Origin of the sequence: Lentzea sp. CA-135723 (assembly GCF_050936595.1) — a bacterium.
In the GTDB taxonomy this organism is placed as follows: Bacteria; Actinomycetota; Actinomycetes; order Mycobacteriales; family Pseudonocardiaceae; genus Lentzea.
The window spans coordinates 561,888-677,230 of sequence record NZ_JBNJMK010000002.1; the positions used below are offsets into that span (position 1 = coordinate 561,888).

The following is a 115,343-nucleotide window of genomic DNA, read 5'->3' on the forward strand; positions in this document are numbered from 1 at the left end:
CCGGCGAATCCTCGCCGAGGCGTGGGCACGCCCGCGCCCGCCCGGCCAGAACCTGTTGACAGAGCGGGAGAAGCTCGTCGTCGACCGGGTGGACGACGGCGAGGAGATCGCGGTGGACGGCCCGTTGCCAATGGTGCCGGTCGCCCAGTTGTACGCGCGCGACGTGCCCGGCCTGCCCAGCCCGGGCGGCGCGGACCTGCTGCAGGTGCTGTGGTGCCCGTTCGACCACGAGGACGAGGGCTACGTGCCCACCACCGCACTGCGCTGGCGAGTCGTCGCCGACGTGACCGACCCGGTCGAGGCGCCTTTGCCCGCCGCCGTGGAGGAGCACTACCTGCCGCAGCCGTGCGTGCTGCACCCGGAAGAGGTCACGGAGTACCCGGCACCGCACTGCCTGCCGCGCGACCTGGCCGAGCGGGTCCGCGAGTGGGAGGACGGGGACCACGGGAGGTACCAGCTGACCCTGGCGGTGGCCGACGGCACCAAGGCCGGTGGGCACGGGCCGTGGAGCTTCTCCGACCCGTTCCCGATGTCCTGCCCCGATTGTTCTGCGGACGTCACCCCGCTGCTCACCCTGGCCAGTGCGGAGTGGGACGGCCTGGGCGCCTGGCAGCCGGTAGAGGACGCGGAGGGCGAGCACCCGCCGTTCCCGTCGCCGAACGAGCCGACGATGCTGATGATCGGGCGCAGCTACAACCTGCAGCTCTACGCCTGCACGGCCGACGCCGCGCACCGCCACGTCAGCAACATGCAGTAACTAGCCGGACCAGGCTCTGTCAGGCGGGAACGCGAGCACGTCGCCGCCGGCGTTCTTCTACGTCGTGGGCTGCTGTGCCGACGACGAGCTGCTCTGCCGGGGCGCCGGCGTGCGGCTGGCTGGGGGCGGACTCACCCCACTCCGATCGGCTGGGTCAGGTATTGGGCCGGCCTGTGGCGCGTCTGCCCGTGGTTCAGCGCGACTTTCGCCAAGCGTTCGAAGAGCTGCCGTGCCTTCGCGATCGCACCGAGGTCTTGCACGAGGACGCGCGCGAACTCGGACTCGCTGCAGGCGACCGGGTTCGCCTTCTCGTATTGCTACTGGCGGTCCGTTCGGCACTGCACGAGTTCGGGGATGCGCTTCTCCGAGACCGTGCCGTGTGCCTGGTAGACCTCCGTGGCGTACTCGGGAATCTGGTGGAGACCCGGCACGACCATCGTGTCGTAGCTGGTGATCGTCACCGTGGTCGCCTCGGCCTTGCCGACGGTGCGGAGGTTGCCCGACACCTGCACGATGTACTCGTCGAAGGCGTACTGGTAGCGGCGCCGGAAGTCGCTGATGAAGTCGATGTCCTTGCCGCACATGGACAAGTACTGGATCGGATCGACCTCGCTGGCCCGTGCCCTGCCGTTCTCAACCGTTGAGACCTTGCTCGGGTCCCAGCCGAGCCTTTCGGCCAATCGGGTGCTCGTTCGGGTGAAAACAAAGCGGGGACCGGGATCGCGTGCCGCTAGAGCGTTCGAGCTTTCCAGTAACTTACGTCTTCCAAAGCTGACATCTCGGCTTTACCGTTCCAGGTGTGAGAGCGCTCTCAAAGACGAGATGGCGGCGGGGACTTGCCGCCGCAGCGATTGCCCTGTCGTCATTGGCGACGGTCCAGGCCGCCCACGCGGCCGACGACTACACGCAGAACGTGACCGCGATCGACGCGACTCAGGCCCGGATCAACTTCACGCCGACGACCCCTGCCAACTACGTCGACGTGCACTACCTGATCTCCGGCCAAACGCAGCAGAACTTCCGGATGACCAACAACGCCGGGACCTGGCAGAAGACCGTCGGGTCGCTGTCGTCCGGCACGGTCGTCGACTACTGGTTCACCTACGAGAAGAGCGGTCCGCAGTACGACACGCCGCACTTCAGCTACACCCACCAGGGTGCGGCGCAACCGGTGGCCACCCCGGCGTTCAGCCCGCCCGGCGGCACGTACTCGACGGCGCAGACGGTGACGATCTCGACGTCGACCAGCGGCGCGACGATCCGCTACACCACGGACGGGTCTACGCCGACGACGAGCAGCCCGGTGTACAGCGGGCCGATCAGCGTGTCCAGCAACAGGACCATCAACGCCATCGGCATCAAGTCCGGTCAGCCGAACTCGGCGGTGGGCAGCGCGTCCTACGTGATCGGCACGCCGGTCGCCACGCCGACGTTCAGCCCGCCCGGTGGCGCCTACGCGTCCGCGCAGACGGTCACGATCTCGACGAGCACGTCCGGTGCGACGATCCGGTACACAGTGGACGGTTCGACGCCGACCGGCAGCTCGCCGGTCTACAGCGGGCCGATCTCCGTGTCCAGCAGCCGGACCGTGCAGGCGATCGGCATCAGGTCCGGGCTCGCGAACTCGGCCGTGGCCAGCGCGACCTACACGATCGGGACGCAGCAGGGATGTCTGCAGTCCGACACGCCGAACTTCGGGCCCAACACCCGGATCTTCGACCCGAGCATGTCGGCGACGAGCATCCAGACGCAGCTCGACATCGACTTCAACAACCAGAAGGACACGATCACCGCGCAGATGGCACCGCGGCGGGTCGCGCACCTGTTCAAGCCCGGCACCTACAGCGGCATCCACGACGACGTCGGCTACTACACGTCGGTTTCGGGGCTCGGCAAGAACCCCGGTGACGTCGTGATCAACGGTGACATCACCGTGGACGCGTTCAACGAGTCCGACAAGGGTGTGGCGCTGCAGAACTTCTGGCGCTCCGCCGAGAACATGGCCGTGGTGCCGAGCAGCGGCACCAACCGGTGGGCCGTCGCGCAGGCCGCGCCGTTCCGCCGCATGGACGTCCGCGGCAACCTCGCGCTCTACCCGGCGAGCTACGGGTTCGCGTCCGGCGGCTACACGGCGGACACGCGCGTCAGCGGCCAGACGGCGTCGGTGTCGCAGCAGCAGTGGTACACCCGCGACTCCAACTACGGCAGCTGGAACGGCGGCGTGTGGAACATGGTGTTCTCCGGCACGCCCGGGGCACCGGCCACCACCTTCCCGAACCCGCCGTCGACCAACCTGGCGACGACGCCGATCTCCCGCGACGTGCCGTACCTCTACTTCGAGAACGGCAAGTACCGGGTGTTCCTGCCCTCGTTGCGCACCAACGCCTCCGGCGCTTCGTGGATCAACGGCGGCACGCCCGGCACGTCGCAGCCGATGAGCGAGTTCTACGTCGTGAAGGCCGGCGACACGGCCGCCACGATCAACGCGGCGCTCGGCAACGGCTGCAACCTGTTCTTCACGCCCGGCATCTACAACGTCAACCAGACGATCAACATCACCCGGCCGAACACCGTGGTGCTGGGCATCGGCTACGCGACGATCGTGCCGCAGAACGGCGTCACCGCGATGCAGGTCGCGGACGTCGACGGCGTGCGGATCAAGGGCATCCTGTTCGACGCGGGCACCACGCTGTCGAACTCGCTGCTGACGGTCGGCCCGGCCGGCTCGTCGGCGTCGCACGCGTCCAACCCGACCACGCTGCAGGACGTGTTCTTCCGCGTCGGCGGCGCGATCGCGGGCAAGGCGACGAACAGCCTCGTGGTCAACAGCCACAACACGATCATCGACCACACCTGGATCTGGCGCGCCGACCACGGCAACGCCGGCACCTGGGGCTGGAACGAGGCCATCGGTGACACCGGCCTGGTCGTGAACGGCAACAACGTGCTGGCCACCGGCCTGTTCGTCGAGCACTACCAGAAGTACCAGGTGATCTGGAACGGCAACGGCGGGCGGACCATCTTCTTCCAGAACGAGATGCCGTACGACGTGCCCAACCAGGCGTCCTGGAACGCGCCCAACGGCGTGACGGGCTACGCGGCCTACAAGGTCGCGGACAGCGTCACCTCGCACGAGGCGTGGGGTCTGGGCAGCTACTGCTTCTTCAACGTCAACCCGTCGGTGCGCGCCGAGCACGCGTTCGAGGTGCCCAACAGGTCCGGCGTGCGGCTGCACAACCTGCTGACCGTGTCGCTCAACTACCAGGGCACGATCACCCACGTGGTCAACGACGTGGGTGGGGTGACACCGCCGGGCACGGTCCCGGTGAACGTCATCAGCTACCCGTAGAGCAGCCCTGAAGTGCGGCCCGTCACCTCCTCCTGGTGACGGGCCGCATCGCTGCGCCCGCCTATGATCGGTCCATGTCGATCGAGCGCGGCCCCGAGTTCACCGAGTTCTGGACCGAACGGCACCTGTGCACGTTGTCCACGGTCCGTCCGGACGGGACTGTGCAGGTGGTGCCGGTCGGGGTGACGCTCGACCAGGAGGCCGGTGTCGCGCGGGTGATCACGTCCGGCGCGTCGTGGAAGGTCAGGCACGTGCGCAGGGCCGGGTACGCGGCGGTGTGCCAGGTGGACGGTCGGCGTTGGTCCACGTTGGAGGGTCCCGCCGTCGTGCGCGACGACGTGGAATCCGTTGAGGACGCCGAACGGCGGTATGCGGTGCGCTACCGGCAGCCGCGCGTCAACCCGCAGCGCGTCGTGATCGAGATCCAGGTGAAGCGGGTCAGCGGCAGTGTCTGACGTCGTGGTCGTCGGCATCGGCGCCGACGGGTGGGACGGGCTTTCGCCTGCCGCCCAACAGGCTGTTTCCAGCTCACGTGTGCTGATGGGGTCGCGGCGGCAGCTCGACCTGGTGCCGGGGGAGTTCGAGCGGGTGGCGTGGCCGTCGCCGCTGGTGCCGGCACTGCCGGGACTTTTCGAAACACATCGGGACGTGTGCGTGCTCGCGTCCGGGGATCCGATGTTCCACGGCATCGGCACGACGCTGGTGCGGTTGCTGGGAGAACGCGTCACGGTGATCCCGCACCCGTCGTCGGTGTCGCTCGCCTGCGCGCGGCTCGGGTGGGCGTTGAACGAGGTCGAGGTCGTGTCGCTGGTGGCTCGTTCGGCCGACCTGCTACGCCCCGTGTTGACGCCGGGACGGCGCGTGCTCGTGCTCGGTGGTGACCCGGAGACCGTTGCGGCGCTTGCCGGACCGATCATCGTGCTCGAACAGCTAGGTGGTGCCGCCGAGCGGGTTTACCCTTGGTCCGGGCAGGACTCGGACCCGCTGTGCGTGATCGCGATCGAGTACGGCGGGAGCGCTTTCTCGCGGGTTCCCGGACTGCCCGACGACGTGTACGAATCCGATGGCCAGCTGACGAAGCGAGAGGTGCGGGCTATTTCGCTGTCGAGATTGGCGCCGCTGCCCGGGCAGGTGCTGTGGGACGTCGGGTCCGGATCGGGCTCGATCGCGATCGAGTGGGCGCGCACGCATCCGACGTGCCGCGCCATCGCCGTCGAGCAGTCGGCCGAACGCGCAGAGCGAATCGGTCGTAACGCTGCGTCTCTGGGCGTGCCGGGCGTGGAGGTCCACATCGGACGGGCACCGGAGGCGTTGCAGGGCCTGGAGAAGCCCGACGCGATCTTCGTTGGCGGCGGGGTGACCGTGCCCGGCGTGCTCCAGGCCTGCTGGGACGCCTTGGCTTCCGGCGGTCGTTTGGTGGTGAACGCCGTGACGCTCGAGTCCGAGGCCGTCGTGGCGCAGTGGTACGCGAAGCTCGGCGGCGACCTGGTGCGGATAGCCGTGAACCGCGGGTCGGCGGTCGGCAAGTTCACCGGGTGGCGGCCGCACATGCCCGTGACCACGTGGAGCGTCATCAAGTGACCGTGCACTTCATCGGCGCCGGACCAGGGGCGGCCGATCTCATCACCGTGCGCGGGCAGTCGCTGATCGCCTCGTCACCGGTGTGCCTGTACGCCGGCGCGCTGGTGCCGGTGGAACTGCTGGACTTCTGCCCACCGGGCGCGCGCAGGGTCGACACGGCCGAGCTGACCCTGGACGAGATCGTCGCCGAACTGGTCGCGGCCGCCGAGGCCGGGCTCGACGTGGCGCGGCTGCACTCCGGCGATCCGGCGGTGTTCAGCGCGATGGCAGAGCAGATGCGCCGGTTGGACGCGTTGGGCATCGAGTACGACGTCACGCCGGGGGTGCCCGCCTTCGCCGCCGCCGCGGCGTCGTTGCAGCGCGAACTCACCGTGCCCGGCGTGGGACAGACGGTGATCCTGACGCGCACCTCGCAGCGCGCCACGCCGATGCCCGAGGGCGAGGACCTGGACACGCTGGGGCGCAGTCGCGCGACGCTCGTGCTGCACCTGGCCGTGCAGCGGATCTCGGACGTCGTCGCCGAGCTCGTGCCGAACTACGGCCGGGACTGCCCGGTGGCGGTCGTGGCGTACGCGTCGCGTGCCGACGAAGTGGTGTTGCGCGGGACGTTGGACGACATCGCGGCGCAGGTCGCGGCGGCCGGGATCAAGCGGACCGCGGTGATCATCGTGGGACGGGTGCTGGGGGCGACGCAGTTCCCGGACAGCCACCTGTACTCGGCCACCCGCGTTCGATGATCCTCGTCCTCGGTGGCACGGGGGAGGCGCGGGACCTCGCGCGGCGGCTGGTGGCCGGTGCGGTCGAGGAGGGCGGGTCTGTCGTTCCGCGCCGCCGGGTCGTCTCGTCGCTGGCCGGGCGGGTCAGCAGTCCCGCCCTCCCCGCGGGCGAGGTGCGCATCGGCGGGTTCGGCGGTGTCGACGGGCTCGCGCAGTGGTTGCGGGACAACGATGTCAGGGCCGTGATCGACGCGACGCACCCGTTCGCGCGGCGGATCACCCAGAACGCCTTCGAGGCCTGTCAGCAGGTCGGCGTGCCGTTGCTGGTCCTGCGGCGGCCCGGTTTCGAGCCCAGGCCCGGCTGGACGTGGGTGGACAGCGTCGCCGAGGCCGCGCGGTCGTTGCCGGGGGAGCGGGTGTTCCTGACGACCGGGCGGCAGGACCTGGCGGAGTTCGCCGGGTGCCCGCAGTGGTTCCTGGCGCGGATGGTCGAGCCGCCGGAACCGCCGCTGCCGCACCGGATCGAGGTGCTGCTCGCGCGCGGTCCGTTCACCGTGGACGGTGAGCTGGAGCTGATGCGGTCGCGGGCGGTCGACGTGCTCGTCACCAAGGACAGCGGCGGGCCGATGACGTCGGCCAAGCTCGACGCCGCCGAGCAGCTCGGGATTCCGGTAGTGGTCGTGCGCAGGCCACCGCTCCCGCCGGCGGAAGTGGTGGCCTCCGTGGACGACGCCGTCAGCTGGTCGGGTACCGCCGGGGTGTGAACACGACGCCCTCAGGAGTCACGACCGTCTGGGACGAGCCGATGATCAGCAGGCAGCGCATGTCGATCGTGGTCGGGTCCAGGGTGCCGAGCGTGAGGACGCGGATCTCCTCCTCCAGGCCGCCGACGTCACGTCCGACGACGACCGGGGTCTCCGGTGCGCGGTGCCGGAGCAGCAGGTCGCGCATGTCCGCCACCTGATGGGTGCGGGCCTTGGACGCCGGGTTGTAGATCGCGATCACCAGATCTGCCTTGGCGGTGGCTTCGAGCCGTTCGGCGATGACGTCCCACGGCTTGAGGCGGTCGCTCAGCGAGATCACCGCGTAGTCGTGGCCGAGCGGCGCGCCCGCCTTGGCGGCCACGGCGTTCGCGGCCGTGACGCCGGGGAGGACGCGCACCGGCACGTCGCCGGTCTCCGCCGCCACTTCGAGGACCGCCGTGGCCATCGCGAAGACGCCGGGGTCGCCGGAGGAGATCACCGCGACGCGCGCGCCCTTGCGGGCGAGGTCCAGCGCGAAGGCGGCGCGTTCGGACTCGACCTGGTTGTGCGAGGAGTGCTTCTTCTGACCGGGGCGTGCCGGCACCCGGTCGAGGTAGGTGCTGTACCCGACCAGCTCGTCGGCGGCCTCCAGCTCCTGGCGGGCCTCCGGGGTGAGCCACGCGCGGTCGCCGGGGCCGAGACCGATGACGACGACCTCGCCCCTGGGCTTGGCGGGCTTCGACCGGCTCGGCAGCAGGGCGAGCGAGAAGTACGGCACCTCGCCGGGGTCGACGTCGGCCAGCGGCGACATCTTCTGCCTGCCGGTGGTGGCGCGCTCGACGTACCAGGCGCCGTCGAGCCGGCCGGACGCTTCGAGCGCGCTGCGGACGTTGCCGAAAGTGCGGCCCAGCTTGAGGATCGCCGCGCAGTCGGTGTCGGCGAGGCGGCTCGCCAGTTCGGCGGGCGGGAGGGTGCCGGGCAGGATCGTGAGCACCTCGTCGCGTTCGACGAGCGGGGTGCCGAGGACCGCGGACGCGCCGCTCACCGACGTGACGCCGGGAACGACCTCCCACTCGTAGCGGTCTTGGAGGCGTTTGTGCATGTGCATGTAGGAGCCGTAGAAGAACGGGTCTCCCGCGGCGAGCACGACGACCGTGCGGCCCGCGTCGAGGTGCGCGGCCAGCTTGGCGGCGGCCTCCTCGTAGAACGAGTCGATCTCGCCCTGGTAGTCGTCGGTGTCCTCGGTGGTGACCGGGTAGACGAGCTGTTCCATGATCTGGCCGTCGCGGAAGTACGGCGCCGCAATGGTTTTCGCGACGGACCTGCCGTGCCGCGCGCTGTGGAACGCCACCACGTCGGCCTCGCTGATGAGCCGCGCGGCCTTGACCGTCACGAGTTCGGGGTCACCGGGACCCAGGCCGACGCCGTAAAGTTTGCCCGTCACTCTTCCTCGCTCGCGATCGCGTTGATGGCCGCCGCCGTCATGGCACTGCCGCCGCGCCGTCCGCGCACCACGAGGTGCTCCAGATCCGTTGCGGCCAAAGCTTCCTTGGACTCCGCGGCCCCGATGAACCCGACCGGGATGCCGAGGATCGCGGCGGGCCGCGGCGCCCCGGCGGCGATGAGGTCGAGGAGGTGGAACAACGCCGTGGGCGCGTTGCCGATCGCGATCACCGCACCGCCGAACCGGTCCTGCAGGAGCTCGAGGGCGGCGGCGCTGCGCGTGTTGCCGATGGCCTTGGCCAGTCCGGGTGTTCGCGGGTCCTGCAGGAAGCAAAGGACTTCGTTGTCCTGCGGCAGCCGGCGGCGGGTCACGCCGGACGCGACCATGTTGGCGTCGCACAGGATCGGCGCACCGCTGCGCAGGGCCGCGCGCGCGTCGCGGACGACGTTCGGGGAGAACGCGACGTCGGCGGGCAGGTCGGTCATGCCGCACGCGTGGATCATGCGGACGACGACCTTCGCGACGTCGTCGGGGAACCCGGTGAGGTCCGACTCCGCGCGGATGGTGGCGAAGGACTGGCGGTAGATCTCCGCCCCGTCCTTGATGTACTGCGTCAACGGATCTCCTCGTAGCCGTCGCCGGTCGCGACGAACTCGATCACTTCGCCCGCCGGGCGGCCGCAGCGGCGGGCACAGCCCGACCAGTGCACAGCGCCAGGACTGTCGGACCTGCTCCCTAGAATCGAAATTGGGGGTACCCGGCCTGGCCCGTGTGTGTGGTGGGGCATGTTGAGCCAGGCGCGTGCATCGGCGCGTACGTCGGAGAGCGACTTGGCGCAGCCGGGGCGGCCGGTGCAGGCGCTGACGCCGTGCCAGGGGGAGCGCGGGTCGGTGATGAGGCCGGTGGTGTCGGTGCCGGCCGGCACGACCAGGCTGCGCCACGGGGTCAGGCGCAGGGCGACGCCGGGGAGTTGCTCAGCGTCGAGGCGGCCGAGTGGAACGCCTGGGGTCAACGGTGAAGGTGCGACAGGAGTCACAGCCGGGGTGACGCGCGGGGCGTCGGAAATGCCGAAGTGGGCGGTGATCTTTCGCACACCGTCGTCCACTTCGGACAGGCGCCAGGCCGTGCCGCGCACCTGCTGGAAGAGGCGGGCGGCGGACAGGAGGGCGTCGACGGGGTCGGTGACGCGAACGCCCGTGTCGGCGCCGGCGAGAAGCAGCACGAAGCCGCCGGACGGCTCGTTGACCAGCCCGAAGTCACCGCCGAGCCCGCTCACCGCGGCACCTGCCGTCACCAGGAAGCGCCCCGGCAGCCCGGCCAGCGAGGCGTCCGCGCACAGCGTCTCGTCGATCTCGTCGACCAGCGCCTGGTTGTCCTCCAGCGGCGCCGCGATGATGTTGCGCATCCGCTCGTGCGTCGCCGACGGCAGCAGCCCCGCCGCGGCCAGCCGCGCACCCAGTTCCACGCCGTCCGACAGGCCTCTGATCTGGAGGTTCGCCCGCGAGGTCAGCTCCACCGCGCCGGACCCGAGCTCCAGAGCCGCACCTCGCACGACGTCCCACTGAGCAGCGGAGAGGGTGCCGCCCGGCACCCGGATGCGCGCCAGCCCACCGTCAGCCGCCTGATGCAGCTCGACGGCGCCGGGGCAGGCATCCGGGTGACTACGCATAGGTCGGACTGTAACCCGCCGGTTAGGGTGAGCCCGAACGACGAAGCGCAGGAGGAAGCCGGTGTGAATCCGGCGCGGTCCCGCCACTGTGACCAGCGCACGACGCTGGGAGTCAGGAACTCCGCTTCGGCCGTCACCCGCAACCTGGGGCGAGGACCCCACGAGGGATGGAGCCTGCGTGATCCTGCTGCTGTCGACCTCCGACACCGACCTGCTGTCGGCGCGTGCGAGCGGTGCCGAGTACCGGCTCGGCAACCCGGCGCGCACCACCGTCGACGACCTTCCCGGGCTCGTGGACGATGTCGAGCTGGTCCTCGTGCGCATCCTCGGTGGCCGCAGGATGTGGGAGGAAGGGCTCGACTGGCTGCTGGCCTGCGGGCTGCCCGTCGTCGTGCTCGGCGGTGAGATGCAGCCCGACGCGGCGCTCATGGAGCTGTCGACGGTGCCCGGTGGCGTGTGTGCGGAGGCGCACCTCTACCTCGCGCACGGCGGCCCGGCGAACCTCACCGAGCTGCACAAGTTCCTCTCCGACACCGTGCTGCTGACCGGCCACGGCTTCGCGGCCCCCGCGGCGACCCCCACGTGGGGTGTGCTGGAACGGGAAGAGACGACGGCCGAAGGCCCCACGGTCGCGGTGCTCTACTACCGCGCGCACCACGTCGCCGGGAACACGGCGTTCGTGCACGCGCTGTGCGACGCCATCGAGGCCAAGGGCGGCAAGGCCCTGCCGGTCTACTGCTCCTCGCTCCGCACCGCCGAACCCGAGCTGCTCGACACGCTCCGCAAGGCCGACGCGCTGGTCGTCACGGTGCTCGCGGCGGGCGGCACGAACCCCGCCAAGGCCTCGGCCGGCGGTGACGACGACGCGTGGGACGTTGGCGCGCTCGCCGCGCTGGACGTGCCGATCCTCCAAGGCCTGTGCCTCACCTCCAGCCGTGAGACGTGGGACGAGAACGACGACGGACTGTCTCCTCTGGACACCGCGACCCAGGTCGCGATCCCGGAGTTCGACGGCCGGATCATCACGGTTCCGTTCTCCTTCAAGGAGATCGACGAGGACGGCCTCACCGTCTACGTCGCCGACCCGGAACGGGCGCTGCGCGTCGCGGGCATCGCGGTGCGGCACGGCAGGCTCCGGCACATCCCCGTCGTCGAACGCAAGATCGTCGTGATGCTGTCGGCGTACCCGACGAAGCACTCGCGCATCGGCAACGCCGTCGGCCTCGACACGCCCGCGTCCACCGTCCGGCTGTTGAAGGCCATGCGGGAGCACGGGTACGACATCGGCGACGAGCTGCCGGGCGTCGACGAGCTCGACGGCGACAAGCTCATCCACGCGTTGATCGCCGCCGGTGGCCAGGACGCCGACTGGCTCACGCAGGAGCAGTTCGAGAGCAACCCGATCCGCATCGCCGCTGCCGACTACCGCGAGTTCTACGAGACGATGCCGGACGACTTCCGCGAGTCGATGCGGGAGCACTGGGGCGAGGCGCCCGGCACGCTCTTCGTCGACCACTCCAAGTCCAAGGACGGCGAGATCGTGCTGGCCGCGCTGCGGTCCGGCAACGTCGCGGTGATCGTGCAGCCGCCGCGCGGGTTCGGCGAGAACCCCATCGCGATCTACCACGACCCCGACTTGCCGCCGTCGCACCACTACCTCGCGGCGTACCGGTGGGTCGAGTCGAACTTCGGCGCGGACGCGGTCGTGCACGTCGGCAAGCACGGCAACCTGGAGTGGTTGCCCGGCAAGACCGTCGGCATGTCGGCGTCCTGCGGCACGGACGCGGCGCTCGGCGACCTGCCGCTGATCTACCCGTTCCTCGTCAACGACCCCGGCGAGGGCACGCAGGCCAAGCGCCGTGCGCACGCCACGCTGGTCGACCACCTCGTGCCGCCGATGGCCCGCGCCGACAGCTACGGCGACATCGCGCGCCTGGAGCAGTTGCTGGACGAGTACGGCAACATCTCCGCGATGGACCCGGCCAAGGTGCCGGCGATCCGCGCGCAGATCTGGACGCTGATCAAGGCCGCCAAGCTCGACCACGACCTCGGCATGGAGGACCGCCCGCACGACGCGGAGTTCGACGAGTTCATCCTGCACGTCGACGGCTGGCTGTGCGAGGTCAAGGACGTGCAGATCCGCGACGGCCTGCACATCCTTGGCGAGGCGCCGACCGGAAGCGTGCGGGTCAACCTCGTGCTCGCCATGTTGCAGGCACGGCAGATGTGGGGCGGTCAGGTCGCCGCGCTGCCGGGCTTGCGGGAAGCGCTCGGGCTCACCACCACGGGCCGCGAAGACGTTGACGCGGTTGAGGAAGAGGCCCGCGCGCTCGTCCAGGCGATGGAGGACGCCGGCTGGGACCGCGCGGCCGCGGCGGGTCTGCACGAGTCGGAGGACGTGCGGAAGATCCTGGAGTTCGCGGCCGTCGAGGTCGTGCCGAGGCTCGCGCGCACCACCGACGAGATGACGAACGTCCTGCACGCGCTGGACGGCGGCTACATCCCGGCAGGCCCCTCCGGTTCTCCGCTGCGCGGCCTGGTGAACGTGCTGCCGACCGGCCGCAACTTCTACTCGGTCGACCCGAAGGCCATCCCGTCGCGGCTCGCGTGGGAGACCGGCCAGGCGATGGCCGACTCGCTGCTCGCCCGCTACCGCGACGAGAACGACGGCGAGTGGCCGCCCTCGGTCGGCCTGTCGGTCTGGGGCACGTCCGCGATGCGCACGTCCGGCGACGACATCGCCGAGGTGTTCTCGCTGCTCGGCGTCCGGCCGGTGTGGGACGACCAGTCGCGGCGCGTCACGAGCCTGGAGGTCGTCCCGCTCGACGAGCTCGACCGCCCGCGCATCGACGTCACGGTCCGGATCTCCGGCTTCTTCCGGGACGCCTTCCCGCACGTCGTGTCCATGTTGGACGATGCCGTGCAGCTCGTCGCCGCACTGGACGAACCGGCCGAGCACAACTTCGTGCGCGCCCACATGCTGCGCGACCTCGAAGAGCACGGCGACCAGCGCCGCGCCACGTTGCGCGTCTTCGGTTCCAAGCCGGGCGCGTACGGCGCGGGCGTGCTGCCGTTGATCGACAGCCGCAACTGGCGCGACTCGTCCGACATCGCCGAGGTCTACGCGGTCTGGGGCGGCTACGCCTACGGCCGTGGCGTCGACGGGATCGAGGCGCGCCAGGACATGGAGTCGGCCTACCGCCGGATCGCGGTGGCGGCCAAGAACATCGACACCCGCGAGCACGACATCGCCGACTCGGACGACTACTTCCAGTACCACGGCGGCATGGTCACGATGGTGAAGGCGTTGACGGGCAAGGCACCCGCCGCGTACGTCGGCGACAGCACCCGCCCGGAGGCCGTCCGCACGCGCACGCTCACCGAGGAGACCTCGCGGATCTTCCGCGCCCGCGTGGTGAACCCGCGCTGGGTCGGGGCGATGCGCAACCACGGCTACAAGGGCGCGTTCGAGCTCCAGGCGACGGTCGAGTACCTCTTCGGCTACGACGCCACGACCGGTGTCGTCGCCGACTGGATGTACGAGAAGCTCACCGAGACGTACGTGCTCGACCCGGAGACCCGCAAGTTCATGCAGACGTCGAACCCGTGGGCGTTGCACGGCATCGCGGAACGCCTGCTGGAGGCGGCCGAGCGCAAGATGTGGGAACACCCCGAGGAGTCCACTTTGGACGCGCTGAGGGCGGCTTACCTGGAGACCGAGGGCGACCTGGAAGACGGCGCCTGAGAGATCCTGACGCAGCAGTGACCCGGTGACGGATCGAGGTGGGCGGTGACGCCGCTCGCCTCGATCCCGTCCAGCAGGCCGCTGATCAGGCAGAGGTTCATGCCGCACACCAACTCGGTGTGCCGGTGCGCCAGGCTGTGGAACGGGCAGTTCCGCAGCAGGATCGATCCACCCTCGGCCAGGGGCTCGAAACCGAAGCGCGCCAACGCCTCCGTCACGCGGTTCGACGCCGGCCCGCGCGACGCGTCCGCTTCTGCGGCCTGCCCGGCAAGATCGGCGCCCCACTCGTAGGCGCGGCGATTGAGGATCACCCGCGCCGGCTCGCCGGTCTGCTCCGCCTCCACCAACGCGTCCGTCACGAGATGGCTCGCGGCCTCGTACCGCCGGTCCGGCAACGACACCGCGATCTGCTCGTCCGACCGCCGGTAGAGCTTCGCCGGCCGTCCCGCACCCGGCCCCGACCGTCCGGTGCGGCGTTCGTGGACCACTGTGAGCAACCCCATCTCGACCAGCTTGTCGAGGTGGAACGCGGCCGTCGTGCGGGGCAGGTCGACGGCCGCCGCTGCCTCGTCCTTGCTGATGGGACAGGTCGCGCGGGCCACGAGGTCGTAGAGCTTGCGCCGGTTCGGTTCGTCCAGGGCCGCGACGGCGGCGACGGGGTCGGCCATCTCTAAAAACTACTCTTGTTGACTAAAATCGAAAAGCGGATCTACCGTGGCGCCATGGACGTCGAAGCGGCGCAGCGGGCGGTAACGGACCTGCTCAAGGCACTCGGCAAGGACCCGTACTCGGTGCACCTGGCGGACACGCCCCGCCGGGTCGCGCACGCCTACGCGGAGATGCTGACGCCCCGCGAGTTCACCATGACGACGTTCCCCAACGACGAGGGCTACGACGAGCTCGTGCTCGCCCGCAGCATCCCGGTGCAGTCGTTGTGCGAGCACCACATGCTGCCGTTCCACGGCGTCGCGCACGTCGGTTACCTGCCGGGCGAACGGATCCTGGGGCTGTCGAAGCTCGCCAGGGTCGTCGAGATGTTCGCCAGGGATCTGCAGGTGCAGGAACGGCTCACCAAGCAGGTCGCCGACTGGTTGCAGGACCAGTTGCAGCCCCTGGGGGTCGGCGTCGTGATCGAGGCCGAGCACATGTGCATGGCATTGCGCGGCGTGCGGGTCAACGGCTCCCGCACGGTCACGTCCGCGTTGAAGGGCGTGCTGCGGGACAACCCCGCGTCACGTCAGGAGTTCTTCACCCTCGTTCAGGCCGCCTGAACGGGCCCGAACACGTACGAACCGGGCGCGTCGGCGTCGTCGCCCGCCCAGAACTCCGCCCACAGCGTGGCGAACTCGGCCCGCGACAACCGGCCGTCGCCGTCCAGGTCGAGCACGGCGAAGTCGGTGTCGCCTTCGTGGCCGAGCCACGCCTCGATCATCACCCGGTACTCGGCCTCGGACACGTAGTCGTCGTTGTCGGCGTCGACGGCGCCGAACATCGCGTCGGCCGTGCCCAGCACCGGTTCGATGTGGTCCGGCAGCAGGTCCACGACGCTCAGCACGTCGTCCAGCGTCACCCGCTCCGCGCCGCCCGCCGCCTGCTGGAGGGTCTCCCACCAGCCCAGCATCACCTGGGTCAGCAGCTTCTCGTCGCTGCCGCGCAGCCCGGACCAGCGCTGGGCGAGGAGCCGGAAGTCCTCCTCGGTCAGGTACCCGTCCCCGGTCACGTCCATGGCCCCGAAGACCAGAACCACCTTGCTGCGCTGAAATTCGCTCGCCATGCGACAGGACGATAGGACCGAAAGTCGCAATCCGGCCATCGGCCGAACGGGTCCGAACTATTCGCCCAAAAGGGCATCCGCGAGCTGCAAACGGCCTGATACGCCCAGCTTCCGGTAGATGCCCGACAGCACGCCGGAGACCGATTCGGCGGGCATGAGCAGCGTGGACGCGATCTCGTCATCCGAACGGCCGCGTGCCGCCAACTCAGCGACCTGATGCTCCACCGGGGTGAGCGCGGTCGGTCCCGTCTGACGCATCCGACGAGGCCCGGCACTGGTGGCGACCAGTTCGGAGTAGGCCCGCGCGGCCATCGCCGACGACCCGCACTTCTGCGCCAGGTCCACCGCGTCCCGCAGGCACACACGCGCACCGGCCGTGTCTCCCTGCCGGCGCACCACCACGCCGAGGTCCACCAACGCGCGCGCGAGTTCCAGACGGGCGGGGGAGCCGCGCAGCACCCGCACGGCCTCTTCCAGCAACGTCCGCCCGGCCGCGCCCGCCGTCACCCGGCCCGCGGCGCGCAACGCCATGCCCAACGCCCGCGGCGCGCCCCACTCGCGGGCCAGCACGACCTCTTCCATCGCCAGGTCGCGGGCGCGTTCGCCGTCGCCCATCGCCGCGCACGCCAAAGCCGCGCCGGAACGCCACGACAACGCCGCCGGGTTGCGGTACGGCCAGGCCGCGCAGTGCCGTCCGGCGGCCAGGAACGCTTCCAGGGCCTCGTGATCGTCACCCCGCGCGGTCAGCATCCGGCCCCGCACGGTCAGCACGCCGCCGAACGACCACACCCGGCGCGTGTCCTCCGTCGTGGCCCCGGCGATGACCGCGGCGGCCTCGTCGAGGCGGCCCTCCTCCAGCAGGATGTCCGCGAGCAGCGCGGCGTGCCACGCCGTGACCGCGTGCCAGCGGCCGTCCTGCCGCAGGTGCTCCCCGGCGGTCTCCAGGTCGGCGCGGGCGGAGGCGAGATCTCCTTTGCGGCGCTGGACGTTCGCGCGCATCACGTTCGTCAGCGCGCGCAACACCGGTGCCTGCCCGCGGTCGACCTCGTCCAGCAGGGCCAGTGCCTCGTCCAGCGAGTCGGCGAGGTTCAGCGTCATCGCCGACGCCAGCGACGCCAGCACGCCGTCCGTCGACACCAGCCGCACGGCCTCCGAAGCCCTGATGTCGCCCACCATCACGCGGTGCAGCACGCCGGCGGGGGAGTCGAGCGAGACGGTCGAGGGCACCGCCTCCTGCCACGCCAGCCCGTGCACGGCCAGATGTGCCTGCGCGCACGGAGAACTGCCCAGAACGGCACGGATCTCGGCCGGTTCGCCGGCGGCGTGCAGGGCGTAGGACAACGCGATCGCGGACTCCACGTCGTCCACATCGGACTGATAGGCCTCGCGCAGCCTGGCCGTCGCGCCCGGCAGGTCGCCGACGAGCTCGGCGATCCCCAGCAGCCGCAACGCCCGCGACGGGTTCGCCACCGGTTCGCGCAACGCCCGCCACAGCAACCGGGCGGCACCGGCCGTGTCGCCATGGTTGACCGCCTCCTGGGCGGCGCGGTCGAGCACCCCGCCCGCCCACGGCTCCAGGCCTGGCGACGTCTCCAGCAGGTGGTCGGCGACTGCCCGATCGGACGCTCCGTGCGCCCGCAGGGACCTCGCGGCCCGCAGGTGCAGCGCGGCTCGGGCGGGCGCGGGCATGTCGTCGAGCACGGCGGGCCCAGCCACGCCGAGCAGCTCCACGGTCCGGACGGCCTCCGCGAGCTCGACCGGGCTCAGCCGCGTCAGCTCGGCCAGCACCCCGGGATGCGGCGACGGGCCGAGCGCGGCCAGGCAGTGCGCCGCGGCCACGACGGCGGCCGGGCGGCGGCGCAGCCGGGCCGCCATGATCTCGCCGGCCACCTCCGCACCGCGCTGCGCCACCCGCCACGCGGCCTCGGCGGTCGGCGGCACCGCGTCCTCCGCCAACGCCCTGAGCAGGCGCGTCACCGTCAACGGGTTGCCGCCGGTCGCCTCGCAGCACGCGGCCACGAACTCGGGCGCCGCCTCGCCCAGCGCGCCGGACACCAGCAGGCCGACCTCGGCGGACGTCAGGTTGTCCAGCACGATCCGCTGGCACGCCGCCATGATCTCGCCGAACGACGGGTCGTCACACCGCTCGCCCACGCCGAGCGACAGCACCAGGGCGACCGGCAGCCGTTGCACCCGCAGGGCGAGATAGGCGAGCCAGCGCAACGACGCGGCGTCGGCCCAGTGCACGTCGTCCACGACGACGAGCAGCGAGGTACGCGACCCCAGCGCGGCGACGAGCCGGTAGACGCCGTGCAGCACCGGAAAATCGGGCGCGGCCGCGGTGAGCTGCACCGCACCCAGCGCCTCCGCGGGAACGAGATCCGGGTCCACCAGGTCGAAGAGCTGTGCCACGATCCCAAATGGAAGATCGCTTTCCAATGCACTTCCGCGGGCGCGCACGACCTGCCTGCCGGAGGCCTCCCAGCGTGCCGCGAGGTCGTCCAGCGCCGCCGTCTTTCCCGTGCCAGGAGCGCCTTCCAGCACGGTGGTCGTGCCCGGCACCACCTGATCGCTGATTCCGGCGCACCACACTTTCAGCCGGTTTTCCAAGATCTCTCCACAATCCGCCGCTGAAAGTATCAGCGGAATTGATGCTAGGAGAAAGCGCGCCACTTGCCCAGGTAAAGCTTCCTGCGCTATGGGCGTCTCAACAGGACCGCTCCACGTATGATCCCGCGGGCAACTACCCGAATGGGTAGCGGCAGCTTCACGATCGGCCCGTGAGGGCATCCCAACGGGCTAGACGCGACGGCTCGGGGGTGGTCGCCGCGAGGGTCGTTGTGGTAATGCAGCGCTTGTTCTCCGCCGCCGCGGAGCGAAAGGAAAATGGGTGTCGGGGAATCGTGACGGGGTGTTCCGCGGCCGTGAGGGAGAACGGGACCTCCTGAACGGTGTGCTGAGCGCGGGCACCGGGGTGGTGCTCGTCGACGGCGCGGCCGGAACCGGGAAGACCCGGCTGCTGGCCGAGACCGCCGCCCTCGCCGCCCGCCGCGGCTTCGAGGTCGCCACCGCGCAGGACGAGCTGGACCAGCCGTTTCTGCTGGCACGCCTGGCGGAACGGCAACCGGAAGGCCCGACGCTCGTCGTCCTCGACGATCTCCACCTGGCCGAACCCGGCACGCTGGCAGCGCTCCGCGCGTTGTTACCCGCCTCCACCCGCGAAAGGGTCGTCTGGCTGCTCGCCCGCCGCCGCGGCGAGGGCGCCGACCGCCTGTTCGCCGCCGCGGCCGGTCGCGGTGCCGTCCGGATCGACCTGCGCCCCCTGGCGGACGACGTGGTCGAGGACCTCGTCACCGACCTCGCCGGCGGAACTCCCGACCAGGACCTGAAAGCGCTTGCCTCGATCGCGCAGGGCAATCCCGCCGCGCTGTTCGGGCTCTTCGCCGCACTGGCCCAGGACCAGCAGGTCGTCATCGTGGACGAGCACGCCGCGTTGCGGCCGGATCGCTCTCCGCGCGCGACCGAGGCGGTGCTGCGCGACCGCGTGAGTGCGTTGAGCGGCAAGGCGAGGCACCTGCTGCAGGTCGCGTCCGTGCTCGGCCAGCGCTTCGAACCCGGTGACGTCGCGGAGATGCTCGCGTCGAGCACCGCGATCCTGTTGCCCGCACTGGACGAGGTCATCGCCGCCGGCGTCGTCACCTCGCTCGACGACAGGCTCGCGTTCCGGCACGACCTGCTCTGGCGCCTCGTCGCCGACTCGGTGCCGCAGCCCGTGCGCCGCGCCCTGCACCGCGAGGCGGGCGAAATGCTGCTGAGGCGCGGGGATTCCGCCGTCATCGCCGCCAAACACCTGCTGCACGGCGCCCAGCGCGGCGACGCCCGGTCCATCGACGGGCTCGTCAGTGCCGCGAAAGCCGTGCTGTGGAACGCGCCGGAGGCCGCGGCCGAGCTCGCGGTGCGCGCGCTGGAGCTCACCGACCAAGCGTCCGCTTCGCTGGTCCACCGCACGGTCATGGCGGTGAGAGCGCTCACCGCCGCCGGGAAGCTCACCGCCGCGCAGGCCCTCGCGCAGGAGGCGTTGTCCCGCCACGTGTCCCCGGAACCCGCGGCGAAGCTCCGGCACTGCGTCGCGACGACGTTGCTGCTCGGCGCACGGCACGAGGAGTCGCTGGAGATCTCCGAGGCGTTGCTGCGCGAACCCGGCCTGGCCCCGGAACTCGTGCCGTGGGTGGAGATCACCCGCCTGATGGGCCTGCTCGGCCACGACCGGCGCCGGGCGGAGGAGCTCGCCGAGGCCGTCGTGCGCACCCACCAGGGATCGCCGGACGACGTGCTGGCGACGGCGCTCGCGGTGCTGGCCGCGATCGCCCGCGACACCGGCCAGCCCGGTGCCGCGCTGGACCTCGCGCGCGAGGCCGCGCGGTCGAGCACCTCGCACGACCTCAGCGCGTACCCGCAGCTGCTGCTCGCGACCCTGCTCTCCGGGCTGCGCGAGCTCGCCGACGCCGACACCGTGGTGCGGCGGGTGCGCAGCGGGCCGTCCGCGGTCGTCACCAGGGAGGTCATGACCGCGGTCGTGCAGGCCAGGATCCTGTTGCAGGCGGGGCGGATCGAGGAGGCGGCCGTCGAGGCCCGCGCCGCGCTCGCGGTCGCGGAGGAGACCGGCCACGAGACCGTCGTCGCGCCGGCGCTGGCGGTGCTCGCGATGGTCGCGATCCACACCGGCGACCTGCCCGCCGCGATCGAGCACGTCGAACGCTGCCGCGAGCACGTCGCCGCGGACGGGATCGTGTTCTCCCGCGCCTACTACCAGTGGGCCGACGTGCTCGTCACCTACGTCGGCTCCGGGCTCGAGAAGGCGATGTCCCTGCTCACCGACGAGTACCCCGGCCTCGTGTCGTCCGGCCTCTTCGCCGAGGAACCCCGTGCCGCCGGGTGGTTCGTGCGCAGGGCGTTGGAGGCCGGCGACGAACGGCTCGCGCAGGCCGTCGTGGACCGCGCCGAACGGCTCGCCGAGGAGCATCCGGTGTTCCCGGCGGTGACGGCGGCCGCGGTCCACGCGCGCGGCCTGTTCGACGCCGACGCGAAGCTGCTGGAACTCGCCGCGCAGCAGCACCGCGACCTGTGGGCGCGGGCGAACGCCGCGGAGGACCTCGGCGTGCTGCTGACGGGCTCGCCGGACCGGGCCGAATCGGTGCGGGCGCTGGAGAACGCGCTGGCGATCTACCGGGAGATCGGCGCGTCCCGCGACAGCGCGCGGGTGCTCGGCCGGCTGCGCAAGCTCGGCCGCAGGCGCAGGGCCGCACCGGCCAGGCCCGAGTCCGGATGGTCCAGTCTGGACGACACCGAACGGGCCATCGCGAACCTGGTGGCGAAGGGTCAGACCAACCGGCAGATCTCGACGCAGCTGTTCATGTCACCGCACACGGTGAACTTCCACCTGCGCAAGATCTTCCGCAAGCTCGGGATCAGCTCACGGGTCGAGCTGGTGATGAGGTCGAGGGACGACCAGTGATCCGCTTGGCCTGACGGCGCAGCTGCAGGATGCGGGCGGCGCCGACGATCGCGACCAGCAACGCGCCGCCGATCGCGGCGAACAGCAGCGCCACGCCGAGCGGGAGGCTGAACTGCCCCCACAGGAAGTGGATCGTCGCGTTGTCGCCGTTCTGCAGGATGAACACCAGCAGGAACGTCAGCACCACGATCGCCACCAGCACGGCGACCCAGGTGCCGCTGATCCGGGTCGGCCGCAGCTTCTTCGGTGCGGCCGCCGGAGCAGGCGGGACGGCGGGTGGAGCAGACGGGACAGCAGGTGGAGCGGCGGACGGGCCGGTCGGGAACTCGTCCGTGACCGGCGTCTTCTGGGTCTCGTCGCTGGAGGTCGCCACACGAGAATTATCGGCGACCTGGGGGCATCCCGCGCGCTGGCGAACGGGTTACAACTTGCGCAACCCGGACAGCACGCGTTCGAGCAGCGCGATGGTCGGCTTGTCGCCCGGTTCGTGCACGGCGACCAGGTTCAGCGTGATCAGGTCGCTCAGCAGGACCCGCGTGACGCCGAGCGGGATCTTCATGAGCGCCGAGATCTCGGCGACCGACCGCGGCTGCAGGCACAGCCGCATCATCGCCGCCTGGTCGTTGTTCGCGCGGTAGAGCCGGTCCTCGTCGGTGGAGAGGAGCGTTTCCAGGCGGAGGTCGTGACGGGCCGCGGTGCGGCCGCCGGTGCGGGCGTAGGGGCGGATCAGCGAACTGTCCCTCGCGGGGACCTCTGGTGCTTCGTCCTCTTGCACAGGCCACTCCGGTGGCGGTTCCGGTGGGCGATGGCGCAACGGTTGCTGACGGGGCAGTTGTTGCGTCTCCGCGCCGTTGAAGTCTCCACTTCCGTCGGCGTGCAGCCGTCTGCGGGTCGCCGGAGACCCGAATCGAGCCCCCGTGTAACCGATTTCCGTCGCTTCCTCGTCGTGCACGTGCTCAAGCTATAACGAGATCGCCCAAATGTATGTGGATCAAGTCGCCTTTTTGTCAGTCAGATCGAATCTGACTTGGATTGCGGTGCCGCTTGACGTCGTTTGGGTGCGGACAAGGTCCGCCAAACGGTTGACAAGCAACAGACCGCGACCGCCTGGTTCGTTTGCGTGAACAGGGGTGCGTCCAGCCAGAACATCGGTGATGTGGCCGTTGTCGTTGACTTGGCAAACAATACTTCTGCTTTCCGCCCACACCCGGACCGTGCTCTCGCCCCCGCCGTGCCGCACGCTGTTCGTCGCGAGCTCGGTGACCGCGAGGGCGAAGTCGTCAACTCTGTCCAGTGCGAGTCCGTGTTTGGTTGCTTGTTCACGGGCGAACGCCCTGACCGCCGCCATCGCACCGGCGCCGACCGAGGTGCTCACCGCGTCCACGGGAATGGTCAGCGGCAGGGAGTGCGCGGCGACGACCACGCGTGCGGGGTGGAAGTGGTCGCTGGGGCGGTGGCCGCTCGCGTCGATGACGACGGGGTGGGTCTTCTCGGCGTCGGCCAGGACGTCGTGGTTCAGCGCGGTGATGTTGTACGGGCACAGGATGCTGAGGTCACGGCCGCTGAACGCGTAGTTGACCAGCGCCTCGTGCAGCGCGCACGCCGGGTACTCGACGTCGGTGCGCAGGTCCCACACCGGCTCGCTGATGATCCGGACGGCCCCGCGGTGCCGGTCGGCGAACGCGCGGAGCTCGGGGATGATCCGGCCGGGGTTGCGGCCGGTGTCCGCCATGTCGATGAACGTCACGAGGTGGGCGAACCCGCTGAGCGCCTCCCTGAGCAGCTCGAGGTTCCTGCTCGGCACCGCCACGGCGACCGGTTCGGCGTTCGCGAGACCCTCCACGACGAACGGGACGGTCCCGTCGATGTAGGAGTCGTCATCGCTGTAGAACAGCGCCGGATGTGCGAACGTCATGTGCCACCTCTCGTCAACGTCCCAGGATCCCCACCCGGTGCGTTGCTCAAACCATCATTTCTTGACCCTGACACCGTGTCAGCCCCTACACAGGAGCAGTCATGTTCACCATCGGAGACTTCGCCCATCTGGGGCGCGTGTCGGTGCGGATGCTGCGCCACTACGACGCGGTCGGGTTGCTCCCACCGGCGCACGTCGACCCGTCCAGCGGCTACCGCTTCTACACCGCCTCGCAGCTGCAACGACTCAACCGCCTGGTGGCGCTGAAGGACCTCGGTCTGACGCTCGACCAGGTGGGTGTGGTGCTCGACGAAAAGCTTTCCGCGGAACAGCTCCACGGCATGCTGTCGTTGCGGCGAGCCGAGCTGCGGCAGCAGATCCTCGCCGACGAGTTCCGCCTGCGCCGCGTCGAGGCACGTCTCCGCGTCATCGAAAGAGAGGGCGCCATGCCCACCGACGAGATCGTCGTGAAGTCCGTCCCCGCCACCCGGATCGCCTGCCTGACCGGGACCGCCGCGTCGTACGGGCCGGACGACATCGGCCCGGTCATCCAGCCGCTGTACCCGCAGCTCTTCGAACGGCTCGGGCGCGCGGGGGTCGAGCCGGCCGGCTACGGGATCGCCACCTACGAGGCGGCGGAAGGGGACGCCGTGCTCGTGCGGGCCGGGGTCGTCGTGTCGGTGGAACCGTCCGCCGCGCACGACTTCGAGATCGTCGACCTGCCCGCGCTGGAGGAGGCGGCGACGATCCTGCACCGCGGCACCATGGACGACGTCGACACCTCCTACCAGGCCGTCGCGTCCTGGATCGAGGCGCACGGCTACCAGCAGAACGGGTTCGCGCGGGAGGTGTACGTGAAGTACGGCGAGGGCGACCCCGCCGACTGGGTGACCGAGCTCCAGCTGGAGATCACCAAGCCCTAGGCGGGGTGGATGCGCCGGTGCAGCGTCTCCATCCGGTCGTCCAGCTGCGCCGCGATCATCGCGGTCGACTTCAGCTCGCCCACGAACTCCGCGGGCGGGCTGTCGTCGTACTTGTAGAAGAGCTTGTGCTCCAGCGTCGCCCAGAAGTCCATGGCGATCGTCCGCAGCTGCACCTCGACCTTCACGTGCTCGACCCGGTTGGACAGGAACACCGGGATGCGCACGATGAGGTGCAGGCTGCGGTAGCCGTTCGGCTTCGGCTGCGCGATGTAGTCCTTGGTGCGCAGGATCTCCACGTCGTGCTGGCGCGCCAGCATCTCGCTCACGCGGTACACGTCCGAGACGAACGGGCAGACGACGCGGACGCCCGCGATGTCGTCGAGCCAGTCGCCGATCGTGTCGAGCTCGAGCGGGAAGCCCTTGCGTCGCAGCTTCTCCAGGATGCCCTCTGGCTTCTTGACGCGGTTGCTGATGTGCTCGATCGGGTCGTGGTGGTGGACCGCGTCGAACTCCTCGCTGAGGATGCGGAGCTTCGTCATGAGCTCCTCGATCCCGAACTTGTAGACGAGCAGTCTTCGTTCGAGATCGCGCAGCACGCTCAGGTGGTCGGCCAGATCGGTCACGCCGTCCAGAGTACTGATCACGCCGGTCAGAAGGCGGCCACCGCCTCCGGCGCGTAGCCGTAGAAGCCGGGAAGACCACCTGTGTGGAGGAACACGAGCGGCACGTCGCTGTCCGGGGCGATCTCGCGGAACTTCACCGCGGCCTTGCCGGTGTAGACCGGGTCGAGCAGCACGCCCTCGGTCTCGGCGAACAGCTTCAGCACGCTCCACATCTCCGGCGTCGGCACGCCGTAGCCGGGCCCGATCGTGTCGTCGGTGACGGTGACGTGCGCGAGCTTCGGGGCGGGCTCGCCGAGCAGTTCCGCGGCGGCGGTGGCGAGCGCGCGGAGCTCGTTCGCGGCGTCTTCGGTGGTGTGCGAGACGCTCGCCGCGCGCACCTCGCCGGGCCAGCCCAGCAGTTCGGTGCCGAGCGCGATGCCCGCGGCCGTGGCGCCGGAGCCGTCGGGGACGACGATGGTGGCGTTGTCGATGCCGCGCTCGTTGAGCTGCCCGACGAGCTCGACGGCGGCCACGACGTAGCCGAGCGCGCCGAGCCCGTTCGAACCGCCCACGGGCAGCGTGACGGCCCTGTCGTGGTTGATGCGCTCGTACGTGGCGACGGTCTCCTCGGCGGTCTGGCAGACGTGCACGGTGGCGCCGAACATGTGGTCCAGCACGACGTTGCCGGAGCGCTCGTACGCGTCGCCCGTCATCGGCACCTTGGCCGTGAGCACGAGCTCGCACTTCAGGCCGAGCTTCGCGCACGCCGCCGCGGTCTGCCGGCCGTGGTTGGTCTGCAGCGCGCCGAACGTGATGATCGTGTCCGCGCCCTGCTTGATCGCCTGGCCGAGCAGGAACTCGAGCTTGCGCAGCTTGTTGCCGCCCGCGCCGAGGCCGTTGACGTCGTCGCGCTTGATCAGGACGGGCGGGCTGCCGAGCGCGGCCGCGAGCCGTGGCGCGTGCTCGAGCGGGGTCGGCCAGCTGCCCAGTGCGACTCGGGGGAACGCGCTCAGGTCCATGCCGGGAGCTTAGTTGCCTCCTGTTCGGTCGCCTCGCCGATGCCGTGCAGGACGTGGGCGAGGACCTCGACGCCGCGCACCACCCGCGGGCCGGGGCGGTTGAAGTAGGACGGTCCATCGAGGACCCACGTCGGCGGCAGCGGTTCGTCCGGCAGCTCCCGCATCGTCCGTTCTGGAGGGAATCCGCACGGCATCAGCAGCACGACGTCGGGGCGTGCGTCGTGGACGGCCTGCCAGGTGATCGGGCGGGTGTGCTCACCGGGTTCGGCGAGCAACGGGGTGCCGCCCGCCGCGGTGATCTGCTCCGGCACCCAGTGGCCCGCCGGCCACACCGGGTCGAGCCACTCGATCGCGGCGACGCGCGGGCGGTGCAGGGCCTCGGTCCGCCGCGCGATCACGTCGACGCGGTGGCGCAGCGCGGCGATCCTGTCGGCGCTGTCGACGCCGAGGACGTCGCCGACCGTCTTCAGGCAGCGCAGCACCTCGTCCAAAGTGGAAGGTTCGAGGCTGAGGACGGTGGGGCCGATGTCCATCATCCGGACGGTGTCGCTCACCCTGCGGTAGGAGATAGCGCAGACGTCGCACAGGTCCTGGGTGAGGATCACGTCGGGCTCGAGGTCGTGCAGCAGATCGGCGTCGAGGCCGTAGAGCGACGAGCCGCGGTGCACGGTCGAGTTGATCTCACGGCTGCTCAACGCGTTCTGGTCGACACCGGTGCTCGTGACGACCGGCACGCTCTCGACGGCCGCCGGCCAGTCGCACTCGTGGGTGCGGCCCACCAGGTGGCCGAGCAGGCCGAGCTCGGCGACGACGTCGGTCGCGGCCGGCAGCAGCGAGACGATCCTCATCAGACCTCCCGGCCGAACTCGGCGTACCTCGTGGAACCGCTCTCCTGTGCGGCGACGGCGAGTGTGAGCCTGCGGTGCAGCGACGGGTAGATCCGGTCCCTCGCCTCGTCCAGCGTCAGGTAGACGACGCCCTCCAGTTCCGGATCGTGCGCCTGCGCGTCGTCGAGCACGCCGCCGTCGAACACGAACTGGTGGCAGTCGCGCCAGACCCCGTTGCGGGGCGTCCAGTCGACGACCAGCAGCCCTCCGAGTGAGAGCGCGACCCCGAGCTCCTCCTGGATCTCCCGGACGGCCGCGGCCTTGGGCGACTCGTCGTCCTCGGTCATGCCGCCGGGGATGTCCAGCACCGCCTTGTAGGTCGGCACGACGAACAGCACGCGTCCGGTGGAATCGCGGATCAGCGCGCCGCCCGCGCACGTCTTGGTCGGACGGTTCGACGCGACGCCCGGCACGAACTCGAGCTCGGCCGGACCCTCGTCGAGAACATCGGCGGCGAATGAGGCGGGGTCTCCCGCGTGCAGTGCTGACACGAGTTGATGATCACACCACCGAGTGAATCGCGCACGCGCTGTGCAGCGGCTTCGCGCTGGTGGCGGATGTCCGGAAGGTGACGGTCTGCAACCAAACGACCGAGGAGTACCCTTGGCCCTGTAACTCCGTGCGATCAATCGCCGATGTCCGAGGCAACATCGGTGGAGGTGACGCCAATGGGGGCAACCGGTGCCGCCCAGCGCAGACAGGACAGCAGATCGGCCCCGTGGTCGGTGGTCGCACTGACCGTGGTCTTCGTCGTGGTGGCTCAGGTCCAGTTCGCCATCGCGGTCGCGGAGGAGGTCCTGTGGCCCGCCGTGCTCGGCGTGCTGCTGCTGGCCGCGGCGATCGCGTTCGTGAAGACGGCGCGCAGGTTGCGGTGGGAGGACAGCGACCCGTACGAGGCTCCGCCCCAGGTGGCCGCCAAGCCACTGCCGGCCGAGCACTACGAGAGCCACGTCGACGCCGACGGAAGCCTGGCGCGCGCGGTCGGCGAGGTCGTCCACGCGTCGAGGCGCTGGCGGGCCTGACGGGCTCAGCGAGCGGCGGCCGGGTCAGGCGGTGACCCGGTCGGTCAGTCATGTCCGCCCCTAGTCGAATGAGGGTCATGCCGACGCCTGCCCAGTGGCTCGACGCGCGCGCCCACCTGCTCGAACACCGCCACCGTCTGGCCGTCGAGGCCGTCGCGCTGTACCCGGACGTGCCCAGGGTCGCGGGCACGCCCCTGCTGACGTCGCCTGACTGGACCCCGGCCGCGCCGGTGCCGCTGGCGGAGCTGTCCCTCGACCTGCGCGAGTCACCGGAGCTGCCCGCGTTGCCGCTGTCCGCCGTGCCCGACGGGTTCGGAAGTTACTCGGCCGCGATGGCCGCGCTCGCCGCGCCGGCGGTGTTCCAGAACCGCGAGACCTACCGGCTGCTGGGGTTCGACGGCGGGCACCTCACGTTCGGGCTCGGCAGCTACTTCGACGGCATCGACGTCGGCGAGGCCTGCGCGCACGAGTACGCGGACCAGGTGGCGGGGCTGCCGTTGCGGACGGCGGTGGGCGATCCGTGCGACCCGCGGCGGCGGCCGGTGAACGTCGCCATCAGCACGCTGACCCTGCGGCACGACGTGACGTCCGGGGAGGCGACGTTCTTCCTGCACTGGCGTGACCCGAAGCGGGTCGGGCACGCGGGCGGGATGTTCCAGGTGCTGCCGGTCGGGGTGTTCCAGGGAACGTCCGAGGCCGACTTCTCGTTGTGGCACTGCATGATCCGCGAGTTCGCCGAGGAGATGCTCGGGGCGGAGGAGATCGGATCGGTCGACTACGACGCGTGGCCGTTCGCGCGGCGGCTGACGGCGGCGGCGCGGGTGTACTACCTCGGGATGGGCGTGGACCCGTTGACGTTCGCCACGGACGTGCTGACGGTCGCGGTGATCGAGGCGGCGGAGTTCGACGCGTTGTTCGGGGACCTGGTGGCGCACAACGACGAGGGCCGGGTGTTGCGCGGGCTGGAGTTCACCGAGGAGAACGTCGAACGGTTCGTGAACCGCGAACCTACGCAGGCCGCCGGTGCCGCCGTGCTGTCGCTGGCGTGGCAGCACCGGGCGGCGCTGCTCAAGCCCTGAACGGGTTCGGCAGGTACGCCCAGGCTTTGGTTTCCGGCTCGAGGCGCATCAGCGTGAGAGGCTTGGCCGGCAGCGGGTCGTTCAGCAGCGCGTGCCGGTCAGGGGTGTCCGGGATCGCCTTGGCCACCACCGCCCACAGGTCGGCCGGGTCGGCGTCGAGGGTGTCGATCAGGCCGGTCAGCGCGGTCGCGAAGAACGTCGCGAACGTCTTGGCGCGCAACGCCTCCCGGTCCGCCTGCAGCCTCTCCGGCAGGCCGGGGCGCGGGCTGACCCGGATGTCGGCGAGATCGCGGTAGATCACCCGGCTCGGGCGGCCGTCGACCAGGCCGAGCACGAGGTTCTGCTCGTGCGCCTCCAACGCGACCCCTCGGGCGAGCAACGTCATCAGCGGCGGCACGGTCAGCTCGGCGAACTCCGCGAGCCACTCGACCGGGTCCGGTATGCGGTGGTTCCGCAGCGCGGCCAGAGGGAGCAGGGTTTCGCCGTCACGGGGCACAGGCTTGTCGCGCAGGATCACGCCGAGCCGGCGGTCCGGTTCGCCGTTGGTCAGCACGGCGGCGGATGCCCGGTTGTGCTGCAGTTCGATGCCCTCGACGGCGGAGCTCAGGAAGTCGGAGACGGTCGTGGCGGTCGCGATCGAGCCCGCCGAGATGTCCCGCACCGCCGAGGTGATCTGGGCGCTCAGCGTCGTCTTGACGTGCCAGGAACCGGTCGAGAGCGTGCGCAACGCCATCAGCGGGCTTGCGTCCATGGCGCCCGCGGTGGTGATGCCCAGCCGGGCCGCCTGCCAGGGGTGCACGGGCAGCAGGATCCGGTCGCCGTCGCGAAGATCCTCCGGCCAGTCGCCGAACGTCACGTGGTGTGCCGCCGGGTGCAACGCGAGTCGCACGATCGGGCGGTGTTCCGGGCCGTGCGCGAGGTGGTCTCCCGCGGTGAAACCCGTGCGATTGCGGCAACACGGGTGAAACGGGTGGCCGTCCACGACGCTCTGCTCGTGCTCCTCGAGCGTCCTCTCCAGGAATGGAGTGGTGAGCGGGCTGGTTGTGCGGGACAGGGCCAGTCCGGCCACGCTGTGGGCGACCTCGGCGATCAGGTTCTCCGAGCGGGGCCAGCGTTGTGCGGTGAGGAGGTCGACCGGGTGGTCGTAGGCGTCCGGGTCGGCGGTGACCTGCGGCAACGGTTCGAGCGCGAACGCCCGGCGCAGGCGCGCGAGGATCGCCGCACGGGCCCCCGGCAGCTCCGCGAGGAATCTTTCGGCGCGGTTTTCGTCGAGCGCGGCGAGGAAGTCGGACTCGATCGGCGTGTGCGTCAGAATGACTCGATCCTGACACACAGCCAGAGGGAAGCGGACACCGGTGGAAGCGATCACTGATCCCGACGGCATCACCTCGACGGCGCTGCTGAACTGCCTGCGCCGCGAGGTGGGGGAGTGGGCGGACGGCACGCTCCGGCTGCCCCGCACCGGCACGCTGCTGCGGGCGCGGGAGGGCCGCTGGTTGTCCGACCCCGAGGTGTTCACCGGTTCGTGGCAACCGTTGGCGTGGCACGAACTCGCTGTGCTCATCAGCAAGGAGCTCGGAGACCCGCCGGTGGGGTTCCTGGACGAGATCGCAGGCTCGCGGTCGGCCATCGCCGCCGTGCTGGACGTGCGCACCTCGCCGCCCGCCGATCTCTACCAGCGCTCCGAGCAGGCGCTGGTGGCCGGGCACCGGTACCACCCGGCGCCGAAGGGCCGCGGCGGGACGCCGGCGTCGGAGTGGCTGCCGTACTCGCCCGAGGTGCACGCGAGCTTCCCCTTGGCGCGGCTGGAAGGTGCGTTCGTCGACGACGGCGAGGTGCCGTTGCCCACCGGGGTGCTGCCCGCGCATCCGTGGCAGCTCTCGTTGCTGGGGCTCTCGGCCGAGGTGTCCGGTGGCGAGGTGTGGCCGACGTCGTCGGTGCGCACGGTCTACGACCCCGCCGCCGACCTGTTCTACAAGTTCAGCCTCGACGTGCAGATCACCAACGACGTGCGCCGGTTGTGGGCGCACGACCTGCGCTGGATTCCGCCGCTCGCGCGTCTGCTGAGACCGGTGTTCGCGGACATCTCCTCCGTGTTCCCCGGTGCCGCCTTCCTGATCGACCGCGGTTACCGGACCTCTCCCTCGTCGTTCGAGGGCCTCGCCGTCGTGGTGCGCGACGGCCTTCGGCAGCACGTGCTGCCCGGCGTGACCCCGTTGCTGGCGGCGGGGATCAGCGAGGGGTTCGACGGGAACCCGTTGGACGGCTTGGACTCCGACGGCGCGCTGCGGTGGTTCCGGCAGTACATCTCAGTGGTCGTGCCGCCGGTCCTGCACGCGTTCTTCGCCCACGGCGTGGTGATGGAGTGCCACCTGCAGAACGTGCTGGTCGGCGTGGACGGTGCCGGGCTGCCGGTGCAGGCGATCTTCCGCGACCCCGAGGGCATGCGGCTGCTGCCCCGGCACGCCGAGCTGCTGTCCTCAATGGACGGACTGGACGGGTCGCGCGGCGTGTCGGAGGCCAAGGGCTGGGAGCGGCTCCAGTACTGCCTGATCGTCAACCACCTGATCGAGATCGCCGGTGCGGTGCTGGAGCGGCACCCCGGGCTCGACGTGTGGGGCGAGGCGCGCGCTGTTTTCGTCGACTACGCACGTGATCACGGCTCGCCTGCGTTGCTCTCGTCGTTGCTGGCCGCGCCCGTTGTTCCGGCCAAGGCGAACTTGCTGCTGCGCTGGACGCGGGCGGAGGGGGCGGCGAGCCGGTACGTCGACTGCCCGAACCCGTTGTACCGGAACTAGCTCACGTCGTTGACACCGTTTTCATCGCGCCCCTAGCGTCATGGGACATGACACGTCTGCCGGCGTTGCTCCTGCCGTTGGTCCTGCTCTCGGCGATGTTCGTCGGTGTGCCTGCGGCTTCGGCCTACGTGCCACCGGTGACCCGCGCTTCCGTGAACCTCGAGGCGGGGTGGAAGTTCCTGCGCGCCGATGTTCAAGGGGCTGAAACGCCGGGGTTCAACGACGGGTCGTGGGCGCAGGTCACCGTGCCGCACACGTGGAACGCGACCGACGGCCAGGACGGCGGCGCGAACTACTACCGGGGAATCGGCTGGTACCGCAAGCACTTCACGCCGTCTTCGAGCTTGGCGGGACGACGGCTGTGGTTGCAGTTCGACGGGGTGAACCAGGTCGCGGACGTGTGGGTCAACGGGGTGAAGCTCGGGCAGCACCGCGGCGGGTTCGCCGGGTTCCGGTTCGACGCGACGGCCGCGCTGAAGCTGGGGCAGGACAACGTGATCGCGGTCAAGGCCGACAACGCGGCGAAGCCCGACATCGCCCCGATCTCGGCGGACTTCACGTTCTTCGGCGGCATCTACCGGGGTGTCTCGCTGACCGCGCTGGACCTGCTGGGCGTGCGCATGGGCGACTCCGGCGGGCCTGGTGTGTACCTGCGGCAACGGTCGCTGACCGACGCGTCGGCGACCGTCGAGGTGACCACGAAGGCCTGGAACAACAGGGCGTCCACCGCGCGGGTCAAGGTGCGCACGGTCGTCGCCGATCCCGCCGGGGTCGTGGTGGGGGAGGCCGTCACGGGTGTGCGTTCGGTCAACGCCGCCACCGGGTTCGACACCGTGCAGACCGTCACGATCGCGCGCCCGCACCGGTGGAACGGCAAGGCGGACCCGTACCTGTACCGGGCCAGCGTGGAGATCGTCGACGCCGACTCCGGTGCCGTGAAGGACGTCGTCACCGAGCCGTTGGGCCTGCGCACCACCGCCGTCGACGCGGCGACGGGCTTCTCGTTGAACGGCAAGTCGTTGCGGCTCAACGGGGTGAACGCGCACCAGGACCGGCTCGGCACCGGCTGGGCGCTGAAGCCCGCCGACGTGCGCCAGGACTTCGACCTGATGGACGAGATGGGCGTCAACGCGTTGCGCACCGCCCACTACCAGCAGGCCGAGCAGGTCTACGACCTCGCGGACGAGCGCGGGTACGTGGTGTGGACCGAGATCCCGCTGGTCAACGAGATCACCGACAGCGCGGCGTTCCGGGCCAACGCCCAGCAGCAGCTGCTGGAGATGATCCGGCAGAACTTCAACCACCCGTCGATCGCGTTCTGGGGCATCGGCAACGAGCAGAAGACCAGCAACACCGCCACCAACAACCTGTTGCGCGACCTGGCGGCCTCGGTGCGCGCGGAGGACTCCGGCCGGCTCTCGACGTACGCGAGCCACATCGGCGACCTGGACCCGGTGTCGTCGCACGCGGATCTGGCCGCCTACAACAAGTACTACGGCTGGTACGACACCAGCAGCACCGGCCCCGGCGGCTGGGCCGACCGCCTGCACGCCCGCGACCCCGGCCGCAGGATCGCGCTGAGCGAGTACGGCGCCGGCGGCAGCGTGGTGCAGCACGAGGAGAACCCGCGCCCGCCCGTGACGACCTCGCGCTGGCACCCGGAGGAGTACCAGACCCTCGTGCACGAGAACCACTGGGCGGACATCAAGACGCGGCCGTTCCTGTGGGGCACGTTCGTGTGGAACATGTTCGACTTCGCCGTCGACAGCCGGTCCGAGGGCGACACCCTGGGGCGCAACGACAAGGGCCTCGTCACCTACGACCGCGCGGTGCGCAAGGACGCGTTCTGGTTCTACAAGTCGCAGTGGACCGACACGCCGTTCGTGCACCTGAACAGCGCCCGCTGGACCCAGCGCACCGCCGCCGCGACCACGGTTCGGGCGTACGGCACGGTTTCCGACGTGCAGCTGATCCTGAACGGGGTCGCCATGCCGAAACCGCCCGCCGCTGACCGCACCTACACGTGGCCGATCACGTTGCGGCCGGGCACCAACACCGTGACGATCACGGGGACGCGCGATGGCCGTGCCTACACCGACACGGCCACCTGGACGCTCGGCTAGCTGTAGTGCCCTGAGAGGTTAGGAACGCGGCTGGCGGGTGGCTTGCCTGCGAGTGCGGTGTGACCGCGGTGGTGATTGTAGAGATGCAACCACCGCGGGAGCGCTTCGCGGCGTTCGTTCTCGGTGCGGTAGGGGCGGGCGTAGGCCCATTCGTCGAGCAGGGTGCGGTTGAAGCGTTCGACTTTGCCGTTGGTCTGTGGCCGGCGTGGTCGTGTGCGTTTGTGGGTGATCCCGGCTGTGGTGAGGGCGTCGTGCCAGAGCCGGGATCGGTAGCAGGATTCGTTGTCGGTAAGAACTCGATGAACGGTGATCCCGTTGGTGTGAAAGAAAGTCTGCGCGCGTGACCAGAACGCGATGGCGGTTTCCTTGGTCTCGTCGGTGAGGATCTCGGTGTAGGCGAGGCGGCTGTGGTCGTCGACGGCGTTGTGCAGGTAGCTGTAGCCGAGGTTGGCGCGGCTGCTGTTCCTGCGTGGCCGGGCGGGATCGCGGTGGGCGGAGCTGTTGCGTGTGCCGATGGTCCGGCCGTGGACTTTGTGGCCGCCGCCGTCGGGGATGTTGCCCAGTTTCTTGATGTCGACGTGCACGAGATCGCCAGGGGCGGCGTGCTCGTAGCGGCGGATGGGCTGGCCGGTGGCCCGGTCCAGGTGCCGCAGCCGGGCCAGTTGGTAGCGGCGCAGGACGCGGTGCACGGTCGATGGGTTCAGGTCGAGCAGGTAGGCGATGCGGGCGGGTCCCCACCGCCGGTCCAGTCTGACCTTGATGATCCGGCGTTCCTGGCGGGTGTGGGTGCGAGCAGGGCTGGAATGCGGGCGTGAGGATCGGTCGGCCATGCCCGCGAGGCCTTCGGCGCGGTAGCGGTCGGCCCAGCGTTTCGCGGTGCTGACCGAGACCTGGAACCGCTCTGCGGCTCGTCGAAGCGGCCATCCGTCATCGACGACACACCGGGCCAGGCGCAGCCGGCCCAGCTCGGTCAGCGGTGCGTTAGCGTGAGTAATCGAGGGCCTCCTGGCTAGCCGGTGCAGATGTCGCAATCCACACCGAACCCGGAGGCCCTCCCTCATTCCAAGATCATCCGATCACGTGTCGGACCGTTCGCAACGTCTCGGGTCAGTACAGCTAGCCGTTGTACGCGGAGAAGATCTTGGCGAACTCGTAGGGCTGCTGCGGGATGTTGTTGCAGCGGTACAACGCGCCGGTGCACGCGTTGGCGTCGCGGCCCTGCTCCCAGAACGACAGCATGCCGAGGTGCACCGAGGACGCGAAGGTCACCAGCGCCCGCGCGTCCTTCTGGTAGAAGATCTCGTTCTGCGAGTCGTTCACGCCGAGCATCGGCGTGACGCCGACCTTCTTCCACGCGGCCGCGTCCGTCAGCCCGTACACCGACTTGACCTGGGCCTGCGTGGCCTTCGCCGCGGCGATCGCCCGCGCGCCCTGGTCGGCCGGACCCATGTAGTAGTCCATGGCCATCACGTTGACGAGGTCGAGGTTCACGCCGGCGTTCTTGGCCGACCGCACCACGTTCAGGCCGTCCGCGGTGAGCCCGGACGGCAGCACCGGCAGCGTCAGCGAGATCTTCAAGCCTGGGTTGCGGTCCTGCAGGATCTTCAACGCCTGCGAGCGCCGCGCGATCGTCGTCGGGTCGGCCACCGCCGCCCCCTCGATGTCGAAGTCGGCGTACTTGAGCGAGTACGCCTTCACCACGGCGTCGTACTCGTTGGCCAAAGCCGTTGGCGTGGTGCAGTAGTAGGCGAGCTCGATGCCGGAGGCACCGCCGAAGGAGATCTTCACGTCACCGCCGGCCGCGCGCAGCTTCTGGATCTCCTCCTTCTGCCACCCCGCCCGCGGGTCGTAGGCGCCGAACCAGCTCGCCTTGCACCCGTACGACGTGACGAACCCGAGCGTGAAGCTCTTCACGCCACCCTTCTTCGCCATGTCCGACAACACGGGCGTCGGCCACGCCCCCATGTCCACGTAGGGGGCGACCGACGACACCGTCGCCGCCTGAGCCACCGCCACGGGCAGCACCGCCGCCGCGACGATGGCGGCCAAACCCAGTTTCACCAGTCTGTTCAGCATGACGAACTCCTCGGGCCAAGGGGTCGCGGCGGCTGATTATTGGTATAGACCAGAGCGCGCGCATTGGCCAGACCGCGGACCGTTCCCGGTCGCCCCGGGGCGAAGCTCGTGTCAGATACGGGGGCAAACCCTGACAAATCCTCAGTCGGCGTCGAGCACGAGCGGCGCCCACGACTCCGCGCCGGTGCGCCCATGTCCGGGATCCACCCCGATGAACATCCGGCCGTTCACCCGCACCCGGACGTGCCGGGCCCGCCAGTCCGCCGTCGCCCGCTGCCGGATCCGCCCGTCGCACGTCCACCGCTGATCCCCGAAGTGCACGACCGTGGAGTGCCCGTGAATCTGCCCGAACGGCACGATTCCCTCGTACCGCATCCACGGCTCGTGCAACGCCGCTCCGGACTCAGCCCACAACGGCCCGGTGCGCGGATCACGCCCGTGCGCACCCATCCGCCAGATGACCTCGGGCCGTTCGTTGAGCAGCGCAGCCGCCTCCACCGCAGCCCCAGGCTCACCCAACTCCTGCCACACGGCCAACGTCACCCCGGCGTGCGTGAGCAGGAACTCCTCACCACCGACCGTGACCGCCGCCGCCACCCGCATCCGCCCGTCTCGCCACCACTCCCGCAACACGGCGACACCCTCCGCCGGCAACGGGTCCGGCCAGAACACCTCCTGGCCCTCCAGGTACTGCGCCTCGTGGTTGCCGACGAGCTGCACCCAGCCCGGCCCGAGGCGTTCCGCCACGACCTCCAGCACCCCCATGCTGTCCGGCCCGCGATCCACCAGGTCGCCGACCTGGATCACGACCCCGCCGTCCAGCCCGGCCAGGGCCCGCCGCAACTGGCCGGCATGCCCGCCCACGTCCCCGATGACAGCCACCCCGGCCATGTCCACCCCCTGCGCACGACGCTACCCGCGCCTGAGCGCCGGACCGCGTGTAACGATCGTTTGGGGGTGTGGCGACAACAGGAGCATGGTCAGGCTCAACGTCGCCTCCACGTGCGTCGGCACCTCGGCGCTGGGGCCGGGGTTCCGGTCCGTCGTGTGGGTGCAGGGATGTCCGTTCCGGTGCAGGGGGTGCGTGGCGCCGGAGTGGATTCCCGACGTGCCCGCGCGGCTGGTCGGCGTCGAGGAGCTGGCCGCCGAGCTGCTGGCGGACGACCGGGTGGACGGCCTCACGTTCAGCGGAGGCGAGCCCATGGCCCAGGCAGGGGGACTCGCCGAGCTGGCTCGGGAGGTGCGGCGGACGCGGGACGTGTCGATCGTCTGCTTCACCGGGTTCACCCTGGACCGGTTGCGGGACAACGGGATGCCGGGCACGGCCGACCTGCTGTCCGAAGTGGACGTGCTGATCGACGGCCAGTACGTGCGCGAGCGCGACGACGGGCTCGGGTTGCGGGGCAGTGCGAACCAGGTCGTGCACCACCTGACCGGACGGCTCGCGGACGCCGGCTACGACTTCGAACACCGGGAGCGGACCACCGAGGTGAGGGTGGGGGAGCGGGAGGTCTCGCTCGTCGGCGTGCCCACGGCCGACCTGCTGGTGCGGCTGGCCCCGGTGCTGGGAGGACCTGGCAGGGCAGGCCGGCCGCCTCGCGATTGACGTGCGCGCCCCTTTTCCGGACGGGTGCGAATACCGGACCGGGTGTCATCGTGCGCCGCGAATAACGCGAGTCCCGTCGACGGTGTGCGGTCACCGTGCCATACTTCGCCTCCGCCGAACACGAAGGTGATCGCCATGGCCGAATCGGAGAGCGGATTTTCCGGTGCCCGACCTGCTCGCGTTCCCTCCTGTTGCGGAAACCGAGACCGGAAAGTGATATGAGCGACGGGCTCTCGCCGGAGGAGATCGGGCATCTCGCGCGCTTGTACTGGTCGGTGGAAGCAGCGCTGGACGTTCTCGTGGAAAGCGGTATGCCACACGAGCTGGTATCCGCTGTTTCTCATGACGATGACGTCCTGACGTTCTGGGAAGAGGTGTCGGACCTGCTGGAAGACGGCGTGATCCAGGCCGGGCGGGCCCGGTTGCTGGACGTCGTGCGCCGCCGCTACCCCGGGAACGCGCTCTTCTCCGAACGGTCGCCGGAACCGTCGACGATCTACCGGTCGGAACGCGACATCTACGTCATCAAGGAGATCAGAGGCGACCTCCACGTCAGTCAGGGCCCAGGAGAGCTGCCAGGGCCACAGGCTGCGGAAAGGGTTCTCACCAGCGTTTTCTTCGTCGGCGCCAGCCCGTTCGACATCGACCTCGGCCGGTTGCGGGCCGACCGCGAGTTCCTCTCGATCCAGCGCGAGGAACGGCCCGGTGTGCTGCGAGCGGTGAGCCGGACCGCCACGAACGTCACCGATCTCGCGGCCCTGCTGGAGGAACGCCCGGACGTCCTGCACCTCGCCTGCCGGGCCTCGGACGGCGTGCTCCGGTTCGAAGACCCGCACGGTGGTCCGCACCTCGTTCCGGCGGAGGCGCTGGCCCGCAGGTTGCGCGGCTATCACGACCACGCCGATTTCACCCTTTCGGGCCTTGTCCTTTCCGCAGGCCGCAGCGCGGAGTTCGCGAACCTGTTCGACGGACTCGTACAAACCGTTGTCACGTGGAATAACGACCTCGACGATGAGTGCGCTGTCGCGTTCTCCGCCGCTATGTACAAGCACCTGGTGCAAAGCTCGGTGCGGTCACTCGGTGCGGCCGCCAGAGTGGCGGCGGAAGAGGTCGGCGGCGAAGACGCGGAATGCCGGAACCTCCCCGAACAGCTGTACGTGCGATCGATGTAACGAATCCCCGCTCTTCGCTGACAAGACGGGTGCTTGTTCCCGTGGTGTGCGTCTAGGGGTGGCTCGATGAGCGGAAGAAAACGCATTTACGTCGACGAAGGCGAATGGAATCGGCTGCGGCAGGAAGCGGGCAAGCTCGCGGAGCTCAAGCGCGACGTGCCGAAGATGGTGGAGCGGATCCGCGCGCAGACCCAGGCCGACATCGAGACGTCGATGCGCGAGGTCGACCAGCGGCACGCCCGGTTCGAACAGACGATGGCGCAGCTGAGCGAGCACACCCGCGAGGTCGAGCGCGAGACGGCGCGGCGCCTGCGGGAGAGCAACGAGAGCCTGCACCGCGAGATCGCCGCGCAGGGCGAGCAGCTGCGGACCGAGACGTCGGAGGCGTTGCGGCGGCAGCAGGAGACGCTGACCAAGGCGATCGACCGCGAACGCCAGGAGCGCGAGCGCAAGCAGGCCGAGATCGGCGCGAAGGTCGACGCGTTGCGCGCCGACCAGGACCGCGCGGAACGGATCGCCCGCGAGTACGCGGCGGACGCCCAGCTGTTGCGCGACCAGGTGGCGCAGTACCCGCACGAGCGGTACCTGCCGAACCGCCTCGCTCCGCTGGAGGCCAGGCTGTCCACTCTGGTGTCCAACGTGCACAGCGGGCTCGGCGCGCACAGCCTGAGCGCGGCGCAGGAGCTCGTCCAGTCGTTCAGCGAGCTGCGGCTCGACCTCGAACGCCTCGACCAGGAGTGGCGGGCGTGCCGGATGGCCGCCGAACGCGACCTCGTCCGGCTGCGCGAGCTCATGAGCCAGAACGAGAAGATCGACCTCAGGGGCCGGCTGCCGGAGGGTTCGCCGAGCGACCTGCCGGACGTCGACCACTGGTCGCGCGGCGCGTTGTCGCGGCTCTCGGCCGAGGTCGACTCGCTGCTCGCCCAGGTCCGCGACGACGCCCAGCCGATGACCACGGAGGCGTTGCTCGCCGTCGTCGACACCGTGCCCGACTACGAGCAGCGGCTGGAGACCGTGGTGACGCAGGCGGTCACGGCGATGCAGGCCGCGCAGCTGCGCACCAACCTGGCCGAGCTGATCGCCGACGCGCTCGATCACCACCACCACTACCAGGTCACCACGGCGGGGTTCGCGAGCGAGGACCAGCGCGAGGCGTTCCTCGCGAAGTCCGTGCACCACGTGAGCGGCAGCGAGATCGTGATCGAGGTCGAGCCCGGCGAGCGCGTCGACGGCCCGCCGTTGGTGCGGCTGCACAACTTCGACGCGGACGGCGCCTCGGAGGCGGAACGGGCCGCGCGCACCCGGTCGATCCACCGCAACGTGCTGGACCACAGCGGGATCGACCTGCGCGCGACCGAGGAGTACGCGGAGCCCGACGAGCGCAAGCGCGACATCGAACCGATCATCGCGGGCGGCGGCCAGGCGGCGCACCGGCCCCGGCCGGAACACGGCCAGGTCCGCGAGCGCGGCTGACGGAGATCCCGATGACGACAGCCCTCGCCGGTGTCACGCCGGTGCGGCTCACCGGCGGGCGCGCACCGCGTCCCGGTGAGCCGCTGTGGATCCTGCACGGCCCCGGCGTCGACGACCGGTTCGCAGGCGAGGACCTGCACGTCCGCTCGGCCGAGGAGGTGCTGTGGGAGGTGCTGCACGCGGCGGGTTACGAGCGGATCGTGTTCAGCGCCTACCGCGACGCCGTCTACTTCCGCGACGAGACCTCGCGGAACCTGACCCGCGCCCCCGGAACGGCCGAGCCGGAACCCAGGCGCCGCAACGCCATGCGCCGCTTCAGCGGCCCGTTCGGCGACATGATGCTGCTGTCCGAACCCCCGGCGCGACCACGTCGCCCGGCCGCCGCCACCGACACCGAACGGCTGCGGATGCTCGACGGGATCATGGTCGACGCCGCGGTCTCCAGCGCCGTCGTCGTGCCGAACGCCGAGACGTGGCTCGAGAACATCCAGGCCGACATGCGCCGCCCGTTCGCCGAGATGCTCGGCCGCTGGAGCGCGGGCGGTGCGGGCGGCGACAACGTGTGCGTGCTGCTGTTCAGCCAGCCCGACCTCACCGAGATCGTGAACTTCGTGCGCGGCCAGCGTTATCTGCCGCAGCTCACCGACAAGCTCGCCGCGCTCGCGACCCGCCGGTCCGGCCGGGCGGTGGGACACCTCGGTTTCCCGGAGGAGGCGGAACTGGCCGCGCTCGTGCACGGCACGCGGTTGCGGCACGGCCTGCGGATCGCCGACTGGACCGAGCTGCCGCACCTGCTGCGGGTGATGGCCGCGCAGGAGATCCCGGTCAAGACGTGGGAACGGCTGCTGCGGCGCCTCGCCGGCCGGGCGGAGCTGTCGGTCGAGGTGTTGCGGGAGCAGGGCATGGCGGAGGTCGCGGTGGCCGACGCCAGGGACGTCTGGCGCAGGCTCGACGAGATGGTCGGCATGACCGCGGTGAAGGCGTTCCTGACCCGGCACCGGCACGTCCTGGAGGCGGCGCAGGCGTTGCGGGCGCGCGGCCTCGACGCCGACGCCGAACCCGCCGCGCTGCACCTCACGTTCACCGGCAACCCCGGCACCGGCAAGACCGTGGTGGCGCGCATGGTCGGCGAGCTGTACCGGGACCTGGGACTGCTGCGGCGCGGGCACGTCGTCGAGGCGAAGGTCGAGGACCTCGTGTCACCGCACGGCGACACGGCCAGGCTGACGTCCGCACGGGTGCAGGCCGCGCTCGACGGCGTGCTGTTCATCGACGAGGCGTACCGGCTGAGCGAGGACCCGCTCGGTCTCGGCACGCAGGCGATCGACGTGCTGCTGACCGAGATGGAGAACCACCGCGACCGGCTCGTCGTGATCATCGCCGGGTACGCCGGCCGCATCGACGACTTCCTCGCGACGAACCAGGGCCTGTCCGGCCGCTTCCCGCGCGGCAACCGCCTGACGTTCCCCGACTACACCCCGCCGGAGCTGCACGAGATCGTGCTCGGCCAGCTCCGCAGGCAGGGGCTGACCTGCGCGGACGACCTCGTCACCGCGTTGCGCACGGTCACGGAGGCCTTGTACCGCACCAGATCCGCGGACTTCGCCAACGCGCGGACCATGCGCGAGCTGGCGGCGGAGATCAGGACGGGCTGGGCGAGCCGCACCAGGCTGACCCGCGACGGCGAGATCACCCCGGCGACGGCCGAGGACGTGCCGGAGCACTACCGCGGCTACCTCGCCGAGCAGAAGCCGCTCGACGAGGTGCTGGCCGAGCTGGACCGGCTGACCGGTCTGCAGGCGGTCAAGGACACGGTGCGCGAGCTCGCCGCCGTCCTGGAGCTGCGCCGGCTCCAGGAGTCCGGCCCGAGCCACGTGGCCGCGCCGCACCTGCTGTTCCTGGGCTCACCAGGCACCGGCAAGACGACGGTGGCGAAGCTGATGGGCAAGGCGTTCGCCGCGCTCGGACTGCTCTACAGCGGCCACGTCGTCGTGACGACCAGGGCCGACCTCGTGGGCGAGTACGTCGGCCAGACCGCGCCGAAGACCAGGGCGAAGGTGCTGGAGGCGCTCGACGGCGTGCTGCTGATCGACGAGGCGTACGAACTCGCGGGCGAGGGCAACGACTTCGGCTCCGAGGCGGTCGCCGAGCTGATCACGCTGATGGAGACCCACCGCGGCCGGCTCGTCGTGATCGCCGCGGGCTACCCGGAGCGGATGGACGAGTTCGTCCGCAGCAACTCGGGCGTCCTCTCGCGGGCGGAACGCCTCTACTTCGCCGACTACTCGCTGCCGGAGCTGCGGAAGATCTTCGTCGACATGGTCGAGGAGATGGGCTGGACCTGCGACCCGACCGTGCCCGCGCGGGTGGTGCGCTGGCTCGAGCACAACCGCAGCGAGATGGCGCGCCAGGGCAGGGAGTTCGCGAACGCCCGCACGGTGCGCAACCTCGTCGCGACGATGGAACGGCGGCTCGCCGTCCGCGTGCTCAAGCTGCCGGCCGCCGAACGCCTCGCGCAGGCCCGCCACCTCGTCGCCCACGACGTGCCCGAACCGGAGACGTCATGACCACGGCCCTCACCTGCCCGGTCTGCGCGCACGACGTGCCGCCCGGTCCGTCCTGCGCCCGGTGCGACTGGGCGCTGTCCGGCGGCCCGTGGCTCGACGTCGACGCCCACGCCCGTCGCGTCGAGTTCCACGCCGCGCTGACCGCCGCGCGGCGGGCGTTCGACGTGAACGCCGCCGTGCTGGCGGCCGGTGGCGACCGGGAACTGCTCCGGCGCGTGCTGACGCACGTGCGAGGTGGTGCGCCGGAGGACGCGGTGCGGGCCGAACCGGCCGCGCACCGCACCGAGCCGTTGGCCGCGGTCGGTGCCCTCGCGATGGATCTCGTGGCGCGGCAAGGGGAACTGGCGGTGGTGGACGTCCGGCTGGACGGCGTCGCGGTCGCGCGGATCGACGTCAAGGAACGGTACGTGCCCGCCCTGACCGGTGCCGTGCGGCTGCACACCTGGCGCGACCTGATGCCGGCGCTGCCGCAGGACCCCGACGAGCTCGCGCTCGTGCTGGCCGGCGGGGTCGGCCGGGACCAGCGCCGGGAACCGGTGGAGCTCGCGGGTCCGGCGCTGGGCTCGAACGTCCTGGTGCTGCACCGGTTGCCGGGCCTGCCCATCCCGGACGAGTTCGTGTCGCGGTTCTCCTGCGTGCGGCTGGTGGCGCGCGACGAACCCGCCCTCACCGCGTCCGTCGTGGCCTCGTGGGTGGAGCGGGCGCCCCTGCGGCACGACGTGAGCCTCGTGCTGGTCGACGTGGACGCCCAGGGCGGCACCCGGCCGGTGACCAGAACCCTGTTCACCGCAGGCACTTCCGCCGTGCACGTGCCGGTGGCGAAGCTGACGGTGGGCGCCCCGGCGGGCGGCAGGGAGCCGGTCGTGCTGGCCGTCGTCAGCGGCCCGGCGGGCACCCCGCCCCGCCAGTGCGTGCCGATCTCGGTGGCGCGCTGCGAACTCAGGCCGTCGCAGCCGCACGAGCTGGAGTTCCGGCTCGACGGCCCCGGCGAGGTCACCCTGGTGCGGCCGGGCGGCAGTCCCGACGACACCACGGCGGCACGCTGGCCGGAGCTGCTCGACGACGTGCCGGCGCGCTACCTGAGCGATGCCGACGCGCTCGACCTCGTCGTCGCGGTCGAGCTGGGAGGCAGCGCGAAGTCCGTGGAACCCAGGCGAAAGCTGGCCGTGGACGTGCTCGCGCACTTGGCCGTCCACCACCCCGAACCGGAGTCCGTGCGGGTCGTCGTCGTCGGCTACGACGACCACCTGCGCACCCGGACCGTGCTCAGGACGACGCGCGGGTTCGTCGCGCTGCGGGACGCCGAGGACTTCACGGCCTCGTTGCCGCACAGCGAGCCGATCGAACCGAAAGGCGCGCCGATCGAGGACGTGCTCGCCGCGGCCTGCGGCCTGAAGTGGCGACCGCTGCCTGCCGCCCGCCGGCTGCTGGTGATCGGCAGCAGGCCACCGCACCCTGCCGTGGACGCCGCGATCGGCCGGTGCCCGCAGCGGCACGACTGGCGCTATCTGGTGCAGCAGCTCGACTCCCGCCACGTCGCGCACGCCGCGGTGTGGGACCGCCCCTCTTGGGCCGAGCGCCCCAACGACGAGGCCAGGCTCGCGACGCAGGCCTGGCACGCGCTGGCAGGCCCACGACGACCCATGTTGCTGAGCGGTGTCGACGCGGCGTTCGTCGTCAAGGAGGCCAAGGCCCTTCGCGACGCCGCGCCGCAGGCACCCCTGCTCTTCCCTCTCGTGCTCAAGAACTGAGGAGACCCATGACCACGCCGCAGAACAACCGACCCGCGCCGCCGACGCAGCTGCGGCTCGGCTTGTGGGGGCCGCCGGGCAGTGGCAAGACCACCTACCTGGCCGCGTTGAAGCTCGCGACGATGCGCCGCGCCGAGGGAGTCGGCAACTGGATCATGAGCGGCCTGGACGACGAGTCGACGAGGTTCCTCCAGGACTCGACCGACCAGCTGACCCACCAGCGCAGCTTCCCGACCGCGACGACCACCGACAAGAGCATGCTGTTCCGCTTCACCGGCGAGCGGGAGGTGACGCGCCGCAACCGGTTCGGCCGCAAGGTCGTGGAGATGGAGCCCATCTCGTTCGAGCTCGACGTGCTCGACGTGCCCGGCCGCCGCTACGACAGCGACCGCCCGGCCCCCGACCGGCCGCAGGAGCGGGAGCAGGACCTCGACTTCGGCGGTGAGGACCTCGCGGGGACGCAGACCAGGCTCGCGGAGCCCATGTCCTCGGTGGAGCAGGAGAACCAGCTGCTGGACCACCTGCAGATGTGCCACGGCATCGTCTACCTCTTCGACCCGGAGCGCGACTCCACGGAGCACGACGCGTTCCGCTTCTTCCACCCGGTGCTGGACAAGCTCACCGAGCGGGTGATGAGCCAGGTCCACTTCAACGGCGCACGGCTGCCGCACCACGTGGCCGTCTGCGTGACGAAGTTCGACCAGCCGAACATCTACCGGCAGGCTCAGCTCAAGGGCTACACCCTGATGGACGGCGAACCGCCGTACCTGCCGCGCGTGCCCAACGACAGCGCGGCCGAGTTCTTCGCGATGCTGTGCGCCGACCCGCTGAGCAACACCGACCTGGTGGAGAAGGGCCTGCGGCAGTACTTCAGCACCCTCAACTACTTCATCACCTCGTCCATCGGGTTCTACGTGGCCGGCAACAGGTTCCGGGCCCAGGACTCGCTGAACGTCGAGCGGGTCAGCGCCGGCAAGGACGGGTTCCGGATCAAGGGCAGGGTCTACCCGATCAACGTGCTGGAACCGTTGCTGTGGCTCTACCAGAGCATCCTGCCGGCGCGGCCGTGAGCGGCGTGCGGGCCGGGTGGGCGCTGGTCGGCAAGCGTCCCGGCAGCTACGAGGACTACGCGGTGCTCGCCGCGAGCCGCGAGCCGTTCACGCACAGCAGCCTCCGGCAGATCGTGATCGACCGGGAGCCGGCGAGCCAGCCCACGGTGCAGGAGACCGGTCCCGGCGCGATGCCGCGGGCGTGGTTCTCGACCGTGAACGTCGAGAGCGGCAGGTACGTCTGCCTGACGATCAGCGAGTGGTCGGACGACCTGGACGCGATCAACCGGCCGATCCTGATCTCACGGTTCTACTGCGTGCGGGCAGACGACCTGATCGCGTCCGGACTGTCCTATGTGGATCTCTACCGGGCCGCGCTGGGCACCCCGCTGACGGAGGACCTGCCGGACGGCCCGGTGCGGCTGGACCTGAGACCGGAGAGACGGGAGCCGAGACTTTCCGACGGGCACGCCATGGCCGCGGCGGCGGGTCTGCTGGAGCAGCGGGTGGGGCTGATCAACGGGCCGGTGGCGCTCGAGGAGCGGATCGCGTTGCTGGACGACGTGATGGCGTTCCTGCCCGCGGGAGCGAAGGCCTGGACCTCGGCGGGCGGGTGGACGGACGCCGCGTCGCGGTTCCCGTTGCGGCTCGCGTTCACCGCCCAGGTGCCGGAGAACGCGCTGGCGGTCAACCTCCGGGGCACCGCTCCCGTGGTGGACAACGCGTACGGCGAGCAGCTCGAGATCCTGGCCGGGCGGCACGGCGCGGACAAGGTGCGTGCGCACCTGGCGAAGCTGGGAGACGTCCGCACGCCTGACGCGGAACAGGTGCTCATCGCGTTGCAGGACTTGGACCAGGAACACGTGCTCCTCACCGCCGCGTTCAACGGCAACCTCCAGCCGGGGAACGTGCGCAAACTCGGGGCGGCCAGGTTTCGCGCGATGGACGAAGGCCACCGCGAGACGGTGCTGGCGAGCTACCTGGAGGTGGCTGCGGCGCAGGACCTGAACCTCGACCGCGTGATCCTGGCCGAGAACTGGCGGCGGTCGCTCGACAAGGGGCTGGAGGACCTGGTCCGGCAACGGGTGTCGCGGCGCACCTGGTCGGTGGCCGACCTGCTGGTGGCCGCCGAGATCGCCGCCGAGGTCGGCGCGAGGCACAGCTTCGCGGGCGCGGTGCGGTCGTGCGCGAGCGAACGCGGGTCCACCACGTTGTGCGGGGTGGTGACGCGGCTGGCGGAGGACGACGGCTGGAGCGACGTGCTCGCACCGGTGGTCGCGCAGTCCGAGCAGCTCGCGGTCGCGGTCCTGCGGGTGGCGCTGCCCAGCGGCACCCCGGTGAGCCCGAGGCTGCTGGAGCGGCTCGAAGAGCACCCGAACAGCAGCTGGGACCGTCTCGCCAGGCCGTTCCTGCGGGCAGAGCAGGCGAGCGAGCAGCAGTTCAACGAGCTGCACTCGGTCGATCCCGACGCCATCGCCGACGTGGTCTACCACGCGCACCGCAACGCCGAACCCACCTGGCGGGCGCGGGTGGTGTCGTGGTTCTTCGACCTGGTCCGGCGCAGCGTCGACCTGGTGAAGTCGTGGGTCGACCTGTTGCGGGACGGGCTCGAACCGATGGAACCGGGGGAGCGGGGACGGGCGGACTTCGAGCTGTGCCGCCGGGGCAAGCCGCCGGGCAGGGACTTCGGCCGGGCGGGCAGGGCGTACTGGGACGGCCTGGCCGAGGCCGCTCGGGACGCCGTGCTCGACGACCGGCAGCGCAGAGCGCTCGGGGACGCGATCGCGGCCGCACTGGGGCAGGACTGGGGCGCGGAGAACGGCCGCTTCTTCGACACCATGTCGGGGCTGTGGCGGCTGTCCACCGAGGCGGGCGGTTCCGAGGTGCTGACCGCCGCGTTGCTCAACTCGATCGGCCGGCAGGTGCGCGGGGTGCCGGACCGGCTGGGCGACGAGCGCCTGACCGACTGGCTGCCGTTCTTCGAGCTGGACCCCGAGCTGCACACCCTGGTGCTCATGGCGCAGCTGCGCAGGGTGAAGGGGAACGCCGCGCCCGCGTACGTCGCCGTGCTCGTGGCGAAGCTCGTGCACCGGAAGGTGGTGAGCGTCAACGACGTGGTGGAGGTGCTCAGCCACCGGTGGTGCCCGGCGCCGTACGGCTGGGTGGAGTTCCTGAGCGTGCTGAACGCGAGGCTCGCCGGGATGGGCGACTTCACCGGGCCGCTGGTCTGCGCCAAGTTCGTCCACTCGTTGATGCACGGGGACTTCGGCGAGGACGCGCGGCAGGCCGCCATCGGGAAGCTGCCGGGATACATGATGCAGCAGGGATATCTCACGGTGGAGGTGTTCCGCGAGGCCTACCGGACGACCCAGGTGCCCGCCCGCAGCGAGGAGCTGACCGTCTACCTGGAGCACCTGGTGTCGCGGATCAGGGACGTCCTGCCGAAGGGCCTGTTCGGCCGGATCTTCGGCCGGGGTGAGGGTTCGCGGTGAACGCCGAGATCGGGATCGACATCGGGTCCGCGCGCACGAAGGTGGCGTGCGGTGACCGGGTGTGGCACGGGCCGTCCGGCGCGGACGTGGCCGCGTTGCTGCGCGAGGTGGTGCTGCGGGACTGCGGGGTGCGCCCAGACGGTGTGACGGCGGTCGTGGCGGTGCCCGACGGCTGGACCACGCCGGGCGCCGACGGCACCTGGACCGAGGTGGTCGAGCACACCTCGCAGGGTGTCGCGCTGACGCGGCTTCTCGTGGAACGGGCCGGGTTCGGCTCGGTGCGGCTCGTGCCGGCGTCGCAGTGCGTGGTGGCGGCCCACGGCGAGGCGTCGGGGTGCGTGCTGGTGTGCGACGTCGGGGCGAGTGCCGTGACGGCCGCGGTTTATGCCTGTGAGGCGACGACTTCGCGGCTGCTCGACAGCGAGACGGCCGCGTCGGAGGTGCGGGAGTCGTTGCGGCGCGCGGCCGGGATCGACCAGGCCGGGCTCGCGGCGTTCGACGAACACCGTTGTGTGGCAGCGGAACGCGCTGTGGCGGTGCTGGAGCGGGCGCGCACGCACGAACGTTATCTCGGCACGCCGGTGTACCTGCCCGGCGTGACGGCGGAGGTGGTGCTGGCCGCGCTCCGTCCACTCGCGACACTCGCGGCCGCGGTCGTGGCGCGGGTGCTGGAACGGGTCGGCGACCCGGTCGCGCACGTGCTGCTGACCGGGGGCAACGTGCTCGGCCCCGTCGAGGACGCGGTCCGGGAGGCGGTGCCGGCTCCGGTGCGCGTGCTCGCGCCGGACCAGGCGGCCCGTGGCGCGTGGCGGATCGCGGCCGGCCGGGCGACCGCGCTCGACGGGTACCCGCACGAGCTGGGCATCGGCGTGCGGCGGATCGTCGGCGGCCTGCTGGAGTCCACGACTGTGCCGGTCGGCGGACGGGCACCGGTCACCGTCGAGGTCGAGTCCGACCACAGTGGACTCGTGCCCGTGCGGGTGCGGATCGACCGCCAGGGGCCGTGGCGCGAGGCAGGGCAGACCGAACCCGTGCGGGTGCCGCGCGGCACCTACCACGTCACGGCGCTCGGCCGCAGGGGCGGACTGGGCGCCGTGCTGCTGCGTCCCGCAGGGGCGGGCGCCGACATCGTGTTGCCGTTGGGCGCCGAGGCAGGGCCCGCGATCGACGGCACGACCTGAAGAGGGGCTGGCAGTGAACGACGACCCACGAGCCGCACTGCTCGCGGCGGCCGAAGGTGACGACGGGCCGCGCACGGCGTTGCTGGTGCTGCGCCACGCACTCGCGTGGTCGGCGCGCGCGGTGGCGTCCGCCCAGCCGCGAGAGCACACCGATCCCGCCGCGATCGAGCTGGTGATCGTGCTCGATGACGCCCTGTCCCAGGTGGACTCGCTGGTGGAACACGTGGTGGCGGTGGCGGAGGCCGGGGTCGCCGGTGTGCCCGTCACGCGGTACCTGGCGCAGCAGGCGTCGGCGCTGACCGAGCTCGCCGAGCGGGTCGCGTCGGTGCGGCGCGAGCACGAGGCGCTCTTCGCCGTCGAGGAGGAGCTGCGGGCGTGCGGTGAGGAGCACGAGCGGATCGGCGCCCAGGTCGAGGAGCTGAACCGGTTGCAGCGGCTGTCCGAGGCGTTGCCGCGGATGCGCGAGCAGCACGAGGTGTTGCGGCGCAGGCTGCAGGCGATGACGTCCGAGTCGGCCGAGGCGGAGCAGGCGCTCGTGGCGACCGCCGGGCAGGTCGTCGTGTTGCGCGACGAGCTGCTCGCCGATCTCGACCGCGGCACCCGCGCGCAGCTGGAGGAGTTGCGCGACAAGGAGCAGAAGTGGGCGGAGCTGCACGGCGAGTTCGAGCACCGGGCGGCGGAGCTGGCCAAGAAGACCGAGGAGTACGTGAAGCTGAAGGACCAGCGGGACGTCCAGGTGCGCGCGCTCGCACTGCAGCAGGAGTGCGACGACGGGTTGCGCGCCAAGCTCGGCGTCGTCGGCGAGGGCACCGCGCTCGACCACGTGCGGGCGTTGCTGACGGACGTGCGGACCACTTTGGACCACGTCGAGACCACGCTCGGTGACGCGCTCGTGCGCTACGACCGGTTCGTCGAGCAGAGCCGCGAGGTGCTGCGGTGGTGAGGCTGCTGGCGGTGCTCGCGCTCCTGTTCACCACGGTGGACCCGACCGCGGAGGACGTCTACCGGGCGTTGGGGGTGCACGACACTCCGACGGACTACGTGCTGCTCGTGGACACGTCCGGCTCGATGGCCCAGAACCGGCGCTATGACAACGTGCGCGACAACCTGCGCACGTTCGTCGGCAAGCTGGACGAGCGCGACCACGTCACGCTGGTGACGTTCGACGTCGTGCCGAGCGTGGTGCACTCCGGGTCGCCGTCCAGCGCGGCGGCCGCGATCGACAGGATGCCCGCCGTGCCGGAGGGGGACGCCACGGACATCGGCGCGGCGCTGGAGGTCGCGATCACCGTGCTGGAAGGCGGGAAGGCCGAGCAGTCCGGGGCGATCGTGCTGATCACGGACGGCATCGCGCAACCGCCCAGCAGCAGCCGCTACCACGAGGAGCGCGGTGCCGCGTGGACCGCGCTCGCCGCACGGGGCCAGGCTCTCGCGGCGCGGGCCAGCGGGTACGTGGTGCCGGTGGTGTCCGGCGAGTCGGGCACCGGGCAGATGATGACGGTGGTGCCGAACACCCTGGTGCTGCCCTACACCCAGGGCGTCGGCGGCTTCCTGGACCGGTTGCAGGAGCAGGTCAGGCGGGGCGACGCCCGGCGGGCGCTGGGTGACGACGCGAAGGTCGGCGTCAAGGCGAGCTGGGCGCTGCCCGCCGGCGCGGACCTGTCCGAGACCGTCGACGTCACGCTCGTGCTGGAGTCGACGGCCAGGAAGATGCCGATCGAGCTGCGCAACCTGCGCGCGGAGCTCACCGGTGCTCCGGGCGAGTTGAGCGGGTTGCCGGACCGCGTCGAACTGGCTCCCGGCGAACGGCGGGAGCTGGCGCTGACGTTGAGCTCCACCGAGACCGCCTGGAAACGGCTCGGCAGGGCCACCGCACCGGCGCAGGCGGGGCTGCGGTTCGCCGCCGACGCCGGCACGCCGTGGCAGACCGTCCTCGAACGCGAACTGGGTGTGCGGCCGGCGAATCCGGCCGTGACCGCCGAGGGCACGTGGAACGGCGTGGTGACCACCGGCGTGCGCTGGGGCTACATCGCGGCGGTGTTCATCGCGCTGATCACCTTGCTGCTGCTGGGACTCGTGCTGTGGCTGCGGCGCCATCCCGCCATGCGCGGGGTGCTGGTCGCGATCGGAGGCGACACGACGCACCGCATTCCGTTGCACGGCAGCCGCAAGCTGAAGTTCCCGCGGCCGGAGAACCACAGCGGGCTCGGCGGCGAGTTCCAGGTCCGCGGCGCCCTCGCGCCGGTGCGGGGCACCCCGGAGCTCACCTTCTGGCGGCCGGACGGCAGGAAGGGCGAGTCGCGGCTGTGCCCGCCGGACGGCGACGACCTGGAGCTCTACGGCGTGGTGTTCCGGCACCACCCCAACGAACGGATCTGACGCCTCAGAGGCGAGCCAGCTCGGTCTGGCTCGCCCGCGTCGCCGGGTGACCCGCGCCGAGGCCGCGGGTCCTGATCCGCACCGCCAGCGCCAGCTCGGTCCTGGCGGTGCCGTGGTCGCCGGCACTGGCCGCGCGCACCCCGAGGTGGTGCCGGGTCTCGGCGACGTCGGTGTGCCACTCGCCCCGCCTGCGCAGCTGCGCGGCGAGCACGGGCGCGAGGTCGTCGTCCGTCAGCACGGCCAGTTCCGCCTGGCAGCGCAGGACTTCCGGGTGGTAGCGGCCGAGTGCCGCGCTGAGCTCGCCGATCGTCTGGCTGATGTGCTGGCGGGCGGCGCCGTGGTCGCCGCCGCGCCGCAACGCCGTCGCGAGCACCCGCCGCAGCACGGCCTTGGCGCGGTCGGGGGAGTGCGAGAGCCGCATCCTGACGCGCAGCACGGAGTTCAGCTCGTCGACGGCCCTGGCCGCGTCACCCTGGTCCGACCACAGCGCGGCCCGTTCCTGCGCCACCCGCAACGCCAGCGCGTGGGTGTCGCCGACCTGGTCCACGACGGCGCGGTGGGTGCGGTCGAGGTGCGCGGCCGTGCCCTCGTCGTGCGGGCGCGTCAGCGCGAGGTCCACCAGGCACGGCAGCGCGGGCTGCCCGAGCCGGTGCGCCGCGGCGGCCACACCCGCGAGGTGGCCGTGGGCCGCGGCGAGGAAACCCTGGTCCGCCAGCACCAGCGCGTACCGCCACCGCAGCGCCACGCGGACCGGGCCGGACAGGTCGGTGCGCTGCAACAGGGCCGCCATCGTGGCGGCCAGGCGCAGGTCGTCGGCGCGGGTGATGCGCTGCTCCCTGGCCGTCTCCGCGCGTTCGCCCGCGATCTCGGCGTGGTCCGGCGCGGTGGACAGCAGCTGCTCGGCCTCGGCGATCCGGCCGGTGGACCGGCAGATCCTGGCCAGCGTCAGCGGCACCCGGTAGTCCGTTGTGGACAGTCGGCGCAACGTTCGCTCCGCCTCGTCGACGAGGCCTCCGTCGAGCATCGCCACCGCGGTGTCGAACCGGCTCACCGTCACGGTCGGCGGATCAGGGCGTGGCAGTGGCGGCGGTGGGGGTGCGACCGGCCGTTCAGGCTCGGGGAGCGGTGCCGGCGCGACCTGCTCAGGCGCCTCGCCGGACCCGCTGAGGAACGCGTGCCAGCCTTCGTCTTCCTGTTGTGGTGCAACGGGTTCCGGCTCGGGTGCCGCTGCGGTGACGACCGGCTCTGGCGCCGCCTCGACGGCGACCGGGTTCGCAAGTTGTTCGACGACGGTGTCGAGCAGCACGCGCGCCCGTTCCACCTCGTCCGGGTGTCCGCGCGGGTCGACGTTCGCCAGCAGCAGCTGGAGGTGGTGTTCGGCGGGGCCGAGCTTGCCGAGGTCGTGCAGCACCTCGCTCAGCGCGAGCCGCACGTGCACGATGTCGTCGTCCGGGTCGTCGAGCTCCTCCAACGCGGTGATCACGCCCAGCAGCAGCACTTCCGACTCGCTCAGCCGGTTCAGCTCGCGCAGGATGCCGGCGAGGACCGTGTTCACCATCGCGATGTCGTAGCGGTGGTCCTCTTCCAGCGTGTCCAGCACCGCCAGGAGTTCGCGCGTCTCGGTCTCCGCCGTCGTGCGCCGTTCGTCGGCCCAGTGCACGAGGGCGAGCAGCAGCCGCGCGCCGAGGGTGTCGTTCGACAGCGGGTCGTCCTTGCGCAGTGACTCGATGAGCAGCAGCAGGTGCCGTTCGGACTCCTCGAACCGGTGGGCCTCGGCGAGCAGTCTCGCCAGTGCCGCGCGGGTCTCCCTGGTCTCGTCGTGGTCGGCGCCGTGCACGCGTTCGCGTGACTCCAGGGTCTGCCGCAGGAGGTCCTCAGCGCCGTCCTGGTCGCCGTTGACCAGCGCGATGTTGGCGAGCGCCGACCGCACCAGCGAGGTGTGCGGGTTGTCCGGCCCGAACGCGAGCATCTGCGCGTCCAGCAGGTCGCGCAGCTCCGCCTCGGCCTCGGCGTTGTCGTCCTCGGAGGCGACCAGCATCTGCGTGAAGACGAGCCGGGTGGTGAGCGTTGCGATGTGCAACGGCCCGTGCGTGTCCATCTGCCGTTCGAGGACGGACTCGACCTCTTCCCGTGCGGTGGAAGGGTCGAAGTGGCTGCGTTGCACGGCGGCGCCGAGGCGGGTGGACAGCACGTACGGGTGGTCGTCGCCGAGCGTGCCCGCCATCGTGACGGCGACGTGGATGAGCCGTTCCGCGTCGCGTTCCGGGTCGGCGTCGGCGGTCTGGCTGTGCGCCCGCATGTTGATCAGCGTGGCGATGCCGAGCAGTGCCAGCGGGTCCTCGGGGTTGAGCGCGTTGTGGTGGATCCGCAGCATCTGGTTGAGCTGCGCCTCGGCGTTGCCCTGCTCGTTGAGCATCGAGTGGACGCCCATCAGCGTGACGCGGGCGGAGAGCGTCAGCGGGTTGTCCGGTCCGTGCACGCGTTCCTGGGCCTGCAGCACGGCCCGCAGCTCGTCGCGGGCCCGGACGAGGTCGCCCTTGCCGGCCCACGCGTCCGCGAGCATCGCCCTGGTGAGGAGGATGTCCGGGTGGTCGGGGTCGTCCGGCCAGATCTCGCGCTCCTCCGCCAGGACGGCGAGGAACTCCTGCTCGGCGACGTCGAACGCGCCGCGCCGGGTCATCATCTGCGCGAAGCCGAACCGCGTCGTGCGGCGCAGGTGCGGGCAGACGCCGCGGTCGTGCGCCGCCAGCAGGTCCTCGTAGAGCTCGTCGGCGAGGTCGTACTCGTTGCTGTTCCACGCGGCGTGGGCGAGTTGCTGTTGCAACGTCACCATGAACGGGTCGTCCTGGTCGAACGCCTGCCGCGCGTCGCCGTAGAGGGCGGCGAGCTCCTCGGTCGCGGTGACGTGCCCCTCGGTGCGGCCGATGAGGCCCACGGCGAGCCTGGCCTGCAGCCGGACGGGGTGCAGGGGTTCGAGCGCGCCCGCCCGGTCGAGCGCCAGCCTGCTCATGTCGTGCGACGCCCTGATCGCGCCGGACCGCAGCAGGTACGAGGCACATTCGTCGGTGGCGTCGACGGCCTGCGCCAGCACGTCCAGGTCGGACTCCGGGACGCGGGTGACGAGCGACGTGCAGATCGCGGGCATCCTGGCGGAGCGCAGGTCGGCCTCCGCGAGCAGCCGCACGGCCGCCGGCCAGATCCCGGAACCCGTTGCGGCGTCCAGGGAAGCCGAGATCACCTCCCACAGCAACGGGTGCAGGCGCAGGCAGACCGCGTCGTCGTCGGGTTCCTCGGTCTGGTCCAGCAACGCCGACGACGTGAGGGCCCTGACCACGCGGTCGAGCAGGGTCGGGGTCATCTCGGGGAACGGCAGGTGCTCGGCCTGGAGCAGGTCCACCGGGATCGGGTGCGGGGCGCCGAAGCAGGACAGCAGTTGCAGCACCGGGCGTGCGGCGTGCAGGCCGCGTTGTTCCAGCAGCGCCAGGGAGAGCTCCCAGGTCAGCCTGATCGACCGGCGGGCGGACTCCTCGTCGAACGGGGCAGGCGACGACGGTTCGGCGGAGTCGAGCAGGTCGAGGTCGCGTTCCAGGGCCTGTTGGTAGGCCGCGAAGGTGCGGTTGAACGGCGGGTCGTCGGCGAGGTAGCTGCCGGCGAGCCTCAGCGCGAGGGGGAGACCGCCGAGTCGTTCGGCCAGCTGCCGGGCCTCGTCCTCGGTGCCCGCCCGGGGTGCCAGTCCCGTCAGGACCTGGCCGCCGTCGTTGCCGCTCAGGCATTCGACGCGGCGCAGCTCGGCCTTCTCGCCCCACGGCGCGCGGTCGCTGCGGCGGCTCGTGACGACCACCATGCCTCGCCGGCTCGTGCGGATCCAGCCGGTGCCGTCGAGGCGCGGGCCGGACGAGCCGAAGAGGTCCTCGCGGTGCACGTCGTCGACGTTGTCGAAGACCAGCAGCCACGGTTGTTCCTGCGCGTCCAGCGCCTGCCAGACCACGGTGCGCGCGTTGGCGTCGCCGAGCCTGCCCTGGTCGACGCCGAGGTCGCGGGCGACGGCGTGCATGGACCGCTCGACGTCGCTGTGGCCGATCCAGTAGACCTTGCGGCCCTGGTCGGCCGCCTGCCGGGCGAGCCACAGCGCGAGCGTGCTCTTGCCGCCGCCGGGAATGCCGTGCAGCACCCAGATCCGGTCGTCCGGCCTGCGCAGCGCGTCGACGAGCTCCGGCTTCACCGAGTCCCGGCCGTAGAGCCTGCCGGGCAGCAGGCTGAGCCGCGGCGCGATGGTGATGGGCCGCAGCTCCTCGGCGGCCTCACCTTTCCGGGGAGAACCGCCGACGGCGTGGAAAGTGCTCTGGAAACGGGGCAGCGCGACCGGCTCGTCCTGGTCGCGATCCCCATTTTCGGTGCTGCTCATCGGGCCTCCGCGCAATTCTCCGCTACCGCACCGATCGCGTTCGAGTACGAGTTCGTTAGCGACGTAACGATCGGCCGTCCCGGTTCGACAAGGTGGGTGCGCCGACTGCAACCCGTCGGCGCGCCAAGGGTTTCGCGCGTTCGGAGTGACGATGTCTGCCGTGTTCACCGAATTCCACCTCGACCGGGTGGCGTTGCTGGCCGGTGAATCCGTGACGGCCACATGGAACACGCAGAATGCGACTCACGTCGTGTTTTCTTTGCCGGATGGAATGGTGTACGAGTTCGACGCTCTCGGCACCCGGGAGTTCCGATTCGTGGTCACGACTTCCGGCGCGGTCACCGTCACCGCGCGAGGGGACGGTTCGTCGACCCTCGTCCGCGAGGTCGTGGTGTTCTCGCCGGCCGAGTTCGTGCCGGTGCCGATGCCCGACTTCGCGCGTGTGCCCCTGTTCGGCCGCACCGATCTGCCGCTGGTGCGCCCGACCGGCCTGGTGCCCGTCGCAAGAGGACGGACCGTGCTCGACCTCGCGCCCCTCCAGCCCGTCACCGCTCCGCCCCGTCCCGCCTGGGCGACCCCGCCGACCGGCCTGACGTCGGTGGCGCCCAGCCGTGCCGCCCGCCGTGCGCAGTGGGCGGGCCACACCAGGTGGCTGCGCCGCGTGCCGTGGTGGATCGCCTTGCGGGACTGGGGAACCAAGTCTTTCCGAGGAGCTTCTCAGTGATCTTGCGCAAGTGGCTCGTGACCCTCGCGGGCGGCAGGTACGACGTTCTCGAACAGACCCCGACCGACCGGCTGCGCTACACGGCCACCGGTGGCGTGCTCCTCACCACCGCCGCGGTGGCCGCCGTCTCGGCCGCCTTCGCGCTGCGGATGGCCGTGCGCCTGCCGTGGTGGGCGGCCGTGATCGCCGGTGTCCTGTGGGGCGTCGTGATCCTGAACCTGGACCGCCTGCTGATCATCGGCATGACCCGCCGCGCTGGCTGGTGGCGCAACATCCTCGGCGCCCTGCCCCGCGTGGCGCTGGCGGTGCTGCTGGGCACCGTGATCTCGACCCCGCTGGTCCTGCGCATCTTCCAGCCGGAGATCGGCACCGAGCTGGAGGCGTTGCAGAACGAGCGGAACTCCAGGTATGCCACCGAACTGGCGGCCAACCCGCGCTACCAGGAGATCCCCGACCTGGAGAAGAAGCTCGCCGAGGCGCAGACCGTGGCCGACCGCAGCAGCGACGCCACCGTGGCCGCGGACCCCGGCGTCGTCGCGGCCGAAGCCGAGGTGACCAGAGCCCGCAAGGCCTACGACGAGGCCCAGTTCAAAGCCACCTGCGAGGTGGACGGCAGCTGCGGCACCGGCCAGCCAGGCATCGCCGAGGCGGCGCTGGAACGGCAGCGCACCAGGGACGTCGCCAAGGCCGACTACGACCGTGCCAAGTCCAAACTGGACCAGGCAGAGGCCAAGGCCCGCGAAGGTGCCTCCGCCGCCTCCGCCTCCGCCCGCGGCGAGGCCGAACGCCTCCGCACCGACGTGGACCAACGACGAGCGGCCCGCGAAGCCGACCGCGCGTCGTTCGCCGCGAGCCTGAGCGAGGACGACGGCCTCCTGTCCCGCATCGAGGCCCTGAACTCGTTGGCGGACAAGCGCCCCCGCCTTGGCATCGCCCAGTTCGTGCTGTTCCTGCTCTTCCTCTCCCTGGAGGTCCTCCCGGTCCTCGCCAAGCTCCTCCAGCTCGGCGGCCCGCCCACCACCTACGACCAGCTGATCGAACGCATGGAAGGCGAAGCCAAGAACACGGCGGCCCGCAACGCCGCCCGCGAACGCAACGTCGCCGACCACTACCTCGAACTGCAGGCGAGCGTCGAGGAGGACCAGGCCCAACGCCAGTACGAGGCGGGCCTCGAAGCCAACCGCCTGCTCGTCGACCAGCAGTCGCTCATCGCCCAGCAGGCGATCCGGAGGTGGGCGGAGGAGGCGCGCCGGCAGAGCGACCGCGAGCTGACCGACTGGTTCCCGCCCGCCGGCAGACCGGCGCCGGCACCGCCGGCCGCGGACCGCACGATGCCGCTGACCCGGCCGTTCCGGCCGCAGGAAGGGTGATGCGCAAGAGAAGACCGGCTACCTGCGCACTGCGGAGGTAGCCGGTCTGCTCGCGTTGTGAACTAGGCGGGGGTGAGGCCGCGGCGGAACCACTCTGGCATCTGCTCGTCGGCGCGCGGGAACCACTTCTGCTCGGTCGCGAAGTTCTCCGCGGACGGGGCCGCGTCGAACTTCGGGGCCTCGTCGCGGTTGTAGCGGATCGCGAACTTGCCGGGCGGGTCCAGGACGTACTCGAACTCGATCCAGGAGCCGAGGCCCTCGGAGTACATGCCCTTGCGCAGCTGCTGGAACTTGCGCCACACCTCGGGCGGGAACGACCAGCCGCGCACGGTGCCGTCCGTCATCTTCACGCCCGTGTCGGCCTCGCTGTGCGGGCCGATCATCTTGGCGCGCAGCACCAGGCGCGACCACCCCTGCGGCAGGGTCGGCAGGATCTCCTGCGTGATCTCCGCCAGCTTCTCCTGCTGCTCGACGGGGCTGAGCGCCGGCCAGTTCGCCATGGTTGTCGCTTCCTCCTAGATCGCGGTCGGGCCCGGTCAGCCTACTGATCGGCCAGGCTCGCCTCGTGTGCGCGCTGAAGTTCCAGCGCGCGTTCGACGAGCTCGCGCAGCCAGGCCGGCACGTGCTCGTCCGTGCGCGGGAAGGCTTCCAGGTCGCGCACGAACATCATCGGGTGCAGGTCCGGCGACCAGTGCGGGTTCTCGTCGTAGTTGAACGTCACCTCGGGCTCGGCCTCGCGGTGCAGCGTGAACCGGGCGGAGAGCCACGTGCCGCGGCCCTCCTCGTACATCTCCTCGCGCAGCTCCTGCAGCTGGTCGGTGATCTCCGCCAGCCGCACCTCGCCCGCGAACCGGCCCTCGCCGTCCTTCGCGGACGACGAGAGCTCGTACGCCATGACGTTCGCCCAGACGTCCAGGGTGACGCGGTGCCAGCCGACCGGGGCGCCCGCCTCCAGCAGCCGGCAGAGCTCAGCGACCCTTGTAGCGGTTCTGGGGTCCATAGTTCACCTCCGGCCGGTTCGGGAAGACGCGTTCCTTGGTGACCACGTTCTCCACCACCGGCTTGTTGTCAGGGCCGAGCTGAACGCTACCGTCCGCGTTCCGCGCGTACGTGACCTCCTGCCAGCGCATGGTCACCTCGGACGGCACGCCGTCCGCCTCGCGCGTCGCCCGCACCTGGTAGTTCTGGACGTCCTGGTGCGGCTGACTGGAGAAGTCGACGAGCTCCTTCTCCTTGGCGCGCCACGACGGGTCGTGGAACCAGCCGTCGCGGGCGTTGCCGGAGTTGGACGCCGCCATCTGCCCGTGCATGTTGAGGTACTCGCCGAACCCGCCGAGCTCGTTGGCCAGCAGGTGACCGCCTGCCCACTTGACGCGCGAGTCCTCGATCTCCTGCGGCGTGAGCTCGCGGTCCGGCGGGTTGCTCGGGTACGCGGCCTCGCCTTCCTGGTAGGCGCGCTGCTGGGCACCCTTGCCCGCGTCGTCGTCGCGGTAGTTCTTGTTCTGGCCGCCCGCCTCGACGTCACCCGTCATCGAGTGCGTCTGCCCGTGCTGGTCGGTCTCGAAGCTCAGCAGCTTCTCGTTGTTGTGGTAGTTCGGCACCTGGTACTTGGCGTCCGGCAGCAACGGGTGGCTGAGGTCGGGGTTGAAGCCGGACCACTTGCCCTTGCCGTCGATGTTCATGTCCTGCCGGCCCGGCGTCGCCTCGACCCACTTGACGTTGCCGTCGCCGTCGGTGATGAACGTCGTGCGCGTGCCGTTCTCGTTGCGGACCGGGTACTCCGTCCACGGCTCGAGCGGCTGGTGGTCGCGCAGCGGCACCGGCACCGGGTCGGGGTTCTCGACCGGCCGGAGCCTGTCCGGCTCGGTGTTGCCGTCCGGCACCGTCTCGCGGTCGCGGTGCGGCGCCTCGATCTCCTCGTGCCGGTTGAGCGGACGCGGCGGGGCGTCGGGGTTGTTGGGGTCGATCGGCTGGTGCGTGGGCCGGTCGAAGTCGACGAACCGCTCGCTGAACGCCGGGTCGTCCGGCGCGATGACCCGGTCCTGCGGCGGCGGCGTGTACTCGGGGTCGTCGGTCGGGTCGTGCTGCTGGTTCTCGGGGTCGTTGTTGTTGGTGTCGGGCGCGTCGTCGTCGCCGCGGTCCCTGGCGTCCGCGCCGTCGGTGTCGCGGTCGCTGCCGGGCGCGTACCCGTCGTCGCTGGCCCTGGTCGTGCTGCCGTCCGGGTGGTGCGTCTCCCACTCGCCGTTCGGCGGGATCTTCGGGCTGCGCGTGCCGTCCGGGCCGATCTCGGGGTCACTGGTGAACACGCGGCCGCTGCTGTCGGTCCACGCGGGCTTCGTCGGCGCCACGACGGGAGCGTCGAGGTGCCGGGACAGCTGCTGCGCGAAGTCGTTGCTGGCCGCGTCGCACCCGATGAGCCGCACGGGCCTGCTGCCGTCGTAACCGCTGCGCCGCAACATGTCCGCGTACTCGGCGGGCGTGTAGTCGTGACCGCCGATGCGCGCGTGGCCGTCCGGCGTGACGTGCACGTCGGCGGTGAAGAAGCGCGGGTCCTCCGGCACGCGGTGCGGCAGGTCTCCCATGTCGGTGTCGCCGCCGTGGTGCGACACACCGGCGGGCGTCTGCTCGGCGTGCCGCTCGTGCGCCAGCTCCGGCGAGGGCCGCTCTTCGGGATGCGTGCTGGTGGGCGCGTCGTTGGGGCTGTCGGAGTCGTGGTGGCCGGGCCCGTCGCCGTCGCGGTGGGGGCCGTCGGGGCCGTGGCCGGGGCCCTGACCGTGCGGCTGGTTCGGCCCGTCCGGCCGGGAGCCGGGGGCGTCGGGGCGGGAGCCGGGGGCCTCGGTGCGCGGGCCGGGTACGTCCGGGCGCGAGCCGGGGTGCTGGCCGGGGGTGTCCGTGCGGGAGCCGGGGTGCGGCTGGCCAGGCATGTCGGTGCGCGCGCCGGGGTGGTTGCTAGGGGCGTCGGTGCGCGGGCCGGGGTGGTTGCTAGGGGCGTCGGTGCGCGGGCCGGGGTGCGTCATGGGGCCGTCGGCGCCGCGGGGACGTGCTCCGTCCGGACGGTACTGCGGCGCGTCGGGCCTGCTGGGACCGCCGGGGTGGCCTCCGGGCGCGTCGGTGCGGGGACGCGAGGCGTCTGGGCGTGAGCCGGGGCCGTCGGGGCGGGGACCGTCGGGTCGCGAGCCGGAGCCGCTGGGGGTGTGCGAGCCGGGTCCGCTGGGCGAGCCGGGACCGCCGTGGGGCGCGCCGGGGCCGTTCGGCGTGAAGCCGGGCTGCTGCGGGACGTGGGGAGCGTTGGGGGAGTTCGGCGCGTTCGGGCCGGCGTGCGGTGCGGCGGGGGCGTCCGCGTGGGTCGGGGAGGTGGTGCCCTGCGGACGGGTCGGCGCGTCGGGCCGGCCCGCCGGGGAGGTGGTCCCGGGGCCGCCGTGGGGCGCGTCAGGGGAGTTGGGTGCGCCGGGGCCGCCGTGCGGGGCGGACGGCGAGTTGGGTGCGCCGGGGCCGCCGTGTGGTGCGTTGGGGGCGGACGGCGAGTTGGGCGTGCCCGGTCCGCTGTGAGGCGCGTTGGGACCGCCGTGCGGCGCGGAAGGTGCGCCCGGACCGCCGTGTGGTGCGTTGGGGGCCGAGGGCGAGTTTGGGGCGTGAGGTGCGCCGGGGCCGCCGTGCGGGGCGGACGGCGAGTTGGGTGCGCCTGGACCGCCGTGTGGTGCGTTGGGCACGGACGGCGAGTTGGGTGCGCCCGGTCCGCCGTGCGGCGCGCTAGGCGCGTTGGGGCCGCCGTGGGGTGCGTTCGGCGTGGACGGTGCGTTGGGGCCGCCGTGGGGTGCGTTCGGCGTGGACGGTGCGTTCGGGCCGCCGTGGGGCGCGGACGGGGCGCTTGGGCCGCCGTGCGGGGTGTTGGGCGGGGTGAAGCCCGGTTGGGAGGGGCGGGCTGCGGACGGGGTGGTGTCCGGGGTGCGCTGCGAAGGCATGCCGGAGCCCATGTCGCCGCGCGAACCCGGCGTGCCCGTCCAGCCGCCTCCTGCGCCTGGGCGTTGTCCGCCTGCCGACGGGCTGGTGCCGGCCGGGGTGCCTCCTGGGGCTCCTCCTGCCGGGGCGCCGCCCATCGGGGTCTGCTGCGGGGTGGTCTGGGCGCCGGACGGGGTGGTGTCCCTGGGGGTTGCCGGTGCGTGGGTCGGCGCTTCTGGGGCCGCCACGCCTGCCTGGGTGGTTTGGCCGGTGTTGCGCGGGGGAGCGGCCGGGGCGTCGGGCGGGGACGACGGGCCGTGCGCGCTCGGTGCGGTCGGGGCCGCGCTCGACGGTGCGGTCGGGGCCGAGGCCGTCGACGGGCTCGGTGCGTCCGGAGAGGACGGTGCCCGGCTGGGGCCGTCCGGGGCGGACGGCGAACTCGGCGACGAAGAAGGTGAGGACGAAGGCGAAGAAGACGGTGAGGAGGGTGACGACGGCGCAGAAGGTGCCGAGGAGGAACTCGGTGAAGAAGGCGCGTCCGGCGACCCGGCCCCCGGCGACGACGGCGACGACGAAGGTGAAGAAGGCGAGGCAGGCGACGACGGCGACCCCGGCGACCCTGGCGAAGAGGGCGAACCCGGCGAGGAAGGCGACCCCGGCGAGGACGGCGAGGACGGCGACGCGTCCGGCGAGGTGGAGGTCGGCGCGCCGCTCGTGTGCGTGCCGCCCGCGTTGGGCAGGTCCGGGGCGTTGGTCGAGTGGAACAGGCCGCCCGGCTTGATGGACTTGGTCGAGATGACGTCCAGGCCGGTCACCTTGCCGACCAGCTTGCCCACGACCTTCATGATCTTCGTGAAGACCTCGACGATCTTCCCCAGCATCGGGGAGACCTTCTTGATGGTCTTGATGAGCTTCTCGATCAGCTCACCGATGCGGGTCGCCCACTTGGAGATCGCGGTCACGGCCTGCGCCACGATCACCGGCGTGCCGAAGCCGAGCGTGAACACGGCCTCCAGCACCCACGTGATCAGCTTGCCGACCAGGTCCGCGATCAGGTCGCGCACCATCTCGCGCACGAACGCGACGACCATGCCCATGATGCCGACGACCGTGCCGACCGATCCGGCGGTCGAGGCGGCACCGGCCAGCGCGTCGCCCTGCGCGGCCGCGGCGGCGCGGTAGGAGTCGGCGGCGGGACCGGTCCACTGGGAGGTGCCCTGCTGCACCGCCGACTGGTAGTCCTGCGCGATCTTCCCCATCTCGGCGGAGACCTTGTTCCAGGTCGCCGAGTACGACTCGATCACCGGCGGGTTGCCGGCCAGCCAGTCCAGCGCTTCCTTCAACGGCTGCATGTGTTCCATCAGGAACGACGCGGCGGAGGACAGCAGCGTGCCGAACGGGTCGATCGCCATCGACGCGGCGTCCGCCACCAGGCCGACCATGCCCAGGCCTGCCTCGACCCAGTTGCCGTCCTTGATGCCGTTGAACGTGTCCATCGCGGACTCGGCGATCGAGATGCCGGTCATCCAGCCGTTGTCGCCGGTGCCCGCGTTCATGAACCCCGTCGGCGCGGCGTCGGGCTGGACCACCAGTGGATTCGGGTTCGTCATCGCAGGCCTCCGACGGTCTCGACGATGTCCGACTCGCGTTCAGGCACGGTGGCGACCTTCCCCCGGAACGTACTGGTTCCACAGGATGACGCAGCGTTCGGCGCACCGGTTCCACTCCTGCGGCAAATAGTCCGTACGGGCGCACCCGAGCCGCCACCTGGGGGACCTGTGGGCGGGTCGGGACGGCTGCCGCCGGTGATCACCGCGTGACCGGCTGGTGCTCGCCGAAGATGCGGTCCAGGTCCAGCTCGGCCTTCGGGGCCGGGCGTGGTTCGGGGATGTGCCCGTGGGTGGAGACGATCGAGCCGTTGAGGAACTGCCAGACCTCGTCGCCGACCCTCTGCGGCGCCGCCGAGGTCTTCATCGGCTCCGGGATGCCGGTGGGAATCGTTGCCACGAACCGGATTCCCCGAAAGCCCTCGGCGTCGGTGGCCGTGAGCGTGCCCTGGTGCCTGGTGGCGATGCGCCGGGCGATCGCGAGCCCGAGCCCCGCACCGCCCGCGGCGCGCGTCCGTGCCTCGTCGAGCCTCGTGAACCGGTCGAACACCCGCTCCCGGTCCGCCTCCGGGATGCCGGGGCCGTCGTCGATGACCTCCAGCGTCGCCGAGACCCCGCCCTTGAGCCGCACGACCACCTCGGTGCCGGCGTGCCGTTCGGCGTTGTCCAGCAGGTTGCCCAGCAACCGCGACAGCTGCGCCCTGCGGCCGGGCACGATCACCTGCTCGTCCGCGTCCAGCGTCACCATCGCCCGGCGGGACACCTCTCTCCTCGCGATGGCGGTGAGGTCGACGGTGTCCACCTTGTCGAGCGCGTCGGCGTCCAGCCTGGCCAGCAGCAACAGGTCGGTCGTCAGCTCCTGCAACCGTTCGGCGTCCTCCAGCGCCGACTTGACGACCGTCGGCCAGTCCGCCAGCTCCGGGTGCGACAGCGCGATCTCCAGCTCGGCCCGCAACGCGGCCAGCGGACCGCGCAGCTCGTGCGAGGCGTCCCCGACGAACCGGCGGGTGTCCTCGACCGTGCGGTGCATCCGGTCGAGCGTCCCGTTGATCGCGGCCCCCAACCGGGCGATCTCGTTGTCCGACGAGGGCACCGGCACGCGCCGGGTGAGGTTGTGCTCGTTGACCTCGGCCACCTCCGCCCGCATGGCCGCCACCGGCCGCAACACCCGGCTCACCGCCGCCAGCACCGTCATCGACACCAGCCCGGTGACCGTCGCCAGCACGCCGAGCACGATCAGCGACACGCTGTTCAACTGCCGTTGCGCTGCGGACGCGACCGCCATCGCCGTCTGCTCGTTCAGCGCGGGCCCGTCGCCGATCACCTCGTACGACGCGTCGACGCTGAGCGGCCACACCGACAGGTCGGGCCGGATCTCGGTGCTCGCGTACCGCACGTTCGCCGACGGCATGGGCACCGTCGTCTGCTGGTACAGCTGAACGCACTTCTGCCCGGCACACGCGTAGTGCACCCGCGACCGGTCCGCCGTCTGCGCCACGATCTGCTCGCGTTGCGACTCGACCATCAGCACCCCGGCCACGCCGAGCAGCAGCGCCGTGACCACCGCGGCCAGCACCGAAACCCTGACCTGCAAGGACTTCACCGGTCCACCAGCCGGTACCCGACACCCCGCACCGTCGTGATCGTCCGCCGGTCGAACGGCGCGTCGATCTTGCGGCGCAGCGCGCTGATGTAGACCTCGACGAGGTTCGGATCGGGATCCTGCGCCGAGTCCCACACCCCGTCGATGATCTCCGACTTGGTCACGACCTCGTTCGCGTGCCGCAGCAGGAAGTTCAGCACCGAGAACTCCTTGGCCTTCAGCTCGATCCGCGCCGTCCCCCGATGGCACTCACGGCTCACGGGGTCGAGCACCAGGTCCCCGGCGCGGAGCAGGACGGGCTGAGCGGTCCTGCTCCTGCGCGCCAACGCTCTGAGCCGCGCCACCAGCACCACGTAGGAGAACGGCTTGGTCAGGTAGTCGTCGGCGCCCGTGTCCAGGCCCTCGGCCTCGTCGAACTCGCCGTCCTTGGCCGTGAGCATGAGGATCGGCGTCCACACCCCGGCGTCGCGCAGCTCGGCGCACACCTTGTAGCCGTTCAGGCCGGGCAGCATGATGTCGAGGACGATGACGTCGTACGGGTGCTCGCGGGCCCGCCACAACCCGTCGGTCCCGTTCCGCTCCACGTCGACCGCGAACCCCTCGGCCGTCAGACCGCGGGTCAGCAGGTCGGCGAGACGGGGGTCGTCCTCCACCACGAGCACGCGCATGGGAGCAGCGTGCCGCATCGATCATGATCGCGTCCTGAAATCGGGTTCAGGTTCGTTCAGCGTGGCTTCAGGTTCCGGCTGGCAGGCTCCGCGTCGTGGATGAGGGGATCCACAGCAGGGGGAGAAGGTGGCGGCGCCGTTCGGGGGGACGGAGCTGCCACCTTCTGAACGTTCAGGAGCTCGCGGGCCAGCGCCTCGCCCCACCACCGCTCGACCCGCTCGGGTTCCCACCCGCGTTCGACGGTGAGCGTCGTGTAGACGTCGACGTTGCACAGCGCCGCGTAGATGTCGACCGCCTCCGCAGCGGTCAGGCCTTCGCGGAACGTGCCTGCGGGCCACGACGAGAACACCCTCTCGCGCGTCGCGTCCCCACGCCTGCGCCCGTCGAGGTAAGCGCTTGCGAGCTCGGGCTCGGTTCGTGCGGCCTCCCGCACCAGCGCGATCACGTCACCGGCCCGTTCGAAGAGCCGCCGGTCGTAGGCCGCCATGGCCGCGAGCTGTTCTGGCGGTTCCGCGTCCGTCAGCTCGGCCACCATCGTGAGGGCGTCGGCGTCCAGGTCGGCCGCCTCGGCGATGGCCCGCACCAGTCCCGCCTTGTCGCCGTAGGCCGCGTAGACGGTGGGTACCGACACCTGTGCCTCGTCCGCCACCGCGCGCACGGTCGTGGCGGTCCAGCCACGCGTCACGAACAGCGTGCGGGCGGCCCTGGCGATGTCGGCCCGCGTCTCCCGGGCCTGGGCCTCGCGGCGCAACGACGCGTATCGACGGTTCACCGCTTGCCTCTCGCTATATTGACTATATGGACGTTAAAGCCAATATAGCCTTCCCGCGGCTGGCGGGCGTGGCGGGCATCGCGTTCGCCCTCTTGATCGTGCTGGCCAACGTCGTGCTGGTGCCCGCAGGCCTGCCGGCGACCGGCGCCGGTGCCGCAGAGGTGGTCGCCTTCTTCAGCGGCCACGGGACCGCGCTGGCCGTTGCGTCGGCGCTGATGCCGACGGCGTGGGTGGCGGCCGTGGTGTTCGGTGCCGGGGTGCTGGTGCGGGAGCGGAACGGGTGGGCGGTGGCCGGTTTCGCGGGGCTGGTGCTGCAGAACGCCGCCTTCACCGGTGTGGCAGCCCTCCGGCTGGCCCTGCCCGAGGCCGATCCCGTCGTCGTGCCCGCGTTCTGGGCGCTGCACGACGCCCTGTTCACGCTCAACGGCGTGTTCCTGGCTCTCGCCCTGCTCGGGCTGACCGCAGGTACGACGCTGCTGGCCGGGTGGCAGACGTGGCTGGGTTACGGCGCGGCCGCGCTGCTGTTCCTCTCCGCCACGCTCACGCCGTGGGTCGTGGAGGGCGGACCGCTGACCCTCATCGGGCTTTCCGGCTGGCTGCTGTGGGTCGTGTGGCTGGTCGCGTACGGGGTCGCGCTGATCCGCGCCTAGCCGCGGCGTGCCCGTTTCCCTTGCCGCAGAGGGGAGTTACGAGACGTCCCGAGTCCACAGCGTCACGCCGTGCTCCCCGCGATGAGGACTCCCGCTGGACAACAACACCCGCTCGTGAGGCCAGTCCGGACTCACCACGTCCACCGACCACCCGTCAGCGCCGGAGTGCAAGCCACCGCCGGACATTCCGGCGACGGGCACGCGGTCCCCCGCGAGCACGCCGATCCCGGGACACGTCAGATCGTCGTCCGGCCAACCGAGATCGGCCTCCCGGTCTCGTGCCCGGTGCCGGGATCGACGCCGAACCCGACCCCGAGCAGCCCGCCGACCGCGGCCACGGGGCTGTCCGCCGGCCGCCATGGTACGGGCGCCGCCACCACCGGCGCCGCCAGGAACCGCGCCCGCAGGCCGAGCTGGTAGCCGGTCAGCCCGAGATCCTCCGCCATGGCGCGAGTATGCCCGCGCACGTCACAGTCCTGACGAAGCAGGCCGGCGGTGTGTGAGAGTTCAACCATGGACGCCACGCCCGCCGGCCCGACCGGCCGCCTCGACCGGTTCCGGCTCGTCCTCGTGCTCGGCTCGCTCGTCGCGCTCGGGCCGCTCACCATCGACATGTACCTGCCCGCGCTGCCCGCGATCGTCGCCGACCTGCACACCACCGAACCGCTGGTGCAGCTCACGCTGACCGGCAGCCTGCTCGGTCTGGGCCTCGGGCAGCTCGTGATCGGCCCGTACTCCGACGCCGTCGGCAGGCGGTTGCCGCTGGTGCTCGGCACGCTCGTGCACGTCGCCGCCTCGGTGCTGTGCGCGTTCGCGTCCGACGTGACGATGCTCGCGGTGCTGCGGGTGGTGCAGGGACTGGGCGCGGCGGCCACGGCGGTGGTCGCGATGGCCATGGTGCGCGACCTGTTCGAGGGGAGTGCGGCCGCCACGACGATCTCGCACCTGACGGCGGTCATGGGGGTGGCGCCGATTCTCGCGCCCTCGCTGGGCAGTGCGGTGCTGGCCGCGGGCTCGTGGCGTTGGGTGTTCGGTGTGCTGGCGGTGCTCGGGCTGGCTTTGGTGGTCGTCGCGGTGTTCGCGGTGCGGGAGACCTTGCCGCCGGAGCGCCGGAACTCGTTTCGGGCACGGCCGGTTCTGCGCGCGTTCGGGAACGTGGTGCGGGACGGGCAGTTCGTCGCGTTGACGTCGGTGGCGGGCCTGGCGTTCGGGACTGTGTTCGCGTACATCTCCGCGGCGCCGTTCATCATGCGCGAGCAGTACGGGCTGAACGACCGCCAGTTCGGGCTGGTCTTCGGGCTGGGTGCGTTCGCGCTGATCACCGCCACCCAGTTCAACCCGTTGCTGCTGCGCCGGTTCAGCCCGGCGTGCTGGTTGGCTTTCTCGTGCCGCTCGTCGTCGTGCTGGCCGGGGTGGCGCTCGTGATGCCGAACGCCGCCGCGCTCGCGTTGTCCCGGCACGGGCGCACGGCCGGGACTGCGGCGGCGGTGCTCGGCGCCGCGCGGTTCCTGCTCGGCTCCGCGGTCGCGCCGTTGGTCGGTGTGCTGGGCAACGGGGCCGGCGCCGTCGCGCTCGTCATGACCGGCAGCCTGGTGGCCACGCTGGTGTTCGTCGTGGCGAGTGGTGCGCGTCTCAGGCGCTTTGCCGCTTTCCGGTGAACCGCCCGGGTTCCAGGTCCGTGTGAACGGCAACTGGCGCACGGATCGCACGGGAGGACCGCTCGCATGTACATCGTCGGTGACGAGAAGGTCGTTCCGCTCGCTGAGACCGTCACCTCGGGTCAGGTGCAGATCGACCCGGAGGCGGGCGAGGAGCTCCGCAAGCAGTTGCAGGCCCAGATCGACCAGGTCGACTCGTGGATCGGGCGTGCGAACTCGAGCATCGCGCGTCCGACGGCGTTGGGCGCGAACCCGGTCGGGGACAAGATGCGTGACAAGTTCACCCATCGTGCCGAGGGTGAGCAGTACTCGTTCGTCAGTGTGATGACCGCGTACCGCACGGTTCTGGAGCAGACGAAGAACTCGATCGTGGAGGCGATCGGGAACTTCGAGGCGCTTGACCAGGAACAGCAGGCCGAACTGAAGAAGCACATGGGTAACAGCTGATCTCGTGGCCAGCTGATCCACCGAACCGAGAGGCGAGCCGGTCATGCCCCCCGAGACCGACCCCAGCGAGGTCGAGAACGTCCCGGTCCTCACGGACCCGCAGAACTGGGCGTCGCGATCGCACCAAGAGCTCTACGCCGCGGTGCACAACAACAACGACCCCGGTCAAGCCGGCCAGATCAGCTCCGACTGGGGCAAGTACGGCAGCGAGCTGACCGAGGCGTCCCGCACGATCAACTCGGTGATCACCTCCAGTGAGTCCAAGTGGACCGGAGGCGCCGCCGATGCCGCCCGCGCGGCGATGAAGAAGCTCGGCGACTGGGTCGACGAGACCGCCCGCACCGCGGTCGAGGTCGGCAACAAGGTCGCCGACCAGGGCCGCGTGATGGAGAGCGCCCGCGCCCAGATGCCGCAGCCGGTCCAGTTCGACTGGAACAAGGCCGCCGCCGCGCTCTCCCAGCCCGGCACGCCGGCGTTCGTGCTCGCCTCGGTGGACATCGCCATCGCGAACGTCGTTTCCCGTGCGGCGCACGAAGAAGCGGTCACCGTGATGACCGACATGGAGAACAACTCCCGCCAGATCGACGCGTCCACGCCCTCCTTCAAGCCCCCGTTCAACCCCAACACCGGCCAGGTCGAGGAACCGGTGATCGCGATCCCGCGGTCTGGTGGCGTGGCGCTCGACAGCGGCGTCGACGGCTTCACACGGCCGCAGTCCACTGTGGACGCACCCGCCGCGACGGGAGTGCAGGCGGGTGCGGGCGGAGGCGGCGGGGTGAACCAGCCGGCTGCGGCGGCCTACAACCCGGCCACCGGTCCTGGTGCGTCTACTGGCAGCGGCTACACCCCGCAGATGGGCGGGTACAACGGCAACACGAACACCGCCGCGGCGTACACGCCCACCGCGCCGGCCAGCAACCCTGGCAGCACTTACGCCGCGGGCAGCGGCGGCAGCAGCACCTACACACCCCAGACGGGCGGGTACGTCCCGCAGGCAGGCCCTGGCAAGGCGGGGTACAACCCGCAGAACCCCGGCTACACACCGCAGGGAGGGAAAGGCGGTCCCGCCCCGTACTCGCCCACGGCTCCCGGCTACACACCGCAGGGCGCCAAGGGTGGTCCCGCCCCGTACACGCCGACCGCTCCCGGTTACGCCGGGTCCGGCGGCGCGGGTGGCGGTGGCGCGGGTGGTGGTGGTGCGGGCATGAAGGGCGGACCCATGCCGTTCAGCCCGCAGATGGGTGCGGGCGGCGCAGGTGGTGGCGGCGGTGCGTTCGGTGGCGGCGCGGGCGGTGGCGGCGGCGCTGGTGGCGGCTCGATGCAGTCCGGTGGCGCGGCAGGCGTCCAGGCCCAGAGCCGTGGTGGCGTGCCGATGGGCATGGGACCCGGTGGCGCCTCGGCGGCGGCCGGCATGGGCGCGGGCGCCCCGATGGGTGGCGCACCCGCCGGCGGTGGCCGCGGCGAGGAGGACAAGGAACACCGCTCCGCCAGCTACATCATCGCGGGCGACCTCTTCGACCTGCCCGGTGAGAACCTGCCCCCGTCCGTGATCGGCGCCGCCAAGGCCAAGACCCGGACGCACTAGGCAGTCCGAAGAGGACAGAAGGAGGAAGGCCGAAAACCGCCAGCGCACTGCCGTGAGCGGCCACAGACTCAGGGCATGCGTGGGAAGTTGACGGTGCAGTTCGTGCTGCTGGCGTTGGCCTGGGGCGCGAGCTTCCTCTTCATCAAGGTCGGGCTCGAAGGGCTGTCGCCGGCGCAGGTGGTGCTCGGCCGGTTGGTGACGGGCGCGGCGGCGCTGGCGGTGATCGCGGCGGTGACGCGGCAGCCGTTGCCGCGGGAGCCGGTGGTGTGGGCGCACCTGACGGTGGTCGCGGTTCTGCTCTGCGTGGTGCCGTTCCTGCTGTTCGCGTGGGCCGAGCAGCACGTGGACTCCGGCCTCGCCAGCATCTACAACGCCACGACGCCGTTGATGACGGTGCTGGTCGCGCTGGTGGCTCTGCCGGGCGAACGGCTGACGCGCGCCGGGCTGGCGGGGCTCGTGGTGGGCTTCGCGGGGGTGCTGGTCGTGCTCGCGCCGTGGCGAGGAGCGGGAGGAACGGTCACGGCGCAGGCGGCGTGCCTGGGGGCGACCTTCTGCTACGGGCTGGCGTTCGTGCACCTGCGCAGGTTCGTGTCGCCACTGGGGTTGCCGGCGGTGGCGGTGACGACGGTCCAGGTGGGCGTCGGCGCGGCGCTGATGCTGGTGGCGGCACCGTTCGTCGCCGTCTCGCCGGTGCACCTGAGCTGGCCGGTCGTGCTCAGCGTGACGGTGCTCGGCGTCGTGGGCACGGGGCTCGCCTACGTGTGGAACACCAACGTCGTGGCCGGCTGGGGAGCCACCACCGCCTCGACCGTCACCTACCTGACGCCGGTGGTCGGGGTGGTGCTAGGCGTCGTGGTGCTCGGCGAGCAGGTGTCGTGGAACGAACCGGTGGGTGCGGCGGTCGTGCTGCTGGGCATGGCGCTGGTGCGGCCGCGGACCGCAGGACGGGAGCGGGAACCGGGCGGTGCCGGGCCAGGAACAGGGCGGCGCAGGATTCACGATGGCGCCGGAAGCCGTGTTGCTGATTGACGACCGGTGGTCGAACCACCGGCCACCTCGGTGGGCTCTTTCCGCTTCAGCGGCTTTTCGGCGTCGCGGTGAACGGAACAAAGCGGCTCACTGGGGCGTCACATCAAGGACGGTGGTTTGCGTGACCTGTACCTACGAGTTCCGGCCTGCCCAGCCGACGAAGAAGTCATCGCCGAACGTGCTCACGACTTTGTCCAGCCGTTGGGGTGTGCCGGTGGTGGAGGCGGTGGCGGCCGGAAATGTGCGGTTCAACCAGTTGCACCGCCACCTGGGCGCGATCAACCACAAGGTGCTCATCGAGACGTTGAGCCGGTTGCAGCGGGACGGATACCTGAAAGGACCGCTCACCGAACGCGCGGAGGGCTCTGTCGTCACCTACCGGCTCACCGATCTGGGGTGGCGGCTGCACGAGCTCGTCGCCGAGATCCGCGACTGGAGTGACCGCTACGACGAGCAGGTCGACCGGGCGCGGTCCGAGTTCGAACGCCTGTCCGTCCTGAGGTGAGGAGGTGGGGGCCACCCGGCCCCCACCCACTCAGGCCTTGACCGGGGTGAGCCACTGCTCGTGCGTGGTGACCGCTCCCCGCACCAGGTCGTGGTACCGCGTCTCCAGCTCCTGGGCCACCGGGCCCTGCTTGCCGGAGCCGATCGGGAAGCCGTCGATCTCGGTCGCGGGCAGCACCTCGGCGGCGGTGCCGAGCAGCATCACCTCGTCGGCCAGGTACAGCTCGGTGCGTTCGATCCGGCGGATCTGCACGGGAATGCCCGCCTCCGCGGCCAGGACCCTCATCGTGTCGCGGGTGACGCTGTCGAGCACGCCGCTGGCCAGGTCCGGGAAGCACAGGACGCCGTCGCGCACCATCGCGAGGCACGCGCCGGAGCTCTCGGTCACCTCGCCCCGGTCGTTGATGAACACCGGCCAGTCCGCGCCCCGCTGCCTGGCTTCCGCGTTGCCGAGCCTGCCGTTGTGGTAGTTGGAGAACACCTTCATCGTCGCGGGGGACGCGCTGTGGTTGGTGCGCGGCCACGAGCTGACCGCCAGCGTGCAGGTCCTGCCCTGGCCGAGCTTGCTGGTGAAGTCCCAGCTGTCGATCACGATCTCGGCCGGCGCGCCCGCCGCCACCATCTGCTCCCGGTGCAGTCCCGCGGCGAACCCCCACGGCCGCACGTACACGTCCTTGCCGGGCTCGCTCACCCTGGTCAGCAGCTCGGCGGCGGCCTCGACGAGCTCGTCCGGGTCGAACGCGGGGACGAGGCGGCTCAGCCGCAACGAGTCGTGCAGGCGCTTCATGTGCTCGCGGAACCGGAACCCCAGCAGCTGCCCGCGCGCCGGGCTCCAGTACGAGTGCACGCCCTCGAACGCGGCCGACACCGACGCGTGGCCGATGGCGTTGACGTGCACCGTCGCCTCGTGCCACGGGATGAACTCGCCGTTGCGCCACAGCACGCGGTCGGGGGATACGTCGGGCATGGTCATGATTACCTCCAGCAGTGGTCCGGGGGCCGAGATGCGGCGTCCGTAGAGCTGTGGGGTCAGCCCGAACACGCGGTGCGTGGCCAGGCGGACCAGCAACACCGGGTGCGCGCCCCGGCGGTGGAGCGCGAGCACGTCGCCGGCGAGCAGGTCGCGGCGTTCGCCCGCGCTGAGCGGGAGACCGGCCAGCACACCGGCCGGGTCGGCGTGCAGCGACGCGAGGAACGCGGGGTCGTGCGACACGCGGTGGCAGAGCCGGTCGATCTCGTGGACCGTCATCGCGCACCGCCCCAGGCCGCGAACGCGTGCCCCTCGCCGGGCCGGTGGTCTATCCGCGCCAGCGGCAGGTCGCGGCAGAGGGCGGCCGCGGTGATCCACGGCAGGATCTCGCCCGCGACCGTGCCCGCACCGGCGATCTGCTCGGGCGTCGCGCCGGACACCAGCCGGTCGAGGTCGCCGTCGCGGAGGTGCTCGGCGGCCCTGCCGGCCCAGCCCGCGTCGGGGACGCCGTAGAGCCGTTCGGGATCCATCCGCGGCCCGCCGACCTCCAGCGAGAAGCTGCCGCTCGCGATGACGGCGACCCTGCGCACCGGCAGGTCCGCGATCGCGTCCGCCAGCGCGCGGCCGAAGTCGTGGCACCGGCGCGCGGACGGCATCGGGCTGACCATGCCGTTGACGTAGACCGGCAGCACCGGCACTCGGTGCCGGTTGAGGAAGTGCGTCGGGACGATCACCGAGTGGTCGACGGTCCCGCCGCGCGACAGCACCGGGTCGAAGTTCTGCCGCAGCAGGCTCTCGTGCAGCAACGACCCCGCCTTGCCGGCCCCGGTGAACTCGGCGGGCGCGACGCCGGGCACCTCGTCGTTGGGGCCGATCACGGTGTCCGTCGCCATCACGGCGAACGTCGGCCAGGCGTCGAGGAAGTACGTGTTGATGTGGTCGCAGGTCAGCACGACCACCAGGTCGGCGTCGGCCTCGTCGAGCACCGAAGCGACCGCGGCGTACCGGGCCGCGATGTCGGCCCCCGCCTCGGTGTCCCCGGCGGCCAGCGACGGGAACACCGGCGTGTGCGGCACTCCAGCCGCCGCGACTACCTCCGCCATGCCGGCACCCGTTCCGCAAGGCAGTCACACGGCGACATGGCTGCCGCTCACCTCGTAGAGCTCGCGCAGCAGCCGCAACGTGCCGAGCCCCGCCGCAGCGTCGGCGAGCATCGGGCGGCGGTGCCGCACGGCCGCGCAGAAGTCCGCCACCTGCAACCGGTGCGACACGCCGTAGTAGCCGATCCCCGCAGGCGGCTCCTCGATGACCCGCCCCCGCAGCTCTTCGGCACGGGCCAGCAGGTCGGGCCCGCCCTCGACGAAGTGCAGCGTGCCGGGGTGGTCCAGGTCGAACACCACGGTGCCCGCCGTACCGATCAGCGTGATCCGGGTCCGCCACGGCACCGCGGTCGCCACCGTCACGGAGTAGGTCACCAACGTGCCGGACGTGCCCCTGAGCACCGCCGCCAGCGTGTCCTCGGTCTCCATGACCTCGCGCAACGCCGTCGTACCCGTCGCGGCACCGACCACGGACAGCCCGCCGCACAGCCAGTCGACGACGTCCAGCGCGTGGTAACCCTGGTTGACCAGCGCGGAACCGCCCTCGCCGCGCCACGTGCCCCGCCAGTAGCTGTCCCGGTAGTAGTCCTCGGTCCTGCCGCACTGCAGCGTCACCGAGCCCGAGACGAGGTCCCCGAGCAGTCCGGCGGCCAGCCACTCGCGCACGGCCAGGACCACGGGGTCGTAGCGGTGCTGCGAGACCGTCGACAGCACGCGATCGGACCGCTCGGCGAGCGCGACCAGGTCGGCGCCCTCCGCCACGGTCATCGCGAGCGGCTTCTCGACCAGCACGTGCTTGCCGGCGCGCAGGGCGGCGGAGGCGATCTCGGCGTGCTGGGCGTGGTCCACCACGACCGACACGCTGGTCACCTCCGGGTCGGCGAGCACCTCGGCGAGGTCGGTGGTCACCCGGATGCCCGTGCCCGCGGCCAGCGCCCGGGCGGCGGCCAGGTCGCGGTCGCAGGCCCAGGTCACCGAGGTGTCCGGCACCGCCGTGAACGCGTCCAGGTGGTTGGGGGCCACCCGTCCGCAGCCGATCACGGCGTGGTTGAGGTGTGAGCTCATGGTTCTGCCTTTTCTCGATCGGGGTTTCCGGCTGGTTTCGGGCGACAGCCCCGACTTCGCATTGTTGACGGTAATTCGCGCGAAATGAATAACGTACTTGAAAGTACGTGCTCACCGGTGCCGCGTACTTCGAAGTACGTACTTGTAGGGCCTGCCGGAATGGCCAACGATCGAGAAAGACAGAACGCGACTATTGAGGAGCGATACGATGATCGTGCCGGTCGCAACGAATACCGTCGAATCCGGAACCGGACCGCGACGTGATTCCGCGAACGCACGTGACGTGGCGGTTTTCGCGGACCGGGCGCGGGCCAGGGTGCTGCGGCTCGCGGCCACCAAGGCGTTGCACGTGGGCCCCGCGCTGTCCGTGATCGACGTGCTCTCCGTGCTGCACCTCGACGTGCTGCGCTCCCGCGCCGACGACCTCGGCTGGCCGATGCGCGACCGCTTGCTGCTGAGCAAGGGCCACGCCGCCTACGGCCTGTACGCGGTCCTCGCCGAGGCCGGCGTCCTGGACGACGACCTGGCTGACCTGCCCGGCCACCCGAGCGACAGCACCCCCGGCGTGGAGGCCGCGACCGGCGCGCTGGGCCACGGGCTCCCGCTCGGCGCCGGCATGGCGCTGGGCCTGCGGCTGAGCGGCCTGCCGGGCCGGGTGGCCGTCGTGACCGGGGACGGCGAGCTCGACGAGGGCACCAACTGGGAGGCCGCGCAGTTCGCCGCGCACCACCGCCTCGGCAACCTGCTCGTCGTCGTCGACCGCAACTCGTTGCAGCAGGAAGGCCGGACCGAGGACGTCCTCGCGCTCGAACCGCTCGCCGACAAGTGGCGCGCCTTCGGCTGGGCCGTCGCGCACGCCGACGGCCACGACCACCACGCGCTCCGCGTCGCGGCCGAGGACCTGTTCGAGCGGAACGGGCCCGGCGTGCTCATCGCGGAGACCACCAAGGGCAAGGGAGTGTCCTTCATGGAGGGTGTCGCCTCCTGGCACATGGGCAGGCTCACCGAGCACGAACTGGGTCAGGCGCTCGCGGAACTCGAGGCCGGCCGATGACCGCGCCCACGACCATGCGCGCCTCGTGCGCCGGCCGGATCGCCGAGGTGGTCAGGGAGACCCCGGACGTGCTGACCGTCGGCGCCGACGGGCACGCGCTGTTCAGCCAGGTCATCGCCTGGGACCCCAGCCGCTACGTCGAGGTCGGCATCGCCGAGTCCAACCTGGTCGGGGTCGCGGCGGGCCTCGCCCGCGCGGGCTGGCGGCCGGTGGTCGGCGCGATGGCGCCGTTCCTCGTCCGCCGCGCCTACGAGCAGCTGCGCCTCGACGTCTCGCTGCCCGGCCTGCCGGTGGTGCTGCTCGGCGTCGGTGGCGGGCTGAGCTACGGCTCGCTGGGACCGACCCACCACGCCGTCGACGACCTCGCGCTGATGGCCGCGCTGCCGTCGATGGACCTCTACTGCCCCGCCGACGCCGTGGACGCGGCGGAGGTCCTGCGCCGGATCCTGCCTCCGACGCGCCCCGCGTACGTCCGGCTCACCGCCCGGCAGGACCCGGCGGTGTTCGCGACCCGGCCGGTCGGCGACCCGCGCGAGGTGCGCCTGGTGCGGGAACCGGCGGACGCCAGGGCGCTCGTGCTGGCGACCGGCCGGTGCGTCGCGGAGGCGATCGCGGCCGCGGAGGAACTGTCCTTGCACGGAACGGAGGCAGCGGTCGGGGTCGTCACCTGCCTGCGCCCGTTCCCCGCCGAGCAGGTCAGGGAACTGGCCACCCGCTGGCCGGTCGTGGTGACGGCGGCCGAGGCGCTGCCCCAGGGCGGGCTCGGCGAACGGACGGCCGAGGCGGTCCGCGGCCTCCCGGTCCGGATCGTCCGGCTCGCCGTGGACGACCGCTACCCGCCGGTGGCCGACCACGAGGAACTGCTGGCGTTCTACCGCCTCGACCGGACGGCGATCGCCTCCGGCGTCCTGCACGCGCTCTCCGGACGGAGTGTCCAATGAGGATTCTGGCTAGTGCCCAAGCCTGTGGGTTCGGGCCGGTGTCGAAGCTCGTCGCGGTGTCCACCGCGCTCGGACCGGGCACCGTGGACTTCGTCGGCCAAGGTGTCGCACTCGACTTCGCCCGGCGCAACGCCGACCGGTTCGGCCGGGTGTTGTTCTGCGACACCGCGAAACCCGAGCTGGTCCGCCCGCACCTGGCCGAGACCGACGTCGTGATCAGCGTGATGGACGCCGACCTCGTCTTCTGGGCGGTCCGCGAGGGCCGTCCGGTGCTGCTGTTCGACAGCCTGCTCGGTTTCTGGGACAACACCCGCGGCATGCCCGGCCTGGCGCGCGCCGCCGAGGTCGTGCGGACCGGTGACCTGGCCTCGGCGCAGGCCGCGTACGAGGAACTCGGCCCGCACGAACGGATCCTGCTCGCCCACCTGCTGGCCACCCGGTCGTTCGTGCAGAACTTCCCCGGGGTGCCGGCCAGGGTCGCCGAGCTCGCGGCGGTGGGCGCGGACCACGTCGACCTGTGCGGCCCGATCGTGGACGTCGACGCGCTGCACCAGGCGTTGAGCGCCGGACCGCCGGACGATCCCGCCGACCTGCTGGTGAACCTGGGCGGCTTCAAGAACTTCTACCTCGACTACGACTCGCACAACGCCTACCTCGACCTGATGCGGCGCTGGGTGCTGGACCTCGCGGCCGAGGCGGACCTGGAGCACATCGTCGTCTGCTGCGGTGGCTTCGCGAAGGCCGAGACCGTGGTGGTGAACCAGACCCGTGTCGACTTCACCTTCCTGCCGCACGACGAGTTCCTGCGCCACCTGGCGTTCACGCCGTCCTACGCGGTGCCGCCGAGCCTGACCTCGTTGCACGAGGCCGTGCTCACCCGCCGCATGCCGTTGCTGCTGCCCGAACAGCACTACGGGCACGTGGTCAACCGGCGGATGCTCGGGGACATCGCGGTCGGCAGGCACGCCGCCGCGTTCACGGACGTCGGCCCGCGGTTCGAGGTCGCCGAGGACGACTTCGAGGGCACCCGCCAGCTCGACGAGCTCACCCGCGAGGTGATGCGGGACGACCAGGGCTACCAGGAGGTTCGCGCGCTGCTCGACGCACGGCTGGCCGCTTACCGCGCCACCACACCGGAACAGCGCGACGCGGCCGTCGACGAACTGGGCGGCTTGCTGGACGGCATCCCGCTCGAGGTCGCGCTCGGCAAGCTGGACCTGGCCGCGCTCGGGGGTGCGCCGCGATGACCACCAGCCACCAGGAAGTGGACGTGCTGGACCCGCTGGCGGTCGACGCCGTCGTGCGGGAAGTGCTGCGCCTGCACGAGGAACGCACCGGAACGGACGCGGGCGCCGTCGACTTCACCACCTGGATCCCCGCAGGAGCCCGGAAGTCCCGGCGCAGGTTGTTCGTGCGCGTCGACGTCGACGGTGCGCCGGTCGGCGTCGCGAAGGTGCCGCTGGCCGCGCACGACCCGAAAGTCGCGTTCGAGTACCAGGTGCTGCAGGGACTCGGGCCGGAGATCCCGTTCGACCACCCGCTGCCGCTCGGCCGGCTGCCGCACGGGTTCGTCATGACCCACCTGCCCGGCGTCGACCTGCCGTCGGCCCCTGGACTCACCGACGGGCCCGACGAGTGCTGGCGGGTCCTGCGACCGGTGGTGGAGAGCATCGCCGCGCTGCACCTCGCGCCAGCCGACCCCGCGGCCGTCGCGATGACGCCGGAGCAGGCCGCCGCGCAGTACGTCCGCAGGCCGTTCACCGGGGTCCAGCACGCCGACGACGCACTGCGGGGCGCGCTGCTGGCCCGCACGCACGGCGACCTCGGACCGTGGAACGTGCGGTACGAGCCGGAGACCGGCCGCGTCCGCATCCTCGACTTCGAGGACTACCGCCCGCTCGGCGTGGCCGGGATCGACCTGGTCAACATGCTCGTCACCTGCGCGCTGCCGGTGTTCCCCGACTACGGCGCCCGCGGCTTCGACTGGCTCTACGAGCAGGTCTTCGAGAGCGACCACTGGTTCCGCGACGTCGTGGCGACCGGGCTGCGGCACTACGCGCGGCTGACCGATCAGAGCGCCGCCGGCGTGGCCGACCTGACCCCGTTGATGTGCCAGTGGCTGATCGAGCGGATCACCGCCGAGGGCCGCGACACGAGCCACATGTTCTACCGCACGTTCGCCGACCGCTACCTCGGTCACCGACCGGCCTGGGTGAGGAGTCTCGATGTCTGACCTGACCGAGCACGTCGACGTCGTCGTGGTCGGCGGCGGCCCCGCCGGCCTCTTCGCCGGGCTGACCGCCGCCCGCGCCGGACTCGACGTGCGGGTGCTGGAGGCGGGCGGCGACATGAGCGCGAGCCTGTGCCCGCGGGTGGTGGCCCGGCTGCGCGGCCAGAAGGTGCGCGACGTCGAGAAGTTCCGCCTCCAGTGCCCGCGTTGTGACTGCCTCACCGGACTCGGTGGCGCGGCCTTCCACTTCGACACCAACCTCGGCTACATCTCGTCGCTCACGCGGTCGAAGATCGAGCGGGCCGAGGACGGCAGGACGCGGTCCTACAGCGGTCTCGAACGCGCACTCGGCGACTTCGACCGGGCTCAGGGCCTCGTCGCGGAGGTCTACGAGACGTTCTTCGCGCTCGGCCTGCCGCAGGTGGAGGTCCACGAGAACACGCTGGCCTCGGGCGGTCAGGCGTTCGAGCACGTCGACACGGCGCCCTCGCAGAGCGTCACGGTCGACGTCGCGCTCGTCATGATCGACGCGTTGCGCGCAGAGCTCGAAGCGGACCGCGGCCGGATCCTGTTGCACCACAACGTGGACGGGGTCGTGCCGCTTCCCGGCGGCGGCTTCGCGGTGTCGGCGCAGACACCGGACGGGCCCGTCAGCCTCACCGCGGACTCCGTGGTGGTGGCGGTCGGCAAGCTCGGCCTGCCGTGGGTGCGCGACCTGGTCGACACGGCCGGGGTGCGGCATCGCGGTGCCGGACGGGTCGACGTCGGTGTGCGCCTGGAGACCGCGGCCGAGGACATGGCGCCGTTGATCGACGGCTGCCACAACCCGAAGCTGTCGTTCCTCAACGACCGCGGCGAGTCCGTCCGCACGTTCTGCGTGTGCGAGGGCGGCCGGGTCATGCAGTACTCGTTCCTCGGCGCGGTCGTCCTCGACGGCCAGCACTGCATCAACCAGCCCACCCAGCGCTCGAACATGGGCGTGCTCACCACCATGAACGTGCCGGAGGGCGAGGACGGGACCGAGTTCGCGCGCGGCTTCGCGGCGACGGTCGCCGAGCACGGCGGCGGCAAGCCCGTGGTGTGCACCGTGGACGAGCTGCGCGGTGGCCCCGAGCACGAGGGCAAGCTGGCCACCAGCCTGATCGACTACCGGCACGCGTCGCTGCGCGAGTGCCTGCCGGCGTCGGTGGTCTCCGACGTGCTGGAGATGGTCGACCGGCTCAACTCCTCGAACCCCGGCCTCGTGCCCGGCCACGCGACCGTGGCGGCGCCGGTGGTGGAGCGGCTGTTCCCGGACCTGGAGCTGTCGCCGGACATGGAGTCCTCGGTGCCGGGCCTGTTCTTCGTCGGCGACTCCTCGTCGAAGATCATCGGGATCACCTACGGCGCGGCCACCGGCATCGCGGCCGCCAGGGCCATCGCCCGCGACCGCGAGGCCGTCAGCGGGGGCGTGCGATGACCCTGTCGCTGCCCCGGTCGCGCTCGCCCGAACCCGTCCCCGCCGAGTTCTCCGTTCCCCTGCCGGAAGGCACGGCCGAGCCGGACACCGCCGTGCTGGCGGCGGCGATCGCGCTGGTGCTCGACCGCTACGGCGTGTCCTGGCCGGTCCTCGGCCCGGACGGCGCCGCCCGCCGAGCCGACCTCTCCGGAACCCTGGCGGACCTCACGTCGTCTCCAGAACCTCTGGCGCACAACGATCTGGCCGTGGCCGTGCTGGACGCGGACGCGACGGAATCGTCTGCGGTGTGGTCACTCGGCGTCCACCGCGGTGCGCTGCGGGGCCGGTACGACAGGTCCACAATGGATGAGTTCACCGCGGTGCGGATGGCCGAGCACGTGGCCGCCGTGCTCACCGCGCCGGGCGACACCCCGGTGGCGTCGTTCGACCTGCTGCTCGCCGGGGAACGCGCGAACCTGCGGTCCTGGAACCCCGCCGCACCGGTGACCTACCCGGCCACCACGCTGCACCGGCTGTTCCGCGAGCAGGCCGCGCGCACCCCGGAACGTCCCGCGCTGCGCCTCGCCGGCCGCGAGCTGACCTACGGGGAGCTCGACGCCGCGTCGGACCGCCTGGCGCGCCGGCTCCAGCCGTTCGTCGAAGCGGCGGGGGACCCGGTCGTGCTCTCCGGCGACCGGAGCCTGGAGCTGTTCACCGCGATCCTGGCGATCTTCAAGGCAGGCGGGTGCTTCGTGCACCTGGACCCGTCGCTGCCCCAGCGCCGTGCCGAGGCGATCCTGCGGCAGACCAGCGCGGTCGCGGTGCTGCGCACGGCCTCCGCGCACCCGGCGACCGACCTGCCCGGCGCACTGGCCGTCGAGCGGTTGCTGGACGAGAGCGCGGACGGCCTGGTGCCGGACATCGCCCACGACGAGAGCACCGCCTACCTCTTCTTCACCTCCGGCAGCACCGGTGAACCGAAGGGAGTGCTGCGCCCGCACCGCATGCACACCGCGCGGATCTTCCTCGAGCAGGGCATGTACTCGCTCGGGCCGGACGACCGGGTGCTGCTCAAGTCCGCCATCAGCTTCCGCGAGTCGTGGTGGCCGCTGTCGACCGGCGCGACCGCGGTCGTCGCCGAACCCGGCAGGGACCGCGACGACCGGTACCTCGCCGAGCTGATCGACACCGAGGGCGTCACCACCGTCAGCTTCGTCCCGTCGATGCTGCGGTTGCTGTTGCGGCAGAAGGCCTTCCGCGAGGCCTCCGCGCTGCGGCACGTCTTCGTCGGCGGGGAGGCGCTGCAGGCCGACCTGGAGGCCGAGCTCCGCGCGTGCGGGTTCGAGGTGCACAACACCTACACGCTGACCGAGGCGGACTACGTCTGCCACCGGCAGGGCCCGGCCACCTCGGCCACCGAGGCGGGCACGAACGTCGGCCGCGCGCTGGACATGCACGTGTACCTCGCCGACGGCGCGGGCAGGCTCGTTCCTCCCGGCGCGGTCGGTGAGATCCACACCGGCGGGCCGGGACTCTCCGACGGCTACCTCGGCCGTCCCGACCTCACCGCGGAACGCTTCGCGGCCAACACCTTCGACCCGGCAGGCCCGTCCCGGCTGTTCCGCACCGGCGACCTCGCCCGGCACCGCGCCGACGGCACGCTGGAGTACCTCGGCCGCGGCGACGCGCAGGTGAAGGTCAGGGGCCAGCGCGTCGAACCCACCGAGGTCGAGCTGGTGCTGCGCGAGCACCCCGCCGTGGCGTCCGCCGCGGTCGTGGGGATCGCGGACCCCGACCAGGGTGCCGTGCTCGCCGCGTACGTCGTCGCCGAGGGTGCCGAACCGCCGGTGCGCGAGCTGCGCGAGTTCGTCGGGGAACGGCTGCCGGACTTCATGGTGCCGTCCTACTTCGCCCTGGTGCCCGCGCTTCCGCTGCTGGACAGCGGAAAGGTCGACCGCAAGCAGCTGGAGGTCCGGCCGCGCACCCAGCCCGACGGGTCGGGCACCGCGCCGGAGAACGAGGACCAGGAACGCGTCGCGCGGGTCGTGGCACGGGTGCTCGGCCTCGACTCGGTGGGCGTGGACGACCACTTCTTCGCTCTCGGCGGCGACTCGCTGCGGCTGATGCTGCTGCGCGGCGCGCTGGAGGCGTTGGGCGGCCAGGAGATCGACCTCGCCGCCGTGCTGGAGGCGGGCACCGTGCGCGGGCTCACCGGACTGCTCGCCGGCGACCGCCGCTCCGACCGGCCGGCCCCGCGCGACGGAAGCAGGGCGGGACTGCGGCGCACCGTCCTGCGCTCCCGCCGTCAACCCTCGAAGGAGGCCCGGTGACCACCGACGACCTCGCCATCGCCGTGGTGGGCATGGCCGTCCGGCTGCCCGGCGCCGCCACCCTCGACGAGTACTGGGACCTGCTGCTCGGCGGCCGGATCACGGCCACCCGCAGCGGTGAGATCGACGGCGACTTCGTGCCCTCGTACGGCACGGTCGCGGGCAGCGGGCACTTCGACCCCGACCGGTTCGGCATCTCCGAGGCCGAGGCGGTGCTGATCGACCCGCAGCAACGGCTGCTGCTCGACGTCGCCGACGAGGCGCTGGCCGACGCGAACGCCGACCCCTCGGCGGCACCGGTCAGCATCTACGCCGGCGTCGGCCGCAACGACTACCTGGACTGGGTCTCCACGGCGCTCGCCGGCCGTCCGGGCGTGGACGACATGGCGCTGGAGGTCGCCAACGGCGGTGACTACGCGGCCACCCGCGTCGCGTACCGCCTCGGCCTCACCGGTACCGCCCTGACCGTGCAGTCGGCGTGCTCGACCGGCCTGGTCGCCGTGCACCTGGCCTGCCAGGACCTGCTCGGCGCCGGGTCCGACGTCGCCGTCGCGGCCACGTCGGCGGTGCGGGTGCCCGGTCCGCGCGGCTACACCGCGGCGGCGGGCGGCATCGGGTCGCCAGACGGCTGCTGCCGGCCGTTCGACCGGCACGCCAACGGCACCCTGCCCGGCGACGGCGCGGGCGCGGTGGTGCTCAAGCGGCTCGCCGACGCCATCGCGGACGGCGACCGGATCTGGGGCGTCATCCGTGGTTCGGCGACGAACAACGACGGCTCGGTCAAGTCCGGGTTCGCCGGGGTGAACTCCCAGGCGCAGCGCGACGTCGTGCTCGCCGCCCTGGACGTGGCGGGCGTCGAACCGCACGAGATCTCCTACGTCGAGGCCCACGGCAGCGGCACGCGGGTCGGTGACGCGGCCGAGTGGTCGGCGCTGGCCGAGGTCTTCGAGGGAACGGGTCAGCCGGTCGCGGTCGGTGCCGTCAAGGCGAACCTCGGACACCTGCGCGAGGCGGCCGGGATTGCCGGCATCGTCAAGACCCTGCTCTCCCTGCACCACGGGAAGATCGTGCCCACCCCGAGCTTCACCGGACTCCCGGAGGACCTCGCCCGCCGTTCCGGCACGCTGGCGCCGGTCGCCGACGTGCTCGACTGGACGGCCGGAGTGCGCAGGGCCGGCGTGAGCGCGTTCGGGCTCGGCGGCACGAACTGCCACGTGGTGCTCGAAACCGCGCCACCGCGACCGGCGGGGGAGGCGCGGACCGACGGGCTGTTGTTGCTGTCCAGCCACTCCGCCCGCACGCTCGACGAGGACACGGAAGCGTTGCGCGACCAGGTCGTGGCGGCTCCCGAGCGGGTCGGCGACCTGGCGTTCACCACGCAGACCAGCGGACGGAAGCTGCGCGAGCGGCGGTACGTCGTGGTCTCGGCGGACGAGGACCCGGCAGAGGCGTTCGCGGCCGGACGGCTGCGGGGCCAGACCGCCACCGCGCCGCGCAGCGAACCGGGCATCGGCTTCGTGCTGCCCGGGATCGGCAGCCACTACCAGGGCATGGGCGCCGGCCTGGCCGCCCGCAACCCGATCTTCGCCGGGCACCTCGACGGCGTCCTCGACCACGCCGACGAGCTGACCGGAGGACGCGTCAGCCCCCGGTTCGCGCCGGACGGTCGAGCTCAGGGCAAGGGCGGCGACCGGGTCGACCTCGCGGCCATGTTGCGGCGCAAGGACAAGCCCGCGCGGTCCGCCGTCGACCTGCCCGAGCTGCACCTGTCGTTGTTCTGCTTCGAGTACGCGCTGGCCCGCACGTTGGTGGACCACGGGCTGCGGCCGTCCGTCCTCATCGGACACAGCCTCGGCGAGTGGGTCTGCTCCGTGCTCGCGGACGTCATCGACGTCGAGACGGCCATGGTCGCGGTGCACCGCCGTGCCGGGCTGGTGAAGCTCGCCGGCGAAGGCCACATGCTCGCCGTGCTCGCCTCGGCAGAGGAGGTGGCGGGCTACGCCGGTGACGACGCGTGGCTCGCGGCGGACAACGGCCCGAAGCACTGCGTGTTCTCCGGACGGCCCGGCGGGATCGCCCGGCTCTCCGAACGCCTTCGGGCGGACGGGTTCTCGGTGCTGCCCGTGGACGCGATGCACCCGTTCCACACCCCGCAGCTCGAAGACGCGGCCCGGTTGCTCGGCGACGACCTCACGTCGGTGGAGATGCGGGCGCCGAAGATCCCGCTGGCCTCCAGCGTGCTCGGCCGCTGGCTCGGGCCGGACGACCTCGGCCCCGCGTACTGGCGGCGGCACATGGTCGACACCGTGCACTTCCGCGACGCGGCGAAGCTCGCGCTGACGAAGGCGCAGGTGCTGGTCGAGGTCGGGCCCGGCACGGCCAGGCCGTGGGTGCTGCAGGCGGACCCGAGCGCGGTCGTCGTGCGCACGGTTCGCCAGTCGTACGAACAGGTTTCCGACACGGACGCGTTGCTGGCCGGTCTCGGGCAGCTGTGGGCGAACGGCGTGCGGGTCGACTTCGGTCCGTTGCACGCGAAGGACGCCATGCGCGTCCAGCTGCCGCGACCGTCCTCGCACCGCAGGCGTTTCCTGCCCGACCAACCACCTCCACAACGGAAGTCGTTCTCTCCCAGCACCGAAGCACCGGCGGAACCCCGCCAGGTCGTGGCGGTGGAGGAAACCGGGGTGGACGAGCTGGAACGGCACCTGCGCGCGCAGTGGCGGGCGTTGCTGGGCCTGCGCGAGGTGCACCCGGACGACCACTTCTTCCACCTCGGCGGCGACTCGCTGATGGGGGTCCACCTCATCGCCGGGCTGCGCGAGGTGACCGGCGTGCAGGTGCCGTCGGAGCAGGTGTTCGCCTTCGCCCGGTTCGGCGCGATGGTCACGCACCTGCGCGGCTGGCTGGCAGGCGAACCGCGGATCAGCGAGAAGGGAACGGATTGTCATGGCTGAACCTGACCGAACCGCGGCCGCGCCCCGGTCCGTGGGCGTGGTCGGCGCGGGAGTGATCGGCACCAGCGTCGCGCACGCCGTGGCGGCCGCCGGGCTCCGCGTGGTTCTCGTCGACTCCGACCAGGCGGCGCTGGACACCGCCAGGGCGGGCGTGCGCCGTCACCAGCGGCTGGGACGGCTCAAGGGCGGCCCGCAGATCGCTCTCGACCTGCGGTTCACCGGAGACCTCCGCGAACTGTCCGATGTGGACTTCGTGGTCGAGAACATCACCGAGTCCGAGCAGGCCAAGTCCGCGCTGTACGAGGAGCTCGACCGGGTGCTGCGGCCGGACGTGCCCATCGCGGCCAACACGTCCGCGATCCCGATCGCGCTGCTCGCCGCCCCGCTGGCGGACCCGAGCCGGGTGGTCGGCGCGCACTTCATGAACCCGGTCGCGCTGATCGACACCGTCGAGGTCGTGCGCTCGCCGAAGACCTCCGACGCGGCACTGGGCGCGCTCACCGCGCTGCTGACCAGGATGGGCAAGCAGTGGATCACCGTGAACGACGCCGCCGGCTTCGTCATCAACCGGGTCCTGATGGTGGTCGCGAACCTCGCCGCGGCCCTTGTGGCCGAAGGCGTCGCCACGCCCGCCCAGGTTGACGGCCTGTTCCGCGGCTGCCTCGGGCACCGCACCGGTCCACTGAGGACGGCCGACCTGATCGGCCTGGACACCGTGGTGCGCACGCTCGACGTGCTGCACGACCACTACGGCACCGCCGAGTACGTCGCGCATCCCGCGCTGCGCCAGCGGATCGCCCAAGGCGACCTCGGGCAGAAGAGCGGGTCCGGGTTCTTCACCTACGACAGGAGCTGACATGACCACGAGCATCAGCGATGTCCGCTCCCGCATCCGGGAGCACGTCTGCGCGCTGGTCGGGATGGCCGACGTGCCCGACGACTGCGGCCTGATCTCCGAGCACGTGCTCGACTCGGTCGCCGCGATCGGGATGGTCGACTTCGTCGAGCGGACCTTCGGCATCGAGATCGAGGACGAGGACCTCAGCATGACCAACCTCGACACCATCGACGGCCTGGTCGCGCTGGTGGAACGCAAGCTGGGCACGCCATGACGGTCCTCGACTGGGCCCCGGACGAGAAGTTCGCCGCCGCCGCGGACCGGTGGGAGGCCGCGCACGCGGTCGACCACGAGGGCGTGCGCGAGCTGGCCGGCCGGGGACTGCTGGGCCTGACCGTGCCGCAGCGGTACGGCGGGCGCGGCACGCCACTGGTGGAGGTCGTCGACCTGCACCGGGCCGTGGCCGCGCATTCCCCGAGCCTGCAGAGCCTTCTGGTCGTGCACGGGATGGTCTGCCACGCCGTGACCCGCTGGGGCCGCCAGGAACTGCGCGAGCGGGTGCTGCCGAAGCTCGCTTTCGGCGAGCACGTGGCGGCGTTCGCGCTGACCGAGCAGGAGTCCGGCAACGACGTCCAGTCGTTGCGCACCACCCTGCGGCAGGACGGCGACCAGGTGCTCGTCACCGGCCGCAAGCGGTGGATCAGCTTCGGGCAGATCGCCGACGTCCACCTGGTCTTCGGCCGGGGCGACGGCGGCGGAGCCTGCGCGCTGGTGCCGGCCGGTGCCGGCGCGGTGATCAGGGCCGAGCAGCCGACCACCGGCCTGGGCGCCTCGCTGCTGGCCGACATCGAGTACGCGGACACCCCGACCGAGGCGGCGCTGACCATCGCCAGGCCGGGGTTCGGGATCCCGCACGTGGCCACGTCCTGCCTGACGCTGGGCAGGCTCCTCATCGCGGCGGCTGCCGCGGGGGTCGCGCAGCGGGCCGTCGACCTGGCCGCCGAGCACGTCGCCCAGCGCGTCGTCGGCGACGGCCCGCTCGGCGACCGGCAACTGGTGCGGGCGCTGCTCGCGGACGTCTCGACCGCCGCGGAGTCGGCCTGGCTGACCGTCCAGGACGCGGCCAGGCGGGTCGACGACGGCGATCCCGACGCGGCGGTGCTCGCCTGCCGGGCGAAGCTCCTGGCCTCGCGGGCGGCCGCGTCCGCGACGCAGGCGGCGGCCCGGTTGTTCGGCGCGGCCGGCCTCGTCGAGGACCACCCGGTGGTCCGGCTCTGCCGCGCTGCCGACACCTACCAGGTCATCGAAGGACCGACAGAGGTCCTGCAGGACCTCGTCGGCGGTGCCGTGGTGCGCCGCGCACGGGTCGCCCTGCGGTCGAGCGGGAGAGGAACCGAGGATGCCTGACGCGATCAAGTGCGTGGTGTGGGATCTCGACGAGACCCTGTGGCAGGGCACGGTTCTCGAGGGCGACCGGGTGGTCGTGCCCGAGCGCAACCGCGACCTGGTCCGGCGGTTCGACGCGCACGGGGTGCTCCAGTCCGTCGCCAGCCGCAACGACGCCGACGTGGTCCTGCCCGAGCTCGCCGCGACCGGCCTGCAGGAGTACTTCCTCTACCCGATGGTCGGCTGGTCCGCGAAGTCCGCTTCCGTGCGGGCCATCGCCGCCGAGCTGAACATCGCCACGGACAGCCTGCTCTTCGTCGACGACTCGGAGTTCGAACGGGCCGAGGTCGCCGCCGAACTGCCGGAGGTGCGTTGCGTCGCACCGGAAGAGCTGCACGAGCTGGTCGCCCGCGGCGAGCTGCTGGCCACGGCCCCGACCGCCGACGCCATCCAGCGCCGGCCCCGGTACCAGGCCGAGCAACGGCGGCGCGAGCACGAGAAGGACTTCGCCGGACCGGCGGAGGAGTTCCTGCGCTCCCTGGACATGCGGCTCACCGTCGCCGACGCCACCACCGCCGACCTCGCCCGCGCGGCCGAGCTGACGCAACGCACGCACCAGCTCAACACCACCGGGATCACCTTCGACGAGCAGGCGCTCGCCGAGCTGATCGAGGACCCCGGGCACCGCGTGCTCGTCGCGCGCCTGACCGACCGGTTCGGCGAGTACGGCACCATCGGCCTGGTCGTCGTCCAGACGTCCGAAGTGGACTGGACGCTGCGGCTGCTGCTGATGTCCTGCCGCGTGATGGGCCGCAACATCGGCACGGCGGTGGTCGGCGCGGTCACCGCGCTGGCCAGGGAGGCGGGCGCCGGGCTGCTGGCCCACTTCCGCCCCACCGACCGCAACCGCCAGATGCGCCTCACCTACCGGCTGCTCGGCTTCGAGGTCGCCGAGAAGTCCGGCGACCTGGTCGTGTTCCGGCTGCCCGGCACCACCGACGTGCCGATCCCCGGCTACGTCGCCCTCACCGTCCCCGCGACCACCCCCTGAGTTCCCTTCCAACACGGAGGCACAGCAATGAAGGCGTTCACCGAGACCTGGGTCGACAAGTTCTCCACCGTCTACGCGGACTCGCCGCTGGTCGAGCTGTCCTGGTTCACCGCCAGCCCCGGCATCGAGCTGATCAAGCTCGTCATCGACGGCACCATCCGCCGCGGTGACCGCGTGATCGACCTCGGCAGCGGACCCGGCGTCGACGCGGTCTTCCTCGCCGCGCAGGGCATGAACGTGACCGGCGTCGACCTGTCCGAGTCCGCCGTGGAGAACGCGCGGACGTGGGCGAAGCTCGCCGGCGTGAGCGCGGAGTTCGTCCAGGGCGACGTGCTCGACGTGCCGCTGCCCGCGCACGAGGCCGACGTGGTCACCGACTCGTTCGTGTTCCACAACATGCGGGACGAGGCCCGGCCGGTCTACGCGGAGCAGGTGCACCGCCTGCTCAAGCCGGGCGGCCTGTTCGTGCTGAACTCGTTCTCCAACCACATGGTCGAGGGCACCGGGCCGCGCCGCGTCACCAGCGCCGAGATCCTGTCCACCTTCGACTCCAGCCGGTTCGAGTGCGTCGACCTGCGCCTGTACCGCAACCTCCCGACCGCCGCGAAACCCGACCAGATCCACTGGATCGGGCAGTTCCGGGCGCTGTGAAGCAGCGGCGGTTCGCGGGACGACGCGTCGTCGTCACCGGCGGCGGCAGGGGGATCGGCCGTGAGGTCGCCCTGTCCTTCGGCGCCGAAGGTGCCGACGTCGTCCTGCTCGCGCGCACCACGGCGCAGATCGAGTCCGTCCGCGCCGAGCTCGCCGAGCACGGCGGTCGCTACCTCGCGATCACCTGCGACGTCTCGGATCCCGACCAGGTCGCGGCGGCGGGCAGGCAGGTCCACGACGAGTTCGGCGCGGTGGACGTGCTCGTCAACGCCGCCGGGGTGTTCTCGATGGGCCCGACCGTGGAGTTCGGCGTCGAGGAGGCCCGGGAGTTGTTGAGCACCAACGTTCTCGGCGTCTACCAGTGCTGCCGGGTGTTCGGGCGCCCGATGCTCGAACGCCGCGCGGGCAAGGTGGTGAACTTCGGCTCCCTGCTGTCGTTCACCGCCTTCCCCGAACGGGCCGCCTACGCGGCGAGCAAGGCCGGCGTGCTGGCGCTGACCAAGTCGCTCGGCGTCGAGTGGGCCGCGGCGGGCGTGAACGTCAACGCCGTCGCACCGGGCATGGTCAAGATCGAGACACCGCACCCCGGCGCACTCGCCGAGGACGCCATCACCGGTCGGATTCCCGCCCGGCGCAGGGGAAAACCCGCCGACATCACCGGCGCGGTGCTGTTCCTCTCGTCGTCGGAGGCGGACTACGTGAACGGCCAGACCCTGGTCGTCGATGGAGGCTGGCTCAGCTATGGATACCTCTAGTCGAAGTCTCGCGCTGGGCGTGTTCTGCGGCATCGCCAACGGGCCGTCCGCCGCGTACGCGGAGACCGCGGCCGCGCTCGGCGTGGAGCTCGCCACCCGAGGGCACAGCCTGGTCTACGGCGCGGGCGGCATCGGCCTGATGGGCGCGGTGGCGAACGGCGTGGCCTCGGCGGGCGGCGCGATCACCGGGGTCATCCCGCGTTTCCTGCGGGAGCGGGAGACCGGCGACCACCTCCCTCCCCAGGAGATCGTGCTGACCGAGGACCTGTTGGAGCGCAAGAGGGTGATGATCGAGCGCTCCGACGCGTTCATCGCGCTGCCGGGCGGCTACGGCACGCTCGACGAGGTCGTCGAGGTCATCTCGATGGCCGCGCTGGGCGCCGACGTGGGCCCGGTCGTGCTGGTCGACGTGAACGACGACTGGCGCACGTTCCGCGTGCTCGTCGACGACCTGCACGCACGGGGATTCACCCGCCGCAACGACCTCTACCACGTGGTCGGGTCCGTCTCCGAAGCGCTGGACCTGGTGCAGCGGGAGCTGGCCCCGGCCGAGCTCACCAGCACCGCGAGTTGATCGTCCGGCCGGCCCGCTGACGGGCCCGGCCACCTCCCTGGAAGAAGGTCCGATGAACAGCAGTGGCACGAGGGTGCCGTCTCCCCGGCTGTACCTGGCCGGGTGGACCACGACCACGCTGGGAACCGGCATCGTGTTCCCGCTGACCGCGGTGTACCTGCGCGATCAGCTCGGGCTGCCGGTCGGGTCGGTCTCGCTGTACTTCGTCCTGTTCGCGATCGCGGGCCTGGTGGCCAACCCGTTCGCGGGCCTGCTGTCGGTGAGGTTCGGGCCGGGACCGATCGCGGTGGCGGCCACCGCGTTCCAGACCATCGGACCGCTGTTGCTGGCGGCGCACGGCCCCGACGCGCTCAGCCTGACGGCGTCGGTGTTCTCCGGGGCGGGCACCGGGATCTTCTACGCGGTGCTGACGCCGTTGCTGATCCAGCTCTTCGGAGAGGCGAAGCTCGGCAGGATGCTGGCCGCGCAGAACGCGGTGAGCGCCGCGTCGGTCGGCGCCGGTGCGGTGATCGGCGGCCTGCTGGTCGAGGCGCTGGGGGAGGCGGGCTACCGGCTCTCCTTCCTGGCCAACGGGATCAGCTTCCTGGCGTTCGGGCTGGTGCTGGCGGCGGTGCTGCGCGGTGTGGCCGCGCCGTCGGCGGAGGTGAGCCGTTCGATCTCACCGGCCAGCGTGCTCGCCCCGTTCGTCGACCGGCGGTTCCTCGTGATCCTGGTGCTGCAGGGGGCGCTGGTGCTGTTCGGGTTCGGGCAGGTCGAGTCGGTCATGCCGATCGTGCTGCGGGACAGCGCCCAGCTCCAGGTGATCGGGATCAGCGTGGTGCTCGCGGTGAACTCGCTGTCGATCATCGTGCTGCAGGCCCCGGTGCTGCGGCTGGTCGAGCGCATCGGCCACGTGCGGTCGTTGCGGGCCGCGCTGGGCTGCTGGGCGCTGAGCCTGGTGGCGCTGTGGCTCTCGGCCGCCGTGTCCGGCCCGGTCGTCGCGGTGGTGGCCGCCGCGGGCTGGGCGCTGCTCTTCGCCCTCGGCGAGTGCTTCATCGCGCCGAGCATGCAACCGCTGGTCGTCGCGACCGCACCACCCGGTCGGCTCGCCTCGTACACCGCCTCGACCTCGCTGGTGCACAGCCTCGGCAACCTGGCCGCGCCCGCGTTGTTCCTGCCCGTGTTCACCGGCCTCGGGTTCGGCGCCTACCTGGGCTTCCAGCTGGCCGGCTACCTCATGGCCGTGCTGGTGCTGCTGATCTCCGCCGGGGCGAGGGCGTCCGCGTCCGTTCGCTGACCACAGACATCTGAAGGAGGAAGAAGATGGTCGCACGCACCTCCGGGCGCGGCACCCTGCTGGTGCTCGGTTCCGGTTACCAGCTGGGCCACGAGCGGATGCTCGCCCAGATGGCGTCCGAGGCCGACGTCCTGCTGCTGAACCCCGAACCCGTCACCTGGCAGGCCCGCTGGGTCCACGACTCGGCGTGGTTCGACCCGGCGAGTGAGGGAGACGTCTCCCTGCGCGCCAAGGAACTCGTGGCACGGCGGGAGGTCAGCGCCGTCACGACGTACGAGGAGTCGATGGTGGTGGCCGCCGCACGGCTCGCGGCCGAGCTCGGCGTGCCGGGCGTGCCGGTCGCGGCCGCGGAACTGGCCAGGGACAAGCACCGGCAACGGGAACTGCTCAACCGGACCGGCATCTCGCCGACGAAGTCGTTGCTGGTGAACGATCTCGCCTCCGCTCGCCGGGCCGCCGAGGAGGTCGGCTACCCGCTGATCGTCAAGCCGCGCGGGCTGTCCGGCAGCGCCGGGGTGTGCCGGGTCGACGACCCCGCCGACTTCGACATCGCCTACGAGACCGCCGCCACGGTGGACAAGAAGGGCCTCGACAGCGAGGGCGTGCTGATCGAGGAGTTCCTCACCGGCTTCGAGTTCGACGTCGACTGCTGGATCGTCGACGGCAAAGCGACGCCGGTGTCGTGGGCCCGCAAGATCTGGGACTACGACCCGTACCCGATCGAGGCCGGCTTCGTCATCGGCGAGGGAGCGCTCGCCGATCCCGTCACCACCGCCGGGTTCGACCTCGCCTGCCGGGCCGTCGAAGCGGCGGGCATGGACCGGACCGTCGCCCACGTCGAGGTCAAGATGACCCCGGCCGGGCCGCGGATCATCGAGCTGAACGCCCGCCCCGGCGGGGACATCGCCTCGCGCATCGTCGAGCTGGGCCGCAACGTCCGGCTCGGGTCGCTGCTGGCGCTGGCGGCACTCGGCGGCCCGCTGGAGAGCTTCCCCGTGCGGGACCGCTCGGCCGGCATCAGGTTCCTCTACCCCAAGGGGCGCCAGCTTTTCGAAGGCCTGGCCGAGGCGGCGGAGCTCCGCGCCCGGCCGTGGATCCACGAGATCCGCGAACTGCGGCCGCACGGCGACGTCGTCACCGCGCCGCCGGAGGACCTGTGGGGCCGCGTGGGCTACGTGATGGCCACGGGCTCGCACGCCGACGAGGTCGTCGACCGCCTCACGCTCGCCAACCACGAACTCACCGTGCTCGGTCCGCAGGTCTGACCGGACACCCCTGAACCTACCCAGAAAGGCAGTGACAGCCATGACCGAATGGCAGCCGGAGACCTACGGGCCGCGGTGGAAGAACGTCTACGACGAGATCGACTGGCCGCAACCCGAAGGGGCCGTGGACTTCCTCGCCCGCCACGCGGGCAGCGGCAGGGCGCTCGAACTGGCCATCGGCACGGGCAGGGTGGCGCTGCCGCTCGCCGCGCGCGGAGTCCGCCTGGACGGCCTCGACGCCTCCCCGGAGATCGTGGAGGTGATGCGCGGCAAGCCCGGTGGGGACGACATCGAGGTCTTCACCGGCAACATCGCCGACTTCAAGATCGAGCGCAAGTACTCGCTCATCTTCCTGCTGCTCAACTCCCTGTACGCGTTGCAGACGCAGGAGGAGCAGATCCAGTGCTTCGAGGCGGTCGCCCGCCACCTGGAGCCGGGCGGGAAGTTCGTCGTCGAGGCCTTCATGCCGGACCCGACGCGGTTCCGCTTCAACGGCCGCGCCCACGTCTACGACGTCGGTCTCGACCACGTCCGGATCGAGGCGGACACGTTCGACCGCGCGAACCAGATCATCAAGGAGAACCACGTCGAGATCCGGGAGACGGGCATCAAGCTCTACCCCGCGTTCCTGCGCTACGCGTGGCCGTCCGAAATGGACCTGATGGCGCGCATCGCCGGCCTGACCCCGCGCGGCCGCTGGGGCGACTGGAACAACGTGCCGTTCGACTCGTGGTCCGAGAACTACATCGGTCTGTACCAGAAGCCCGAGTGACGATGCAGGCCACCGCGGTGAACCAGACCACGCAACAGGTGGCGGCGGAGTCGCACGACCCCGGGCTGCCGGGGGCGGGTCCGCGCGTCGGCGGACCCCACCCGGTGACCGCGATCGTGCAGCGGCTCGCCGAGGCCTTCCGGCCGTGGGGGTTCGCCGTGCGGGACCTGCCGCTGCTCGCCACCGAGCAGGAGAACTTCGACCTGCTCGGCTACCCGGACGACCACCCCACCCGGACTCAGCTCACGTTCAGTCCGGTGCGGGGGGTCGTGCTGCGCACGCACGCGTCGTCCGGAATCCCGGCGGTGCTGCGCGAGGCGACGGGACCCGCGCGGTCGCTCCTGGTGGGCACCTGCTTCCGCAACGAACGGCCGTCGCAGTTCTCCTCCTCCCAGTTCACCCAGATCGACGGCATCGCGGTCGAACCCGGCCTCGGGCTGCCGGAACTGGTGGGGCTGCTGGAGGTCATGGTCGGCGCGCTGTTCGGGCCCGACCACCCGTGGTGGCTCAACCGGAGCCACTACCCGTTCACCGCCGTGGGTTTCGCCGTCGAGGTGGCCTGCCCGCGCTGCTCGGGCGGCTGCGGGGAGTGCCACGGCCGCGGCCGGGTGGAGATCGGCTCGGGCGGCCTGCTGGCCAGGGACGTCCTCGCGGCGTGCGGCTGCCAGGACGACTGGACCGCGGTCAGCTTCGGCTGCTCGGTCGAGCGGCTGCTGCGGCTCTCCCACGGCGTGACCGACATCCGGCCGCTGCTCGGCGGCGACGCCGGTTTCCTCGCCCAGTTCGACTGACGGAAGGCAGGTGCTGCGCTGATGAGGATCTCGCTGGCCTGGCTGGAAGCCGAGTGCGGCACGGCCCTCGACCCCGCCGCCACCGCGCTGCTGCTGGACGAGGCGGGCGCGGAGGCCGACGTGGCGGGCGACCGGGCGATCGAGGTGATCGCGCCGCCGGCGTTCGCCCACCTGGTCTCCGTGCGCGGTGCGGGTGCGGAGATCAAGGCTCGGCTGGGGTTGCCTAGCGACATCGGCAACCCAGCGGGGTTCGCGGCGGTGCACGTCGTGGTCGGTGGTCCGGTGCGGGTGCCACCGCGCGAAGAGGAATGGCTGCGCGACAGCGAAGTCACCCTGTCCGGAACCGTCACCGACGTGCTCGCGTTCGTCGCGATCGAGACGGGCGTCCGGGTCGCGGGGCACGTCGAAGCGGACGGAACGCTGGTGTTGTCCGCCGAAGGCTCCGGCGGCCACACCGCCGTGGCACGGGCGGCCGCACTGCTCACCGCCTGGAGCGGCGCGGTCGTGACGAAGGAGGTCCTGCCCGCCGCTGAAGCACCCCGCCGGATCACGGTCACCCCGGAACGGATGCGACACCTGCTGGGACCCGGCCTCGACGCCGACACAGCCGTCGAGGCACTGGGCCGGGGCGGGATCAGGGCGGTGCGCCGCCCGGACGGCGTCCTGGTCGTCACGGTCCCGTCCGGACGGTCCGATCTGGACGGTCCGGAGGCGGTGGCGGCGGAGGTCGTCCGGCTGCGCGGCGGCTACCGGGCCGTGGCCGCGAGCCGGCTGCTCCCGATCCGGCCGCCGCGCGAGGACCAGCAGCGGAAGGTCCGCGACCTGACCAGGGACGCAGCCGTGAGGTTCGGCCTCAGGCAGGTCGTCACGCCGGTGCTCGACCGCGCGGACGGCACGGGGCCGATCGTCGTGTCCGGAAGGACCGGGCTGCGGCACCTGCAGGTGCGCCACAGCCTGGTCGAGCCGCTCGTCCGGCTCGGCACCGGGCACCTGTTCGAGATCGGCGCGGTGCCGGAGTCGGCCGTCCCCGGCGACGAACGGTTCCGGTTCTGCGCCGTGCTGGCCGGCCCGGTCGCGGAGGCCACCCTGGTCGACCCCGCGCCACGTCAGGCGGTGTTCGCCGACCTGGTCGCGCTGGCCGAGCTGCTGGCCCGCGTGCACGGCCGCGGCGAGTGGGACTTCGTGCCGGCCCCGCACCCCGGGTTCGACGAGGAGGTCTCCTTCTCGCTCGTGGCCGGGGGAACGAAGCTCGGCCGCGCGGGCAGGTTGTCCGAAGTGGACGGTTACGGCCTGGAAGTGGACCTCTGCGCGCTGTCCGCGCTCGACCGGGTGCGGCGCACGGTGCGGATGCCGGAGGACGAACCGTTGTCCTTCAACGTCACCGTGGTCGTCCCGGACCGCACCCCCGTCGCGGACGTCCGGGCCGTCGTCGCCCAGGCCGCGGACGCACCCCTGTGGCGCGTCGCGGTGAAGGACCTGTTCCGCGGCGGAACGGGCCGGCTGTCGCTGACCCTGTGCGTCGCTTTCCCAGGCGTGCCAGGGGAAGCCGTCCGATCCCAACGCCGGCGCCGCCGGGAGGCCGTGCTGCCGGTGATCGTCGAACACGGCTGGGAAGGGCGCTGACCGGACCAGCCGGGAAGAGGGGCGCAAGTGGCCACCGAACTTGAAGAATCGTTCCGCGACTGGCTGACGAGCGACAGCTTCGCCTGCCTCGGCGCCAGAGCCTCCCTGCGACGCGGGGAGCTGACCGTGCGTTCCTACGGGCCGATGGGGTCCCTGGACCACACCCGCGAGCTCCACGAGGACCTGGTGGAGTTCCTCGACTTCGACGCCGACCCCGAGGCCGGCGGCTTCCACTCGTTCGCCGCGCTGTTCACCGACACCGAGACCTGGACCGAGCAGGACTTCGAGAAGAGGCTGTGGCAGCAGGTGCAGGACCTGCACGGCGTCGACCGGCTCGGCTTCGCCTGGGCCGACGAGGTGTCGATGGACCCGGCGGCCGCCGACTTCGGCTTCAGCGTCGGCGAGCACCCGGTGTTCGTCGTCGGCATCCACCCCGGCGCGTCCCGCGTCTCCCGCCGGTTCGGCACGCCGGGGCTGGTCTTCAACTCCCACCGCCAGTTCACCGCGTTGAAGAAGACCGGTGTCTACCAAGGGTTGCAGAAGGCCATCCGCCGGCGGGACGTCGCCATCCAGGGTGTCGTGAACCCGATGCTCGGCGACTTCGGCGAGCGGTCGGAGGCCTGTCAGTACTCCGGGCGCGAGGTCCCCGCCGACTGGGACTGCCCCTTCCACCCGTTCCCCTGAGCACCAGGAAGGTTCTGTCATGAACTCACGCCGGATCGCCGTCGTCGGAACCGGCTACGTCGGTCTGACGGCCGGCGCGTGCCTGGCGTCACTGGGGCACGACGTCGTGTGCGTCGACATCGACAGCGCTCGGGTGGCCCAACTCGGCAGCGGCACCGTCACGTTGCTGGAGGAGGGCCTGCCGGAACTGGTCGCGGAAGGCCTCGCCGCCGGCAGGCTGCGCTTCACCGACGACCTGCACGAGCCGTTCGCCGGAGACCCGGTGGACGTGGTCTTCCTCTGCCTTCCGACGCCCATGGGACCGGACGGCGCGGCTGATCTCAGCGCCGTGACGGCCGTGCTGGGTCAGCTGCGCGACGAGTTCCCGCCCGGCTGCGTCGTCGCCATCAAGTCCACCGTGCCGGTGGGAACGTCGGACCTGGCACGTGACCTGATCGGCAGGGACGACGTCTTCCTCGTCTCCAACCCCGAGTTCCTCCGCGAGGGCAGTGCGGTCGAGGACTTCCTGCGGCCGGACCGCGTCGTGGCCGGCTCGCACTCCCGCGAGGCCGCGCAACGGGTGCTGGACCTCTACGCCGGGCTCGGCGCCGTCACCCGGATCACCACCCCGGCCGGCGCCGAACTGGTGAAGTACGCGTCGAACTGCTTCCTCGCCCTGAAGGTGTCGTACGTCAACGTGCTGGCCGAGCTGTCCGAACGGTTCGGCGCCGACGTGCGGGACGTGGTGGCGGCCATGGGCGACGACCACCGCATCGGCGGTTCGTTCCTCGCCCCGGGTCCAGGCTGGGGCGGGTCGTGCTTTCCCAAGGACACCAACGCGTTGCTGTCGATGGCCCGGTCCGCTGGTGTGGACTTCGCGTTGCTGCGGGCGAGTCTCGACACCAACCGCCAGGTGCGGGCCCGGATCGTCGACCAGGTCAGGGCGGCGGCCGGCGGAACGCTGCGGGACGTCCGAATCGGACTGTTCGGCCTCACCTTCAAGGCGGGCACCGACGACGTGCGGGACTCCCCGGCGCTCGCCGTCGCCGAGCTGCTGCACGCCGAGGGGGCGATCCTCACCGCGTACGACCCGACGTTCCCCGTTCTCGACGCCGGGCTCGCCGCCAGGCTCACCGTCACCGACAGCCCGTCCATCGCGGTGAAGGGGGCCTCGGTGCTCGTCGTGCTGACCGAGTGGCCGCAGTTCCGGGAACTGGACTGGGGCAGGCTCGCCGAGCTCGTGGAGTCGCCGAACATCGTGGACACCCGCAACCTCCTCGATCCGGAGGTGGTCCGCGCGGCCGGGTTCTCCTGGACGGGCAACGGGCGATCGCGGTGATCACGGTCCGGTGTCGGTAATGTCCGGAGAACGAATGCAACGGTGCGTCCCGGTCCGGCACCACAGCTGAGGGGAACCTTATTTCCGGTAGTTCTCGGCGAATTGGATTTCGAAACAGCTGTACGCGATTTTTTGTTGACAGGACAACGGTTGGGGGTGGACCGGCCCCACGGGTGAGGGGCGGACTATAGCGCATCGAAGTGGACTGTTGGCTAATGAGATGCAAACTTGTCCATTTACGCACAAAGGTGGAGATTGACGCCGCGGTGGTTCATGTGGCGTAGAGCGGTCGGCTGGTGGCCTGTATCGTCGTGGTTGGGCTGCATCAAATGCAGTGGATTCAATTGCACCTGCTCCAAGGGCCTGGGGATTGCCGTTGCCGCACGTAGAGCCAGTTCAGCTGCGATTCAACGTTCTCGGTTTGCTGGAATGTTGGGCTGATGCGAAACGGGTGAAACTGGGCGGGCCGGTGCACGAGCGGGTGCTCGTCAGCCTGCTGCTCGAACCGGGCCAGGTGCTGCCGGTGTCCCGGCTGGTCGAGGCGGTCTGGGACGACGCGCCCCCGGCGACCGGCGCGCACCAGGTCCGCAAGGCGGTGGCGAGACTGCGCCAGGTCATCCCGGACGGCGCCAGGCTGCTCACCACCGAGGGGTCCGGGTACAGGGCCGTCACCGACTGGGTCTACCTGGACCTCGACGACTTCCTGGCGAGGCTCGGCGAGGCACGTCAGGCGGCCGCCGCCGGCCTCACCGGGGAGACGGCGGACCTGCTGCGGCAGGCACTCGCCCTGTGGCGCGGTCCCGTGCTCTCCGGTGGCGGCGGACGGCTGATCGACGCCGCGTCCACCGCGCTGGAGGAACGCAGGCTCGCCGCCGTCGAGCAGCTGATGGAGCTGCGGCTGAACGACGGCGAGGCCGCCGAGCTCGTGGGCGATCTCGTCGAGCTGGTCGCCGCGCACCCGTTGCGCGAGACGTTGCACGCGCAGCTGATGCTCGCCCTGTTCCGCTCCGGCAGGCAGGCGGAGGCGCTGGAGACCTACAACCGGGTGCGGCGGCTGCTCGCCGACGAGCTCGGGATCGACCCCGACACCAGGCTGACCGAGATCCGCGACTCGATCCTGCGCAACGACCCCGCGCTCGTCGCGCCCGCACGTCCGCAGCGAAATTCCGCCGCTGTCCCCGAACTCTCGGGATTCGTGGCGTCCGAATGCTCGCTTCCGTACGACCTGCGCGACTTCGCCGGGCGGGAGCAGCAGCTGCACGACCTGATCGAGCACGCGCGCGAACCACGCGGGCTCAGCCCCCGCATCCTGGCGATCGACGGCATGGGCGGGGTCGGCAAGACTTCCCTCGCCGTGCACGCCGCCTACCTGCTCGCCGACGACTACCCGGACGGGCAGCTGTACGTCGACCTGCGCGGGTACACCGAGCAGCAGCAGCCGTTGAGCGTCGAGTCGGCCGTCGAGACGTTGCTGCGGGCACTGGGCGTGCCGAGCTCCCGCGTGCCGATGGACACCCAGAGCAGGCTCGCCGAGTGGCGCGCGATCGCGGCCCAGCGGCGCCTGCTGCTCCTGCTCGACAACGCGAGGGACGCGGCCCAGGTCCGGCCGTTGCTGCCGCCCAGCGCGAACTCGATGATGCTGGTCACCAGCCGGGCGCGGCTGGTGGACCTGGACAGCGCGCGGTGGATCTCGCTCGGCACGATGACCCAGGAGAACAGCATCGCGATGCTGGCCGACACGCTCGGCGAGCAGCGGGTGGCCGCGGAGAGCGCCGCCGCGGCCGAGCTCGCGGAGCTGTGCGGGCACCTGCCGCTCGCGTTGCGGATCGCCGCTGCCCGTCTGCACAACCGGCCGCGCTGGACGATCGCCTACCTGGTCGACCGCCTCGGCAACGAGTCGCGCAGGCTCGACGAGCTGCGGTCGGGGGAACGCAGCGTCGAGCTGACCCTGAACCTGTCGTACCTGGGGCTCACCCGCGAGCACCGCACCGCGTTGCGCCTGCTCTCGCTGCATCCCGGGCACAACATCGAGGCGTACGCGGCGGCCGCGCTCCTCGGCACCGACCTGGACGAGGCCGAGGCGATCATGGAGCACCTGCTCGACGTGCACATGATCCAGCAGCACGAACTGGGCTACTACGTGTTCCACGACCTGGTCCGCAGCTTCGCCCGCCGGCTCTGCCTCGGCACGGGCGACCGGGCGGAGGACGAACGCGGCGAACAGGAGGACACGGCCGCGCTCGCCCGCCTGCTGGACTACTACATGCTCGTCACGGACGTGGCGTGCGACCTGGCGTTTCCCGGGCGGGTCTCGCTGGAGTCCCCGCTCGAGAAGGCCGGCGTGAGCCTGCCGTCGCTCCAGGACGCCCACCAGGCCAGGAAGTGGCTGGACCGCGAGCAGAACGCGCTGCGCAACGCCGTGGCGCGCGCCCACCGCGTCGGGCTGCACTCGCACGCCGCCGCACTGGCCCGCAACGTCGTGTTCCAGCTCGACGCCACCGGCCAGTTCGAGGAGTACCAGGAGATCGCCCAGATCGCCGTCGCCGCGTCGCGGGAGCTCGGGCACTCCTCCCTGCTGCGGATGAGCCTGTCCAACCTGGCCGTCGCGGAGTGGAAGCTCGGCCGCTTCTACGAGGGCATCGCCGCCGCGACGGAGGGGCTCCACCTCGCCGTGTGGCTGGGGGACCGGCGAGGTGAAGCCAAGGACACCGGCATGCTCGGCGTGCTGCTGGGCGCGCTCGGCCGGTTCGACGAGGCGTTGTCCCGGCTGCAGCAGTCCATCGCGATCAAGCGGGAACTGGGCGCGAGCCGGGCCGAGGCGGAGTCGCTCACCAACCTCAGCACGCTCTACGAGCAGTGGGGTCACTACGAGGAGGCCGCCGCGGCGGCGTTGCGGGCGCTGGAGCTCAACCAGGAGCTCGGGGTCAGGGACAACGAGCTGGTGTCACTGGCCGACCTGGCGACGGCCCACCTCGGGATGGACCAGGACCGCGAGGCCCAGGTGTACCTCGACCGGGCGTTGCGGATGGCCGACGAGAGCCTGCCCGCCGCGGACCGGGCGCTCGTCGTCGCGCTGGCGGCCAAGGCGGCCTACCGGCGCGGCGAACGCGACCACGCCGCGACCCTCGCCGCCAGGGCGCTCACCCTCGGCCGCACGAGCAGGACCCCGATCCGCCAGGCCAGGATCGAGAACGTCCTGGGCGGCCTGGCGCTGGGCGACGACCGGCACGAGCTCGCGCTGCAGCTGCACTTCAACGCCCACCGGATCGCCTCGGAAGCCAGCTACCAGGTCGAGGAAGCCCGTGCGCTGCAAGGGCTCACCCAGGTCTACGAGGCGATCGGGCACATCACCGCCGCCGCGCACCGCCGCAAGCAGGCCGGCGACCTGTTCGACAAGCTGGGCATCGCGGTGCAGTTCCGACGATCGGGCTGACATCGATGTCACGGCCTGTTCGGGCCCTCACCGCCGTTGCCGGGGTCCTGCGGGTCGAGCGCGACGATCGAGTAGGTGTCGTCCTGCGGTGCGGTCTGCCCGTCGACGGCCAGAGGTGCTGCGGCGGCCGCGAGGAGGAGGACGAGACCCATCACCTTGTTGAACATCAGAACTCCGATCCGCTCTCTTTCGAGTACTGCTCGACAACGTGAATGGTGGCTCAGTCCGTTCCCGCCTCGATACCTGCCGCGCGGCGGAGCCGGGAACCGCACGGCAACCGGTGCGGTGGAACCGGTTCCACCGCACCGGGGAGTCCTGTCAGGCCAACCGGCCGGCCAGCTGATCGGCCCAGCTCTCCACCGTGGTGGCGCTGAACAGATCTGTCGAGTACTCGACGTCGAGGGTGATCATCTCCTCGTCAACGGTGAACACGGCGTACAGCTCGGTCCGCGCCTGCCCCGGTACCGCGCAGCCGCGGATCCTGGTTTCGGCCCCTCCCAGGCTGATCGCCGGTGCCGCGGTCGTGACGACGGTGAACAGCACTGGCGGGTAAGGGGAATCGGCCTCGTGCGGGAGGGCCGTGCGCACGACTTCGCTCAGTGGCAACGCCTGGTGGTCGAGCGCCGTGTACAGGCGGTGGGCGACATCGTCGTCACCGTTCACCCGAACCAGCACGGCTTCACCCACACAGCCGATCAAGGTCGCGTGCTCCGGTGCGGTCCGGCGCGAGCTGGAGGTGGCCAGCACGACGTCGTCCCTGCCGCACACCTCGGCCAGCCAGCGGGCGAAGATCTCGGTGAGGACCACGGTCGGCGTGACGCCCTTGGCCAGTGCGGCCTTCTGGACCTTCTCCGCTTTCGCACTGCGGTGCACGAGCGCGCCGGCACCGGAGAGCCGCGCCGGGCGGGGTGCGTCGCAGGGCAGGCCGGGGTCGAGCGTCGCGCCGGCGAGTTCCGTGCGCCAGAACGACTCGAGCTCGTTGTTCGCCGAGGCTCGTTCGCGCCGGGCGTGGTCGGGGAACTGCGCGGAGGGCGGTGGCAGCGGGATTCCCTCGTACAGAGCCTGCAGTTCCTGCCAGAGGACCCCGGCCGACCAGCCGTCGAAGATCAGGTGGTGGAAGACGACGGCCAGCACCCACCTGTCGTCGTTGATCCGGCCGGCCCGGACGCGGAACAGGGGAGCGGTGGCCAGGTCGAACTCCGTCCGGGCCTGGTCGAGGACCCAGTCCTGGCAGCGGGCCTCGTCGTCGGGCAGGTCCTCCACCTCGACGGTGACGGGCAGGTGCGGGAGAACCTCCTGCTGTGCGCCAGGGAACCGGGTGCGCAGCGCGGCGTGCCTCCGGGTCAGTTCCTCGAACGCCCGGCGCAGGGCCTCGACGTCCAGCGGTCCGTCGACGTCCAGCCGGAACGGGATGTTGTAGACGGACGAGTCGGCGCGCGCCTCGTGGCGTTGCCGGAGCCGTTGCTGGGCCAGGGTCATCGGTGCCCGGTCGACGAGCCTGGCGGCGACACCGCGCACGGTCGGGTTCAACAGGAACTCGGCCATGGGGATCCTGGCGCCGGTGTGCGCGCTGATCTCGTTGAGCAGCCGGACCATCGTGAGCGAGTGGCCGCCGAGCGCGAAGAACGACTGGTCGGCGCCGATGTCGTCACGGCCGAGGACGTTCTGCCACAGGGCGTGCAGCGTTCGTTCCAGCTCGGTCGCGGGAGGAGTGGGCGCTGCGAGCGGTGGCGCGGGCAGTTCGCGCGTGGCGAGCTTTCCGCTGGTGTTCACCGGAAGCCGGTCCAGCCGGACCCAGCGGTGCGGCACCTGGGCGGGCGGTAGCTGCCGGGCCAGCGCGGTTTCGAGGCCGGCCGGGTCGTCGTCGGTGACCACGTAGGCCACCAGTTCGCCGTCCCGCACGACGACGGCGGCGTCGCGGACACCGGGGAGCCGCAGCAGGGCGTGCCGGGTCTCGCCGGGCTCGACCCGGTTGCCGCGGATCTTGACCTGGTCGTCGGTGCGGCCGAGGAACTCCAGCTCGCCGTCCGCGCGCCACCGCCCGAGGTCCCCGGTGCGGTACCGGGCGGGTGCGACGAACGCCGCGGCGGTCTCGTCCGGCCTGCCCAGGTAGCCGTCGGCGACGCACACGCCTTCGAAAGTGATCTCGCCGACCGCGCCGATCGGGACCCGGCGTCCATTCGCGTCCAGCACCCGGACGCGGACGCCGTCGAGCGGCCTGCCGATCGGGGGCCTGCTCTCGCCGGGCTCCACCGCGTGGATCGTGTTGAGCACGGACGCCTCCGTTGGCCCGTAAGCGTTGTAGAGAACGCAGTCGGGGTGTGCGGCGAGGAACTCGTGCACGGCCTTCGTCGGGGTCGTGGGCTCGCCGATGGACACGATCTCCCGCAGTGACGGCAGGTCCGGGTTCGACTCGAGCAGGTGCAGGATCGGGGTGAACGGCAGGCACACGCGTTCGGCCTCGTACGCGCGGATCACCTCCGCGACCGCCGCCGGGTCGTACCGGATCTCCTCCGGCGCCAGCACGAGCGCGGCACCAGATGCGAGCGTGGTGAAGATGTCGTAGACGCTGACGTCGAACGACAGGGACACCCATTGCAGCGTGCGCGTCGGCGGGTGCTGTTCGCCGTGCCGGAGCACGAGGTTCACCGGACCGCGATGCGGGACGAGCACGCCCTTCGGCCGTCCCGTGGAACCGGAGGTGTAGATGCAGTAGGCCAGATCGTCCGGGCCTGCGGCGCACTCCGGTACGACGGCGCTCGATCCGAGGTCCTCGACGTGGAGGACCGGCACGTCGGCGAGGGACGGGAGGTCGTTGCCGGACAACAGGATCGAGGCCTGGGAGTCCTCCACGAGGAAGCGCAGGCGCTCCAGCGGCAGTGCCGGGTCGAGCGGCAGGAAGGCGGCACCGCTCTTGAGGATCCCCAGCAGGGCGACGATCTGGTCGGGCCCGCGGCGCAGGTGCACGCCGACGAGGGTGCCGGGGGACGCACCGAGCCCGATCAACTCGTGGGCGACCTGGTTCGAGCGCTCGTCGAGCTCGCGGTACGTCAGCTCGCCCAACGGGCCGAGAACCGCAGGGGCGTCGGGGTTTCGCCGGTCGACGAGGTCGTGCAGGCGCGCGGTGGACGGTTCCGCGTCGGCGCCCTCCCACAGGTCGAGCAGCCGCTGGTCCGCGTCGGTGACGTCCGGGTCGAGCCCGCGCCGCACCGACCGCAGCACGTGGTCGAAGTGGTCGAGCAGGCGCCGGACCGTGCTCTCGTCGAACAACGCGGTGTCGTACTCCAGCACGCACCGAACGCTGTCGGCCGCGTTGGTGAGGTACAGCACCAGGTCCATCGGTGCCCGGTCGCTCGGCACGTCCACGGCGGTGGCGGTCAGCGGTGGGGCGAACTCCACCTCGGTCTCGTTCTCGTACTCCACCAGGATCTGGAACACCGGGTTGCGCCCGGGGTCGCGGTCGGGGTTGAGCTCCTCCACCAGCCGTTCGAACGACGCGCCGCGATGCTCGTAACCGTCCATCAAGGACCCGTTGAGCCGCTGGGCGAGCGCGGAGAAGGACGGCGTGCCGGACAGGTCCATCCGCAGCGGCACGGTGTCCACGAACATGCCGATGACGTCGTCGTGCGGCCGGCCGGACACCCCGGTGCCGATGACGAGGTCGTCCTGGCCGCTGAACCGGGACAGCACCGCGGCGAACGCCGTCAGCAACGTCGAGAACGGGGTGACCCGGTGCTCGGCGGCGAACCGGCGGACCCACGCGGCCAGGTCGCTGTCCAGCGCGTGGGTGAGGAAGGCGCCCTCACCGGTCCGCACGGCGGGTCGTGGCCGATCGGCCGGCAGCTTCAGCTCCGGCGCGCCGGCGAGGCGTGACCGCCAGAACGCGACGTCCTCCTCGCACGTCCCGTCGGGCACGGCCGTCTCCCTGGCGGCGGGCAGGACCGCCGCGGGCCACGACCGGTAGCCCGCGGCGAGGTCGCGCAGGAACACCGCGGTGGACGCCGAGTCGAACACGATGTGGTGCGCCAGCAGGAAGAGCACGTGGTGCTCGGGGGAGAGCCGCACCAGCCGTGCGGACAGCAACGGCCCGGTCGCCAGGTCGAACAGCTCCCGCCCGGCCGTGCGCGACAGCTCGGCGATCACCTCCTCCTCGGAACGTCCGGTGCGGTCCAGGACGGGGCAGTCGACGTCCACATCGGACTGCACGAACCGGTGCGGCACGCCGTCGATCTCGCGGAACGTGCTGCGCAGCGCGGGATGCCGGGCGATCACCCTGCTCATCGAACCGCGCAGGGCGTGCTCGTCGAGCGGTCCCTCGAACCGGATCGCCTTCGGTTCGTGATACCCGCGCTGACCGGGGTGGAGCTGTTCGAGGAACCAGATCCGGCGTTCGGCGGGGGTCGCGGGCCTCGGGGCCTGCGCGTACGTGCGGCGCAGGGCGTCGAGGGCGGGCAGACCGGCGAGGACCTCGTCGGTGGCGACGCCGAAGTCGACGAAGCACGCGATCTCGTCGGCACCGGCGGCGAGCAGGCCGTCCACCACCTTGCCGCAGCTGACCGGGCTGCCGATCAGAGCGCGTGAGTCGCAGTAGCGCTGGTAGGCCTGTTCGAGCAGGAACGCCACGTCGTCGGGCGCGGTCCGGTCCAGGTCGATGTCCACGCCGAGGCTGTTCGTCACCTGGTCGAACAGCGACAACGACGAGCGCAGGTACGCGCAGAACGGCTCGAAGGCGGCAGCGCGTGCCTTTTCGGAGTCGTCGCCGAGGTAGGTGTGGACCAGCACCACGACCCGTCCCGCCTCGGGGTCGAGGCCGTGCTCGGCCCGCGTCCGCCGGTAGAGCGCGATGTTCGCGGCGAGCTCCTCGACGGTCTGCGACATCAGGTTCGTGACCACGCCGAGGCCGGCCTCGGCCGCCTTGCGGTAGCTGTCCGGGTTGCCGACGACCGCCACGTACAGCGGCGGTTCCTCCTGCACCGGCCGCGGGTGCGAGCGCACCTCGACGACCTCGCCGTTGCCCGCCGTGGCCGCGATCGCCTCACCGGCCCAGAGCCTGCGCACGGTGTCGAGCCGGTCGTACATCTCCTCGCGGTGCGTGCCGTAGGTTTCCGGCGCCAGCACGAAGTCCTGGGCGTGCCAGCCGCTGGCTACGCACAGCCCTACCCGGCCGCCGGACAGGTTGTCGACGACCGACCACTCCTCGGCGACCCGCAGCGGGTGGTGCAGCGGCAGCACGACGGAGCCCGCGTGCAGGCGGACGCGGCTGGTCCGCGCGGCCAGGGCGGCGGCGAGCACCGACGGGTTGGGGAACAGCGCGCCGAACGAGTGGAAGTGCCGTTCGGGCAACCACAACGCGTGGAAGTCGTGCTCGTCGGCGAACTCCGCCGCCTCCATGATCAACCGGTACTTGTCGCCGGCGGTCTGGTCAGGGTAGTCGCCGAAGAAGTACAGGCTGAAGTCGCAGCCGGTGGGGGACGGCAGCGGGGTCGAGGCGGCGGGCAGCGGCACGGCGGGCTTCGTTGCGGCCCGCTTCGGTGCGGCCGGTTTCGGTGGGTGCGGGGCCTTCTGCGCCCCGAGCAGGTCGAGCTGGCGGGCCATGAGCTGGGCGAGCTGCTCGGTGACGCGCAGCTGCTGCTCGATGACCTCGGTCACCTCGGTCACCTCGGCGGGGGCGGTCCGGGCCGGCTCGGGTTCTGGGCGCGGGATCGGCGTGGGTGCCACCGCACCGGCCCGTGCGGCGAGCTTGCGGGGAGTGTCGGTCTCGGCGAACAGGTCGCGCATCGGGACGCGGACGCCGGTCTTCAGGTGCAGCTCGCGGACGATGCTCATCAGGGCCAGCGAGTCGGCGCCGAGCTCGGCGAACGACCGGTCGGGGTCGACGTCCGGCAGGCCGAGCTGGTGCGCGAGGAGTGAGCAGACCAGGTCCGGGGCGGCCTCGGCCGGTGCGGCGACGGCGACGGGCGTGCGCCGCAACGGATGACCGGGCAACGGGACGCGCCGGCCGTTGACGACCTGGGTCCAGTCGACGGTGACGCCGGACCGGTGCAGCTCGGCGAGGGCGGCAGGCAGGGTGAGGTCGTCGCCCCAGCTCCGCACCCACCTGCTGCCGGGCAGTGCCCTGCGGCCGATGCCCGAGAGCACGCCGCCGGGACCGATCTCGACGAACAGCGCCCCGCCGTCCACGGAGGACAGCACCTGGTCGAACCGGACGGGCTGCCGGGCGTGCCGGCACAGGTACCCGGCGTCGACCGCGGTCATCCTGCGGCCGTCGAGCCCGCTGATCATCGCCTTCCGCGGTGGTGCGAACGCGACGGCCTCGGCGGCGGTGCGCAGGTCCGGGAGGATCGGGTCGATCAGCGCGCTGTGGAACGCGCGGCCGGTGCCGAGCTCCCGCCAGGGCAGACCCTGTTCGTCGAGCAGCGCGGTCGCCGCCTCGACGGCCTCGGTGGCCCCGGACAGCACGCAGGCCTCCGGTCCGTTCACCGCGGCGATGTCGGTGCCGGTGCGTGCGGCGATGCGTTCCACAGTGGACAGGTCGCCCACGGTCGCCACCATGCGGCCGGGTTCGGTGGCGGACATCAGCTCGCCGCGGATCGTGGTGAGCCGCAGGCCGTCCTCGAACGTCAGCGCTCCGGCGGCGTACAGGGCCGCGTACTCGCCGAGGCTGTGTCCGACGACGACGTCCGGTTCGACGCCGAGCGACCGCCACCTCTCCACCAGGGCGGCCTGGAACGCGAACAACCTGGGCTGCGCCAGCGGGCTGACGCAGGCGTCGATCATGGCCTGGGAACGGGGGAAGCCGGTGAAGTCCGGGTCGGGCGCGGGGGTGTCCTGGCCGGAGAACGCGAACACGACGGGGCCGGTTCCGCTGGTCCGCGGGTCGTTCAGCGCGTCGGCCAGGTCGGTGAGGGTCCTGCCGACGACGGCCGCGCGGTGCGGCCGGTGCCGGCGGCCGAGGGCGAGGGTGCTCGCGACGTCGGCGGGGGACAGCTCGGGGTGGGCCACCAGGTGGTCGCGCAGGTCGCTCGTCAGTTGCCGCAGCGCCTCCGGGGTGTGCGCGGACAGCGGCACGACCACCGGTCCTTCGTCCACTTCGGACGGTAGTTCTGGCGCCTCCTCCAGGATCACGTGCGCGTTGGTGCCGCCGACGCCCAGTGCGCTGACCCCGGCCCGGCGCGGGCCTCCGTCCGTGGTCCACGGCCGGAGCCGCGTGCCGAGAACGAAGGGGCTGTCGTCGAGCTTGAGCGCGGGGTTGGGCGTGTCCAGGTTGATCAGCGGCACGAGCTCCCGGTGCCGGAGCATCAGGACGGTCTTGATCAGCCCGGCCAGCCCGGCGCAGGTGTCGAGGTGCCCGATGTTGGGTTTGACCGAGCCGAGCGTGCAGAAGCCGGTCTTCCCGGTGCCCTCGCCGAGCGCCCTGGACAGAGCTTCGAACTCGATCGGGTCGCCGAGCGCGGTGCCCGTGCCGTGCGCCTCGACGTACGAGATGGTGTCGCCGGCGACTCCCGCCCTGCGCAGGGCCTCGCGGACCACGTCGACCTGGCCCCGCACGCTCGGCGCGGCGAACCCGACCTTGCCGGTGCCGTCGTTGTTCACGGCCGTCCCGAGGATCACGGCGTGCACCGTGTCGCCGTCGGCGATGGCCCGGTCGAGGCGCTTGAGCAGCACGGCGGCGACCCCGTTGCCACCGACCGTGCCGTCCGCGGCGGCGTCGAACGCCCGGCAGCGCCCGGTGGGGGAGAGGATCGAACCGGGGAAGTGCCGGTAACCGGACTCCTGCGGGGTGCGCACCGCGGCGGCACCGGCCAGCGCGAGGTCGGCGTCACCGCTGAGCAGGCCCTGCACGGCGAGGTGCACCGCGACCAGCGCCGTCGAACAGGCCGTCTGCACGCCGATCGCGGGACCGGTGAGGCCGAGCCGGTACGCCACCCTGGACGCCAGGAAGTCCGGTTCCGCACCGATGGTGGCCTGCATCGCGGAGGGGATGTCGGGCGACGGCGCGCGGTCGAGCAGGTCCTGGTGACCGTAGAGGTGCATGCCCGAACCGGCGTAGACGCCCACGCGGACGTCCGGTCCGGGGGCGGCGTGCCCGCCGTGTTCCAGGGCCGCGTGCGCGCACTCCAGGAACAGCCGGTGCGCCGGGTCGGTGAGCCGTGCCTCCGCCGGGGAGATCCCGAAGAGCCCGGCGTCGAAACCGTCCACATCGGACAGTGCGCCGCCCTTCGGCACGACGTCGTCGCCGACGCCGGCGAAGGTCTGGACGCTGTCGACACCGCCGCGCAGGTTCCGCCAGAACTCGTCGAGCGTCGCCGCGCCGGGGAACCTGGCCGCCATCCCGATGATCGCGATCCTGGTGTCCGCCTTCGGGTTCTCGATCGGCGCGGGCCTGGCGAGCGGCTGCCCCGTCACGTGGGCGGTCAGCGCGGCCACGGTCGGATGCTCGAACAGGGCGGTGGTGTCGATGCCGACGCCGAGCCGTTCCTCCAGGCCGGCCTTGAGCCGCATCAACGCGATGGAGCTCAGCCCGAGCTCGTAGAACGGCGTGTGCTCGTCGACCTGCTGCCCCAGCACGTCGTTCACCACCGCGCGCACGTCCGGCCGTCCCCGCTCCCGCAACGCGCCGCGCTTCACCTTGCCGCTGCCCGTGCGCGGGAACTCGGCGGACGGCACGGCGATGACCCGCGCGGTCAGCCGGAGCCGGGTGAAGACGGCAGCCCTGACCTCGCGCTGGATCCGCGCGGTGTCGGTGCCGTCGTCCTCGACGAAGATCACCAGGTCGTCGCTGCCCGTCGCCGGGTTCGGCAGGCCGCACGCGCCGACACCCCCGGCGGGCACACCGGCGACGGAGCCCGCGACCGCCTCGACCTCGTGGCACGGCACGTTGTGCCCGTTGAGGATGATCACGTCCTTCTCCCGGCCGGTGATCGCCAGCTCCCCGTCGTGCACGAACGCCAGATCGCCGGTGTGCAGCCACGTTCCGTCGCCGGGCAGCAACGCCCGCGTGGCCTCGGCGTTGCCGGCGTAACCGGCGGTCATCCGGTTGCCGGAGACCTGCAGCCGTCCGACGTGGTCCTCCGGCAGGACTTCGCCGTCGTGGTCGACGACGCGCAACCGCGCTCCGGGAGCGGGTTTCCCGACCATGACGAACGTCGACGTGCCGGGACCGGCCTCGTCCGTCCACCGCAGCTCCCCGCCCAGACTGGACTTCAGCGCGTGCCGGGCCTTCAGCCGGCCGTGGGTGATGCCCGTGGTGGTCTCGGCCATGCCCCAGGTGGGCGTGAACGTGTCGATCTTCATCCCGAAAGCCGCGGTGGCCGCGAAGAAGCGGTTCACCACCTCCACGTGGATCTGCTCCCCGCCGCACGTCAGCGACCGGACCGACGTGAGATCCCACGCCCGTCGCGGCGCTTCCGCGATGGCACGAGCGGCGAGCTGATACCCGAACGTGGGCGCCCACGCGTGCGTGACCCGGTGCGCGGCCATCGCGTCGAGCCAGGAGAGCGGGTCCGCCAGCACGTCCTCGGTCCGCAGGTGAACGTTCGTGCACCCGGCGAACACCTGCGTGACGTGGAAGAGCAGCAACGCGCCGCTGTGGTCCACCGGCAACCAGTTCACCGACACGGACCTCTGGCCGACCCCGAGCATGCCTCCGCTACCCGCGGCCAGCTCGGCCAGCGCCCGATGCGTCAACTGCGCGGCCTTGGCGTCCCCGGTGCTCCCGGACGACAACATCAGCAACGCGACATCGTCCTCATCCGGCCGATGAACCTCCTCGGCAGGAGGATTTCCCTCCAGCCCAGCGACATCCGTGATCACCACCGGCTGCCCGAGCAACGTCCGCACGTGCGCAAGCCGCTCCTGCGCAGGCCCACCCACCGGTGGATCCGCGATCACGACAGGAACGATCCCACCGAGCAAACAGCCCCACAGCGCGGGAAAGAAGTCGTGCAACGGCAGTCCGACGAGCACAGCGCGGTCACCGGCACCCACCCCGCCCGCGCGCAGCCCGCCGAGAATCCGCCGGGAGCGCGCCAAGAGCTCGGGATAGGTCTGCAGACCGCCAGGCGTACCAACGCCCGCCATCGGTGAGTTCCGCGCGGCCGCGAGCAAAGCGCTCACCGCGTCTCGCGGATCGCAGGCCCGCAGGACGAGTTCGCCGCCGGAGCTGAAGGAGGACTTTCCCATCGTCACGAACTCCTCAACGTTTTCGACGCAAGCAGGAACGTGGCCGCGGTGGCGAACGCGACCCCGTGCAGCAACGAGACGACGACCAGCGGAGGCAACACCTCCAACAGCCCGGCGGAAACGAGCATCCCGGCCGCGAAACCCCCGGCCTCGACACTCGCGGACACCCCGAACACCCGCCCGCGCACCTCCTCGGGCAACGCCTGGATCCGGGACACGTAACTGATCTCGGTGAGCCCGTCCGCCACCCCGGCCACGAACGTGACGACGACGAGCCCGACCACCGGCACACCCGAGAACGCGGCGACGAACGCCACCGACATCAAGCAGGTACTGGCCGCGAACGCCCGCGCGCCCACCCGCCCGGCCCACCGCCTGAGCAAGCGATGCGCGGAGAACGTCCCGACAGCCCAAGCAGTCCAGAAAACACTCATGAACACCGCGGACGAGGCGAAAACCGGCAACGCCACGTTGTGCGAAGCCGACCCCAGCGCATCGGCCCCGCGAACCACGAGCATCCCCAGGACCACCTGGGGCACCACGCCGCTCCGCACCCGCCCCCGGACAGCCGGCCGGCCAACCCCGAGCCCGACCGGCAACAGGCCCACCACCAAGGCGCAGACCAAGAACGAGGCGGCGTTGATCAGGAACGCCACCTCGACCCCGGCCGCGGGCACCACGACCCCGGCACCGGCGAACCCGAGCACCGTGCCGGCAGACCGCCCGGCGACCAGGCGCCCGTTGGCCTGAGCCAGCCGCCCAGGCCCCACCACCTCAGGCACCGAACACCGCAACGCGACGGTGAAGAAGGTGTTGCCGGCCCCCATCACCACCACCACGAGGCACAGAACACCAAGCTCAGGCCAGACCACCAACGCCACCATGGCCGAAGCCTGAGCAAGATCAGCCCCGACCATGACCCACCGGCGTGGCAACAGAACCCGCCCGGCCACGAACCCGCTGACGAACCCGGAACCCAGCCGCAGCGCCATCACCGCCCCGGTGACCCCGGCGCTACCGCTGACCTGCCAGGTGAACAGGCTCAGGGCGACCAGGTTCAGGTAGTTCCCGAACGCTGAAGCGGAACAGGCCGCGACCAGCGCGCCGAACGCCCGCTCCGTTCGTCGATCGGTCTGCACCATGTCCCAAGTCCACCGCGCACCCCAAAACCCCGAAAGTCGCACAAACCATGACTTGACAACACCAACCGGGCACAGGACAGGAGCCAACAGGTAACGCCCCGGCCGAAGCTCCAAGCACCCCAGAAGGAGGCCACCGATGACACCAGCCCCTCATACCCACACAGTGGCCTTCGCAGTGCGCCACCCCCTGCTCCGAGCAGGCGCGATCTGGGCGGCCACAGCGGGAAACCAGTTCCGGCTGACCGACGCGGCAGCCTCGGTGGAGGCCCTGGACCCCACCACCCCGGCAGACCTGACCGTCGTGGAGGTGAGCCCGCAAACCCCGCCCCAGCCGATAGCGGACCTGGCCACCACGAGCCGGGTGGTCCTCCTGGCCGACAAGGCCGACCCGGCGACCAGCGCCCTCGCCACCAGGACAGGCGCTCACCTCGTCCTGGACCACCACACCGAACCCACCGACCTGCTCAACGCACTTCTCCACCAGGCCAAGACGATCGCCCCGACCCAGCACACGCGGCTGAGCCGCCGGGAGATCGAAACCATGCGCCACATAGGCGACGGCCTGACGTACCGCCAGATAGCCCGCCGCATGGGCCTCTCCGAAGCCACGGTGGGCACCTACGCCCGCCGGATCAGGCAGAAGCTCAACGCCCCCACCAAGGTCCAGATGGTGGTGACCGCGATGCGCTCCGGCTACGTGGTCCCACCGGCCGCACACGCGGCAAAAGCCTGACCGCGGAACTGTTGAACGTTCAATACTTCAAGGCCGTGAAGCGATTCCAATTGCGTCAGAATAGTCCAAATCGAAATGTGGCGACACGACGCGTGACGTGCTCACTCCTTTCGGCCGAAGGCGAGCCATCACTCGCGTGGGGGAGCATCCGCACGGAAAGTGTCGTTTGGCCCCGGCCGTCTCCCTGAAATGGTGGTTTGGAAGGCTCGCGTTGAACCCTCTCTGAGCCGGTGGTACGAAAAAAGGGCGGTCCCCATCCGGGTTTGACGAAAACTCTTCAAACCAGGAGGAGTCATGTCCGCACGAGGATGTAAGGCGCGGCGATCGACTAAAACAAGAACGGTTCTGCTGCTGGTGCCGGCACTGGTCGCCGCCCTCTTGGCGCCGCCGCCGGCCGGTGCGCGTGAAGGCGCGTCGG

The 115,343-nt window shown here is 71.4% G+C and carries 88 protein-coding genes and 1 riboswitch (1 of these 89 only partly in view); of the genes, 56 read left to right on the forward strand and 32 right to left on the reverse strand.

Features of this window, described 5'->3' with window-relative positions; genetic code table 11:
• Nucleotides 1–757, forward strand: the 3' portion of a protein-coding gene (locus tag ACQEU1_RS38680) for a hypothetical protein (protein WP_433213571.1). 230 nt of this gene lie to the left of the window's left edge; only the last 757 of its 987 coding nucleotides appear in the window; the start codon falls outside the window, past its left edge; the stop codon is at nucleotides 755–757.
• 317 nt (nucleotides 758–1,074) lie between these two features.
• Here ACQEU1_RS38680 and ACQEU1_RS38685 read toward each other — a convergent pair whose 3' ends face one another.
• Nucleotides 1,075–1,437 carry a Scr1 family TA system antitoxin-like transcriptional regulator gene (locus ACQEU1_RS38685; protein ID WP_433213574.1) on the reverse strand — a complete coding sequence of 121 codons (363 nt, stop codon included), beginning with the start codon at nucleotides 1,435–1,437 and terminating at the stop codon, nucleotides 1,075–1,077.
• Nucleotides 1,438–1,670: 233 nt separating this feature from the next.
• On the opposite strand from ACQEU1_RS38685, the gene ACQEU1_RS38690 reads away from it, so the two are divergent.
• From ACQEU1_RS38690 to ACQEU1_RS38710, 5 genes are all read left to right on the forward strand, one after another.
• The gene (locus ACQEU1_RS38690) at nucleotides 1,671–4,106 is read left to right on the forward strand and encodes a chitobiase/beta-hexosaminidase C-terminal domain-containing protein (protein ID WP_433216994.1); all 2,436 of its coding nucleotides are present in this window, start codon (nucleotides 1,671–1,673) and stop codon (nucleotides 4,104–4,106) included.
• Between the two features lie 74 nt (nucleotides 4,107–4,180).
• Nucleotides 4,181–4,561 (forward strand): TIGR03618 family F420-dependent PPOX class oxidoreductase, encoded by a 381-nt coding sequence (locus ACQEU1_RS38695; protein WP_433213577.1) that lies wholly within the window; start codon nucleotides 4,181–4,183, stop codon nucleotides 4,559–4,561.
• A complete protein-coding gene (gene cbiE, locus ACQEU1_RS38700; protein ID WP_433213580.1) occupies nucleotides 4,554–5,687 on the forward strand; it encodes a precorrin-6y C5,15-methyltransferase (decarboxylating) subunit CbiE in 1,134 nt (377 codons plus the stop codon). The genes ACQEU1_RS38695 and cbiE overlap by 8 nt, the downstream gene beginning before the upstream one ends.
• Nucleotides 5,684–6,424 (forward strand): precorrin-4 C(11)-methyltransferase, encoded by a 741-nt coding sequence (gene cobM / locus ACQEU1_RS38705; protein ID WP_433213583.1) that lies wholly within the window; start codon nucleotides 5,684–5,686, stop codon nucleotides 6,422–6,424. Before cbiE ends, cobM begins: the two co-directional genes overlap by 4 nt.
• Nucleotides 6,421–7,167, forward strand: coding sequence for a cobalt-precorrin-6A reductase (locus ACQEU1_RS38710; protein ID WP_433213586.1), 747 nt, complete (start codon nucleotides 6,421–6,423; stop codon nucleotides 7,165–7,167). Before cobM ends, ACQEU1_RS38710 begins: the two co-directional genes overlap by 4 nt.
• Here ACQEU1_RS38710 and ACQEU1_RS38715 read toward each other — a convergent pair.
• From ACQEU1_RS38715 to ACQEU1_RS38725, 3 genes are read right to left on the reverse strand one after another with little or no spacing between them, the layout of a single operon-like run.
• Complete coding sequence (locus ACQEU1_RS38715; RefSeq protein WP_433213589.1) at nucleotides 7,139–8,590, reverse strand: precorrin-2 C(20)-methyltransferase; 1,452 nt, start codon at nucleotides 8,588–8,590, stop codon at nucleotides 7,139–7,141. The genes ACQEU1_RS38710 and ACQEU1_RS38715 overlap by 29 nt on opposite strands.
• Nucleotides 8,587–9,207, reverse strand: coding sequence for a precorrin-8X methylmutase (locus ACQEU1_RS38720; RefSeq protein WP_433213592.1), 621 nt, complete (start codon nucleotides 9,205–9,207; stop codon nucleotides 8,587–8,589). The genes ACQEU1_RS38715 and ACQEU1_RS38720 overlap by 4 nt, the downstream gene beginning before the upstream one ends.
• Nucleotides 9,204–10,259, reverse strand: coding sequence for a hypothetical protein (locus ACQEU1_RS38725; RefSeq protein WP_433213595.1), 1,056 nt, complete (start codon nucleotides 10,257–10,259; stop codon nucleotides 9,204–9,206). The genes ACQEU1_RS38720 and ACQEU1_RS38725 overlap by 4 nt, the downstream gene beginning before the upstream one ends.
• A gap of 8 nt (nucleotides 10,260–10,267) precedes the next feature.
• Nucleotides 10,268–10,402, forward strand: a riboswitch (cobalamin riboswitch).
• A 35-nt stretch (nucleotides 10,403–10,437) separates the two neighbouring features.
• Here ACQEU1_RS38725 and cobN point away from each other — a divergent pair.
• The gene (cobN, locus tag ACQEU1_RS38730; protein WP_433213598.1) at nucleotides 10,438–14,004 is read left to right on the forward strand and encodes a cobaltochelatase subunit CobN; all 3,567 of its coding nucleotides are present in this window, start codon (nucleotides 10,438–10,440) and stop codon (nucleotides 14,002–14,004) included.
• Here the strand turns inward: cobN and ACQEU1_RS38735 are convergent.
• Nucleotides 13,965–14,672, reverse strand: a complete 708-nt coding sequence (locus ACQEU1_RS38735) for a helix-turn-helix transcriptional regulator (RefSeq protein ID WP_433213601.1) — start codon at nucleotides 14,670–14,672, stop codon at nucleotides 13,965–13,967. The genes cobN and ACQEU1_RS38735 overlap by 40 nt on opposite strands.
• Before the next feature lie 54 nt (nucleotides 14,673–14,726).
• Between ACQEU1_RS38735 and folE the strand changes: the two genes are divergently transcribed.
• Nucleotides 14,727–15,275 (forward strand): GTP cyclohydrolase I FolE, encoded by a 549-nt coding sequence (folE, locus tag ACQEU1_RS38740; RefSeq protein ID WP_433213604.1) that lies wholly within the window; start codon nucleotides 14,727–14,729, stop codon nucleotides 15,273–15,275.
• Here folE and ACQEU1_RS38745 read toward each other — a convergent pair.
• Together ACQEU1_RS38745 and ACQEU1_RS38750 are read right to left on the reverse strand one after the other, a co-directional pair.
• Entirely contained in the window at nucleotides 15,263–15,778 is a 516-nt protein-coding gene (locus ACQEU1_RS38745) for an EF-hand domain-containing protein (RefSeq protein ID WP_433213607.1), read from the reverse strand. The genes folE and ACQEU1_RS38745 overlap by 13 nt on opposite strands.
• A 57-nt stretch (nucleotides 15,779–15,835) precedes the next feature.
• Nucleotides 15,836–18,388, reverse strand: a complete 2,553-nt coding sequence (locus tag ACQEU1_RS38750) for an AAA family ATPase (protein WP_433213610.1) — start codon at nucleotides 18,386–18,388, stop codon at nucleotides 15,836–15,838.
• 280 nt (nucleotides 18,389–18,668) lie between these two features.
• On the opposite strand from ACQEU1_RS38750, the gene ACQEU1_RS38755 reads away from it, so the two are divergent.
• Nucleotides 18,669–21,293: a LuxR C-terminal-related transcriptional regulator gene (locus ACQEU1_RS38755; protein ID WP_433213613.1), complete on the forward strand. Its 2,625-nt coding sequence runs from the start codon at nucleotides 18,669–18,671 to the stop codon at nucleotides 21,291–21,293.
• Here ACQEU1_RS38755 and ACQEU1_RS38760 read toward each other — a convergent pair.
• From ACQEU1_RS38760 to ACQEU1_RS38770, 3 genes are all read right to left on the reverse strand, one after another.
• Nucleotides 21,247–21,666 (reverse strand): LapA family protein, encoded by a 420-nt coding sequence (locus ACQEU1_RS38760; protein ID WP_433213616.1) that lies wholly within the window; start codon nucleotides 21,664–21,666, stop codon nucleotides 21,247–21,249. The two genes, ACQEU1_RS38755 and ACQEU1_RS38760, sit on opposite strands and share 47 nt — an antisense overlap.
• Nucleotides 21,667–21,714: 48 nt before the next feature.
• Nucleotides 21,715–22,068, reverse strand: a complete 354-nt coding sequence (locus ACQEU1_RS38765) for a DUF742 domain-containing protein (RefSeq protein WP_433213619.1) — start codon at nucleotides 22,066–22,068, stop codon at nucleotides 21,715–21,717.
• A gap of 216 nt (nucleotides 22,069–22,284) precedes the next feature.
• Nucleotides 22,285–23,208 (reverse strand): anti-sigma factor RsbA family regulatory protein, encoded by a 924-nt coding sequence (locus ACQEU1_RS38770; RefSeq protein WP_433213622.1) that lies wholly within the window; start codon nucleotides 23,206–23,208, stop codon nucleotides 22,285–22,287.
• Nucleotides 23,209–23,309: 101 nt separating this feature from the next.
• Here ACQEU1_RS38770 and ACQEU1_RS38775 point away from each other — a divergent pair, with 101 nt between their 5' ends.
• Complete coding sequence (locus tag ACQEU1_RS38775; RefSeq protein ID WP_433213625.1) at nucleotides 23,310–24,131, forward strand: MerR family transcriptional regulator; 822 nt, start codon at nucleotides 23,310–23,312, stop codon at nucleotides 24,129–24,131.
• On the opposite strand, the gene ACQEU1_RS38780 is transcribed toward ACQEU1_RS38775, so the two are convergent.
• From ACQEU1_RS38780 to ACQEU1_RS38795, 4 genes are read right to left on the reverse strand one after another with little or no spacing between them, the layout of a single operon-like run.
• Nucleotides 24,128–24,754 carry a GTP pyrophosphokinase gene (locus ACQEU1_RS38780; protein WP_433213628.1) on the reverse strand — a complete coding sequence of 209 codons (627 nt, stop codon included), beginning with the start codon at nucleotides 24,752–24,754 and terminating at the stop codon, nucleotides 24,128–24,130. The genes ACQEU1_RS38775 and ACQEU1_RS38780 overlap by 4 nt on opposite strands.
• A 26-nt stretch (nucleotides 24,755–24,780) precedes the next feature.
• Entirely contained in the window at nucleotides 24,781–25,752 is a 972-nt protein-coding gene (locus ACQEU1_RS38785; protein WP_433213631.1) for a D-cysteine desulfhydrase family protein, read from the reverse strand.
• Nucleotides 25,743–26,600: a cobalamin-binding protein gene (locus ACQEU1_RS38790; RefSeq protein WP_433213634.1), complete on the reverse strand. Its 858-nt coding sequence runs from the start codon at nucleotides 26,598–26,600 to the stop codon at nucleotides 25,743–25,745. The genes ACQEU1_RS38785 and ACQEU1_RS38790 overlap by 10 nt, the downstream gene beginning before the upstream one ends.
• Nucleotides 26,600–27,130: an NUDIX domain-containing protein gene (locus ACQEU1_RS38795; RefSeq protein ID WP_433213637.1), complete on the reverse strand. Its 531-nt coding sequence runs from the start codon at nucleotides 27,128–27,130 to the stop codon at nucleotides 26,600–26,602. Before ACQEU1_RS38795 ends, ACQEU1_RS38790 begins: the two co-directional genes overlap by 1 nt.
• 177 nt (nucleotides 27,131–27,307) lie before the next feature.
• On the opposite strand from ACQEU1_RS38795, the gene ACQEU1_RS38800 reads away from it, so the two are divergent.
• Nucleotides 27,308–27,661, forward strand: a complete 354-nt coding sequence (locus ACQEU1_RS38800) for a hypothetical protein (RefSeq protein ID WP_433213640.1) — start codon at nucleotides 27,308–27,310, stop codon at nucleotides 27,659–27,661.
• A gap of 77 nt (nucleotides 27,662–27,738) precedes the next feature.
• Nucleotides 27,739–28,740 (forward strand): hypothetical protein, encoded by a 1,002-nt coding sequence (locus tag ACQEU1_RS38805; protein ID WP_433213643.1) that lies wholly within the window; start codon nucleotides 27,739–27,741, stop codon nucleotides 28,738–28,740.
• On the opposite strand, the gene ACQEU1_RS38810 is transcribed toward ACQEU1_RS38805, so the two are convergent.
• Nucleotides 28,730–30,073, reverse strand: a complete 1,344-nt coding sequence (locus ACQEU1_RS38810; protein ID WP_433213646.1) for an IucA/IucC family protein — start codon at nucleotides 30,071–30,073, stop codon at nucleotides 28,730–28,732. The genes ACQEU1_RS38805 and ACQEU1_RS38810 overlap by 11 nt on opposite strands.
• 22 nt (nucleotides 30,074–30,095) lie before the next feature.
• Between ACQEU1_RS38810 and ACQEU1_RS38815 the strand changes: the two genes are divergently transcribed.
• Complete coding sequence (locus tag ACQEU1_RS38815; RefSeq protein ID WP_433213649.1) at nucleotides 30,096–31,538, forward strand: IucA/IucC family protein; 1,443 nt, start codon at nucleotides 30,096–30,098, stop codon at nucleotides 31,536–31,538.
• Nucleotides 31,539–31,585: 47 nt separating this feature from the next.
• Nucleotides 31,586–33,661, forward strand: a complete 2,076-nt coding sequence (locus tag ACQEU1_RS38820) for a glycoside hydrolase family 2 protein (RefSeq protein ID WP_433213652.1) — start codon at nucleotides 31,586–31,588, stop codon at nucleotides 33,659–33,661.
• Here the strand turns inward: ACQEU1_RS38820 and ACQEU1_RS38825 are convergent.
• The 3 genes from ACQEU1_RS38825 to ACQEU1_RS38835 form a co-directional block, all read right to left on the reverse strand.
• The gene (locus ACQEU1_RS38825) at nucleotides 33,658–34,656 is read right to left on the reverse strand and encodes an IS481 family transposase (protein WP_433216997.1); all 999 of its coding nucleotides are present in this window, start codon (nucleotides 34,654–34,656) and stop codon (nucleotides 33,658–33,660) included. The genes ACQEU1_RS38820 and ACQEU1_RS38825 overlap by 4 nt on opposite strands.
• A gap of 121 nt (nucleotides 34,657–34,777) precedes the next feature.
• On the reverse strand, nucleotides 34,778–35,737 hold the full coding sequence (locus ACQEU1_RS38830) for a chitinase (RefSeq protein WP_433213655.1): 960 nt from the start codon (nucleotides 35,735–35,737) through the stop codon (nucleotides 34,778–34,780).
• Between the two features lie 141 nt (nucleotides 35,738–35,878).
• Nucleotides 35,879–36,628 (reverse strand): metallophosphoesterase, encoded by a 750-nt coding sequence (locus tag ACQEU1_RS38835; RefSeq protein ID WP_433213658.1) that lies wholly within the window; start codon nucleotides 36,626–36,628, stop codon nucleotides 35,879–35,881.
• 85 nt (nucleotides 36,629–36,713) lie between these two features.
• Between ACQEU1_RS38835 and ACQEU1_RS38840 the strand changes: the two genes are divergently transcribed.
• The 10 genes from ACQEU1_RS38840 to ACQEU1_RS38885 all read left to right on the forward strand — a co-directional run bounded on the left by ACQEU1_RS38840 (nucleotide 36,714) and on the right by ACQEU1_RS38885 (nucleotide 51,407).
• Nucleotides 36,714–37,343 carry a 4Fe-4S single cluster domain-containing protein gene (locus tag ACQEU1_RS38840; RefSeq protein WP_433213661.1) on the forward strand — a complete coding sequence of 210 codons (630 nt, stop codon included), beginning with the start codon at nucleotides 36,714–36,716 and terminating at the stop codon, nucleotides 37,341–37,343.
• A gap of 95 nt (nucleotides 37,344–37,438) precedes the next feature.
• Nucleotides 37,439–38,515, forward strand: a complete 1,077-nt coding sequence (locus ACQEU1_RS38845; RefSeq protein WP_433213664.1) for an effector-associated domain EAD1-containing protein — start codon at nucleotides 37,439–37,441, stop codon at nucleotides 38,513–38,515.
• Nucleotides 38,516–38,581: 66 nt separating this feature from the next.
• Nucleotides 38,582–39,988, forward strand: a complete 1,407-nt coding sequence (locus tag ACQEU1_RS38850) for a hypothetical protein (protein ID WP_433213667.1) — start codon at nucleotides 38,582–38,584, stop codon at nucleotides 39,986–39,988.
• An 11-nt stretch (nucleotides 39,989–39,999) separates the two neighbouring features.
• On the forward strand, nucleotides 40,000–42,555 hold the full coding sequence (locus ACQEU1_RS38855; RefSeq protein WP_433213670.1) for an AAA family ATPase: 2,556 nt from the start codon (nucleotides 40,000–40,002) through the stop codon (nucleotides 42,553–42,555).
• Nucleotides 42,552–44,306, forward strand: a complete 1,755-nt coding sequence (locus tag ACQEU1_RS38860) for a hypothetical protein (RefSeq protein WP_433213673.1) — start codon at nucleotides 42,552–42,554, stop codon at nucleotides 44,304–44,306. Before ACQEU1_RS38855 ends, ACQEU1_RS38860 begins: the two co-directional genes overlap by 4 nt.
• A gap of 8 nt (nucleotides 44,307–44,314) precedes the next feature.
• Nucleotides 44,315–45,376 carry a hypothetical protein gene (locus tag ACQEU1_RS38865; RefSeq protein WP_433213676.1) on the forward strand — a complete coding sequence of 354 codons (1,062 nt, stop codon included), beginning with the start codon at nucleotides 44,315–44,317 and terminating at the stop codon, nucleotides 45,374–45,376.
• Nucleotides 45,340–47,847, forward strand: a complete 2,508-nt coding sequence (locus ACQEU1_RS38870; RefSeq protein WP_433213679.1) for a hypothetical protein — start codon at nucleotides 45,340–45,342, stop codon at nucleotides 47,845–47,847. The genes ACQEU1_RS38865 and ACQEU1_RS38870 overlap by 37 nt, the downstream gene beginning before the upstream one ends.
• Nucleotides 47,844–49,028, forward strand: coding sequence for a hypothetical protein (locus ACQEU1_RS38875; RefSeq protein ID WP_433213682.1), 1,185 nt, complete (start codon nucleotides 47,844–47,846; stop codon nucleotides 49,026–49,028). Before ACQEU1_RS38870 ends, ACQEU1_RS38875 begins: the two co-directional genes overlap by 4 nt.
• A gap of 13 nt (nucleotides 49,029–49,041) precedes the next feature.
• On the forward strand, nucleotides 49,042–49,971 hold the full coding sequence (locus ACQEU1_RS38880) for a hypothetical protein (protein ID WP_433213685.1): 930 nt from the start codon (nucleotides 49,042–49,044) through the stop codon (nucleotides 49,969–49,971).
• Nucleotides 49,965–51,407 (forward strand): vWA domain-containing protein, encoded by a 1,443-nt coding sequence (locus tag ACQEU1_RS38885; protein ID WP_433213688.1) that lies wholly within the window; start codon nucleotides 49,965–49,967, stop codon nucleotides 51,405–51,407. Before ACQEU1_RS38880 ends, ACQEU1_RS38885 begins: the two co-directional genes overlap by 7 nt.
• A 4-nt stretch (nucleotides 51,408–51,411) precedes the next feature.
• Here the strand turns inward: ACQEU1_RS38885 and ACQEU1_RS38890 are convergent, their stop codons facing one another.
• Nucleotides 51,412–55,812 (reverse strand): tetratricopeptide repeat protein, encoded by a 4,401-nt coding sequence (locus ACQEU1_RS38890; RefSeq protein ID WP_433213691.1) that lies wholly within the window; start codon nucleotides 55,810–55,812, stop codon nucleotides 51,412–51,414.
• Between the two features lie 160 nt (nucleotides 55,813–55,972).
• On the opposite strand from ACQEU1_RS38890, the gene ACQEU1_RS38895 reads away from it, so the two are divergent.
• Nucleotides 55,973–56,536: a hypothetical protein gene (locus ACQEU1_RS38895; RefSeq protein WP_433213694.1), complete on the forward strand. Its 564-nt coding sequence runs from the start codon at nucleotides 55,973–55,975 to the stop codon at nucleotides 56,534–56,536.
• Entirely contained in the window at nucleotides 56,533–57,906 is a 1,374-nt protein-coding gene (locus ACQEU1_RS38900; RefSeq protein ID WP_433213697.1) for a DUF4407 domain-containing protein, read from the forward strand. Before ACQEU1_RS38895 ends, ACQEU1_RS38900 begins: the two co-directional genes overlap by 4 nt.
• 62 nt (nucleotides 57,907–57,968) lie before the next feature.
• Here ACQEU1_RS38900 and ACQEU1_RS38905 read toward each other — a convergent pair whose 3' ends face one another.
• The 6 genes from ACQEU1_RS38905 to ACQEU1_RS38930 form a co-directional block, all read right to left on the reverse strand.
• Nucleotides 57,969–58,406, reverse strand: a complete 438-nt coding sequence (locus ACQEU1_RS38905) for a hypothetical protein (protein ID WP_433213700.1) — start codon at nucleotides 58,404–58,406, stop codon at nucleotides 57,969–57,971.
• 41 nt (nucleotides 58,407–58,447) lie between these two features.
• Nucleotides 58,448–58,906 carry a hypothetical protein gene (locus ACQEU1_RS38910; RefSeq protein ID WP_433213703.1) on the reverse strand — a complete coding sequence of 153 codons (459 nt, stop codon included), beginning with the start codon at nucleotides 58,904–58,906 and terminating at the stop codon, nucleotides 58,448–58,450.
• Complete coding sequence (locus ACQEU1_RS38915) at nucleotides 58,875–63,455, reverse strand: PPE domain-containing protein (protein WP_433213706.1); 4,581 nt, start codon at nucleotides 63,453–63,455, stop codon at nucleotides 58,875–58,877. The genes ACQEU1_RS38910 and ACQEU1_RS38915 overlap by 32 nt, the downstream gene beginning before the upstream one ends.
• Nucleotides 63,456–63,654: 199 nt before the next feature.
• A complete protein-coding gene (locus tag ACQEU1_RS38920; RefSeq protein WP_433213709.1) occupies nucleotides 63,655–65,055 on the reverse strand; it encodes a sensor histidine kinase in 1,401 nt (466 codons plus the stop codon).
• On the reverse strand, nucleotides 65,052–65,723 hold the full coding sequence (locus ACQEU1_RS38925) for a response regulator (RefSeq protein ID WP_433213712.1): 672 nt from the start codon (nucleotides 65,721–65,723) through the stop codon (nucleotides 65,052–65,054). Before ACQEU1_RS38925 ends, ACQEU1_RS38920 begins: the two co-directional genes overlap by 4 nt.
• Before the next feature lie 56 nt (nucleotides 65,724–65,779).
• Nucleotides 65,780–66,496: a TetR/AcrR family transcriptional regulator gene (locus ACQEU1_RS38930; protein ID WP_433213715.1), complete on the reverse strand. Its 717-nt coding sequence runs from the start codon at nucleotides 66,494–66,496 to the stop codon at nucleotides 65,780–65,782.
• A gap of 26 nt (nucleotides 66,497–66,522) precedes the next feature.
• Between ACQEU1_RS38930 and ACQEU1_RS38935 the strand changes: the two genes are divergently transcribed.
• Complete coding sequence (locus tag ACQEU1_RS38935) at nucleotides 66,523–67,146, forward strand: hypothetical protein (protein ID WP_433213718.1); 624 nt, start codon at nucleotides 66,523–66,525, stop codon at nucleotides 67,144–67,146.
• A gap of 236 nt (nucleotides 67,147–67,382) precedes the next feature.
• Here the strand turns inward: ACQEU1_RS38935 and ACQEU1_RS38940 are convergent, their stop codons facing one another.
• The gene (locus ACQEU1_RS38940) at nucleotides 67,383–67,592 is read right to left on the reverse strand and encodes a hypothetical protein (RefSeq protein ID WP_433213721.1); all 210 of its coding nucleotides are present in this window, start codon (nucleotides 67,590–67,592) and stop codon (nucleotides 67,383–67,385) included.
• Nucleotides 67,593–67,659: 67 nt separating this feature from the next.
• Here ACQEU1_RS38940 and ACQEU1_RS38945 point away from each other — a divergent pair, with 67 nt between their 5' ends.
• The 6 genes from ACQEU1_RS38945 (at nucleotide 67,660) to ACQEU1_RS38970 (ending at nucleotide 72,370) form a co-directional block, all read left to right on the forward strand.
• Nucleotides 67,660–68,571 carry a Bcr/CflA family efflux MFS transporter gene (locus tag ACQEU1_RS38945; protein WP_433213724.1) on the forward strand — a complete coding sequence of 304 codons (912 nt, stop codon included), beginning with the start codon at nucleotides 67,660–67,662 and terminating at the stop codon, nucleotides 68,569–68,571.
• Nucleotides 68,532–68,804 carry a hypothetical protein gene (locus ACQEU1_RS38950; RefSeq protein WP_433213727.1) on the forward strand — a complete coding sequence of 91 codons (273 nt, stop codon included), beginning with the start codon at nucleotides 68,532–68,534 and terminating at the stop codon, nucleotides 68,802–68,804. The genes ACQEU1_RS38945 and ACQEU1_RS38950 overlap by 40 nt, the downstream gene beginning before the upstream one ends.
• Before the next feature lie 66 nt (nucleotides 68,805–68,870).
• Nucleotides 68,871–69,251 carry a hypothetical protein gene (locus tag ACQEU1_RS38955; RefSeq protein ID WP_433194987.1) on the forward strand — a complete coding sequence of 127 codons (381 nt, stop codon included), beginning with the start codon at nucleotides 68,871–68,873 and terminating at the stop codon, nucleotides 69,249–69,251.
• A 43-nt stretch (nucleotides 69,252–69,294) separates the two neighbouring features.
• Nucleotides 69,295–70,836: a PPE domain-containing protein gene (locus ACQEU1_RS38960; RefSeq protein ID WP_433213730.1), complete on the forward strand. Its 1,542-nt coding sequence runs from the start codon at nucleotides 69,295–69,297 to the stop codon at nucleotides 70,834–70,836.
• 75 nt (nucleotides 70,837–70,911) lie between these two features.
• Nucleotides 70,912–71,865: a DMT family transporter gene (locus ACQEU1_RS38965; protein WP_433213733.1), complete on the forward strand. Its 954-nt coding sequence runs from the start codon at nucleotides 70,912–70,914 to the stop codon at nucleotides 71,863–71,865.
• A gap of 121 nt (nucleotides 71,866–71,986) precedes the next feature.
• The gene (locus ACQEU1_RS38970; RefSeq protein ID WP_433213736.1) at nucleotides 71,987–72,370 is read left to right on the forward strand and encodes a winged helix-turn-helix transcriptional regulator; all 384 of its coding nucleotides are present in this window, start codon (nucleotides 71,987–71,989) and stop codon (nucleotides 72,368–72,370) included.
• A 30-nt stretch (nucleotides 72,371–72,400) separates the two neighbouring features.
• Here the strand turns inward: ACQEU1_RS38970 and ACQEU1_RS38975 are convergent, their stop codons facing one another.
• Genes ACQEU1_RS38975 through ACQEU1_RS38985 form a run of 3 tightly spaced genes read right to left on the reverse strand, consistent with a single transcriptional unit; the run spans nucleotide 72,401 to nucleotide 75,504 of the window.
• Nucleotides 72,401–73,618: an aminotransferase class IV gene (locus ACQEU1_RS38975; RefSeq protein WP_433213739.1), complete on the reverse strand. Its 1,218-nt coding sequence runs from the start codon at nucleotides 73,616–73,618 to the stop codon at nucleotides 72,401–72,403.
• Nucleotides 73,615–74,442 carry a hypothetical protein gene (locus ACQEU1_RS38980; protein ID WP_433213742.1) on the reverse strand — a complete coding sequence of 276 codons (828 nt, stop codon included), beginning with the start codon at nucleotides 74,440–74,442 and terminating at the stop codon, nucleotides 73,615–73,617. Before ACQEU1_RS38980 ends, ACQEU1_RS38975 begins: the two co-directional genes overlap by 4 nt.
• Before the next feature lie 24 nt (nucleotides 74,443–74,466).
• The gene (locus ACQEU1_RS38985) at nucleotides 74,467–75,504 is read right to left on the reverse strand and encodes a Gfo/Idh/MocA family protein (protein WP_433213745.1); all 1,038 of its coding nucleotides are present in this window, start codon (nucleotides 75,502–75,504) and stop codon (nucleotides 74,467–74,469) included.
• Nucleotides 75,505–75,787: 283 nt separating this feature from the next.
• Between ACQEU1_RS38985 and ACQEU1_RS38990 the strand changes: the two genes are divergently transcribed.
• The 22 genes from ACQEU1_RS38990 to ACQEU1_RS39095 all read left to right on the forward strand — a co-directional run bounded on the left by ACQEU1_RS38990 (nucleotide 75,788) and on the right by ACQEU1_RS39095 (nucleotide 102,868).
• Entirely contained in the window at nucleotides 75,788–76,558 is a 771-nt protein-coding gene (locus ACQEU1_RS38990) for a transketolase (protein WP_433213748.1), read from the forward strand.
• Entirely contained in the window at nucleotides 76,555–77,499 is a 945-nt protein-coding gene (locus ACQEU1_RS38995) for a transketolase C-terminal domain-containing protein (protein ID WP_433213751.1), read from the forward strand. Before ACQEU1_RS38990 ends, ACQEU1_RS38995 begins: the two co-directional genes overlap by 4 nt.
• On the forward strand, nucleotides 77,496–78,746 hold the full coding sequence (locus ACQEU1_RS39000) for a hypothetical protein (protein ID WP_433213754.1): 1,251 nt from the start codon (nucleotides 77,496–77,498) through the stop codon (nucleotides 78,744–78,746). Before ACQEU1_RS38995 ends, ACQEU1_RS39000 begins: the two co-directional genes overlap by 4 nt.
• Nucleotides 78,743–79,732 carry a phosphotransferase family protein gene (locus tag ACQEU1_RS39005; protein ID WP_433213757.1) on the forward strand — a complete coding sequence of 330 codons (990 nt, stop codon included), beginning with the start codon at nucleotides 78,743–78,745 and terminating at the stop codon, nucleotides 79,730–79,732. Before ACQEU1_RS39000 ends, ACQEU1_RS39005 begins: the two co-directional genes overlap by 4 nt.
• Nucleotides 79,725–81,188, forward strand: coding sequence for an FAD-dependent oxidoreductase (locus tag ACQEU1_RS39010; protein WP_433213759.1), 1,464 nt, complete (start codon nucleotides 79,725–79,727; stop codon nucleotides 81,186–81,188). The genes ACQEU1_RS39005 and ACQEU1_RS39010 overlap by 8 nt, the downstream gene beginning before the upstream one ends.
• Nucleotides 81,185–83,497, forward strand: a complete 2,313-nt coding sequence (locus ACQEU1_RS39015; protein ID WP_433213762.1) for a non-ribosomal peptide synthetase — start codon at nucleotides 81,185–81,187, stop codon at nucleotides 83,495–83,497. The genes ACQEU1_RS39010 and ACQEU1_RS39015 overlap by 4 nt, the downstream gene beginning before the upstream one ends.
• Nucleotides 83,494–86,451 (forward strand): type I polyketide synthase, encoded by a 2,958-nt coding sequence (locus tag ACQEU1_RS39020; protein ID WP_433213765.1) that lies wholly within the window; start codon nucleotides 83,494–83,496, stop codon nucleotides 86,449–86,451. The genes ACQEU1_RS39015 and ACQEU1_RS39020 overlap by 4 nt, the downstream gene beginning before the upstream one ends.
• Nucleotides 86,444–87,307 (forward strand): 3-hydroxyacyl-CoA dehydrogenase family protein, encoded by an 864-nt coding sequence (locus ACQEU1_RS39025; protein ID WP_433213768.1) that lies wholly within the window; start codon nucleotides 86,444–86,446, stop codon nucleotides 87,305–87,307. The genes ACQEU1_RS39020 and ACQEU1_RS39025 overlap by 8 nt, the downstream gene beginning before the upstream one ends.
• Before the next feature lies 1 nt (nucleotide 87,308).
• A complete protein-coding gene (locus tag ACQEU1_RS39030; protein ID WP_433213771.1) occupies nucleotides 87,309–87,563 on the forward strand; it encodes an acyl carrier protein in 255 nt (84 codons plus the stop codon).
• The gene (locus ACQEU1_RS39035) at nucleotides 87,560–88,696 is read left to right on the forward strand and encodes an acyl-CoA dehydrogenase family protein (protein WP_433213774.1); all 1,137 of its coding nucleotides are present in this window, start codon (nucleotides 87,560–87,562) and stop codon (nucleotides 88,694–88,696) included. The genes ACQEU1_RS39030 and ACQEU1_RS39035 overlap by 4 nt, the downstream gene beginning before the upstream one ends.
• Nucleotides 88,689–89,726, forward strand: coding sequence for an HAD-IIIC family phosphatase (locus ACQEU1_RS39040; protein WP_433213777.1), 1,038 nt, complete (start codon nucleotides 88,689–88,691; stop codon nucleotides 89,724–89,726). The genes ACQEU1_RS39035 and ACQEU1_RS39040 overlap by 8 nt, the downstream gene beginning before the upstream one ends.
• 27 nt (nucleotides 89,727–89,753) lie before the next feature.
• Nucleotides 89,754–90,377 carry a class I SAM-dependent methyltransferase gene (locus ACQEU1_RS39045; protein WP_433213780.1) on the forward strand — a complete coding sequence of 208 codons (624 nt, stop codon included), beginning with the start codon at nucleotides 89,754–89,756 and terminating at the stop codon, nucleotides 90,375–90,377.
• The gene (locus ACQEU1_RS39050) at nucleotides 90,374–91,132 is read left to right on the forward strand and encodes an SDR family NAD(P)-dependent oxidoreductase (RefSeq protein ID WP_433213783.1); all 759 of its coding nucleotides are present in this window, start codon (nucleotides 90,374–90,376) and stop codon (nucleotides 91,130–91,132) included. The genes ACQEU1_RS39045 and ACQEU1_RS39050 overlap by 4 nt, the downstream gene beginning before the upstream one ends.
• The gene (locus ACQEU1_RS39055; RefSeq protein WP_433213786.1) at nucleotides 91,119–91,706 is read left to right on the forward strand and encodes a TIGR00730 family Rossman fold protein; all 588 of its coding nucleotides are present in this window, start codon (nucleotides 91,119–91,121) and stop codon (nucleotides 91,704–91,706) included. Before ACQEU1_RS39050 ends, ACQEU1_RS39055 begins: the two co-directional genes overlap by 14 nt.
• Before the next feature lie 52 nt (nucleotides 91,707–91,758).
• Nucleotides 91,759–92,982 (forward strand): MFS transporter, encoded by a 1,224-nt coding sequence (locus ACQEU1_RS39060; RefSeq protein ID WP_433213789.1) that lies wholly within the window; start codon nucleotides 91,759–91,761, stop codon nucleotides 92,980–92,982.
• 26 nt (nucleotides 92,983–93,008) lie between these two features.
• Nucleotides 93,009–94,247: an ATP-grasp domain-containing protein gene (locus tag ACQEU1_RS39065; RefSeq protein ID WP_433213792.1), complete on the forward strand. Its 1,239-nt coding sequence runs from the start codon at nucleotides 93,009–93,011 to the stop codon at nucleotides 94,245–94,247.
• 40 nt (nucleotides 94,248–94,287) lie between these two features.
• Nucleotides 94,288–95,019, forward strand: coding sequence for a class I SAM-dependent DNA methyltransferase (locus ACQEU1_RS39070; protein ID WP_433213795.1), 732 nt, complete (start codon nucleotides 94,288–94,290; stop codon nucleotides 95,017–95,019).
• A gap of 2 nt (nucleotides 95,020–95,021) precedes the next feature.
• Nucleotides 95,022–95,810, forward strand: a complete 789-nt coding sequence (locus ACQEU1_RS39075) for a hypothetical protein (RefSeq protein ID WP_433217000.1) — start codon at nucleotides 95,022–95,024, stop codon at nucleotides 95,808–95,810.
• Nucleotides 95,811–95,831: 21 nt separating this feature from the next.
• Complete coding sequence (locus ACQEU1_RS39080) at nucleotides 95,832–97,433, forward strand: hypothetical protein (RefSeq protein WP_433213798.1); 1,602 nt, start codon at nucleotides 95,832–95,834, stop codon at nucleotides 97,431–97,433.
• A 27-nt stretch (nucleotides 97,434–97,460) separates the two neighbouring features.
• A complete protein-coding gene (gene gntA, locus ACQEU1_RS39085; protein ID WP_433213801.1) occupies nucleotides 97,461–98,117 on the forward strand; it encodes a guanitoxin biosynthesis heme-dependent pre-guanitoxin N-hydroxylase GntA in 657 nt (218 codons plus the stop codon).
• 19 nt (nucleotides 98,118–98,136) lie between these two features.
• The gene (locus ACQEU1_RS39090; protein WP_433213804.1) at nucleotides 98,137–99,435 is read left to right on the forward strand and encodes a UDP-glucose dehydrogenase family protein; all 1,299 of its coding nucleotides are present in this window, start codon (nucleotides 98,137–98,139) and stop codon (nucleotides 99,433–99,435) included.
• A 451-nt stretch (nucleotides 99,436–99,886) separates the two neighbouring features.
• Complete coding sequence (locus ACQEU1_RS39095) at nucleotides 99,887–102,868, forward strand: BTAD domain-containing putative transcriptional regulator (protein WP_433213807.1); 2,982 nt, start codon at nucleotides 99,887–99,889, stop codon at nucleotides 102,866–102,868.
• An 8-nt stretch (nucleotides 102,869–102,876) separates the two neighbouring features.
• On the opposite strand, the gene ACQEU1_RS39100 is transcribed toward ACQEU1_RS39095, so the two are convergent.
• From ACQEU1_RS39100 to ACQEU1_RS39110, 3 genes are all read right to left on the reverse strand, one after another.
• On the reverse strand, nucleotides 102,877–103,035 hold the full coding sequence (locus ACQEU1_RS39100) for a hypothetical protein (protein WP_433213810.1): 159 nt from the start codon (nucleotides 103,033–103,035) through the stop codon (nucleotides 102,877–102,879).
• Between the two features lie 151 nt (nucleotides 103,036–103,186).
• Nucleotides 103,187–113,050 carry a MupA/Atu3671 family FMN-dependent luciferase-like monooxygenase gene (locus ACQEU1_RS39105; protein WP_433213813.1) on the reverse strand — a complete coding sequence of 3,288 codons (9,864 nt, stop codon included), beginning with the start codon at nucleotides 113,048–113,050 and terminating at the stop codon, nucleotides 103,187–103,189.
• A gap of 2 nt (nucleotides 113,051–113,052) precedes the next feature.
• Nucleotides 113,053–114,192: an MFS transporter gene (locus tag ACQEU1_RS39110; protein WP_433213816.1), complete on the reverse strand. Its 1,140-nt coding sequence runs from the start codon at nucleotides 114,190–114,192 to the stop codon at nucleotides 113,053–113,055.
• Between the two features lie 163 nt (nucleotides 114,193–114,355).
• On the opposite strand from ACQEU1_RS39110, the gene ACQEU1_RS39115 reads away from it, so the two are divergent.
• Nucleotides 114,356–114,925 (forward strand): response regulator transcription factor, encoded by a 570-nt coding sequence (locus tag ACQEU1_RS39115; RefSeq protein ID WP_433213819.1) that lies wholly within the window; start codon nucleotides 114,356–114,358, stop codon nucleotides 114,923–114,925.
• The last annotated feature ends 418 nt before the right edge of the window (nucleotides 114,926–115,343 follow it).

Coding starts and splice junctions, on each gene's coding strand:
- ACQEU1_RS38770 (WP_433213622.1), bottom strand. CDS start 23,208: ATGACGTTCGCACATCCGGCGCTGTTCTACAGCGATGACGACTCCTAC.
- ACQEU1_RS39075 (WP_433217000.1), top strand. CDS start 95,022: ATGCAGGCCACCGCGGTGAACCAGACCACGCAACAGGTGGCGGCGGAG.
- ACQEU1_RS38890 (WP_433213691.1), bottom strand. CDS start 55,812: ATGAGCAGCACCGAAAATGGGGATCGCGACCAGGACGAGCCGGTCGCG.
- ACQEU1_RS38935 (WP_433213718.1), top strand. CDS start 66,523: ATGGACGTTAAAGCCAATATAGCCTTCCCGCGGCTGGCGGGCGTGGCG.
- ACQEU1_RS39070 (WP_433213795.1), top strand. CDS start 94,288: ATGACCGAATGGCAGCCGGAGACCTACGGGCCGCGGTGGAAGAACGTC.
- ACQEU1_RS39100 (WP_433213810.1), bottom strand. CDS start 103,035: ATGTTCAACAAGGTGATGGGTCTCGTCCTCCTCCTCGCGGCCGCCGCA.
- ACQEU1_RS39065 (WP_433213792.1), top strand. CDS start 93,009: ATGGTCGCACGCACCTCCGGGCGCGGCACCCTGCTGGTGCTCGGTTCC.
- ACQEU1_RS38975 (WP_433213739.1), bottom strand. CDS start 73,618: ATGACGGTCCACGAGATCGACCGGCTCTGCCACCGCGTGTCGCACGAC.
- ACQEU1_RS38955 (WP_433194987.1), top strand. CDS start 68,871: ATGTACATCGTCGGTGACGAGAAGGTCGTTCCGCTCGCTGAGACCGTC.
- ACQEU1_RS38840 (WP_433213661.1), top strand. CDS start 36,714: ATGGTCAGGCTCAACGTCGCCTCCACGTGCGTCGGCACCTCGGCGCTG.
- ACQEU1_RS38945 (WP_433213724.1), top strand. CDS start 67,660: ATGGACGCCACGCCCGCCGGCCCGACCGGCCGCCTCGACCGGTTCCGG.
- ACQEU1_RS38735 (WP_433213601.1), bottom strand. CDS start 14,672: ATGGCCGACCCCGTCGCCGCCGTCGCGGCCCTGGACGAACCGAACCGG.
- ACQEU1_RS38790 (WP_433213634.1), bottom strand. CDS start 26,600: ATGAGGATCGTCTCGCTGCTGCCGGCCGCGACCGACGTCGTCGCCGAG.
- ACQEU1_RS38865 (WP_433213676.1), top strand. CDS start 44,315: ATGACCACGCCGCAGAACAACCGACCCGCGCCGCCGACGCAGCTGCGG.
- ACQEU1_RS39005 (WP_433213757.1), top strand. CDS start 78,743: ATGACCACCAGCCACCAGGAAGTGGACGTGCTGGACCCGCTGGCGGTC.
- ACQEU1_RS39060 (WP_433213789.1), top strand. CDS start 91,759: ATGAACAGCAGTGGCACGAGGGTGCCGTCTCCCCGGCTGTACCTGGCC.
- ACQEU1_RS38965 (WP_433213733.1), top strand. CDS start 70,912: ATGCGTGGGAAGTTGACGGTGCAGTTCGTGCTGCTGGCGTTGGCCTGG.
- ACQEU1_RS39080 (WP_433213798.1), top strand. CDS start 95,832: ATGAGGATCTCGCTGGCCTGGCTGGAAGCCGAGTGCGGCACGGCCCTC.
- ACQEU1_RS38905 (WP_433213700.1), bottom strand. CDS start 58,406: ATGGCGAACTGGCCGGCGCTCAGCCCCGTCGAGCAGCAGGAGAAGCTG.
- ACQEU1_RS39015 (WP_433213762.1), top strand. CDS start 81,185: ATGACCCTGTCGCTGCCCCGGTCGCGCTCGCCCGAACCCGTCCCCGCC.
- ACQEU1_RS39110 (WP_433213816.1), bottom strand. CDS start 114,192: ATGGTGCAGACCGATCGACGAACGGAGCGGGCGTTCGGCGCGCTGGTC.
- ACQEU1_RS39105 (WP_433213813.1), bottom strand. CDS start 113,050: ATGGGAAAGTCCTCCTTCAGCTCCGGCGGCGAACTCGTCCTGCGGGCC.
- ACQEU1_RS39035 (WP_433213774.1), top strand. CDS start 87,560: ATGACGGTCCTCGACTGGGCCCCGGACGAGAAGTTCGCCGCCGCCGCG.
- ACQEU1_RS38835 (WP_433213658.1), bottom strand. CDS start 36,628: ATGGCCGGGGTGGCTGTCATCGGGGACGTGGGCGGGCATGCCGGCCAG.
- ACQEU1_RS38785 (WP_433213631.1), bottom strand. CDS start 25,752: ATGGACCTGAGCGCGTTCCCCCGAGTCGCACTGGGCAGCTGGCCGACC.
- folE (WP_433213604.1), top strand. CDS start 14,727: ATGGACGTCGAAGCGGCGCAGCGGGCGGTAACGGACCTGCTCAAGGCA.
- ACQEU1_RS38745 (WP_433213607.1), bottom strand. CDS start 15,778: ATGGCGAGCGAATTTCAGCGCAGCAAGGTGGTTCTGGTCTTCGGGGCC.
- ACQEU1_RS38995 (WP_433213751.1), top strand. CDS start 76,555: ATGACCGCGCCCACGACCATGCGCGCCTCGTGCGCCGGCCGGATCGCC.
- ACQEU1_RS38910 (WP_433213703.1), bottom strand. CDS start 58,906: ATGGACCCCAGAACCGCTACAAGGGTCGCTGAGCTCTGCCGGCTGCTG.
- ACQEU1_RS39025 (WP_433213768.1), top strand. CDS start 86,444: ATGGCTGAACCTGACCGAACCGCGGCCGCGCCCCGGTCCGTGGGCGTG.
- ACQEU1_RS38775 (WP_433213625.1), top strand. CDS start 23,310: ATGTTCACCATCGGAGACTTCGCCCATCTGGGGCGCGTGTCGGTGCGG.
- ACQEU1_RS38805 (WP_433213643.1), top strand. CDS start 27,739: ATGCCGACGCCTGCCCAGTGGCTCGACGCGCGCGCCCACCTGCTCGAA.
- ACQEU1_RS38960 (WP_433213730.1), top strand. CDS start 69,295: ATGCCCCCCGAGACCGACCCCAGCGAGGTCGAGAACGTCCCGGTCCTC.
- ACQEU1_RS38820 (WP_433213652.1), top strand. CDS start 31,586: ATGACACGTCTGCCGGCGTTGCTCCTGCCGTTGGTCCTGCTCTCGGCG.
- ACQEU1_RS39040 (WP_433213777.1), top strand. CDS start 88,689: ATGCCTGACGCGATCAAGTGCGTGGTGTGGGATCTCGACGAGACCCTG.
- ACQEU1_RS38830 (WP_433213655.1), bottom strand. CDS start 35,737: ATGCTGAACAGACTGGTGAAACTGGGTTTGGCCGCCATCGTCGCGGCG.
- ACQEU1_RS38860 (WP_433213673.1), top strand. CDS start 42,552: ATGACCACGGCCCTCACCTGCCCGGTCTGCGCGCACGACGTGCCGCCC.
- ACQEU1_RS38725 (WP_433213595.1), bottom strand. CDS start 10,259: ATGCGTAGTCACCCGGATGCCTGCCCCGGCGCCGTCGAGCTGCATCAG.
- ACQEU1_RS38850 (WP_433213667.1), top strand. CDS start 38,582: ATGAGCGGAAGAAAACGCATTTACGTCGACGAAGGCGAATGGAATCGG.
- ACQEU1_RS39090 (WP_433213804.1), top strand. CDS start 98,137: ATGAACTCACGCCGGATCGCCGTCGTCGGAACCGGCTACGTCGGTCTG.
- ACQEU1_RS38940 (WP_433213721.1), bottom strand. CDS start 67,592: ATGGCGGAGGATCTCGGGCTGACCGGCTACCAGCTCGGCCTGCGGGCG.
- ACQEU1_RS39045 (WP_433213780.1), top strand. CDS start 89,754: ATGAAGGCGTTCACCGAGACCTGGGTCGACAAGTTCTCCACCGTCTAC.
- ACQEU1_RS38695 (WP_433213577.1), top strand. CDS start 4,181: ATGTCGATCGAGCGCGGCCCCGAGTTCACCGAGTTCTGGACCGAACGG.
- ACQEU1_RS38915 (WP_433213706.1), bottom strand. CDS start 63,455: ATGACGAACCCGAATCCACTGGTGGTCCAGCCCGACGCCGCGCCGACG.
- ACQEU1_RS38855 (WP_433213670.1), top strand. CDS start 40,000: ATGACGACAGCCCTCGCCGGTGTCACGCCGGTGCGGCTCACCGGCGGG.
- ACQEU1_RS38710 (WP_433213586.1), top strand. CDS start 6,421: ATGATCCTCGTCCTCGGTGGCACGGGGGAGGCGCGGGACCTCGCGCGG.
- ACQEU1_RS39000 (WP_433213754.1), top strand. CDS start 77,496: ATGAGGATTCTGGCTAGTGCCCAAGCCTGTGGGTTCGGGCCGGTGTCG.
- ACQEU1_RS39030 (WP_433213771.1), top strand. CDS start 87,309: ATGACCACGAGCATCAGCGATGTCCGCTCCCGCATCCGGGAGCACGTC.
- ACQEU1_RS38800 (WP_433213640.1), top strand. CDS start 27,308: ATGGGGGCAACCGGTGCCGCCCAGCGCAGACAGGACAGCAGATCGGCC.
- ACQEU1_RS38980 (WP_433213742.1), bottom strand. CDS start 74,442: ATGGCGGAGGTAGTCGCGGCGGCTGGAGTGCCGCACACGCCGGTGTTC.
- ACQEU1_RS39055 (WP_433213786.1), top strand. CDS start 91,119: ATGGATACCTCTAGTCGAAGTCTCGCGCTGGGCGTGTTCTGCGGCATC.
- ACQEU1_RS38925 (WP_433213712.1), bottom strand. CDS start 65,723: ATGCGCGTGCTCGTGGTGGAGGACGACCCCCGTCTCGCCGACCTGCTG.
- ACQEU1_RS38985 (WP_433213745.1), bottom strand. CDS start 75,504: ATGAGCTCACACCTCAACCACGCCGTGATCGGCTGCGGACGGGTGGCC.
- ACQEU1_RS39010 (WP_433213759.1), top strand. CDS start 79,725: ATGTCTGACCTGACCGAGCACGTCGACGTCGTCGTGGTCGGCGGCGGC.